This window comes from Pseudoxanthomonas putridarboris, from assembly GCF_038321125.1.
GTDB lineage: Bacteria > Pseudomonadota > Gammaproteobacteria > Xanthomonadales > Xanthomonadaceae > Pseudoxanthomonas_A > Pseudoxanthomonas_A putridarboris.
Map to the genome: position 1 here is coordinate 344378 of NZ_JBBWWT010000001.1, position 88123 is coordinate 432500.

80 protein-coding genes, 1 tRNA gene and 2 rRNA genes (2 of these 83 cut by a window edge) are annotated in these 88123 nt (G+C 64.7%); 34 read left to right on the plus strand and 49 right to left on the minus strand.

The genetic code is table 11. The features are described from left to right. The 10 genes from AAD027_RS01510 to AAD027_RS01555 all read right to left on the minus strand — a co-directional run. Window positions 1-1339 carry the 5' portion of a VWA domain-containing protein gene (locus tag AAD027_RS01510; protein ID WP_341724249.1) on the minus strand. The gene continues 1199 nt to the left of window position 1, outside the view, so the window shows 1339 of its 2538 coding nt (coding positions 1-1339); the start codon lies at window positions 1337-1339; its stop codon lies off the left edge, out of view. Beyond that, the gene (locus AAD027_RS01515; protein ID WP_341724250.1) at window positions 1323-3035 is read right to left on the minus strand and encodes a BatA domain-containing protein; all 1713 of its coding nucleotides are present in this window, start codon (window positions 3033-3035) and stop codon (window positions 1323-1325) included. The genes AAD027_RS01510 and AAD027_RS01515 overlap by 17 nt, the downstream gene beginning before the upstream one ends. Further along, window positions 3032-3937: a DUF58 domain-containing protein gene (locus tag AAD027_RS01520; protein ID WP_341724251.1), complete on the minus strand. Its 906-nt coding sequence runs from the start codon at window positions 3935-3937 to the stop codon at window positions 3032-3034. Before AAD027_RS01520 ends, AAD027_RS01515 begins: the two co-directional genes overlap by 4 nt. Before the next feature lie 2 nt (window positions 3938-3939). Further along, complete coding sequence (locus AAD027_RS01525; protein WP_341724252.1) at window positions 3940-4953, minus strand: AAA family ATPase; 1014 nt, start codon at window positions 4951-4953, stop codon at window positions 3940-3942. Between the two features lies 1 nt (window position 4954). Then, window positions 4955-6442, minus strand: coding sequence for a hypothetical protein (locus AAD027_RS01530; protein ID WP_341724253.1), 1488 nt, complete (start codon window positions 6440-6442; stop codon window positions 4955-4957). Between the two features lie 5 nt (window positions 6443-6447). Then, window positions 6448-7959 (minus strand): tetratricopeptide repeat protein, encoded by a 1512-nt coding sequence (locus tag AAD027_RS01535; RefSeq protein ID WP_341724254.1) that lies wholly within the window; start codon window positions 7957-7959, stop codon window positions 6448-6450. 32 nt (window positions 7960-7991) lie between these two features. Then, a complete protein-coding gene (locus AAD027_RS01540; protein WP_341724255.1) occupies window positions 7992-11399 on the minus strand; it encodes a TonB-dependent receptor in 3408 nt (1135 codons plus the stop codon). 103 nt (window positions 11400-11502) lie between these two features. After that, complete coding sequence (locus AAD027_RS01545) at window positions 11503-12510, minus strand: FecR family protein (protein WP_341724256.1); 1008 nt, start codon at window positions 12508-12510, stop codon at window positions 11503-11505. Window positions 12511-12529: 19 nt separating this feature from the next. After that, window positions 12530-13057: a sigma-70 family RNA polymerase sigma factor gene (locus AAD027_RS01550; protein WP_341724257.1), complete on the minus strand. Its 528-nt coding sequence runs from the start codon at window positions 13055-13057 to the stop codon at window positions 12530-12532. Between the two features lie 363 nt (window positions 13058-13420). Continuing rightward, window positions 13421-14086: an SDR family NAD(P)-dependent oxidoreductase gene (locus AAD027_RS01555; RefSeq protein ID WP_341724258.1), complete on the minus strand. Its 666-nt coding sequence runs from the start codon at window positions 14084-14086 to the stop codon at window positions 13421-13423. A gap of 574 nt (window positions 14087-14660) precedes the next feature. Here AAD027_RS01555 and AAD027_RS01560 point away from each other — a divergent pair. From AAD027_RS01560 to AAD027_RS01575, 4 genes are all read left to right on the plus strand, one after another. Beyond that, window positions 14661-15410, plus strand: coding sequence for a hypothetical protein (locus AAD027_RS01560; protein WP_341724259.1), 750 nt, complete (start codon window positions 14661-14663; stop codon window positions 15408-15410). A gap of 173 nt (window positions 15411-15583) precedes the next feature. Next, entirely contained in the window at window positions 15584-15877 is a 294-nt protein-coding gene (locus AAD027_RS01565; RefSeq protein WP_341724260.1) for a helix-turn-helix transcriptional regulator, read from the plus strand. An 11-nt stretch (window positions 15878-15888) separates the two neighbouring features. Beyond that, the gene (locus AAD027_RS01570; protein ID WP_341724261.1) at window positions 15889-16194 is read left to right on the plus strand and encodes a hypothetical protein; all 306 of its coding nucleotides are present in this window, start codon (window positions 15889-15891) and stop codon (window positions 16192-16194) included. Further along, window positions 16191-17639 (plus strand): YfjI family protein, encoded by a 1449-nt coding sequence (locus AAD027_RS01575; RefSeq protein WP_341724262.1) that lies wholly within the window; start codon window positions 16191-16193, stop codon window positions 17637-17639. Before AAD027_RS01570 ends, AAD027_RS01575 begins: the two co-directional genes overlap by 4 nt. 145 nt (window positions 17640-17784) lie before the next feature. Here AAD027_RS01575 and AAD027_RS01580 read toward each other — a convergent pair whose 3' ends face one another. The 4 genes from AAD027_RS01580 to AAD027_RS01595 all read right to left on the minus strand — a co-directional run bounded on the left by AAD027_RS01580 (window position 17785) and on the right by AAD027_RS01595 (window position 20285). Beyond that, window positions 17785-18510, minus strand: coding sequence for a MobA/MobL family protein (locus tag AAD027_RS01580; RefSeq protein WP_341724263.1), 726 nt, complete (start codon window positions 18508-18510; stop codon window positions 17785-17787). A 409-nt stretch (window positions 18511-18919) separates the two neighbouring features. Further along, a complete protein-coding gene (locus tag AAD027_RS01585) occupies window positions 18920-19555 on the minus strand; it encodes a hypothetical protein (RefSeq protein ID WP_341724264.1) in 636 nt (211 codons plus the stop codon). Window positions 19556-19575: 20 nt separating this feature from the next. Then, window positions 19576-19929: a hypothetical protein gene (locus AAD027_RS01590; protein WP_341724265.1), complete on the minus strand. Its 354-nt coding sequence runs from the start codon at window positions 19927-19929 to the stop codon at window positions 19576-19578. A 47-nt stretch (window positions 19930-19976) separates the two neighbouring features. Next, window positions 19977-20285, minus strand: a complete 309-nt coding sequence (locus AAD027_RS01595) for a hypothetical protein (RefSeq protein WP_341724266.1) — start codon at window positions 20283-20285, stop codon at window positions 19977-19979. Between the two features lie 245 nt (window positions 20286-20530). Between AAD027_RS01595 and AAD027_RS01600 the strand changes: the two genes are divergently transcribed. Then, window positions 20531-20728, plus strand: coding sequence for a helix-turn-helix domain-containing protein (locus AAD027_RS01600; RefSeq protein WP_341724267.1), 198 nt, complete (start codon window positions 20531-20533; stop codon window positions 20726-20728). Window positions 20729-20878: 150 nt separating this feature from the next. Here the strand turns inward: AAD027_RS01600 and AAD027_RS01605 are convergent, their stop codons facing one another. Further along, complete coding sequence (locus tag AAD027_RS01605; protein ID WP_341724726.1) at window positions 20879-21085, minus strand: JAB domain-containing protein; 207 nt, start codon at window positions 21083-21085, stop codon at window positions 20879-20881. A 46-nt stretch (window positions 21086-21131) separates the two neighbouring features. Here AAD027_RS01605 and AAD027_RS01610 point away from each other — a divergent pair, with 46 nt between their 5' ends. Beyond that, entirely contained in the window at window positions 21132-22247 is a 1116-nt protein-coding gene (locus AAD027_RS01610) for an IS3 family transposase (protein WP_341724268.1), read from the plus strand. Window positions 22248-22459: 212 nt separating this feature from the next. Here the strand turns inward: AAD027_RS01610 and AAD027_RS01615 are convergent, their stop codons facing one another. The 4 genes from AAD027_RS01615 to AAD027_RS01630 all read right to left on the minus strand — a co-directional run bounded on the left by AAD027_RS01615 (window position 22460) and on the right by AAD027_RS01630 (window position 25111). After that, a complete protein-coding gene (locus AAD027_RS01615) occupies window positions 22460-22969 on the minus strand; it encodes a JAB domain-containing protein (protein WP_341724727.1) in 510 nt (169 codons plus the stop codon). After that, window positions 22969-23922, minus strand: coding sequence for a DUF932 domain-containing protein (locus tag AAD027_RS01620; protein WP_341724269.1), 954 nt, complete (start codon window positions 23920-23922; stop codon window positions 22969-22971). The genes AAD027_RS01615 and AAD027_RS01620 overlap by 1 nt, the downstream gene beginning before the upstream one ends. 87 nt (window positions 23923-24009) lie before the next feature. Continuing rightward, window positions 24010-24135, minus strand: coding sequence for a hypothetical protein (locus AAD027_RS01625; protein ID WP_341724270.1), 126 nt, complete (start codon window positions 24133-24135; stop codon window positions 24010-24012). 142 nt (window positions 24136-24277) lie between these two features. Beyond that, window positions 24278-25111: a hypothetical protein gene (locus AAD027_RS01630; protein WP_341724271.1), complete on the minus strand. Its 834-nt coding sequence runs from the start codon at window positions 25109-25111 to the stop codon at window positions 24278-24280. Window positions 25112-25504: 393 nt separating this feature from the next. Here AAD027_RS01630 and AAD027_RS01635 point away from each other — a divergent pair, with 393 nt between their 5' ends. Genes AAD027_RS01635 through AAD027_RS01645 form a run of 3 tightly spaced genes read left to right on the plus strand, consistent with a single transcriptional unit; the run spans window position 25505 to window position 26197 of the window. Next, complete coding sequence (locus AAD027_RS01635; RefSeq protein WP_341724272.1) at window positions 25505-25684, plus strand: hypothetical protein; 180 nt, start codon at window positions 25505-25507, stop codon at window positions 25682-25684. 37 nt (window positions 25685-25721) lie between these two features. Continuing rightward, complete coding sequence (locus AAD027_RS01640; RefSeq protein WP_341724273.1) at window positions 25722-25970, plus strand: hypothetical protein; 249 nt, start codon at window positions 25722-25724, stop codon at window positions 25968-25970. A gap of 26 nt (window positions 25971-25996) precedes the next feature. Continuing rightward, a complete protein-coding gene (locus AAD027_RS01645; RefSeq protein WP_341724274.1) occupies window positions 25997-26197 on the plus strand; it encodes a KTSC domain-containing protein in 201 nt (66 codons plus the stop codon). Between the two features lie 643 nt (window positions 26198-26840). On the opposite strand, the gene AAD027_RS01650 is transcribed toward AAD027_RS01645, so the two are convergent. The 8 genes from AAD027_RS01650 to dtd all read right to left on the minus strand — a co-directional run bounded on the left by AAD027_RS01650 (window position 26841) and on the right by dtd (window position 38108). Continuing rightward, window positions 26841-27500 carry a DUF2290 domain-containing protein gene (locus tag AAD027_RS01650; protein WP_341724275.1) on the minus strand — a complete coding sequence of 220 codons (660 nt, stop codon included), beginning with the start codon at window positions 27498-27500 and terminating at the stop codon, window positions 26841-26843. Continuing rightward, window positions 27497-29626 (minus strand): DEAD/DEAH box helicase, encoded by a 2130-nt coding sequence (locus tag AAD027_RS01655; RefSeq protein WP_341724276.1) that lies wholly within the window; start codon window positions 29624-29626, stop codon window positions 27497-27499. Before AAD027_RS01655 ends, AAD027_RS01650 begins: the two co-directional genes overlap by 4 nt. A 989-nt stretch (window positions 29627-30615) precedes the next feature. Further along, window positions 30616-31830 carry a tyrosine-type recombinase/integrase gene (locus tag AAD027_RS01660; protein ID WP_341724277.1) on the minus strand — a complete coding sequence of 405 codons (1215 nt, stop codon included), beginning with the start codon at window positions 31828-31830 and terminating at the stop codon, window positions 30616-30618. Between the two features lie 177 nt (window positions 31831-32007). Then, window positions 32008-32083 (minus strand) — tRNA-Ile (locus AAD027_RS01665). Further along, entirely contained in the window at window positions 32074-34017 is a 1944-nt protein-coding gene (gene mdoH, locus AAD027_RS01670) for a glucans biosynthesis glucosyltransferase MdoH (protein WP_341724278.1), read from the minus strand. Before mdoH ends, AAD027_RS01665 begins: the two co-directional genes overlap by 10 nt. Before the next feature lie 4 nt (window positions 34018-34021). Then, entirely contained in the window at window positions 34022-35536 is a 1515-nt protein-coding gene (locus tag AAD027_RS01675; protein ID WP_341724279.1) for an OpgD/OpgG family glucan biosynthesis protein, read from the minus strand. Between the two features lie 184 nt (window positions 35537-35720). Beyond that, complete coding sequence (gene rpoD / locus AAD027_RS01680; protein ID WP_341724280.1) at window positions 35721-37571, minus strand: RNA polymerase sigma factor RpoD; 1851 nt, start codon at window positions 37569-37571, stop codon at window positions 35721-35723. A gap of 96 nt (window positions 37572-37667) precedes the next feature. Beyond that, window positions 37668-38108, minus strand: a complete 441-nt coding sequence (gene dtd, locus AAD027_RS01685; RefSeq protein WP_341724281.1) for a D-aminoacyl-tRNA deacylase — start codon at window positions 38106-38108, stop codon at window positions 37668-37670. 108 nt (window positions 38109-38216) lie between these two features. On the opposite strand from dtd, the gene AAD027_RS01690 reads away from it, so the two are divergent. The 6 genes from AAD027_RS01690 to AAD027_RS01715 all read left to right on the plus strand — a co-directional run bounded on the left by AAD027_RS01690 (window position 38217) and on the right by AAD027_RS01715 (window position 44573). Then, window positions 38217-39116 carry a lauroyl acyltransferase gene (locus tag AAD027_RS01690; protein ID WP_341724282.1) on the plus strand — a complete coding sequence of 300 codons (900 nt, stop codon included), beginning with the start codon at window positions 38217-38219 and terminating at the stop codon, window positions 39114-39116. A gap of 24 nt (window positions 39117-39140) precedes the next feature. Further along, a complete protein-coding gene (locus AAD027_RS01695; RefSeq protein WP_341724283.1) occupies window positions 39141-40580 on the plus strand; it encodes an SEL1-like repeat protein in 1440 nt (479 codons plus the stop codon). After that, the gene (locus tag AAD027_RS01700; RefSeq protein ID WP_341724284.1) at window positions 40577-41104 is read left to right on the plus strand and encodes a PH domain-containing protein; all 528 of its coding nucleotides are present in this window, start codon (window positions 40577-40579) and stop codon (window positions 41102-41104) included. The genes AAD027_RS01695 and AAD027_RS01700 overlap by 4 nt, the downstream gene beginning before the upstream one ends. Then, the gene (locus AAD027_RS01705) at window positions 41104-42621 is read left to right on the plus strand and encodes a PH domain-containing protein (protein ID WP_341724285.1); all 1518 of its coding nucleotides are present in this window, start codon (window positions 41104-41106) and stop codon (window positions 42619-42621) included. The genes AAD027_RS01700 and AAD027_RS01705 overlap by 1 nt, the downstream gene beginning before the upstream one ends. Window positions 42622-42709: 88 nt before the next feature. Next, a complete protein-coding gene (locus AAD027_RS01710) occupies window positions 42710-43468 on the plus strand; it encodes a glycosyltransferase family 2 protein (protein ID WP_341724286.1) in 759 nt (252 codons plus the stop codon). A gap of 40 nt (window positions 43469-43508) precedes the next feature. Beyond that, window positions 43509-44573, plus strand: coding sequence for a glycosyltransferase family 9 protein (locus tag AAD027_RS01715; RefSeq protein ID WP_341724287.1), 1065 nt, complete (start codon window positions 43509-43511; stop codon window positions 44571-44573). On the opposite strand, the gene AAD027_RS01720 is transcribed toward AAD027_RS01715, so the two are convergent. Both AAD027_RS01720 and AAD027_RS01725 read right to left on the minus strand, forming a co-directional pair. Further along, window positions 44549-45364, minus strand: coding sequence for a glycosyltransferase family 2 protein (locus tag AAD027_RS01720; protein ID WP_341724288.1), 816 nt, complete (start codon window positions 45362-45364; stop codon window positions 44549-44551). The genes AAD027_RS01715 and AAD027_RS01720 overlap by 25 nt on opposite strands. 100 nt (window positions 45365-45464) lie before the next feature. Then, window positions 45465-46520, minus strand: a complete 1056-nt coding sequence (locus AAD027_RS01725) for a CDP-glycerol glycerophosphotransferase family protein (RefSeq protein ID WP_341724289.1) — start codon at window positions 46518-46520, stop codon at window positions 45465-45467. Between AAD027_RS01725 and AAD027_RS01730 the strand changes: the two genes are divergently transcribed. Both AAD027_RS01730 and asnB read left to right on the plus strand, forming a co-directional pair. Then, entirely contained in the window at window positions 46519-47334 is an 816-nt protein-coding gene (locus AAD027_RS01730) for a glycosyltransferase family 2 protein (protein ID WP_341724728.1), read from the plus strand. The genes AAD027_RS01725 and AAD027_RS01730 overlap by 2 nt on opposite strands. A gap of 3 nt (window positions 47335-47337) precedes the next feature. Beyond that, window positions 47338-49227, plus strand: coding sequence for an asparagine synthase (glutamine-hydrolyzing) (gene asnB / locus AAD027_RS01735; RefSeq protein WP_341724290.1), 1890 nt, complete (start codon window positions 47338-47340; stop codon window positions 49225-49227). Between the two features lie 259 nt (window positions 49228-49486). On the opposite strand, the gene AAD027_RS01740 is transcribed toward asnB, so the two are convergent. From AAD027_RS01740 to def, 5 genes are all read right to left on the minus strand, one after another. Continuing rightward, complete coding sequence (locus tag AAD027_RS01740) at window positions 49487-50554, minus strand: glycosyltransferase (RefSeq protein ID WP_341724291.1); 1068 nt, start codon at window positions 50552-50554, stop codon at window positions 49487-49489. A gap of 194 nt (window positions 50555-50748) precedes the next feature. Continuing rightward, window positions 50749-52044 (minus strand): O-antigen ligase family protein, encoded by a 1296-nt coding sequence (locus AAD027_RS01745; RefSeq protein WP_341724292.1) that lies wholly within the window; start codon window positions 52042-52044, stop codon window positions 50749-50751. Window positions 52045-52256: 212 nt separating this feature from the next. Then, window positions 52257-53558: a 16S rRNA (cytosine(967)-C(5))-methyltransferase RsmB gene (gene rsmB / locus AAD027_RS01750; RefSeq protein ID WP_341724293.1), complete on the minus strand. Its 1302-nt coding sequence runs from the start codon at window positions 53556-53558 to the stop codon at window positions 52257-52259. Next, entirely contained in the window at window positions 53555-54475 is a 921-nt protein-coding gene (gene fmt / locus AAD027_RS01755) for a methionyl-tRNA formyltransferase (protein WP_341724294.1), read from the minus strand. The genes rsmB and fmt overlap by 4 nt, the downstream gene beginning before the upstream one ends. A 90-nt stretch (window positions 54476-54565) precedes the next feature. Then, window positions 54566-55081, minus strand: coding sequence for a peptide deformylase (gene def, locus AAD027_RS01760; protein WP_341724295.1), 516 nt, complete (start codon window positions 55079-55081; stop codon window positions 54566-54568). 131 nt (window positions 55082-55212) lie between these two features. Here def and AAD027_RS01765 point away from each other — a divergent pair, with 131 nt between their 5' ends. From AAD027_RS01765 to AAD027_RS01815, 11 genes are all read left to right on the plus strand, one after another. Further along, on the plus strand, window positions 55213-56337 hold the full coding sequence (locus AAD027_RS01765) for a LysM peptidoglycan-binding domain-containing protein (RefSeq protein WP_341724296.1): 1125 nt from the start codon (window positions 55213-55215) through the stop codon (window positions 56335-56337). A 77-nt stretch (window positions 56338-56414) separates the two neighbouring features. Then, entirely contained in the window at window positions 56415-57590 is a 1176-nt protein-coding gene (dprA, locus tag AAD027_RS01770; RefSeq protein ID WP_341724297.1) for a DNA-processing protein DprA, read from the plus strand. Beyond that, entirely contained in the window at window positions 57587-58060 is a 474-nt protein-coding gene (locus tag AAD027_RS01775) for a DUF494 family protein (protein ID WP_341724298.1), read from the plus strand. The genes dprA and AAD027_RS01775 overlap by 4 nt, the downstream gene beginning before the upstream one ends. 26 nt (window positions 58061-58086) lie before the next feature. Next, entirely contained in the window at window positions 58087-58806 is a 720-nt protein-coding gene (locus tag AAD027_RS01780) for a GYF domain-containing protein (protein ID WP_341724299.1), read from the plus strand. Between the two features lie 48 nt (window positions 58807-58854). Continuing rightward, window positions 58855-59760 carry an RDD family protein gene (locus AAD027_RS01785; RefSeq protein ID WP_341724300.1) on the plus strand — a complete coding sequence of 302 codons (906 nt, stop codon included), beginning with the start codon at window positions 58855-58857 and terminating at the stop codon, window positions 59758-59760. Window positions 59761-59780: 20 nt separating this feature from the next. Further along, window positions 59781-60812 carry an RDD family protein gene (locus tag AAD027_RS01790; RefSeq protein WP_341724301.1) on the plus strand — a complete coding sequence of 344 codons (1032 nt, stop codon included), beginning with the start codon at window positions 59781-59783 and terminating at the stop codon, window positions 60810-60812. Between the two features lie 205 nt (window positions 60813-61017). Then, entirely contained in the window at window positions 61018-63531 is a 2514-nt protein-coding gene (locus AAD027_RS01795) for a DNA topoisomerase I (protein WP_341724302.1), read from the plus strand. A gap of 40 nt (window positions 63532-63571) precedes the next feature. Beyond that, window positions 63572-64135: an L-threonylcarbamoyladenylate synthase type 1 TsaC gene (gene tsaC / locus AAD027_RS01800; RefSeq protein ID WP_341724303.1), complete on the plus strand. Its 564-nt coding sequence runs from the start codon at window positions 63572-63574 to the stop codon at window positions 64133-64135. A 66-nt stretch (window positions 64136-64201) separates the two neighbouring features. Then, window positions 64202-64945: a DUF4124 domain-containing protein gene (locus tag AAD027_RS01805; RefSeq protein ID WP_341724304.1), complete on the plus strand. Its 744-nt coding sequence runs from the start codon at window positions 64202-64204 to the stop codon at window positions 64943-64945. After that, on the plus strand, window positions 64942-65601 hold the full coding sequence (locus tag AAD027_RS01810) for a DUF4124 domain-containing protein (RefSeq protein WP_425605367.1): 660 nt from the start codon (window positions 64942-64944) through the stop codon (window positions 65599-65601). The genes AAD027_RS01805 and AAD027_RS01810 overlap by 4 nt, the downstream gene beginning before the upstream one ends. 83 nt (window positions 65602-65684) lie before the next feature. Further along, window positions 65685-66362, plus strand: coding sequence for a hypothetical protein (locus AAD027_RS01815; RefSeq protein ID WP_341724305.1), 678 nt, complete (start codon window positions 65685-65687; stop codon window positions 66360-66362). On the opposite strand, the gene AAD027_RS01820 is transcribed toward AAD027_RS01815, so the two are convergent. Continuing rightward, a complete protein-coding gene (locus tag AAD027_RS01820; RefSeq protein WP_341724306.1) occupies window positions 66350-67126 on the minus strand; it encodes an SDR family oxidoreductase in 777 nt (258 codons plus the stop codon). The genes AAD027_RS01815 and AAD027_RS01820 overlap by 13 nt on opposite strands. 58 nt (window positions 67127-67184) lie before the next feature. On the opposite strand from AAD027_RS01820, the gene AAD027_RS01825 reads away from it, so the two are divergent. Continuing rightward, a complete protein-coding gene (locus AAD027_RS01825; RefSeq protein WP_341724307.1) occupies window positions 67185-67427 on the plus strand; it encodes a hypothetical protein in 243 nt (80 codons plus the stop codon). A gap of 138 nt (window positions 67428-67565) precedes the next feature. Here the strand turns inward: AAD027_RS01825 and sppA are convergent, their stop codons facing one another. Beyond that, the gene (gene sppA, locus AAD027_RS01830) at window positions 67566-69464 is read right to left on the minus strand and encodes a signal peptide peptidase SppA (RefSeq protein WP_341724308.1); all 1899 of its coding nucleotides are present in this window, start codon (window positions 69462-69464) and stop codon (window positions 67566-67568) included. Between the two features lie 59 nt (window positions 69465-69523). Next, window positions 69524-70909, minus strand: a complete 1386-nt coding sequence (locus tag AAD027_RS01835; protein ID WP_341724309.1) for an MATE family efflux transporter — start codon at window positions 70907-70909, stop codon at window positions 69524-69526. A 101-nt stretch (window positions 70910-71010) separates the two neighbouring features. Here AAD027_RS01835 and AAD027_RS01840 point away from each other — a divergent pair, with 101 nt between their 5' ends. Both AAD027_RS01840 and AAD027_RS01845 read left to right on the plus strand, forming a co-directional pair. Next, window positions 71011-72228: a DUF3667 domain-containing protein gene (locus tag AAD027_RS01840; protein ID WP_341724310.1), complete on the plus strand. Its 1218-nt coding sequence runs from the start codon at window positions 71011-71013 to the stop codon at window positions 72226-72228. Further along, the gene (locus tag AAD027_RS01845) at window positions 72225-72548 is read left to right on the plus strand and encodes a DUF4286 family protein (protein WP_341724311.1); all 324 of its coding nucleotides are present in this window, start codon (window positions 72225-72227) and stop codon (window positions 72546-72548) included. Before AAD027_RS01840 ends, AAD027_RS01845 begins: the two co-directional genes overlap by 4 nt. On the opposite strand, the gene AAD027_RS01850 is transcribed toward AAD027_RS01845, so the two are convergent. Together AAD027_RS01850 and AAD027_RS01855 are read right to left on the minus strand one after the other, a co-directional pair. Then, window positions 72542-73132, minus strand: coding sequence for a DUF3106 domain-containing protein (locus AAD027_RS01850; RefSeq protein ID WP_341724312.1), 591 nt, complete (start codon window positions 73130-73132; stop codon window positions 72542-72544). The genes AAD027_RS01845 and AAD027_RS01850 overlap by 7 nt on opposite strands. Continuing rightward, complete coding sequence (locus AAD027_RS01855; RefSeq protein ID WP_341724313.1) at window positions 73119-74093, minus strand: hypothetical protein; 975 nt, start codon at window positions 74091-74093, stop codon at window positions 73119-73121. Before AAD027_RS01855 ends, AAD027_RS01850 begins: the two co-directional genes overlap by 14 nt. Before the next feature lie 446 nt (window positions 74094-74539). On the opposite strand from AAD027_RS01855, the gene AAD027_RS01860 reads away from it, so the two are divergent. From AAD027_RS01860 to AAD027_RS01870, 3 genes are all read left to right on the plus strand, one after another. Next, window positions 74540-76723, plus strand: coding sequence for a primosomal protein N' (locus AAD027_RS01860; RefSeq protein ID WP_341724314.1), 2184 nt, complete (start codon window positions 74540-74542; stop codon window positions 76721-76723). Beyond that, complete coding sequence (locus AAD027_RS01865; protein WP_341724315.1) at window positions 76723-78048, plus strand: MFS transporter; 1326 nt, start codon at window positions 76723-76725, stop codon at window positions 78046-78048. Before AAD027_RS01860 ends, AAD027_RS01865 begins: the two co-directional genes overlap by 1 nt. A gap of 142 nt (window positions 78049-78190) precedes the next feature. Further along, window positions 78191-79477 carry an NAD(P)/FAD-dependent oxidoreductase gene (locus AAD027_RS01870; protein ID WP_341724316.1) on the plus strand — a complete coding sequence of 429 codons (1287 nt, stop codon included), beginning with the start codon at window positions 78191-78193 and terminating at the stop codon, window positions 79475-79477. On the opposite strand, the gene AAD027_RS01875 is transcribed toward AAD027_RS01870, so the two are convergent. The 10 genes from AAD027_RS01875 to AAD027_RS01920 all read right to left on the minus strand — a co-directional run. Then, entirely contained in the window at window positions 79468-80073 is a 606-nt protein-coding gene (locus AAD027_RS01875; protein WP_341724317.1) for a helix-turn-helix domain-containing protein, read from the minus strand. The genes AAD027_RS01870 and AAD027_RS01875 overlap by 10 nt on opposite strands. 55 nt (window positions 80074-80128) lie before the next feature. After that, window positions 80129-80329, minus strand: a complete 201-nt coding sequence (locus AAD027_RS01880; protein WP_341724318.1) for a hypothetical protein — start codon at window positions 80327-80329, stop codon at window positions 80129-80131. A 160-nt stretch (window positions 80330-80489) separates the two neighbouring features. Further along, the gene (locus tag AAD027_RS01885) at window positions 80490-81032 is read right to left on the minus strand and encodes a hypothetical protein (RefSeq protein WP_341724319.1); all 543 of its coding nucleotides are present in this window, start codon (window positions 81030-81032) and stop codon (window positions 80490-80492) included. A 174-nt stretch (window positions 81033-81206) separates the two neighbouring features. After that, the gene (locus AAD027_RS01890) at window positions 81207-81674 is read right to left on the minus strand and encodes a DUF1203 domain-containing protein (protein WP_341724320.1); all 468 of its coding nucleotides are present in this window, start codon (window positions 81672-81674) and stop codon (window positions 81207-81209) included. Window positions 81675-81763: 89 nt separating this feature from the next. Then, complete coding sequence (locus AAD027_RS01895) at window positions 81764-82849, minus strand: hypothetical protein (RefSeq protein WP_341724321.1); 1086 nt, start codon at window positions 82847-82849, stop codon at window positions 81764-81766. A 130-nt stretch (window positions 82850-82979) separates the two neighbouring features. Further along, window positions 82980-83858, minus strand: coding sequence for an RNA polymerase sigma factor RpoH (rpoH, locus tag AAD027_RS01900; protein ID WP_341724322.1), 879 nt, complete (start codon window positions 83856-83858; stop codon window positions 82980-82982). A 192-nt stretch (window positions 83859-84050) separates the two neighbouring features. Beyond that, the gene (locus AAD027_RS01905) at window positions 84051-84905 is read right to left on the minus strand and encodes a metal-dependent hydrolase (protein ID WP_341724323.1); all 855 of its coding nucleotides are present in this window, start codon (window positions 84903-84905) and stop codon (window positions 84051-84053) included. 219 nt (window positions 84906-85124) lie between these two features. Then, window positions 85125-86363, minus strand: coding sequence for a dipeptidase (locus AAD027_RS01910; RefSeq protein ID WP_341724324.1), 1239 nt, complete (start codon window positions 86361-86363; stop codon window positions 85125-85127). 95 nt (window positions 86364-86458) lie between these two features. Continuing rightward, window positions 86459-86573: ribosomal RNA gene (gene rrf / locus AAD027_RS01915) — 5S ribosomal RNA — on the minus strand. Between the two features lie 126 nt (window positions 86574-86699). Continuing rightward, window positions 86700-88123: ribosomal RNA gene (locus AAD027_RS01920) — 23S ribosomal RNA — on the minus strand (it continues 1454 nt past the right edge of the window).

An 88123-nucleotide genomic window follows, 5' to 3' on the forward strand; every position in this document is an offset into this window, starting at 1 on the left:
CCTGCGCAGTGAGTTGCCTGGTAGACAGGCGCGCCACCTGCTTGGCCAGATCCATGCGCTGTCCACGCATCGATCCGGAAGTGTCAATCACCACGGCCAAGGCCGTGCTCGGATCCGTCTTTTCTGACTGTTGCGCAATCTCCACGGGTAGGCTCTTGGCCAAGGGAGTTCCATCAAAACCGCCAGACCCGAAAGAAGCTGACCCTCCCGCGTACAGGAGTCCCAGCCCCTCATCCCGCACCGCCGCGACCAACCGCTCCTGAAACGCGACCGGCAGTTGCTCAGACATGCGGTCATCAATCACGACCAGATCGACCACACCCAACGCGGTTTCTTGGTCGAGCACCCAGCCGCTGCCGTCCTCGATCTCAAATCCCGGGCCCAACAGCCGCGACAACTGCCGCGCCCCACCCCGCGTCCGCTCGCCCAAGTAGAGGACCCGGGTGGGCGGATTGACGGCGATTACCGAACTGATCCGGTTGTTGGCGGGATTGGAATCAGCGGACACCGACCGTACCTCGGCTGTCAGTGACTTGAAGCCAACAGCGCGCGGCTCGATTTCCAACGCGATCTCGCGGCGCCCTTCACTGTCGAACTCTGGCGATTCCGCCAGTTGCTCTCCACCACTTTCCGACAGTCGTACCCGTATTCCCCGCCCGCGACCCACGACTGCAACGACGATCTTGGTCGATTGACCCACCCGCAGGGCAGGCTCGGTGCGCAAGCGCGCAGGATAGAGATCGTCCTCGTCGCGTGGGAGCCGTTCGCTCTCGATGCGGATGCCACGGCCGATCAGCGTCTGAACCGCCGGTCCCCATCGCCTGTCTGTCGATAACCCGTCGGAAACCAGCGTGATGGTCCCGGTACTGCCCAAAGGAATGGCCTGGCCGGCAGCCTCCAAGGCATCGCCCAGCGAAGAGGTGCTGAAGGGATTCGTGATGTGAATAACCTCGGTCACGCCTGAAAAGCGGTTGGCGTCCGACACCGGGAGCGGGACAGCTTTCGGATCATCAATCAGCACAACCGCGGATTTCGTGGCGCTGTCCCGCTTTTCCAGCCATCGGGCGAGCGCCCCTTGGGCGGCGTGGCGACCTGCCTCACCAAGACTCGCGGACTCATCCAGGATAAGCACCTCGTAAGGCGCGTCGTCACGGGTGATGAGAACGGGCCCTGACAAGGCCAGGATGAGCAATGCGAAGACCATGGTCCGCAGCCATCCCTGCCAACGATTGTTGAGTCTGCGCGGATATCTCCAGAGCAGCGGAACGATCAGGAGCAGGATCAGAAATAGTGGGTGAGTGAAGTTCATCGCCGGCGCTGCCTCAAGGAACCATTCCACGACGATGCCAATGCCATTCCGCCGCGATTAGCAGCAGCGCCAGAAACAGAAGCAGGATTGACCATGAGATGTGCCACGCACTCTCCATTTTTCCGTCGACCTCCAGGTCTGCATCAGAGGCCAGAACGTTTGAGGTGAGCACCGGATCCAACAGGGATACCGCCAACGAATTCCTGCCCTTGCCCAGGTTCAACTGACCTGCCTGCTGCGGGGTGAAAGGGACACCAGGCGGCGCAATGTTCCTGCCCAGACCGTCGATAACCGGCTCCCCTTCCGTCGTGCCATCGCTCAACAGCGGCCGCCCCGCCGCAACGATGGCGTAGTTGGCCGGCGCGTGCGTCAACCATCGCAACGTGCTAGCGACGAACAGGGGAAATTCCCGTGACCGGGTGAAGTTGTATCGGGAGCCAAGCAGTTCCTCCCATACCGACACCTTCCACACCGAGCCCACTTGCAACGAGACTTCGACAGGTCGGGCAGCGACGGTAGCAAGTGCCGTGGCGTCTATCTGGCGCAGCCCCAATGCATCCACCGCTTCACCCAGTTGATCGCCCTGGACTGGCGTCGTGATCAGGAAGGCTGACTGCTGTCGGGAGGACGGCACAAACTCCAGGGCCGGCAAGGACTGCCCGAAGGCTTCGCCGGCACTGCGGATAACCACGCTGGCTCCGCTTTCAACGATACGAACGGCTGGATCGGCGCTGAGCACGGGCTCCATCAGCGCGCGCAAGCTCGGTGAAACCTGCACCGGGATAAAGGGTTTGGTGGGAAGGCGAAGGGAGGCGATATTGTCCATGGACAGCGCATCACTTCTGGCCAGCCGTACGCTGATCAGGCCACCATGAGCGGGCATGTCAGGCAGTATCCAGCCCTCCCGCACGGCGACAGGATTGGCCTCAACGGGCCGCCCGTCGATATCAATCTCCAAGTCTGACGCGCTCAGCATTTCCTCTTGATTGGAGCCGACGCGCACGAAGACATCTACTCTGTCCCAAGCACCGGAAGCAGCATCCGCAGTTCCAAGCGCCACGATGCCCTGGTTCTTTTCGCGCGCTTCAAGCGCTTTCGCGCGAACGACCGCAATATTCGCAGGCAGTCCAGCAACCACAGCGGCGCTGACGGGCGCTTGGCCAAACAGAGTGATCCGCGTAGAGCGACTGCGCTGTCCCCTGGCGGCCAACTGGCTGATCACATGGTCCATGTTCGAGGGCGCCGACTCCGGCCCGAGACTGCGCAGCCGGTAGTCCAGCAAAGCCTCATCCTCGCCGGGGGCAAGCAATGTGCTCATGCTTGCTCCGCTCCAGAGGACCTGGCGCCTGTCCGCCGGCAGGGCCGAGACGGCTTTTTTCAGATCGGATACTGCGTCCTTGAAACGACCCTCTCTTGCCATCCCCGCGGAGCCGTCCAGGACGAGCACGTGAAATACTTCCGTCCCCGACCGATTGCCGGTAGGCCCTGCGAGCGCGATCCAGATCAAGGACAGAATCGCCAGTATGAGTAGGTATGCCAGTGGATAACGGAAGCGCTCTCGTAGCTTCCTTGCCGGCGCTTGCTGCGCCGCTTGGCGCCACAGCAACGTGCTGGCCACCACCACCGTTCGGTAGCGGACACGCAATTGCTGCAAGAAATAGAGACTTGCGGCCAGGGCGAGCAAACCACCAAGAACCCAAGGCCAAGAGAAGATGGAAAAGCTCACAGTCGAAGCGCTCCATCGTCGAACAGAAGCGCGAGTTGTTCCACCACGTCACGCTCCACATCGATGCGAAGCAGGTGGCTTCCCAGCGCGCTAGCCAATTGCTCCAGTTCTCCTTGAAAACTTGTATAGGCAGCGCGATATCGCTCCAATATGTCGGGTGATATCGTCAAGTCAAGCAGTTCGCCGGTCTCGCAATCCTCCAATCGCACATCGCCTCCGTATTCCGGATTGGTGTCCGATGCACGTATTAGCTGGACCAGTAGTAGCCGATGACGAAGGCCCTCTAGGGCGGAGCGCAGCGCGGAAAGGCCACGAGGATCGAAGAAATCACTGATCACCACCACCAGACCCGGACGAAGCTTCATATGTCCGATGGTGTCTATCGCACCTATCAGATCGGTCCTGCCGGCACTGCCAACCGCGACAAGATGCGCGAGGCGTTGGGCAATCGCCATCACGCCAGCACGCCCCGAGATGGCCTTGAATAGCACCTGCAACTCTTCCGCGAAGGGAAAGACGCCGGCCGAATCGTGCTGCTCTATTCCAACTGCCGCGAGTGCCAGTGTTATCCGGACCGCCGCCACAATTCGCGGAGGGGATTCAATGAACATACTTTCGGAAACATCGGGCAGCACGTAGAGCGGCAGGTTTTGCTGCTCTTCGAACAGGCGCAGCGAAAGCTTTCCCAGTCTCCTGTAGACGTTCCAGTCGATGGCGCGCAGATCGTCACCGGCGCTGTAAGGCCGATAGTCCTTGAACTCAACACCGCTTCCCAGGTCTTTGGACAAACGCTCACCGTGGCGGCCACCGGCGGCTACCCGTTTCGCAACCAAGCTCAGGGCCGTCAGCGCCGACAGGAAATCGGCGGTAAACAGCTCATCAAAAGTGAGCGTCCGTCCCATCTTCAACCCTGTTCCACTGGCGATCGCACTGTCTTCAGCACTTCCTGCACGATCATTTCGTCGCTGACCTTCGCCGACTGACCCCTGAAATTGATGACCATCCGGTGACGCAGCACCGGCAATGCGACCTCGCGAATATCGGTTGTAGTCACGGCGTAGCGTCCGGCCACCAATGCGCGCACCTTTGCCGCTAGCAGCAGCGCCTGCGCGCCGCGCGGGCTCGAACCCAGGGCAACGTATTCATTGACCAGGGCGGGGGCGTAAGGACTTTTGGCCTGTGTCGCCATGACCAGATGGACGGCGTAAGTCATCGCGTGCGAAGGCACCGGAACGGAACGGGCAATGCGGCGCATGCGCATGATGTCACTGGCATGCACGACCGAATGGATCTGCACCGTTTCATCGCCGGTAGTACGTTCCAGGATGGCGGCGTAGTCCTCCTCATTGGGATAGCCGACAACAACCTTGAACAAAAAGCGATCCAACTGTGCCTCGGGCAGGCTATAGGTGCCTTCCTGCTCCACCGGGTTCTGCGTCGCCAGCACACAGAAAGGCTCTTCCAGCGCGATGGTGCGCTTGCCGACTGTTATCTGTCGTTCCTGCATGGCTTCAAGGAGCGCGGATTGCGTCTTCGGTGTAGCGCGATTGATTTCATCTGCCAATACCAGGTTCGACACGAGCGGTCCTTCCTGGAATCGCAGTTCGTGACCATGCTCGGTCTCCGTCATTACCCAGGTGCCCTGGATGTCTGCGGGCATCATGTCTGGTGTGAACTGGATACGCGAAAACTTTGCCTGGATGGCACTTGCAAGCGTGCGTACCAGCAACGTCTTACCCAGTCCGGGAACTCCTTCCAGAAGGACATGACCACCCGCCAGAAGTGCTGTCAGCACGCTGTCCAACACCACATCCTGCCCCACCATCATCAGGCTGATCTGGCTCTTGATCTTGGCGTATACCGAGCTGAACTCGCTCGCGTCCCGACGCACGGGGTCCGTTGCAGTGCTTGTTGTCATGTCAATTTGTCTCTGGCGAGCGGGAGGTTTCTGGATTGAAGTAGTCTCGAATCATCATCTGCATCCAAGGCAGCAAGGTGGGATGCTCGATGTCGCCTGCCGGTCGCTCGCGCTCGCGTTGCTGCTGCGCTTCGATGGGCGACAAGGCTTCCGTCGAAGGCTTGGTGCTTTCACGGGTGATGGTTGAATTGCCTGGGCTGGGCATGCCGCGGACGCGGTCGGGGATGGGCACTCCAAGGATCATGGAGGGCACGCCTCGGGTCTTCTTTACGCCACCGGCGCCACTGCGGCCATTGGCCCGCACCGAAGCCTCGGGATTGACCGGTACCGTGGTCGACGCATTCCTGTCGACCGCAGCCTTGTTCTCCCGAGGACTGACCGTGCTTACTCCCGAGGATTTCTCTTCCCGCTCGTTCTCGGGCTCCTCGTCGGATGCGTCTGGATCATTACCCAGCGGAGTGCTGACGGTGGCGATCTGCGGGGGCTTGTCCAACGCTGCCGGAGAACTGGATGCAGGCGAGTTGGCACCTTGGGCGCCGGCCTGGGCCACGCCGGATTGACCGGTTCCTTTGGACGGTCCGTTGGGCTTCTTCGGTGGCTGGCTTCCTGGCCTGGCATCTTTGGCCTTCTCAGCCTCAGGAGCAGATGCCGAGGCGGCAGCTTGAGATGCGTTGCCCTCGGAACTGGTGGCGGAGGCGGCGCTGCGTGCTTCCGCCGAGCTAGCCGAATTACCGGAAGCACCCCGTGCGCCTTTCTCCGCGCTGGCGCTGGCCGGAGTGTTGGGCGAGACACGTGCACTGGGAGACTGCCGGGATGTGGGCTTGCGTTCAATTTCGGCCTGGCCGCGCGCGAGCTGCGTGCGTGACTTTTCGTCGGAGGGCCCGGTCGTTTGTGCCGCGATGGTCTCCGTGCTGCGGCTCCGGCCTTGGCCGGGCGCTTCCGTTATGTCCATCCTCGCGGCGAGAATCAAGGCCAAGCAAAGACCGGCGGCGACGGCCACTCCCGCATAACTCACCCACCGCAAGCGCCACCTGTCACCGTATCCGCCCGTGAGCTTGGTCCGCAGCGCAGTTTCCAGGACGGCTTCGGCGTCTTCGACGGCAGCACGTTTGAATCCCGACAAATCGCCGGTGCCGACGAAATCATCCGCAGTGACAATGCGCTCCTGGGTACACAGCTGTGCGTCGAAAAGCGCCAATCGGCTCAGTCGTGAACCCTTGCGCGGCAACCACCATGCCGATGCCAAACGCACTGCGATGTAAAGTCCTGGTCCTGCCAGTAATGAGCACAGAAGAAGAACCAGGCCCGGTTCTTGCGGTCCCAGAACCCCTGCCAAACGAGCCGCGAGGATGACAAGCGGGCCCGCCCCAAGCCATGCCAAGGCATTTTCCGTCGCCTGCCGGAGTTCGCTCCTCAAACACCAGCGCCGCTGCGCGGCGTTCGCCCTAGCGACGAGGATGTCAAGCCTAGATTGCACTTGGCTTTTCATCACCCTCAGCCTTCCAGAAGCACGAGATTGTCAGCGGGAATTTGCGGACGCAGCCTGACCAAGGCTTGGTCTATTTCACTCTTCCAGTCGGCCGCGATCTCTGGCATGCCGCCAGCAGCCGCGCCCCGAATTAGGCCCTGCGCTTTCAGGTAGCGCGAATACGCCCTGGCGTATCTTCCCTGCTGCTCGTAGATCCTCGCCAGATACATGTTCACCATCGTGTTGTGGAGACGATCAGAGTCGTTGTCCAGCGGAACGAACGCCGCCGACAGAAAATGTTTCCAGGCAGCCTCGAGATCCCCTTCCTTGAACAACGCCTCCCCCATCAGGGCATGCAGGCGATAGATGTCTTGGATCGTGATCGCAGTCCGCGAATACTTCATCGCCAACTCACCGGCGCGCACGACCAACGCACGCCGGCCATCCAGTCGAGCGAACGCCCGCAGGGATGGCATGCAGCTCTCCAGTTCCCGCCGCGGCAGGGCCGTATCGGCTATCCATTGCAGTGCCTCGACAAGCTCCTCGTCACTTGCCTTACGGGCGACCTGCACTTGCATAAGCACCTGTGCGGCTTCGGCAGCGCGGCGGTGCTTTGGATATCTCTTGAGGAACTCAATCAGGTTGCGCGGATCACCGCTCGCCTCTGCCGCGAAGTAGTCACGATCGACCTGCGGAAACGGCTTGTCATTGCGCCGGGTAAACGAGATCTGGCCCGCCGACCAATCGACGTCAACGCTGAAGAGCTCCAGCAGGCCCACGCCCGTTCTCCCTATTGTCTTTTCCCCATCCCTGATGCCTTCTTCCGCCAATGATCTAGGGCGCAACGCTATCTCTTGACCAAGTTCCCAAATGGGCAATTCGGACGACCCGCCCAGTCGGAACGAAACTTCTCCGCCAGCGCGACCCAGCCTATGCATGAGCTGGGCATCGACGATCGAGTCGTAGTCAGCCGTACCCAGCAGGACCCTGCCTTCTTCTCCCGCCAGGTTTGCCGCTATCCAGGCTTGTCCATTCACGATCTCCACCTTGCGCGTGAACTGCCCGGAGGGACGGCCGCCTGGCGGCCGCAATTCCAGCATTTCCGATGACACATCCAAGATCAGACGATATTGGCGAAAGAAGCCGAGCCCCAAGCTGCCTTTCAGGGGCTTTTCACCCATTTCCCCCGAATGGAAGCGGGTAAGTCTTCCCTGAGCTTGCTCGCGCGCCGCATTGGATTCGCGCACGATCTGGTCGAATGGAAGAGACTGCTGGATGTCCTGTGCAAGGCGCAGGTTCGTTCCCGTCTTGTCTCCCACCAGAACGTCAAAGGCATCGGAATGGAGGATCAATCCTTCGGGCCGCTCCAATGCAACCTCGAGCATTACCTCCAGCGATTCGCCTTCCGGGTTGGTGATTGACGCTTCCACCAGAACGTGCCCTTGAACCATTTTCAAGGGCACGCCGGCCGCCAACGATTGCCCCGACCAGCCGAAGGCCAGCAGGAAGATGATCACGATTGACCGCCAGTGCTTCATGGATGCCTTTCAGACAGTTCGCACAGCAAGCTTCAGAAGCTCTTGGTGAGTTCAAGGCGGAATCGCCGCATGCGCGGATCACCGTAAGTGCTGTAGCCGGTATCCATATTCACATCCAGCCGTGGGGCCGTATTGAGGATGTTCTGGATACCACCAGCAATGGTCAGGCCAGAGGCCCAACTGCCCTCGAACACATCGCCAAACCGATACTTGAAAGAGATGTCGTGGAAGCGCTGACTGCGGATGTATGCGCCGCCTTGATTGCGGACGTAGGTGTCACGGGTTCCGGAGTCCAAGAAGTTGTAAACAAGGTACTTGTCGAAGTACTGCATGTTCCAACCCAAAGACAGCGGGCCCTTGAACCAGTCAATCCCGACATTCCCGCGCCACTCCAGAGGACCATCACGAAAGCCCACGTACTCTTGCAACGGGGATTCAGGGTCCAGCTTTCGCGAATACTCGAGTTGCTTGGTTGCGGTTGTGTAGAAGTTGAACAGTCCCCATCCAGATTCGACGCTGTAGTCAGCCTGGATATCAAGTGCCTTGACTCTGGTGCGCTCGATGTTTATCAAGGTCCCGTCGAAGTAGGTCACGGGACCCGGTAGGCCATCGCCCAAGGGATCGCCACGCACGATGCGCCCGGGATACAAGCGATCCGCCATTTCTGGATCCATCAGCAGGGCAAACGTATCGACGCCGGAAATTTCGTTCTTCTTCGTGATCTGCGTCAGATCCGCCGACAAGCGGAACCCAGGCATGAACCTTGGCGTTACGATTAAGCCCACGGAAATGCTGTCAGAGGTCTCCGGCTTCAGGTTCGGATTTCCACCGTAGACAATCACGGCCGGGCCGGCGCTGCCGATCAGCTCGTAGTTTCGGAGCGGGTCGGAGAAGAAGTTTGTCTCCGTCGCGAAGTCCAGAAAATGTGGCGATATTTGAGAAATTGAGGGCGGCAAGAACCCATGACTGAAGCTCGCACGGAGCATGACATCTTGGGATGGCGCGAAGCGGAAGCCGGCCGTGTATCCGGTAGCCGTTGTATCAGATGACGTGTACTCCACGGATTCCGGACGATCGGAAGGGCCACCAATTTCGATCGCTGATGCCTCGACGCTCCGACTTCCGCTTTTTTCCCGCCTCATGGAGGTTTGAAGTTCAAAAAGCTTTACCCAGCGAAGGGCATTGATATCCGAGACGAGGGGAATGGACGATTCAAGATAAAAGCTGTCCGTGCTCGTCGAGCGACTCGGATAGAAGTAGTACCTGGTTACGTCATCCTGCTGCAGGATGCTCTGCACCATACCCTTGGCTTCATCTTCGCGATGTTCCAAAGATGTCGATAGCACCAAAGGTCCCGCTGGAAGTTGCGCGACGGGTCCGGACAATCTCAGGACGGCTCCCTTTCCTACGTTATCGGAAGGCGTTTGAGTCTGGTTCGGATAGCGGGAATACATGTAGTTGGACAGATCAAGAGGTACTTGATTGAGGTCCCTCAGTACGTCGATCGCCCCGCGCGCTATACCACCTACGATGCCCTCGCGGATGACATGGCCACCCATCCAAGGCGGAACGTCATAGACGTTATTGACAATGAATGCATTGCCACCACTTGAAGAAACTCGGCTTCTTCCGTAGCTTCCCTCGATCTGGCCGCGCCATTCATGAGGCAGGCTGAACTGTGCTCCCAGAACAGCGTTGAGGGCTTCGCTGTCGGTCTTCTGGAGATAGGAGAACCCAGGGAACGGCACGGACACATTGATCGCGCCTACGAATGGATTGTTGGGCGCATCGGCTGCAATGGTGTAGCCGCTGTTTTGCAATCCCGTCTGATATACGTTTCCATGGTTTTCGTTGCGGGATATGTTGGCGAACATCGAGAAGTTGTCAGTAAATTTTCTGTCGATGGTCAGATTGATCGAGTTTGTTCGGGGATTGTTGATCAGGCTCCGGCCGGCATTGGAGAGGTCATCCGCCAGCTGCAGGTTAAGCCTTCCTGCATTTGCCAACAGGTCCAGCGGGTTCCCCGTGTAGCCCACCGGAACATGGGTCAGCACCGAGCCAAGGTCCGCCCCGCCAAACTCGGGTTTCAAGCGAAGATTGGGCATGGTGCAGACGAAGTTGGCATCGCACACCTGTGCAGATCGGATGTTCGTGGTATAGCCGGCGGGAAGCTGGCTCCAACTCTCAGTGTAGGCCTCGTCGTTATTGGCGACAGCGCGTTCGCGTGCCTTTTGCGCGAAGTTCCGGTCCCTAACAAACATGGGATTGTCTTCGGAGGCGCTGACCGTGAAGGTAACGGAAGTCCGCCCTTCGTCGAACACCTTGCCACCCGTAATGGAGATCCGCTTTGATCCGGAATCCGTTTCGAAGGTGTTGTCATAGCCAGCGGTGACGTCGAAACCCGTGAAGTTGGTCTTCAGGATGATGTTGATGACGCCACCAGTGGCGCCACCTCCATAGATGCCCGCCGCAGTAGCCGGCAGGATCTCGATACGTTCGATCGAATTGATGGGAATGCCGTTGAGATCCGGCTGGCCAATGGTGCCACTTCGATTGATGTTCGAAACGCCAGGTTGGCGGCGACCATTTATGAGAACGAGCGTTTCATCGACTCCAAGTCCACGCAAGTTGATTCGACTTATGTTGCTGCCGCCTCTATTGTCTCCGGACCCCGTATTGGAGTTTTGCGAGAACGTCGTGCTGGTCGCATTCATCGAAAGACGACGCTTGAGAAAGTCCTCAAGATTGATTGAGTTCGAGCGTTCGATGTCTTCGGCGCTGAATACAACGTAGGGCTGAATGTCGTTCTCTGTACGGGGAATGTCAGCATTGATGCTGCGCGCACCAGCTACCAGCACCTCTGGCATCTTTCCGCGCACTTCAATACGTTCAAACTCGGTGGTTTCAGCCGGTACGCTGGATGGCACGGGCTCCGACTGACTCTCAGTCGCCGGCAAAGCTCCGGCCTTCAGAACCAGCGTGTCTCCGCCCGCATAGACCCAGGTGATGCCGGTACCTTGAAGCAGCTGGCGCAGCGCTTGGTCCACTGTCAGTCGTCCGACAACCGCCCGCGCCCTGACTCCCCTCACGAGTTTCGGGTCATACACGATCTGCAGACCACTTTGTTCGCCGAACTTGGTGAGCGCATCGGCTAGGCTCCCGGCAGGCAAGCGAATCTCTGCCTGTACAGTGGCCGGTTGTCCTGCCGCCTGTCCGGTCGGCTGCGTCGCAGGAACTGCTGCCTGGCCTGAAGGCACGCTGCTGTTGATCGGACGTGACTGATTGGATGCCGCAGATTGCGCCTGGACGGTGCCGGCGACGAGCAACATCGAAACCGATATGGCCAGGGCTGTGAAGCGAAAGCGGTAAGCTGTTGATTCCCCTACGGTGAACCCGTGTCCAAGCTTCACCGGCTGATCAGTACAACCTTGAAACATCATGACTTAGTCTCCCCATTGTGACAGCTATGTTGCGAAGCGAACTCGCTGCGTAATGGCTGTCAACGGATGAGGACTGGTCACACCCTACCTCGTTTCAAAAATGTTACTTGCGGCTCCTCTTCTGATCTGCCAGCAGGACCACCTCTTTGTCGGAGAACCGCGCCCGGACGGGGAATGCGGCAGAAAGGGCATTCGCCAGGGAATCGACGTCGCCCGTCCGGAAGGATCCGCTGACCGCGATTGAGCCGATCTCCGGGTCACCGATCCGGATCTTTCTCGCAGAATATCGATTGGCCTCACCAACAGCCTCGGACAAGGGTACGTCCCGCAACTCCAGTCGTCCGCTCATCCAACCCATGACCAGGGCAACGTCAACATTCCGCCGAACGATTCCGCCCGACACTTCCTTGAAGGAAGCCTGCTGGCCGGGATCCAACCATTCAATCTCGTGGTATTCGGGGCGGGAAATCTGGACACGGCCTTCCGTGAGCGTTACGAATACCATCCCCTGTTCATTCCTGACCAGGAAATGCGTACCCAGCGCGGTCACTTCACCGCCACCGGAAGTGACGACGAATGGTCTCCTTGGATCCTTTGCGACATCAAATGCGGCTTCGCCGCGACGCAGGAAAATCTCGCGCCGCGAACCGTTGATGCGGAAGTCCACCTGACTGTCCGTGTTCAAGCGGAGCGTTGAACCATCAGACAGGGTTTCCGTGCGCTGCTCGCCCAAGGCAGTGGTGAATTGCTGCAAAGGCGGTTCCTTCCCCATCCAGAAGTTCAGGAAGAGGGCTACACCCACCACGCCAAGCAAGGCCGGCACCAGCATGGGGGCCCGCTCCGGGAATAACGCGCCCAGCACGCGCACCAGCCAGCTGGCGCGAACGTTGGCTTCCTGCGCAGCCAATCGCTTCAAGCTGGGGACATCCTTCAACTGCTCCAACGACTCCCACAGTTCCCTGACTTCCGCGTAGGCAATCTCTCGCTCAAGACTTTGGCCAAGCCATCGCTGGAAATCCTGGCTTTCCTCACGGCGAACCACAGGGTCCAGGCGCCTGGTGAACCAGCGCTCGGCCTCTTCGCGAATTTTTGGATCGAGCTTCCTATTCATCATGATTCCTTGATGACGATTAAGAACCGTCGTCCTCCGCTAGATTGCGGCACTCTGCAATTGCCTTGGCTATGTGCTTCTCCACTGCCTTTACCGTGATACCCCGCCGCCGGGCGATCTCCACATTTGTCAAACCTTCGATGCGACTCAGCAGGAAAACGGCCCGCCGTCGCTCTGGCATGGCCAGGACGATCTTCTCTAGTCGCTTGAGCCTTTGTGTATTGTCCAGTCGACGATCATGAGTGGGTTCTTCGCTCGACAGTTCGAACTTCATGTCTTCGATGGGGAAATGTGCGTTCTCGCGAAGACGATTCCAACGATAGTGGTCGGTAATGAGGTTCTGCGCGATGCGGAACAACATCAGGCGCAGTTCTTCTCCCTTCAGCTGGCCTTGATAGCGCATGACCCGGGCATAGGCCTCTTGCGCAAGATCTTGTGCGTCCTGCGCATTAGGCAAGCGTGCACGCAACATGCGTAGCAACTCCGCATGGTACTCACGCGCTACATTTTCGATGTCATCAGGCACAACTTCAGTGTAGTAGCTCACCGTTCGAAGGGCCACAGGGATACTCATAGCCAACTACTCGAGAAGGCTCCAACTTGTCCAACGAATGATGACCCCCAATACCCTACCCCCTCGGCTTCGGCTCTTGGGTGCCACGGGCTCATCGGTCTTTACCAGCCCACAAAGATTGGCGGGGAACAAGCCCGTCCGGTCTTCCCAGCTCGCCCGGAAGTCCCTGGACCTGTTGCCCCTTTGTGAGTGATTTGTTATCTGCAAGGGCTTCGGCAGTGCTATTCCTACCCGCCGTAGGCGTGTCGCGAGGTGGGACCCGGTCTGGCGATTGAGAAGACGTCACCCGTTGACTCAGACCTGACCATTGAGCCAGCAATATTTGGGCGACTCTACCTACCCTCGTTCAGAGATGCCTGGCATCTCTGACGGGTTGGCTGCCAGGTTCAGTATCTGCTGACTGAGATCATCAAGGTTTTCCCACTGGCTCCAATCAGCGTCTGGCATTTCGCTTCGATTGCGCGGCGTATCAAGGGTCGTGGGCAGGATGCATTGCACCTTGATCCCCTGCCCGTGTAGCTCCTTTCCCAACGCCTCACTCAATCGAAGTACCGCAGCTTTGGAAGCAGAGTACGCCGCCATTCCGACGTCGGCATGCATAGCCGCAGCAGCAGAAATATTCACAATCACGCCACCCGATTTCATGTATGGAGCTGCAGCCTGGCAAGCCCCCAACGTAGAAAGGCAGTTGTCACGAAAGAGCTGAAGCCAGAGGTCACTTGTTGCCTCCATGATCGTACGCCACTGGAATGCACCACTGACGTTGAATAGGCCAAAGATGCCACCATGGCGGCCTACAGCCAGTTCCATTGCAGCCTTGACTGATGGCATATCCGACAGATCAATACCGCCGATGTGATTTTTGCGATCTACGGCAGGAATACGATCAATTGATGTAACGACGTACCCCGCACTTTCGGCGGTCCTGGTTAGTGCCTTTCCCAATGCACCTATTCCACCCGTGATGACCACATGACGCGCCTGGCCTGTTTCTGCTGACATAGAAGGATTGATCGTGGGGATGATACAGCTACAACGTGTCTTTCTAATTGAACCCCACCCGCCAGCTCATCTATTCGTACATGGACATCCTGCATCCTGACCGCCCCCCCAATAAATGGCCATTGCTCTTGGTGAGCAGGGGTAGGGTAAGCGGGTGCTCATCCGTTGGAGAGTTCAGGTACGCCAGTGATGCGTGTCATAAGCAGCTCTCTCTATGAATCCCTAGTCGCCCTTGGCATCTCGCAGGGGCTTTTTTTTACTGGACGGCTTCTTACTGAGCACGCGCGCTGGAGCGTAAACTTTCTTGATCGGAGCTACAAAGTTGGGTACTCGGACCACCAAAGGCAAAGAGCTCGCATACCAGCCTAAGGGGCGTTCGGCATCACAACCGCTTGTTCCCACTTCTACAGTACGCCCCTGGCCTCGCGACATGGGGAGATATGACAGCAGTGATCGTCTTCCGGATCTTGAGCTCCTCTTTGATCGGACTTTGAGCCAGATACGAAGCATCCACACTTCTCGAAGCAACAAATCCAGGTCTTTCGATAGGCTGTGGACTCTGACGTGCAAGAAGTTGGAGGAAGTTGGAAACGCAACTGCCTACGCTCACCGGAAGCGCCAGGACATCATCAAGAACGCGCAAGCCATTGCCGAACTTGATATGAAACTGGCAAAAGCCTGGGCGAAGATGGAACTGATTTCCGAGACTGATGGCAAAACCTACCTTGTTCGCGCCAATCACGACGAGTTGCGGGTGCTGCAGCACAAACGTGCCAGCCTGAAGACCGCGGTGAAGGGATCCATCGATGACGCCCTGGAAATCGTGATCGCGTACTGGATAGAAGCCAGGAATGCGCACAACAACATTGACCCTCTGCGTGCCTTGCACTGCTTGATCGAATGCCACTTTTTCTTGGGAATTACTTACTCTCCCAAGTTCGACTATGAAGCCAAGAGCGAGGCTGGAAAGAAGTCTGGAAGGAAGGAGAGGGATGCGCTTGCCCGGGCCGTCTTGGATGTCATGAGCACCCTGGAAATCAGCAAGACGATTCGTGATCAGGAAGTGCTGCGCGGGAAGATTTTCGATCTGATACAAGCACATCCGGAGCACGCCGGGGCCCTGCGCACTTATGATGAGTGGGCTCTCAAGGGCAAGAGTTCCGATGAGTCTACCGCCGACCGGTTTTCAGAGACCTTGCGCAAGTGGGTTGTCGGGAAGAAGCAGCCCTACCCCCGTGTCACGGCGCTGTTCGAGCATTTATGCCGCCAGATTGACGCAAATGCGTCTACCAAAAAGATCTCGAGTCGTAAAGCTAGCAGCTAGTTACTCAATTCCCGGCTTGACCAGCCTTGACCAAACTTCTCCGCACCGCGACGCACTCCGCGCCGCAACAACCGGAGAAATCCATGTCTTGCCAAGCTTCAATGAGTACCGCTTCCACTCCCCGCCGCAGCCCCCTGTCCCGGGCAATGACGGCATCCCGGGAAAGCGCCGGAATGTCGAGTTCCGACATCGATCAAGAAATGCTGGAGCGCCTGGAGGCCATCTACCGCGCTGTCCAGCACGCCCCGAACCTGGATCAGGCCATCCGCCTGCCTGAAGTCCTGACCATCGCCGGCGTCAGCAAAAGCACGTGGTATGCCCGGCTCAACCCACGGTCACCTTCGTATGACCCCCGCGCGCCCCAGCCGTTCAAGCTGGGCACTTCCGAGCGTTCGCCCTCCGTGTGGTGGCGCTCGGCGGTGATGGCCTATGTCCAGGCCTGCGCCGATGCGCAGATCGCGCGCTGAGGAGGTGGCCCATGAAGACTCATGACAACGTCCTGCACAAGGCCATTGAGAACGTCGAGGACCAGGCCCGTCGTTTCAAGGAAGCCCTGCTTACCCTCCAGCCCAAGGCGCAGCACCAGAAGACGGAGCTCTTCACCTTGCTGCACCCGACCATCGTCGAGCTGTTGAACAGGCACGTGAGCCAGAAGGCGATTCTCGACATGCTTCAGGCGCAGGGCTTGAAGCTGCACCCCAGCCGCTTCAAGGCCTTGATGGCCGCACACGCCGAAGTCTGCACGCAGCCAGGCAGCCAGCAGGTCGCGGAGGACAACGCATGAGCATGATGATCACCCCGCCCGCCTATCCGGTCCACGAATTGTTCGCTGCCGTACGCGATGCCATCTGGGAAGTCCAGCATCAGATTCAGGCACCCGACGCCCTCGTGGCGGGCTCCTTCCTGACAGCCATGTCCATTGCGTGCCAAGGCAATGTGGACGTAGTAATTCCGACAGGCCTGGAGCGCCCCTGTAGCCTGTACCTGGCCATGTTCGGCCAGTCCGGTGAGCGCAAGACCACCGTCGACAACCTGGTCTGTGCCTCGGTCTACGAACATGACAAGCAGTACGCGTCCGCCAACGTTGATGCGCTTGCCCAGTACGAGGCAACCATGCGCATGTGGCAGGCAGCCGATGCCGCCCTGCAGCGCAAGCTCAACAAGGCGCTGCAAGAAGGTACGGATCTGGAGCAGTACCGCGACGAGCTGGTGGCGCATGCACGCCTCCAGCCCCGCAAGCCGGTACCCAAGCGCATCATCCACCAGAACATCACTGAGCGCCCATTTCTTGAGGCACTGCATGGCGATGGCAAGTCCATTGCCATCCTGAGCGATGAGGGTGAGATCGTACTCAAGGGTGGAGCAATGGCCAGGCCGGGTGTCCTCAACAAGAGCTGGGACGGTGCGGCGACCCTGACGCTGGATCGCGCAGACGCCCATGTGCACGCCACCAACCCGCGAGTGACGATCAGCTTCATGGTCCAGGAAGAAGTGTTCCAGGGTTTTTGGAACAAGCGCGGCCGGACCGCGCGAGGCTCCGGACAGATGGCCCGGTATCTCGTCGCCTGGCCCGAATCGACGGTGGGTTTCCGTCGAATGACACTGGAAGATCACACATGGGTCCATCTTCCTTCGTTCCATGAGCGGATCAGCGAACTGCTAGTGATGGCCGACAAGCGTCTGGAAAGCGGCGAGCCACGCGCGAAGCTGGAGTTCTCCAAGGAAGCCAAGGAACTGTGGGTCGACTCCCAGAACTGGATCGAATTCCAGATGCGCCCGGGCAACATCTACTCAGGCATCAAGGACTTCGCCTCCAAGGCGCTGGAGATCGCGGGCCGGATCGCGGCCGTCCTCCACTACTTCGGCGACCTGAAAGACCCGATCAGCCGCGACACACTGCAGCGCGCGCTGCACATTGCCTGGTGGCACCTGGACGAGTTCAACCGGCTTTTCGGTGACGTCAACTGTGTTCCCCAGCTCGACCGCGACGTTCACTATCTGATCCAGCATCTGTTTGACCATTACTGGAGCCAGGGCTACGGTCGAGCCTCATGGAATAAAGTCCGCACCCATGGCAGCGTCCGCGACCAGGAGCGCTTCGAGGCCGCGATGAAGGAGCTCGAGCGGCAAGGAGTGGTCCAGACCGGGTCAGAGCGAGGTTGGCGAGGCAAGGGCAAACGCTACATCTACCTCAACCCTCACTACTTCCAGCCGGCGCTGACGGCTTAGTCTCAATGAAGGGCCGCCCTCGGGCGGCCTTTTTTTGTTATGCACGGCATGCACGATGCTACAAATGAGGCAGAAAGCAGCCCGTGCACCCTCCCCGCGCCGACTTAAAAGGTGATCCAAGCCGATGTCGCACCCCGCAAAGGCCTCACAACGGTGTGCCAAACCTCGCACCGACCCGCGCCAGGATGTACTCCCCCTTCTGCCTGGCTGACATCCGCCTGATCAAACCCGGACCAAGATGGCGCTCAGGTGCACGGGACACGCCTTGATCCCGCAAGCTCCGGTGGTCGACCCGCACGGCATGGCCATGCCGCGCCAGATGGGTGTTCTGGAGGTCCGCGGCCCGCTTGCGCATGGCGATGAGGTCATCACGCACCTGCATGGGGGAACGTCCGCCACTGGCCTTCCTGCACCCGCCCTGCGCCGGGCTGCGTGGGTTGAAGCGGGAGAACATCCGTTCGGCTGGCCTCTCGATCCCGTCAGGCATGCGGTCGGAGTACATCACGTGCACGTGCAGGTTCTGCTCACCCTGCAGGGACGATGACGGTGCGTGGACCGCGTACTGATAGGGTCGCGAGCCGACAAGCTCATGGACCAGGTCTTCGACGAGAGGACGCAGCGGATCGCCCGCGAGTACATTGGGGAGCGCGATGACGAGCTCGCGGTAGACCGCGCCATTGGCCCGCTCGTACCTGTCCGCCGCTGCCCAGAACACTTCCGGATTTCCTCCGGTCCAGGCGGGCAGGTTGCCATACCCTGACAGCACCAGGTCATTCCTGACGCCGTGATACCCCTGGCGCGCCACGTATCTGGAATGACCCAACGCAGCACCCTTGCCACCACTCTTTATCTGAAAGCTGAAACTTGCCATCTGTGCACTACCCTTTCTCGTCCACGCAAAGAAAAGCCGACGAGATCGCTCTCGCCGGCACGCTTGGACAGGGGATTTGAGCGGCTTTTCAGCAGTGGAACAGGGAAACGGTAAGTGCGCGCGTGGGGCTTCGCCCCCTACTGGCACCTCATTGAACCTTCGATCACCCACCTCCAACACTCAGCGCCACCTGTCTCATACAAATAGCTGTCTGCGCGTAAGAAATTACACAAGCATGCAGTTGTGTTGATCACTTCTTTGGCTACGTGACAACGCAGCGGCCACGGATTGCACTAACCTTGGGTGATGTGTCGCCTTGGCAAGGCACTTACTAGAGGTCTATCTCAAAAAAATATGCACCTGACAGGATGGGGAGGGGAGCTGGCAGCTCCCCTCCCCTTTAGTTCAATCAATCGCACCTGGAAGTTCCATAGTCGACCCAAGTGCAATGTTGATCCCGCCAGGCCTGCATTGCCTGGGAGACGTGGCCCAGCACGTTGCCATGATCGTCGATACAGATCACTCCGCAGGTCATCCCCAGACTCAGCACGTCTGCATTCCGGATCACCGTGGTATGGGCCTGCAGGTAGGCTTCATCCACAACCTCGCCACTGGCGAGTTCGCACTCCGCATGGTCGGGGTAGAACGTGCAGGTAGCCGGATAGATCGGATATCCCGTTGCGCTGACCTTCGAGGGTATTCCTATCAAGCGACCCGGACTTCCTGTCTGTGCGGCTTGCCTGACCTCCAGCAAATGCTGCTGATACTCAGGCCCATCGGGTGGCAGATCTGCTGTACCTGCTGGAGCCTGGACGGCTGCGCCAGCATCCAGATGTGCACCGGCAGCTTCCGGCACGACGGCCGGGGCGGGGTCACCAATCCCTACCGCCTCCGCGACCGCGGAAGTTTCTTCACCCACGACGACGGCTGCTTGCGTGGAGGTGCCCGGCCTCGGCTCCGCTTCCGACATCCCCAAGGAAGCCCCAAGCCGATCGCAGCCTGTTAGCGCCATCAGCGCGATGACGACAGTGATAGCTCTGATCATATTCGCTCCTTGAGTTGACATCAGGCCCGATCGCCATCGGGAATTCTGGGCGCCACCGTCTCCGGGATGACGTTCACCTGCTTGGCCTTGATCTGGCCTGACAGCAGTGGGCTGATCACCATGTACACAACGATGGCCAGGGCAGACAACCAGGCGTCTATGGCGATCGTCCAGACCAGCAGGAAGACATGCAGGCTCCAGAAGACGATCGGGGACAGGATCCCGAAGGCTTTCCGCAGCTTGATCCGGTTGACCACGACGTTGTTCTGGAGGACGGGCAGCGGGAACCGTCCTTTCTTCAGGCTCAGGTACGCCCGCAGGCTGATGGGAATGATGAAGAAGATGAGTGCGAGGGTGTAGATGAGAACGCCCATTGAGATGTAGCTCCTTTGAGGTAAGAGAGAGTGTTGGCTGGCTTCTGTCAGAAGCCCATGGCGTAGCCCAGGATCGGATTGAGCATCCTGGTCTGGTACTCGACCAGGACGTTGCCGTCGGCCTGGTCCGTGTCGACGCGATAGGTAAAGTCCACCGACCGCTCGCGGTCCTGGTAGACGTAGGTGATGCGGGCATCGCACCGGTAGCTGTCGACGTCTTTGTCGTAGCCCAGCGTGCGGATGTTGGAGATCTCGTAGGTGTCGAGGATCCCCATGAACTCCTCGGCGGTTCCCCGCCGGGTCTGAGGCGCGTACTTCTCCACCTCCGCCTCGATGATCTGATCGAGTACTTCCAATGTGTCTCCATCCCCGCAATCGGGGGTGCCTCCCGCACATCCGGCCAAGAGGACTGACGCCAGCAGCGTGCTGGCAGACACCGTTCTTTTCACTTGATTCCCCTGCTTGTTGAGTCCGACAACCGGCGTTTCGTAGACCGCATGAACTGGTCTCAGCGTCCGGATTGTGCTAATCGTAGTATGTCGAATAATAGTATTCAAACCGAGACCATCTCGCGATGGCTCGGGCGGCTCATGAAACTAGGTTGGTCACCGTCTTCGCCGGCAATGTCCGGCGATTGAGGAAAGAGCGCGGGCTGTCTCAGGAAGAACTAGCCGAGGCGGCAGGCGTCCATAGGACCTACATTGGCATGATCGAGCGTGGCGAGAAGAACGTGACGATCTACAACATCGAGCGCATTGCACTTGCTCTCAAAGTTCGCCCTGGGTCACTTCTTGACTGAAGAAGCCCCTTGAGAACTCGCCCCCTGCCTGTGGAACAAGGCTTATCGGCGCCAGGCCTTGTGGCCGAGCGCTATGCCATCGCTCACACGGGCGGCAGGCCCATACTAGTCCCCGGGCGGCCATCGAGACCGCCAGATCGGCCGTAACCGCTAAGCCGAGGGCTCCCCATTACCGCTGGGGTGGTTGTGGACCACCGTGACGGCCGCCACGTTCAGGTCCAGCGCGTGCTGGACCACGATGCGTGGACATACCTCTGTGCCATCCACCGAGTCAGAGAACAACCGCTCCACGGCGATGAGTCGATGCTGAGTATCAGAGTTCTCGCTGGACCATTTCACATTGCGATGCACAATCATCACCACATTGACAATTGGAGCCTCCTGACCGATATAGGGGCCACCAATGGCCACCAAACGCAAGTCCGGTAGGCAGGGGCCACCCAAGAAGCTGAGCCTCAAACAAGTTGCGCGCCTACTGCTGGATCATGAGATGGGCGAACCATGGGGCTCCATTGCTCGAGGCTACGGCGTCTCAAGGGCTTCATTAGCACATTGGCGACCCTATATTGGCCTCAATGAGGACTGGCTACGACGTGTCCGCACGCTTGAGCGCACTAATTGGGTACTCACCAAGAAGGTGGCACGCCTAAGCACTGCGTTGAAAGCATCCACCGGACTGATCAAGCGACTGGAGCCGCGTGTCAAACGCCGATCCCTGTATTCCGCCGCCCTGCAAGCCGGCTTCTCTATGTCTCGCGAGGAAGCCAACAAGGTATGTGGCCTTTCGCATGGAGTCGGCCATCAAGGTATTGCACAGGAGGGTGACCACCGGCTTGTTGGCCTGATGCGGAAGTACATTGAAGAGAATCCTGGCGTAGGTTTCCGGGGCATGTTTTCCGTCCTGCTCCGCGATGAGCATTGCTCACGAAATCATGCTCGCGCGCTCTACCAGCAGGCGAGGCTGCAGAGACGTTGGCGCAAGAGACCTGTGGCCACACCAGCGCGCGTCGTGCATCGTATCGTCCCGGCCCACGAACGCGACCAAGCTTGGTCAATGGACTACCTGATCGACGCCCTTCCCACTGGAAAGCGGTATTACGTTCTCTCTGTCATCGATGACTACAGCCGAGAATGCGTGCTCTGCCGGGTGTTCTCCAGAGCCACCGCCCAAGCACTGGTCCAATCCCTGGATTCACTGCGAGTATCGGGGCGACTACCTTCATTCATACGGACAGACAATGGCGGACAGTTCAAGAGCACTATGTATATAAATTGGACTGATCGCCACAGCGTCAACCGGAAATACTCCCGCCCGTGGCACTGGACTGACAACATCCACATCGAGCGATTCAATCGCACACTGCGCGATGAGGTATTTAACTGGTACAAGTTCAGAAGCTTGGTTGAAGTTCAACGGATGCTGGATGACTGGCGTACGCGTTACAACATGGCGCGGCCCCACATGGCACTGCATGGCCTTTCTCCGTTGCAGTTCGTAACTCTGTATGCGAATCCATAGGCAAGATACGCAGGGATCTGAAAGGCAGACCATGCCACTTGAGACAATCGTGTGTCTTCCCCGGCTTTTGCATGGCGATGTCCTCATGGTCAAAATGTAACTGCCGCCGCCTTATGCATGCGACGGATGGAGATATCACCGATCCGGGTGTTCCGCGCCCGGCCTCACAGGGCCGGGCGCTATGCCATTGCTCGCTCGACGGACAGTAATCCCTATACCAGCCCCCGGGTCGCCATCGAGACCGCCTGATCGGCTGTAACCACGAAGTGATCCAACAGCCGGATCTCCACCAGTTGGAGGGCACTCTGCAGCCGGGCCGTAACCGCCCGGTCAGCGGCCGAGGGCTCGGCATTACCGCTGGGGTGGTTGTGGGCCACCGTGACGGCCGCCGCGTTCAGGGCCAGCGCGCGCTGGACCACGATGCGTGGACGCACTTCTGTGCCATCCACCGAACCGGAGAACAACCGCTCCACGGCGATGAGCCGATGCTGACTATCGAGGAAGGCGGCCTCGAAGTGCTCCCGTGCCTCGCCACCCAACCGCAACCGGAAGAAAGCACCGGCCGAGGATAGATCTCCCAGCGACGGACCCGGGCCGCAGGCCCGCCGTTCAAGGATGCGCAGGGCTCGAGCGATGGTCCGATCGTCCCGCGCCCGGATGACCTCCTCGGAAGAAGGTATCCGGGCATCGGCCAGCGCAGGTATGCGTGATCGGACCAGCATCACGCCACCAGCTCCATCACCTCATCCCACGCGCGCTGCTTGATCCGGGCACCCTGCCCGAACCACGCCGCATCCCGGCGGTGGTCATCACTCCGGGCTCGCCGATGATGGTCGACGTACTCGGTGATGCCATTGAGCAGCCCCCAGGCCGTGCCCCGGCTGGATGCCAGCCAGCATCCCCGGCCACCGCCTTCGTACAGCATGCGTACGCTGGCTACAGCCTGCTCGTTTACTACGGGTGCCGAGTCGGGAACGGCATAGGTCAGGACCCGGCGCAGCAGGGCTTCGGCCGAGTCAGGGTCCACAGGACGCTCGCATAGCGCCTTCATCCGGTCCACGAAACCGTCCCAGGCCGAGACCGTGAGGCCGAGCTGACGTTTGACCAGTTCCGGATTGAACTGGCTGCGGTGGGGGACCTTGATGGCGCCCTCCCCCTTGCCCAAGGCGACGGTCAGGGTGTTGTTGCAGACCACCCGAACCGAGGTGAACTGGGCTGTGGTGGCCAGTGTCCCGTCACAGGCCGTGGCCAAGAGCAGGTAGCCGTCCACCCGGTCCATTCCACGCAGCACCGCACTCTGTCCGGTCCGGGCGAGTGCCCAGAACTTGCGCCCTTCCCGCAGGACACCCGCCGTCTCCAGCTCAAACCCGTTGGTGGCCGTCAGGTCCCGGTAGAACTCCAGGATCTCGCCCGGCTGGACGACCTGGAATCGCTTGGAGACCACGGCCAGCGGCGCCTTGGTGTCGGAGCGGTACAGGACCTTGTTCTCGGGGAAGGCATTGATGGCTCCGATGTTGTGGCTACCGGTGACGTACCGGACCTCGGACTCCTCGATCTGCCAGTCCATGCCGGCTTGTTGCTTCCAGACTTCGATTGGCTGGTGCCGGGTGAGCTTGTTGCCCAAGCCATGCCAGGGCTTCTGGTCCACGTAGGCCATGGTTTCAACCAAGTGCATTGTCGTTTCCTTGTAAGTGGGCGGCATAAACGCACAAGGCCCGGACGAGCCGGGCCTTGTTGGGGATGCCAGTAAGCAGGGATTGGATCAGGGATCGAGGAAGTCACCGCAGTGGCTGCAAGTGGCAGCCGCCGTGCATTTGACGATGCCAGCCATCACGGCCGTAGCCACCACCATGATGCAGTAAACCAACTCGATCTTGTTCTTCGTCATTACGGACATCCTTGAGGGACACTGCGCTGCGGAGTGCCGGACGCGAAGCCAGCAGTCACTGGGTTCACGGGAGTGGTATGTGTCTGAAATTATTTTGCTTGACCCCTTCTTATCTGCCACCTACTGCATGGCGACAGGCACCCTATCCGCCCGACGCATCCATGCTAGGTGAGGAGTCCGGCAGTACGGCGTAGTCGATCATGTACCGTTGGCTGCAGCTCTTGCATGTCCAGCTCGAGCCGCGCTTTATTTCATGATTTCCTAGCACGAATGAGTGATCGCAGCCACCTGTCAGGCACTTGACTCTTGTCTGCATTGGATCCCACCGCACCTGCTGCGCGCCGACCAGAACCAGCCGATAAAGCGCCCCGCACTCGAAGCAACTGACCGCCACGGTCTCACCATCTTTCGGACACCTTCTCTGCATGGGCTTGCCGCAGTAGATGCAATCCGTCTTTGACACCGCTGTGAGCCTGATATTCCATACCGGCGACGCGAGCACTTCGTCCAGATACGTGACGATCTGCAGGCAGCGGGCCCTGAGCTTGCTCGCGTCGAAAAAATCTCCCTGCCTCATCTGCTTAAGGGTTGGAATGTGCAGATACGACCCTAACGCGTCGTAATGCCTCTTGATTGTCGCGAGGTTGAGAACCTTCTCTGAGCCCAGGCTTTTCATCTCCTCCATAGGGGGCGCTACCCCATAGGTCTTCTCGAGCCCGACCGCTACTGACGAATCGGCATCGGCCTTCGCGTCTATTTCCAGCAATAACTGCATAACCTTCTTCGGTTGCCAAGTCGCGTACTGATGGGGCGGAACCTCAAACGCATACGCCCGCATTCGATCGTAGGTCAACGCTTCCATGGACATACGAAGCTGCAGCGCGGCTGACCGCAGCCGTACGTCATCTTCGCCCTGAAGTTCCACCCTCGCTTGCTGCAAGGCCTGCCTAGCGTAGCAGCGGTAGTTGATGTCCATCGGATCCTTATCCATCAATCGGACCAGCCCTTCTCCGTACACCAAAGTAGACTCGTCAGGCCAGCTCACAGCTGAGGCATCCAAGTCGCGGAACCCGAACTCTAAACGCTCAAGAAGAATGGCCAACCATCCTTCTTGGCAATCACGGTCAGACCCAATGCTTGCCCTGCAAGGCGGAGGAGCAATTTCACACCCAATCATCAGAATGCGTCGGCTGCTGGAACGGCGGAAGAGGTAGCCGATGCACCACTCGTCGCTACACGCATTTACAACAGCCTGAACGTACTTGACGTCCGTCACATTCGGGTGGAGGATCGGCTTGGGCGCCGACAGGGGTGAACGCGCCGCATTCGTTAGGGGCCAGAAATGCGAATTCGGTATCGCAAGCCAAGCTTGAAGACTCTACTGGGCGCGACAGCCGCCAAGAAGAAGCTCAAGCGCGACCTTGGCATCTATCAGGTCACGCGCGTGCTGAATGCGCCTAAGAACGCTAAACGCCGGGCGAAGCGAGCGATGGGGTTTGAGTCTTCGGCTGCGAAATTCGTCCGGTTTATCGCAAAGCTATTCAAGTAACGCGCCCCGACCATCTTGAACTGTCCCCGGAGGATTTATGGCGAAGAACGAGAAAACCTCTAACCATATCGCTTCGAAAGCATCTTCAGTTCTTCGCAGCCCGAACTCAAGCAAGTCGGCCAAGTCTATTGCAGGTAGTGCTTTGGCACAGACCGGCACGGGCAAGACGACATCCTCCAAGATCGCAACCACAGCATCGAAAGCACTGGATAGCAATCGGACCGGAAAGACGAATAAGGCAATCGCTGGAAGTGTGCTTACGCAGAAGCCGGGCAAGCGCAGCTAACGTATGACGATAAGGAGGAACAATGCATGGACATGATTCGCGTGAATTCATCGGCCATATCAGCAATTGGCTACGACCAGCGGACGATGCGGATGAGCATTCGCTTCATACAGGGCGACACGTATGACTTCTGCGGAGTTCCGGCGCACATTTTTCAGGACCTACTGAACGCCAAGTCTAAAGGCACCTACTACAACGACCATATCCGCGACAGGTACCAATGCTAACTCGCTCTTAGGTGGCAAAAAATGCGCGCGAGGTCGAAGGGAACTATGGGATTGTGGATCATCGGCGGCTTCGTCCTGCTCATCGCGATGTGCAGAGAAGGCAAGGATGACCACCGCAGGCAGGACACTACTCCCGTCACCCCAGTAGCAACCTCGTCGCAACTGGTGCAGGCGCCAATAGCCGAGCCGGCTGAGCCAATGTACGTTGCGGCGAGTTCGCTAAATCAGCGCTCTGCGCCCAATGGAGCCGTAGTGGACAAGTCGACTGGTGGCGACTCGGTCCACGTCCATGAACACAGGGATGGCTGGGCCCGTATCACGCCCACTGGGTCGCCAGAACGCTGGGTGTCTTCGAAGCTGCTTTGCTCAGGGCTTGGCTGTTATTCGCCAAAGCCAAGACCGCGCACCAACTACCAACCAGCCCGATCCAACTACTCGGGTAGCAATTGCCCCTGTTCGGGCAATCAAGTGTGCATCGGCCCTCGAGGCGGACGCTACTGCATCACCTCAGGCGGACGGAAGCGGTACGGCGTTTAGAACAAACTCAATTTGACGGACCAGATTTCCGTAGACACTCATTCGCCGCTCTGCGCGTAGCGCCGAGTCAGGGCATCGAGATCAAAGTAAGCGTCAAATCTCCCAACTATCGACCATGCACAAAGTGAGTCATCCGACGCTCAGCCACCGAAATGCTTTCAATTCTCTGTAAGGCTGGAGGCGTTCTATCAAATGCATTCTTGTGACGCTTATATGCGCGGCAATAGAAGTTCCGAATTACAAACGAAGCGAAAGTCGCAGGTCCCACAGGGCCAGACACTGGAATTCGACAGCCCTCGTACTGACCTAGCGTCATATGACAAGCTGGATGAAGACCGTCCACATGATCAGCTGGGGCGTAGTCAAATCGAATTGGGAAGCGAACTAGCTTCTTGGCTACGATGTCACCGTAAAGTTCGTCCTCCTCGTACAAAGCAGGCGCTTCATCGATAGTGGGAAGCATAGGATTTGGAAAATATGACAGTCGATGCTTAAGCAGACGCTCGGCAGCATCGAAGCGATACTGGAACATCAATAGACCCCCATCGACCAGCTTTGCGTCATAAGAACTATTTTCGTCGACGTCACGATATATATCTTCGTAGCTAACGTCACGAAGCGCCATGGCGCTCTGCTGCCGCCCAATGGATACAATGCCATCAGCGCTTGTTTTTACAATGGGGTGAAACTGGCGAACTGAAAGACTGGTACGTATCAGTCGACTGACGACATCCTCGACCTGCGCACGCACCGCGCCGGGCGTCACTTGCTTCTCCCTGAATTCTTAAGAGCCTCCAGCTCTAAGATCAGCTGGTCCGCATCAACTTCACCTCGCTGCACAGCTTGTAGTAGCTGCTCGCGCTGCTGCCTAACACTCTTGCGTCTAGCTTTGCCCTTACCACCCACCATCTTATTGATAACGCGAAGTTCCTTTTTTTCCACGTCAGTGGGATAGATAAACTTCAATTTGTAATCGTTCTTGTAGAGCTGCACCCACTCTTTGATCAGGACGTCCATGTTCGGCCCTATGCCGAGAACCCTCACCCAAGCTTTTGAACGCGTTATCGCGGTAAAGAGTCGATTGCGTCCCAGAGCTGTAGCTGTCTTATCCCAGCCTGATGCCCCATCCTGGGCGTTCATGATGTAGACCATTCCGGCTTCGTTACCTTTTGCGCGGAATACGCCAGTAAACGTAACCGCGCCCGCCTTGGAAAAAACATCGGCTGCAGTGCTAACACCTGCAAGCTCACTGTTGATTCCTGACGAGAACAGCATCTGCCTTGGCAGGGCAACCTCACGCTTCGTCGTGATGGGATTCGGATTTATTACGACGATGTCTTCCGGGCGCAGCTCCTGCTCGAGAATGTCCTTCTTGATCGCCTGTACAAGCCACTCAGCTTGCTCAGCGGAACTAGCAAATTTGTGAAATTGAATAAGATCGTCAAGATCCGAATGGCTCTGAAGGAACTCTGGTGAAGTTTGAAACGTTCGAGCCAGGGTGACAGCCGATCCCGGTTCTAGCGAACCCTCTTCAACCGAATAGCCCACATCAGTCCAGAGATTGTCATCGTCAAAGATCTGAACGAGACCCTTGTCCCGATAAATTCCGAACCCTAATGCGTGCGCGGTCGCAAGCAGAGGGCCCGAGTTTCGATAACACTTCTCCAAGATGATATCTTGCCTTGGGCCACCGTCCTCTTGATTGAGGCGCACCACTGGAGTGCCGTCCGGCGCCACGCCAAACAGCTCCTCTGCTGGCGGCACAGAAGTACCAGTAAGTGACTGTAGTTCGTCGTACGCATAGACCAACCGTCGAGGCGGCGGCAATGATGCAAAACAGAGTCTTAGGAATTCAATCGGCAGATCCTGAGCCTCATCAATCAGAATCATGTCATATAGATCGACGGGATCCTTCACAGTTGCAAGTGCATCAGCACAAGCGCCCTGAAACTCTTTGCCATCCCCAAACTTGTTCTTTGCAGCGCCGAAATCGTAGTAGGCGATCTGGTTCGCACGGCAGAACTTGTGATAAACGCCGTCACGCTCTTTATCACCCGGCCCACCCCAAGCATTGATGATGTCAATGCAATCCCAGTCCGGCTCGGCGCCTGTCTGCTCGATGGTGAAGCTATTTATCAGTCGACGGAACTGCTCTTTAAGCGACCTTGTGTTGAAAGTAACGCCGATTCGCCAGGTCGGGTTCTGAGCATGCAGGTATGCAACCTTCAAAGCCAGAACGATTGTTTTGCCTGATCCAGCAAGCCCCCTAATTCGCTGAACGCCTTCCACTGTTTCGATTACAGCTTGGGACTGGTGCTGATCGAGGTTCGCAATCGAGTCCTCTACCCTCTTGAGCTTCGCACCTCGCGAATCCGGCTTCTGCGGTTCACGCTTCTGCTTGCCTGCCCGGATTGATGTAACTACCTGAATTGCACCAACCAGCATCTTGTAGACGGGTTCGCCTTCAGTCCACGCAAAGCTGTTGACCACGTCTAGTAGCTCAGCGCGTGAAGCTATGTAGTAAGGGTCAACTGAATCTGGATGCAGTGGCTTAGCCGGACAGTAGGTGACGACGTGGATATCGAACTTGAGCTGGCGACCACTCTTCAGTCCCGGATGCGGCTTCAACCGCACCTCCAACATTGAAGCGATCTCATCCTGTCGCGGCTTGAACTCACCGATATCTGTGCCTTCCACAAGATCGAAAGCGACCAGCCCCAACTTTGGGGACACAAGCAAACCATCAAGCTTAAGGGGCCCTGTGGGCGTACCAATGACTGGATAGCCGAGGTAAAGGTATCCGTCAATTGCCGGATCCTTAGCCAAGTCTTCGGCGAGCAGTCGCGAAGAAATTGGCTTGTCCTGTGAGGTGCCCCAGATGACCTCTAACATTCGTTCGCCTCGCCAGTCTTTGCACTAGGTTACAGCAGAGACCGGCGAGTCCGCGAGACGGTAAGGAGCCGCCTTTTTCGACCGCCTGAGTCAGGCCTATTGGTCCTCCACGCGGCTTTGGTACTGGAGGGGAAGCCGGGCTAGCCCCCTGTATGGAGTGCCCCTACCCCACCCTCCACTTCGGTGCGCTCGGGACACTATTTCCAGCACCGTTCTAGGACTTCCATGTCCCGTACTACGGATCACCCGCATTGGGATCAGTCAGGGGAGCGGCGCATTGACCATGCGTCGCCCCTACAACTGGCGTAGACCCTATTTGAGTGAGCGTGGCTCGATTCACCTCGCCGGACCCAACACTGGCGTCCAACCTTCTTCATCGCCAAGCCTGTCGAGCTAGAGTTCGAGCACTTTCGGGAAGGGCAAGCATTAGTTCTAATGCACCCTAGAAAAGCTAGGGGACCAGTGCCCGGGGACCTCGACCCGGAAGAGCGCGCCGCAGAAAAATGCCTGGACCGAGACGTACAAGGCAAGGCATAGAGAGGGCTGACTACCGATAGCTCCGAAGGCAGAGTTGTCGATAAGCGACGCGCAGCCGATGCTTTTAGGATTTTCGGCTACGCTCCGAGAGACCAAGAAACTGGCGGCGCTCGCATTCAAACGCTCGGAGCGCTGGCTAGCCGCGACACAGATGCGCAAAGCTCTAGGTGTTGCGCCGTCGTCCGCTAGCGCTGCCAAACCCCGCATCTTCATCAATGAGGGCTACTGGCAAGAAATTGCGGCCGCATCACCAGCGCTTCAGCGGAGATTAGGGATAGATTGCCCTCTCATCAGGTCCATCCTCAAGCACCAGTTCGACGACGGTAACAACGACGGCATCTTGAATTTCAAGTCACCTATAATCATTTAGATATCAGTTGATTAGATATACTTTTCGGGAGCACCCATAGCTGACAACTCAGCTACAGGCTCCGCAGAAGCATGCACAGGACTCACGCCACCTTCTTGCGAATTGGCGCGACTTTCTTCTCAGAGCTCCGCAAGCTGTCCAAATAGTCGGCCCACCCCTGCATCATCTTCTTGCGCTCTGGCAGGTGCGCCGTGCGGTTGTAGGCTCGCCCCAATGGATCACGCACGGCATGTGCGAGCTGATGCTCGATATAGTCAGGGCGAAATCCCAGGACCTCATCCAGCACGGTGCGCGCCATGGCGCGAAAGCCGTGGCCTACAATGGTTTCGCCGTCGAAGCCTAAATTGCGGAGCGCGGCATTAACCGTGTTCTCGCTCATGGGGCGGTCGGCGCTTCGTACTCCAGGGAACACGTAGTCGCTGCGCTTGGTTAGCGGCCACAACTCCTCAAGCACTGCCACGGCTTGCGTGGACAAAGGAACGATGTGCGCGGTCTTGGTCTTGCTGGTGACATAGCGCCACTCGCCGGTACCCAAGTCGATGTCCGCCCACTTGGCCTGCCGCAGTTCGCCAGGGCGCACAAAGAGCATGGGGGCAAGCTTGAGGGCTGCCCGGGTCACGGGTGAGCCTTGATAGGCCCACAGCGCGCGCAGAAGCTCACCAATACGCTCGGGCTCAGTCAGGCTTGCGAAATGCTTGGTCTGTGGCTGTTCCAACGCACCGGCAAGGTCGTCAGCAGGATTCCGCTGGGCCCTGCCCGTAGCAATCGCGTACCGGAAAACTCGTCCTGCATGAGACCGCGCCCGGTGGGCAGTCTCCACTACGCCCCTCTGCTCCAGCCTCCTCAGAGCGGCCAGAAGAATGGGGGCACTGATATCAGTAATTGGCATGTCGACAATTGACGCCAGATCCTTCTCGACCAAGCGGCGCTCCCGCTTCACAGAGCCCGGGCTCAACCCCTCCTTCGCTCGTTTAGCCAACAACTCCAGTCCGATGGCTCCGAAGGTGCTGTTTGCCCGCTCGGCTTGGACGGCTCGCTCAGCTCGAGCGACATGAGCCGGATTGGCTCCACCCTTCAGCAACACGCGCAGCTTGTCGCGCTCGGCGCGTGCCTGCATGAGCGACATCGCCGGGTATTCACCAATCGTCACGATGCTTGGTTTGCCGGCATAACGGTAGCGGTAGCGCCACACCTTCGCACCGGTGGGGCGCACCTCTATGCACAGACCGTTGGAATCGGCTACCCGGCAGGAGGCTTCCTTAGGCTTCAGCGCGCGAAGCTTGGTATCTGTCAGCATGTGAGTCAGATGACTGTGAGTCAGAGCAACACCCCGTTACTCCATGACTCACAGCCTGACTCACTTTTCCCTCGGATGCAACTGGATGCCCTTGGACGAAGCTGGACAGCCGCATAGTCATTTTCAGGAGTTTTTCCGCAGTAACCGGTCGAATTCGGACACCCGCGGACTGCTTTTTGGTGGGCCCACCAGGACTCGAACCTGGAACCAAAGGATTATGAGTCCTCTGCTCTAACCATTGAGCTATAGGCCCCCAGCGACGGCAATTGTACTGGAGGCTCCGCTGGCCGGGATCGCCTGCGCGGGACGGGCGCGCAATTCGAGGGCGCGGGCGAGCACGGGCGGGGGCGCCGCTTCTTCGGGAATGCGGAGCAGGCCCCACTCGCGCAACCTTTGTCCGACGCCCACGGAGGCGGTCAGCACGTTGATCGGGATCGACAGCACCATCCCCAGGACGACCGGCGACATCCAGGCGGCCAGCGCCGGGGAGACCAGGTAGGCCAGCGCGCCCACGAAGGCGCCGAACACAGTCAGTCCGCCATAGCGGCGCACCAGGCTGGACAGCGGCACGCTGCCGTCGTCGCGCCGCTGCGTCTCCCAACCGGAGTCCTTGCCCGCCAGCACTTCGGCCACGCCGCGCGACTGCACGTACATGGTCACCGGCGCCATCAGCGCCGCCAGCACGGTCTCCAGCAACGCGCCCAGCGCGATGCGCAGCGCGCCTCCGGACAGGCGCCGCGCGGCGGGCTGCAGGATCGTCGCCAGGCAGCCCATCAGCTTGGGCGCCAGCAGGACGCTCATCGTGAAATAGAACACCCACAGGAAACGCCCGGGATCGCCGCCGCGCCAGTACAGCGCGGGGGTGAAACCGTCCAGGTGGACCTGGTCGGTGGCGAGGCCCGCCTGTTGCAGCGGTATCGCCAGGCCGATCAGCATCAGCATCGCCCACATCGGTGCGGTGAAGTAGTGGCCGATGCCGACCATCAGATGCATCCTGCTGATCCAGTGCAGGCCGCGCGTGGGCAGCACCGCGGCATGCTGCAGGTTGCCCTGGCACCAGCGCCGGTCGCGCACCAGCATGTCGGTCAGCGAAGGCGGTCCCTCTTCGTAGCTGCCGCCCAGCCCAGGCACCATGTGCAGCGCCCAGCCGCCGCGCCGCAGCAATGCCGCTTCGACGAAGTCGTGGCTCAGCACGGTGCCGGCGAAGGGCTTGCCGCCCCGCAGTTCCGGCAAGCCGGCATGCGCCGCGAAGGCCGCCGTGCGGATGATGGCGTTGTGCCCCCAGTAGTTGCTCTCCGCCCCATGCCACCAGGCCACGCCGTGGGCCAGCACGGGCCCGTAGATGCGCCCGGCGAACTGCTGCATGCGCGCGAACAGCGTGCGCCCGTTCACGATCATGGGCAACGTCTGGATCAGGGCGACATCGCCATGGCGCTCCATCGCCGCCGCCAGCCTGACGATGGTGTCGCCGGTCATCAGGCTGTCCGCATCCAGGATCAGCATCTGCGGGTAGGCGCCGCCGAAACGCCGCACCCAGTCGGCGATGTTGCCCGCCTTGCGTTCGCTGTTCTCGGCGCGCAGGCGGTAGAACAACCGCCGATCATCGCCGAGCCTTTCGCGCAGCTCGCGGAAGGCCGCCTCTTCCTCGTGGCGGACCGGCTCGCTCGTGGTGTCGCTGAGGACGAAGAAATCGAAGCGATCCAGCTGGCCCGTCGCGGCCACCGATTCGTAGATCGCCTGCAGGCCCGCCAGCAGGCGATGGGGATCCTCGTTGTAGGTGGGCATCAGCAACGCCGTGCGCGTGCCCAGCGCAGGCAGGGGATCTTCATCCTCGATGCCGAGCGGGTTCGCATGGCGCGCGACCACCAGGACCAGGCCCGCCAACGCGCTGAAGAACGACAGCGCGATCCATGCGAACAGGGCGACGAACAACACCAGCAACAGGCCTTCGAGCACATCGATGCCATTGCCGCGCAGCACCCACCAGATCTGGTAGGTGGCCATCAGGGTCAGCAGCGCTGTGCCTCCCAGCACGCATGCGCGCCGCCATGCCATGCGGCTTGGCGCGGTCGTCAGCGGGCGATCGATCCGCTGGCCATGGCGCAGGTCCTGCACCGGCATCTCCAGCGGAGACTCCGGTGGCAGCCACGCGGTCCTGCTGACTGGTGTGGGGTCGGGTTCGGTCATCGGCTCAGGGGCTCCAGCGGTACAGCCAGGTTTCGGAAAGCGGTCCCTGCGCATCCATCACGCGCGCGTGCAGTTCCACGTCGCGCCCTTCGGCATTCTCCGTCCGCGGACGGAACTCGAAGCTCAGCCGCCAGCCTCCCGCCTGCGGATTGGGGTACGCCACCACGTTGGAGATCTCGCCGTGGCTGGCCCAGACATCGGTCTTCACCTCGGCCTCGCCCGGCAATGCGCCCAGGCGTCCGCCAACCAGGTCGATCACCACCAGCCGCTTCGCCGCGTCCGGCGCCGCGCCCATCCGCGTGCTGGCCACCGTCGCCAGGCCGCGCTGCCAGCCGTGGTCGTCGCACCAGTGCATGCGGTAGTCGAAGCGGTGTTCCTGTCCGGCGCGCAGCGGCCGTTCCGGGCGCCAGAACGCCACGATGTTGTCGTGGTACTCGTCGGCGGTCGGGATTTCGACCAGCGTCACCGCGCCTTTCCCCCATGGGCCCAGTGGCTCGATCCAGAGGCTGGGGCGGTCGTGGTAGCGCGCCTCGATGTCGACGTAATCGGAAAATGCGCGCTTGCGCTGCATCAGTCCGAAGCCACGCGGGCCCTCGTCCGCGAAGGCGCTGATCTGCACGCGCGGCGGATTGCTCAGCGGGCGCCAGATCTGCTCCCGCCGGCCGTTGAAGATGGCCAACCCATCGGAATCGTGCACGGCGGGGCGGTAGTCGTCCGTGCCCACCCGGTCGCCGGCATCGAACTCGAACATGCTGGTCAACGGCGCGATGCCGGCGCGCGCGAGATCCACGCGGGGATAGAGGCGCGACTGCACGTCGATGAGGGTTTCGCCGCCCGGCCGTATGGCGAAGCGGAACGCACCGGCGACGCTCAGACTGTCCAGCAACGCATGCACCACCAGGTGGTCCGCCGTGCGCGCCGGCTGTTCGATCCAGAACGCGCGGAACAGCGGGAACTCCTCCGCGCCCGGATCGCCGCTGCCCAGCGCCAGACCGCGTGCGGACAGGCCGTAGACATGCCCCTTGGCCAGCGCGCGGAAGTAGCTCGCCCCGAGGAACGCGATCAACTCGTCGAAGTAGTCCGGATCGTTGAGCCGCGCATGCACGCGGAAACCCGCGAATCCCAGCCCCTCGCCGGCAGGAAGACGCACGCCCGGCGGGAAGTCGAACAACTCGGGCGAGTAGCCGATCGGCGTGGCGTGGCCGTCGTGCACGCGCCACAGCTCCACGCGCTGCTTGAACAGAAAGCCGCGATGGAACATCTGCAACTGGAACGGCAGGCCTTCCTTGCGCCAGAGGGCCTGCCGCGGATCGAAGCGAAGGTCGCGGTAGGCGTCGTAGCCGGCATCCAGCAATTCCGGAAGCGTTTCATCCGGCGCCTGGTAAGGCCGGCGCGAAAGTTCGCGTGCCAGGCGCGGGACCGTCAGCGCATCGAAGGGCGACGACGCGGAGGATGTTGCGGCCGCCGCCATCGGCCAGGCGGGAAGCGGGCGCGCCGCGCCCAGCACGGCCAGCGACATGGCAGTGTGCAATACGGTCCTGCGATCCACGCGTCCCCCCCGAAGATTACGTATCGCGGCAAGTCTAGTGAACGGCATGTAAGGATCATGACAAGACTGAACGGGCGCGTGGCTTGCGCGCGCACCAAAAAGAAACGCGACCCGTTGGGGTCGCGCTCTGGTGGTGCGATTGCGACGCAGTGCGTCAGTCGATGTCGAGGAAGCTGCGCAATTGCTCGCTGCGGCTGGGATGGCGCAGCTTGCGCAGGGCCTTGGCTTCTATCTGGCGGATGCGCTCGCGGGTAACGTCGAACTGCTTGCCGACCTCTTCCAGCGTGTGGTCGGTGTTCATGTCGATGCCGAAGCGCATGCGCAGCACCTTGGCTTCCCGCGGGGTCAGGCCGGCCAGCACGTCGCGCACGGTTTCCGACAGGTTGATGTTGGTGGTGTTCTCGATCGGGGACTCCACGTTGGTGTCCTCGATGAAGTCGCCCAGGTGGGAATCCTCGTCGTCGCCGATCGGGGTTTCCATCGAGATCGGTTCCTTGGCGATCTTCATCACCTTGCGGATCTTGTCCTCGGGCATGTCCATTTCCTTGGCCAGTTCCTCCGGCGTGGCCTCGCGGCCGTACTGCTGGAGCATCTGGCGGGAAATGCGGTTGAGCTTGTTGATCGTCTCGATCATGTGCACCGGGATGCGGATGGTGCGCGCCTGGTCGGCGATCGAGCGGGTGATGGCCTGGCGGATCCACCACGTGGCGTAGGTGGAGAACTTGTAGCCGCGGCGGTATTCGAACTTGTCCACCGCCTTCATCAGGCCGATGTTGCCTTCCTGGATCAGGTCGAGGAACTGCAGGCCGCGGTTGGTGTACTTCTTGGCGATGGAGATGACCAGGCGCAGGTTGGCCTCGACCATTTCCTTCTTGGCCTTGCGCGCCTTGGCCTCGCCGTAGGCCATCGCGCGGCTTATTTCCTTGATGTCGGCCAGGGTCAGGTGCATGGCCTGCTCGATGGCGATGGTGGCTTCCTGTTCGGCGACGATCTGGTCCTTCACGTCGCGCAGGCCGGACGACCACTTCTGCTTGCGCTTCAGCACCTCGTCCACCCAGCCCAGGTTGGTCTGGTTGCCTTCCCAGGCGCGCAGGAACTCCTTGCGCGGCATCCTGGCGACGTTGGCGCACAGGTGCAGCACGCGGCGCTCGTGGTCCTTCACCTGGGCCACGACTTCGCGCAGCTTGCGCACCAGCGTGTCGGTCAGCGCCAGCGGGAACTTGAGGGTGACGAACACTTCGGCCAGTTCGCCGCGCAGCTTGGCCACGGCCTTGTTGTCGGCGCCGTTCTTGGCGTAGGACTTCTTGAACTTGGCGTAGCCGTCGGCCAGCGCCTGCATGCGGCGCGCGACTTCTTCCGGATCCGGACCGGTGGGACCGGCCTCCTCGGCCACGTCGTCGCCATCGTCGTCGTCGTCGGCATCATCGGCCGCCTCGACGGCCTCCACGGCCACCGGCACTTCCTCCACCGGCTCCTCGACGTCGTTGAAGCCCACCACCACTTCGGCCAGGCGCTTCTTGCCGGCCTTGTGCAGTTCGTATTCTTCCAGCAGCAGTTCGATGGACCACGGGAAGTTGCCCAGCGACGCCTGCACCTGGCCCAGGCCTTCCTCGATCCGCTTGGCGATGGCGATTTCGCCTTCGCGGGTCAGCAGTTCGACGGTGCCCATCTCGCGCATGTACATGCGCACGGGGTCGGTGGTGCGGCCGCCCTCGGTATCGAGCGAGGTCAGCGCGGCCGCGGCTTCTTCGGCGGCGGTCTCGTCGACTTCGCGGTTGCCGGTGTTGCCGTCGGCGAGCAGCAGCGTCTCGGCATCGGGCGCCACTTCATGGACATCGATGCCCATGCCGTTGATCATGCCGATGATGTCCTCGATCTGTTCCGGATCGACCAGGTCGTCGGGAAGGTGATCGTTGACTTCGGCGTAAGTCAGATAGCCCTGCTCCAGGCCCTTGCTGATCAAGAGCTTGATGTCGGACTGCTGGGCAGGACGTTCGTTGGCCATGGAGGGTTGCGCCACCGGCAGGAAAGGAAGGAGGAACCTAGTATTATACCAGCCCGGGCCGGTCCAAGTCCCCTGGCCTCGCCTCGCAGGCTGATGTCAGGGGCGCAACAGGAAGGTCACCGGCCCGTCGTTGACCAGGCTGACGACCATATGGGCGCCGAAACGCCCGGTTTCCACCCCTCCCCCGTGTCTTTGCCGGCATATCTCCACCAGCCGGTTGAAGCCGCGTTCAGCCTCCCCCGGCGGGGCCGCCGTGGTGAAGCTGGGGCGCATGCCCGAGCGGGTGTCCGCCGCCAGGGTGAACTGGCTGACCAGCAGCAGTCCGCCGCCGGTATCGGCGAGCGAGCGGTTCATCCGTCCCGCCTCGTCGGCGAAGACCCGGTAGCCCAGCAGGCGCTCGGCCATGCGCTGGAACTGCGCCTCGGCATCGCCCGGCTCCACCGCCACCAGGGCCAGCAGCCCCGCGCCGATGGCGCCGACGGTACGGTCATCGACGGCGACGGAGGCCTGGGTGACGCGCTGGATCAGGGAGAGCATGGCGGTCTGTGGCCGGTTCCGGGTTGCCGGAAGCATAGCCCGCACGGCGACACGGCCCCCAGAACCCGCAACCCGGAGCCGGCCCCTCCCTGCCGCTAAACTGGCCGGATGAAACCCCAGACCCTCGCCGCCCTCGGCTACCGCGCCGCCGCCCTGGTCGGACGCCTCCCCTGGCCGTGGCTGCGCAGGCTGGGCGATGCGCTGGCATGGGTCTGGCGCAAGGCCGATGCCCGCGAAAGCCGGGTCGCCCGCCGCAATCTGGAACTGGCCTACCCCGACCTGCTGCCCAGCCAGCGCCGTGAACTGCACCAGGCCATCCTGCGCACCACCGCGCGGCAGGCGCTGGAGACGCTGCGCTTCTGGACGCGCCCGGTCGCGGAGAACCTGGCCTGTCTGCGCGAACTGCATGGCGAGGCGCTGTACGACCAGGCGCTGGCCAGCGGCAAGGGCGTGATCGTCGCCGCCCCGCACTTCGGCAACTGGGAACTGCTCAACCAGTGGCTGTCCACGCGCGGCCCCATCGCCATCGTCTACCGCCCGCCGGCATCGCCCGCCGGCGATGCCTTCCTGCTGCGCGTGCGCGGCGCCGACAACATCCGCCAGGTGCGCGCCGAAGGCCCGGCGGTGCGCCAGCTATGGAAGGTGCTGAAGGACGGCGGCGCGGTCGGCATCCTGCCGGACCAGCAACCCAAGGCCGGCGATGGCGAGTTCGCGCCGTTCTTCGGCGTGCAGGCGCTGACGATGACGCTGGTGTCGCGGCTGGCCGAACGCACCGGTGCCACCGTGCTGTTCGCCTGGTGCGAACGCATCGGCCCCGGCCCGGACTTCGCCCTGCACGTGCAACCGGCCCCGGCCGCCATCGCCGACCCGGACGCCAGGGTCGCCGTGGCCGCGCTCAACGACGCCGTCGAACGCATCGCATCGCGCGATCCGGCCCAGTACCAGTGGACCTACAAACGCTATACCCTGCGACCACCGGGCAGCGGCGAGGGCACTCCCTACCGCTGACCGCCGACAGACACCGGGGGAAGCATGCGTGTGGGAATACTGCTGGCGTGGCTGATCGCCGCGCCGGCATTGGCCGGGGACGACCTGGCCCGGATGAATGCCGTCAGCAACGCTTGGGACCGCTACGCCGAACTGAGCAGCCAAGGCGACGGGCGGGCGGCCGAGTGGCTGGCGCCTTCCAGCCTGGCGCATTACGGCTTCCTGCGCGACGCCGCCCTGTACGCGTCCTCGGCGCAGTTGCGCCGCATCCCGATGTCGGACCGCGCCATCGTTTACGCCTTTCGCGCCACCCAGCAGGCCGACGCGCTGGCGGCGCTCGACGACGAGGCGGTGACGGCCCTGTGCCTGCACGAGAACTGGTGCGGCATCGCTTCGCCCGACGCAGGCGAATCCCTGGCCGCGCTCAGCCACGTCACCCTGGTCGGCGACGACCTGGCGATGGGCGAACTGGGCCCGCCGACCGGCACGCAATTCATGTTCGGCCCGGAACTGGTGCGCGACCAGGGCCAATGGAAGGTCCGCGCGGAGTCGATGGCCAACAACGAATCGCTGATGCTGCAGCAGCAGGTCCAGCGCAGCGGCATCCGCGAGGACGACCTCATGCAGGCCGTGCTGGCGTATTTCCTCGGCCCGGATCGCGAGGCCCCGCTGCTGGCGCTGCTGGGCCAGCCGCTGCGCGACGACGCGGCGGCCCGTACCCGCCTCAACGAACGCTGGCCGCGCTACGACGATGTCTACAAGACGCGGGTGGCCGTGCTGGAGAAGAAGGCGGCCGACGGCGACACCCTGGCCCAAATGGGGTTGGGCGCATTGCTCGCCACCGGCAGCCTGCCGGCCGCCGCGCCGAAGGACCGGACGCGCGGCATCGACTGGCTGGAAAAGGCCAGTGCCGGCGGCCAGCCGCAGGCGGCGGCGATCCTGATCCAGTTGCTGATCGAGGACTACACGCCGCAGAAGGGCAAACCCATGCCCGCGGACCTGCTGGCCAGGCTGGCCGTGCAGACCAGGCGGGCCGCCGAGGGCGGCATCGGCGAAGCGATGCTGCAGCTGAGCGGGCTTTACTTCAACGGCGCCGGCGGACTGGCGCGCGACTGCATCCTGGCCGAACAATGGGGCGCACGGGCGGAGGACGCCGGCGTTGCCGGTGCGCGCAACAACCGCGTCTGGGCGCTGGCCACCTGCCCGCTGGAGGACCAGCGCGATCCGCAGCGCGCCATCGCGCTGGCCGACCACATGATGGCCACCGCCGACACGCTGACCTACAGCGAGCTGGACACGGTGGCCGCCGCGTTGGCGGCAGCGGGACGCACACCCGAGGCCGCCGACTACCAGCAACGGGCCATCGCGCGCGTGGAAGACGCCAAGCCCGCCACGCTGCGCCGCATGCAGCAACGCCTGGCGGCATACCGCAAAGGCCAGGACTGGGTGCAGGACTACAACACGTACGAGCTTCCCGCCGAATGATCCCGCCCACCGATCCCGCGCCACCGTCCCCCGACGCTGGCGACACCGTCCACACGGCGCCCATCGACTGGCGGCCCCTGCCGCCGCGCGGCGCCCTGCTGGCGGCGTTGGGCGGCGCGATGGCGATGCTCCCGCTGGGCTTCCCTCTCTTCTTCATCATCCGCGCCACGGGCTTGGCCTCGCCTTGGCTGGCCACCCCGCTGGTGGCCGCGGCGGGAGCAGTAGTCGGCGCATGGATCGGCGTGAGGCGGCATCGCCGCACCTCCTGGAAACTCGACGGCGAAGGCTTCGCCGTGCGCCGCGGCAACTGGTGGCGCAACGAGACGCTGATTCCGATCTCGCGCGTGCAGCACCTCGACCTGAAACGCGGCCCGCTGGAGCGCGGCATGAAACTCGCCACCCTGGTCGTGCACACCGCCGGCACCCGGATGGCCGCGCTGTCCCTGTCCGGGCTGGATACGGTCGACGCCGAACGCCTGCGCGACACGCTGGCGCGGCAACTCGACCACGACGACGCATTGTGATGGACGACGGCATCCCCGATCCCAGCGCGCCGGAACGCCGGCTGCACCCCTGGTCGTGGCTGTTCGTGCTGGTGCAGCAGCTCAAGCAGTTCATCTTCCCGCTGGTGGCGCTGGCGATCTTTGGCGGCCGCAACGATCGCGGCGGCCACTGGGTCGAACTCGCGCCCGTCATCGGCATCGGCGTGCTGGTGGTGATCTCGGTCCTGCAGTATTTCACCTACCGCTACCGGATCGGCCGCGACGGACTGACCGTGCGCGAGGGTTGGCTGCACCGCACGCAGCGCGAGATCCCGTTCTCCCGCATCCATAACGTGGGGGTGCACCAGTCGTTGCTGCACCGGGTGTTCAACGTGGCGGAGGTGCGGCTGGAATCGGCCGGCGGACAGAAGCCGGAAGCGCAGATGCGCGTGCTGGGCCTGCCGGATGCGCTGGCCCTGGAAAGCCTGGTGCGCCACCACGGGCACGATGGAGCGGCGGCCGGTCCGGCTGCTGCCGAGGCGCGCGCCGACGACACGCTGCTCGCGCTGTCCACCGCCGAAGTGATCCGCCTGGGCCTGGTCTCCAATCGCGGCATGATCGTGGTGGCGGCCGCCTTCGGCGCCGCGTGGCAGATCCTGCCCGAACGGATGATGGAAGGCTTCTTCACCCGCACCGCCAGGCAGATGGCCGGCTACGCGGACCAGCTTCACCTGGGCTGGGTGGCCGGCGCCGCCACCGTCGTGGCGTTGGTGGGGCTGGCGCTGCTGCTGGTACGCGCCCTGTCGGTGGCGCTGGCGCTGCTGCAGTTCCATGGCTTCCGGCTCAGCGAGGATGCGCGCCGCCTGATGGTCGAGCGCGGACTGCTGGCGCGGCTGCGCACCAGCGTGGCGCGCCGTCGCATCCAGGCCTGGACGCTGCACGAAGGCGTGCTGCATCGGCTGCTCGGCCGTCGTTCGCTGCGCATCGACACCGCCGTCGCGGAGAAGCCCGACCAGGGCGATCAGCGGGCGTTGAAGGACCTCGCGCCCATCGCCACGCCGGACGCCTGCGACGCGCTGGTGCATCACCTGCTGCCGCAGGCCCGCTGGCCGCGTGAGGACTGGCGCGGAGTGCCGGCATCGAGCGGCTGGCGCTTGCTGCTTCCCACGGCATCGTTCGTGGTTCCCCTGGGCATCGCCGCGTACTGGCATGTCGGGGCATGGTCGGCGCTCGCGCTGGCCTGGCTGGGCGCGGCCGCCTACGCGGCGCGGCGCAACGCCAGGCGCATGGGCTACTCGGTGGACGACCAGGTGGTGGTCGTGCGCAGCGGCTGGTGGTCGCGCTACTGGCGCTTCGCCGAAATAGACAAGCTGCAGGCCCTGCGGCTGACCCGCTCGCCGATCGACCGCCGCTGCGGCACCGCCACGCTGTGGCTGGACACCGCCGGCGCCAGCGGCATGGCCCCGCCGCTGCGCCTGCGGTTCCTGCCCGAGCAGGACGCCGAGGCGATCTACCGGCGGCTTTCCACCGCGCTGGCGCACCGGAGACTGCGCTGGTGACGGAAACGGGGGGCACGCGGGCATGGACACCGCCTCGCTACTGCCACATCGCGCGGGCGAAAATAGCGCGCCCACCCTGACCATTCCCATGCAGCCACCGCTTCCCCTCTCCGGCGTTGTCATCAGCAAGAACGAAGCCGACCGGATCGGCCGCTGCCTGGCGTCGATGCGCGACCTCTGCAGCGAGATGCTGGTGCTGGATTGCGGCTCCGACGACGGTACCGTCGCGCTCGCGCGCAGCATGGGCGCGCGGGTGGAGCACCAGGACTGGCTGGGGTTCGCCGCCCAGAAGAACGAGGCCATCGCGCGCGCCACCCAGCCCTGGCTGTTGCTGCTGGATGCGGACGAATGGCTGGCGGAGGGCAGCGCGCGGCGGTTGCGCGAACTGTTCGCCAGCGGTCGCGTGGAGCAAGCCGATGTCTGGCGGCTGCGCCGCGAGAACTGGTTCCTGGGCCGCAAGCTGCGCGGCTACGAGCGCACGGAGCGGCTGGTCCGCCCGGACCATCGCTACCTGCCGATGCGCGTGCACGAGCGCCCCGACCTGGCCGGCAAGCGCGTCGCGGACTGCGAGGCGGTGATCGAGCACAACACCGCGCGGTCGCTGGAATCCCACCGCGCCAAGAACCTCCGCTATGCCCGGCTCTGGGCCGAACAGCGCCATGCCGAAGGCCGGCGTTGCGGCCGCGCCAGCCCATGGACGCACGCCACCGCCTACTGGCTGAAGGTGTACCTGCTGCGCGCCGCCTGGCGCGACGGGCGCGAGGGCTGGCTCTTCCACGCCAGCCATGCGCGCGCTGTGATAGAGAAGTACCGGCACCTGTACCGACTGGGCAAACCGACGCCATGACGACACCTGTCGCTCCCAACCCCGCGCGCGCATCGACGGTATGAGCGTGCGGCCATTGGTCGTCCGTTGCGGCGCCTTCGGCGACGTGGTCATGCTGACCACGCTGATCCGCCTGCTGCATGCGCGCCATGGCGCGCCGGTCGACGTGGTCGGCTGCGGCGACTGGACGCCGCCGCTGCTGGAACGCGAGCCCGCGCTCGGCCATCTGCAGATGCTGGACAGCCGCAGCACGCCGTACTGGCTATGTCCCAGCCAGTGGGCGCTGGTGCGCTGGCTGAAGCAGCGCGGGCGGGGACCGGTCTACCTGTGCGACGGCAGTCCGGCCATGGATGCGCTCGTCGCGCGCGCTGGCATCCCGGAAGCCGACCTCGTGCGCCGCCCTTGCGGCGACGATGTCGCGGGCGAGGGAATGGAACTGTGGCCCGACCGCTGGCTGCGGATGGGCATGCGCGACCCGGCGGAGCACTACCCGACGCGCGCGATCGCCGACCCGTCCCGCTTCCGTTTCCCCGTACTGCACACGACCGACGACGACCGTCGCGACCTGGCCCGGTGGCGCGCCGCCCGCGGGCTGGAGGGACTGTGCGTGCTGTTCCAGCCCGGCAACAAGCGCACCCACAAGCGCGGCAACGTGGCGACAGCGTCCCATCCCAAATACTGGCCGCCCGGCGCCTGGGCCGACGTCGCCGCCGCGATCTGGCGCGACATGCCGCAGGCGCGCATCGTGCTGTGCGGCTCGCCGGCCGAACATGGCGTGCTGGAGGAAATCCGCAAGGCCACCGGCGACGATTCGCGCCTGTTCAACGCCGGGCGCGAACTGCCGGTACCGCGCCTGCTGGCGCTGCTGCAACAGGCGCACAGCCTGGTGTCGGTGGATACCGGCCCGGCGCATGCCGCCGCCGCGTTGGGCTGCCCGCTGGTGGTGATGTTCGGTGCGGCCTCGCCCGCCAAATGGCGGCCGATCGGCCCGGGCCCGATCCAGGTGCTGGGGGGAGAAAAGAGCGAGGCCAGCCGCGTGCGCGACATCCCCGCCCGCGACGTGATCGCCGCATGGCACCGGTGCGTGCCGGCGCCGCGGCCTCAGCCGGATTTCTCGATGCCGTAAGGCGTCCAGGTCACCTTGCCGGCACGGGTTTGCGCACGGATCTCGAGGTTGCGCTGCACGGACTCCTGCGTCTTGTAGCCGCGCGCGTGGTCCAGGTGCACGCAGACCGCGCGATGGCGGATCTGCTTGCCGCGTATGCCGTGGTTTTCCAGGCGCTCGCCCAGCTCACGGTCCGGCCCGCCGTATTTCATCCGCTCATCGTAGCCGTTGATGGCCAGCAGGTCGGCCTTCCATGCCGACGAATTGCAGTTGTTGAAGGTGGCGCGCGCGGTGGTGATCCTGTCCAGCAGCTTGCCGGTGAACGGGGTCGCGCCCAGCTTCAGGGTATTGGAGAACCCCAGCCGGTCCTGCGCGCGCAGCCAGCCCGGATCGAAGCAGCGGCCTTCGCGGATGTCGTCCGCGCCGATCGCCTTGCTCGACTTCATGCTGAGCTTGCAATAGCCCCCGGACAGGAAGCGTCCCGGCTCGGCCTGGCGCGCGTGCACTTCCACGAAGTCGCGCCGCGGGATGCAGTCGCCGTCGGTGAACAGGATGTACTCGTGCGCTGCGGCCTGGATGGCCCGGTTGAGGATTTCCTGCCGCCGATAACCATCGTCCTCGTGCCAGACATGGCGCAGGGGCACGGGGTAGTCTCGCGCGAAACGCTCGATCAGCACCCGAGTGGCATCCCGCGACCCGTCGTCCGCCACCATCACCTCGGCATCGCGCCAAGTCTGCAGGCGATAGCCCAGCAATACCTTCTCCAGCCATTCCTCGGCGTTGTAGGTGCTGATTACGACCGTGATCTTCATGCCTCCGCTCCCCGGAACAGTCCGCCTGACCATGATTGATGCCGATGGCACCCGAGTACATGTTGCTCAGGATTCATGACAGCTATCCGCGACAAGCCCTTCAGTCCGATCCCCAATAGCCCAGGTCATACCGGATCTGCAGGCGCCTGGGCAGGCTGCTCCACGGCTTCCGGCGCAGCGTCCCGAGGTCGCCCCTGATCAGCGCTTCCGTCGCCGCCAGCACCCGCGCGGAGGAATGGCCATCGCGGCAAGGGTGGATGTCGTCGGCATAGGCCTCCAGTGCGATGCGCAACGACGCGGGGGGATCGAACGCCCTTGCCAGCATGTCCTCAAGGCGGGCCGGATCGTCGAAATCGAGCATGTGCGGCTTGGGCGTCCGATTGCGGAACGTCACGACCGGCTTGCGCTGGACCGCGAACTCGCTGACCACGGAAGTCGTGTCGGCGACCAGCACGTCGGCGGCGCGCTGCGCGCTGACCAGGTCCTCCGTTTCCACGAACGCGGCGTTTTCGCCGCACAGCGCGCGATACCGGCGGAACAGATCGTCCGGTGACTTGGGATGCAGCGTCAGCAGCCAGAAACGCTTCCCTTCCGCCACTTGCCCGGCGATAGCGTCGAAGAGATGGGGCGCCGCGCTCAGCCGTTCCGTGAACGTCGAGGCGAACATCACCAGCGGACGCCCGGTCGCCTGCAGCCGCCATGCGTCCGCCAACGGATCGGAGCCGCGGAACACAGGGTCCAGCTTGGGCCAGCCGGTCTCGACGACCTTGAAGTGGCCCTCGCGCCTGGCCAGCGCCGCGAACGGCGCGGTGGTGGCCGGCCCCTGCGTGCAGTACAGGTCGAACAGGCCGCGTACGCGGAAATGCCCGCGCACGGAATCCCGTTTCTCCACGTTGAAGCCATGGAACAGCTGCACCTTGGCGCCGGAGACGAAGGTCGGCACCCAGTTGGCCGCGCTGAAGACCGCCTGCGGGCGCAACGCGACGGCCTCGCGCGCATGCGCAATGGGGGTGGTGCGCGCGTGCAGGGACGCCCCTTGCGCACCCGCCACAAGCCAGGCATGCACGCCATGCCCCGCTGCTTGCAGCGCATCGGCCATGGGCTGCAAGATGGGCAGCGCATAGCGCTCCGTCCCGAACAACAGGTAGTCCGCCATCCACGCCTCCTCGACCCATCGGCCCGCCGTCTCGGCGTGCATTATCGCGTTCAACGAAGCGGATCGTATCGGCGATTGCCTGGCCTCGCTGGCTTTCTGCGACGAGATCGTCGTGGTGGATTCCTTCTCCGGCGACCGCACGGTGGAGATCGCGCAGGCCGCGGGCGCGCGGGTCCTGCAACGGCCGTTCGAGGGATACCGCAGCCAGAAGCAGTATGCGGTGGAGCAAGCGCGCCACGACTGGGTGCTGTGCCTGGACGCGGACGAACGCGTCGGCGACGAACTGCGCGCCTCCATCCTGCGGGTGCGCGACGAGGGATTCCCAAGCGCCGCCGGCTATCGGTTCGCCCGCCTGTCCGACTACTTCGGCCGTTTCCTTCGCCATGGCAACGCCTATCCCGACCGGGTCCTGCGGCTCTTCGACCGCCGTCGCGGCGGTTGGCGCGGTACGCGGGAAGTGCACGAGGCCGCCTCGGTCGACGGCCCGGTGGCCGTTCTTGCCGGCGACCTGATCCACTATCCCTACCGGTCACTGGAACAGCAGCTCGCCAAGACCCAGCGCTACGCGCGCATGATGGCCGAACACGAGTTCGCGCGCGGCAAGCGCGCCACCCTCGCCAAGCTCATCCTGTCCCCGGCCTGGCGTTTCTGGCGCGGCTACATCCTGCGGGCCGGCTTCCTCGATGGCTGGCACGGCCTGGTGTACGCCTACGTGCGCGCGAACTACGTCAGGCAGAAGGCCATCATGCTGTGGCTGCTGGAGCATCGCCAGCCGATCGCCACGCCGACGGCATCGCACGATGCACGAGACTGAAGCATGTGCGGAATCGCAGGCGCGCTGTCGCCCGGCTTACGACACCACGGCGACGCCCTCCACGCACTGGGCCGTCGCATGGGCGACGCGATCGCCCACCGCGGCCCCGACGACGCGGGCACGTGGGCCGATGCGACGGCCGGCGTGGTGCTGTCGCATCGCCGCCTCTCGATCGTCGACCTGAGCCCGGAAGGCCACCAGCCCATGGCTTCGGCCGATGGCCGCTGGGTCGTGGCCTTCAACGGCGAAATCTACAACCACGCCGCCTTGCGCGCGGAACTGGCCGGTCTCGGCCACGCCTTCCGCGGCCACTCCGACACCGAGGTATTGCTCTGCGCCATCGCGCAGTGGGGCGTTGAAGCGGCGCTGGAACGCGGCAACGGCATGCTGGCGCTGGCGGCCTGGGATCGCGTCGAACGCGTGCTGTGGCTGGCCCGCGACCGGGTGGGCAAGAAGCCGCTGTACTACGGATGGACCACGGACCGAACCTTCGTGTTCGGTAGTGAACTGGCGGCGCTACGGGCCTGCCCGTCACTGCGCGCCGAAGTGGATCCCGATGCGCTCGCGCTGCTGCTGCGCCTGGATTACATTCCCGCGCCGTATTCCATCCTGCAGGGAATACGCAAGCTTCCCGCGGGCAGCCTGCTCCGCCTCGACGCCTCGGCGCCGGATGCCGTTCCCACGACATACCGCTGGTGGGACGCCCTCGCGCGCCAGGAGGCCGCCATCGAGGCGGGTTTCGAGGGCGACGAAGCCGCCGCACTGGACGCGTTCGACATGCTCTTGCGCGACGCCGTGGCGCTGCGCATGGAAGCCGACGTTCCCCTTGGCGCGTTCCTCTCCGGCGGCACCGATTCCTCGCTGGTCGCCGCCTTGATGCAGGCTCAATCCGCCCGGCCTGTGCGCAGCTTCTCGATCGGCTTCGACAATGCCGAGCACGACGAAAGCGCCCATGCGGCCGTCGTGGCGCGGCACTTGCGTACCGATCACACCGAGCTGCGCGCCGATGGACGCGCGGCGCTGGAACTGGTGCCGCGCATGGCGACCGTCTTCGACGAGCCGTTCGCCGATTCGTCGCAGCTGCCGATGGCGCTGTTGTGCCAGCTGACCCGCCGGCACGTCACGGTGGCACTGTCGGGCGACGGCGGCGACGAATTGTTCTTCGGCTACGGACGCTATGCCCGTGCACTGCGCAACCATGCACGCATCGGCTGGTTGCAACGGTTGCCGCTGGCGAAGCGTCTTGCCTCGCCCGGCGAACGGGCGAGGCTGGGCGGCTGGGCGGCGCTGCGCGCGGAACTCGCGGCCGAAGGATTGCAGGGCGCCGCGCGCCTGCGCGTGAGCCGCTGGCGCGATCCCGAACGGGTCGTGCGCGGAGCGCGGCGCAGGAACACGGCCTATGAAGACCCCGCCGCGCTCCCGCGCAACGGCACCCATGGCGATGCCTTGATGGCGCTGGACTTCGCCTGCTATCTGCCGGAGGACATCCTCACCAAGGTGGACCGGGCCAGCATGGCCGTCGCGCTGGAGGCCCGAGCGCCCCTGCTCGACTGGCGCGTGGCGGAGTTCGCCTGGTCGCTGCCGTTTTCGATGAAGTGGAAGGACGGGGAACTGAAGCATCTGCCCAAGGCGCTCCTGTGCAGGTACTTGCCGTCCACGCTGGTCCATCGGCGCAAGTCGGGCTTCGGTGCGCCCGTCGGCGACTGGCTCAAGGGTCCGCTGCGCGACTGGGCCGAAGCCCAGCTCGACGAACGCAGGCTGCGCGAGGAAGGCCATTTCGATCCCGCGCCCCTGCGCGCCATGTGGACGGAATTCCAGGCCGGGAGACGCAAGTGGCATACCCACCTGTGGGGCGTGCTGATGTTCCAGGCATGGCGCGAGCGCTGGCGCTGACGCGCGTCCCGGCATCGCGCACAGGGACGACGACGCCACACGGAAACGACTAAGAACCTGTTCACGATCTCGAAAAAGTGAGTTCGTCATTCCGGCGGCTTTCAACAGCCGAATGGCTGGTCAAGCCGGAACCCAGCGACTTTCATTGAGTCGGCGCGAGCATTCCGAAGAGCCGAAGACACTGGGTTCCGGCTTGCGCCGGAATGACGGGTCTTTTTTCTCGAATACCGGCCGCGCTGCTCGAGATCGTGAATAGGCCCTAAGCCGTACCCGCCAGCATGGCAGGGTCCTTGACCGCCGCATCGGTGGCCTGCGATGCGATCACCGACGCGGACGGCACGCCCTGGCACGCCATGCGGACCACTTGCACCAGTTGCGAGCGGAAAGCGGCGTCGTTGCGTTTGTAGAAATCGCGCGCCGCAAGCGACCTGCGGGCGATCTCCCGGTCGTCCAGCGCAAGCGCCGCTTCCACGGCGGCTTCCAGTTCGACGGTTTCGATCAGGTAGCGCGTCGCCAGTTCCTGTCGCCCGGTGTGCGAGAACGGGATCAGTATCCCGTGTTGCGCCGTCACCAACTCGTTCATCGGTTCGGCATCGGTGGTCAGGGCGATGGCGCCCACGCTGAGCGCTTCCACCAGATAGTGGCCGAAACCCTCGGTTTCCGACGGGCACAGGTGGAACAGGTTCTCGTTCTGCAGGCGCCGCAATTCCGCATCGTCGACATAGTCGATGCGGTGGACGATGTTCGGAGCCGACGGGCTGAAGTGGGCGGTGCGCGGATGCTGGACCACGGTCAGCGTCGGCCATTCGGGATGGCGCGCCCAGGTTTCCAGCACCAGCCGCGTGCGCTTGGCGCCACTACGGCCGGCGAGATGGAAGAAGGTACGCCGACGGGGCACCTGGGCGTCATGCCGGTCGACGCTGGTGAAGCCGATCGGCGCGGCGCGGCAGCCCCGGCGATCGAAGATGTCGACGGCATGCCTGGTCTTGGCGAACACATGGTCCATGCGCGGCAGGCGCTTGACGTCCCTCGGCAGGCACCACTCCGGATTCGGAATGAAGGCGTTGTGCCGGGCCGCGCCGAGCAACTCGGGGTGGATGTGTTCCAGCATCAGGTTGAGGTCGTAGCGTGGACGACGCAGGGTGCGCTGGAAGGCGATGCGTGCCCGGCGAAGCCAGGGCCCGAACCACTTCCGCAACTTGCCCCGTCCCCGCCCCGGCTGGATGTCCACGCTGATCCCCGCATCGCGCAATACGTCCGCGATCAGTCGCAGATCGCGACTCAGGCCGACACCGTTGTCCCAGGCAATCAGGTTGACACGCAGCATGAAAAAATCGGCCGCCAGACGAAAGGAAATGGGGAGCGGCGAAATTTTAGAAGTCGGTCCCTGACGGGAATGTGAGGACAGACAGGCTTCCGGATTCCATTCGGGAACGATTCACATGGATCCATCGCCAACGTGTCGATGAGGATGTCGAGTCAGTCGATGTTCAGTCCACACATCGAACGACAGTCCGTGCGTCATCGCCGTATCGGCGCATCTTCGCTCTGTCCGGCTTCCGTCTCGCTGAGCGCGATGCCCAGCAGCAAGCCCACGAAAACGGCATAGGCACTCACGGTCGTCGCATGCGCGAACATCGACTGGGTGAGGCCGGACAGCATGTAGGTCACGATCAGGATTCCCGCCGCCCAGCCCGCTCCAACGGGCGATGGCGGACGTGCACGGCGCAACTGCGACGCCACCACGCCCAACGGCACGCCGTAGATCGCCAGCAACGCCAACAGTCCGGGCACACCCATCGTGGCGGACCACTGCGCCACGTCGTTGTGGGCGTGCTCCAGGTCGCAAAGATGGCGCGGGGCGGACCGGCAGTATGGCGCACGGGCCACTTCCTCTCCGAAACGGTCGATGCCGACGCCCGTCCACGGCGCCCGGCGGAAGGCATCGCCGGCCAGCGAAAGCAGCGCAAGCCGCGCGCCGATGGGCGTGTCCACCTGCCCCTTCGCGTAGCCGTTCCAGTCCGCCTGGACATCGTCCAGGCGCGTCTGCGCGGACAGCCAGGGAATGCTCCAGAGCAGCGAGAAGAACAGCATCACCCCGCCTGCCGACAACCCCAGTCGCCACCAGCGGCGGCGCGCATCGCCGCCCACCAGCAGGACCAGCAATACGATGGCCAGACCCGGCAGCACACCGCGGCTCCCGCTCAGCACGATGGCGACGACGGCCAATGCCACCGACGACGCCAGCGCAACGAGTACCCAGGGATCGCGGCCCACCGGACGACAGAACACCGCCATCACGAGCAGCACGAGCACCGCATTGGCGAACACGATCGGATTGGCGCCGGCATCGGCGCGTTGCGAACCGCCCGCCGATTGCAGGACGGCAACGGCGAACGCCACCGCCAGGCCCACCATGGCCCCCAACCAAAGACTGCGCCGCGTGAGGCCCAACGCCCACGCCAGGCACGCGCACCATGGAATCAGCAACAGGCGCGAGGGATTGTCCAGCACGCGCCAGCCCTGGCCGCTGTGGACCATGGAGATGCCGGTAACCGCCAGCACCAGCAAGGGGATGCCCGCCAGCCACAGCAGGCTCCGTCCAGGCGCCTCGGGCGCACGCAGCAAGGCCTCCGGGCGCAGCATGGTCGCCAGCAGCAGACACGACGCGAACAGGACCAATCCCTTCGGAATCACCAGACAGGCGGCGGCGCTGAAGGCGGCCAGCCAGATCACCCGCCGTGCGGCGGACTGTCTTGCGTTCGTCCATGACACCATCGTGTTGCGTTCCTGCGGAAAAATCGGCAATTCGGACATCCAGCGCACCATGGACGCCGCCTGGACGGCAGCGGCCCAGTCTGGGCGTCGTATTGTCAGCGGTGCGTCAAGGATTCGTTGCGACCGACCGGACGGGAAGGCCGCCACGCATCACACCGACGACGGCATGGAGTATGCCCGATGCGGCCTGCGCGGAAAGTGTCCTGCATAGCAGTGCGGCAACCGGGTCCGTTTGCCCCATCGAAGCGAGATCAATCCGCCGCCGCTTTCTCGAGGCGGGCGTAGAAGAAGCCATCCCTGCCCTGCTCGCCCGGCAATCGCTGCCGGCCGGCGCCCGCTATCCGGCCGAACCCGGGCCCCAGTGGCCGCGCGGAGGCGTCCGGCCTGCGCGCCAGGAATTGCGCGAGCTGCCCGGCATTTTCCGAAGCCAGCAACGAACACGTCGCGTAGACCAGCGTGCCGCCCGGGCGCAGCACGGTCCAGGCGGCATCCAGCAAACGCGCCTGCAGGGCATTCAGCGCGGTGATGTCCTGCGGACGGCGATGCAGCAGTACATCGGGCTGGCGCCGGACGATGCCGGTAGCCGAGCACGGCGCATCCAGCAGCACCGCGTCGAAAGGCCGGCCGTCCCACCATGCCGCCGGCTGCGCGGCATCGGCGGCCACGGTGCGGGCCGATACGCCGACGCGCGCCAACGTATCCCGCACCCGCGACAACCGTCGCGCATCAACGTCCAGCGCCAGCAGGTCCAGCGACGGCTCGCGTTCCAGCAGGTGCGCGGCCTTGCCGCCGGGCGCGGCGCACATGTCCAGCACGCGGGCGCCCGCGGGCAGGTCGAAGGCGTCCGCCACGGCCTGCGCGGCGCCATCCTGTATCGACACGTCGCCGTCCGCGAAGCCGGGCAGCGCATTCACCGCGACCGGCGATCGCAGCACGAGGGCATCGGCCAGCGCGTCGGGGACGTCGGCTTCGATGCCTGCTTCCGCCAGGCGCACCCTATAACGGTCGCGCGTCGTGCGCCGCCGGTTCACCCGCAGCCACACGGGCGCTTCTTCCTGGCTGGCGGCGAAGATGGCCTGCGCCTGTTCCGGCCAGTCGGTTTCCACCTGCCTGCGCAGCCACGCCGGCCACGACATCGCCGCGTCCGCCGCCGGCAGGCCTTCGCGCTGGGCCCGGCGCAACAGGGCGTTGACCAGCTTGGCTTGGTGCGGGCGACCCAGCGGGCGCGCGGCTTCCACCGTGGCGGAGAGCGCGGCGTGCGGCGCCAGTTGCAGCGCGGTCAATTGCGCGAAACCCGCATGGAGGAGCGCGCGCAGTTCGCCATCGCGCGGGCCGGGCGGTTTCGGCATCCACTGGCGCAACGCGGCATCGGCCTGCGCGCGCTGGCGCAGCGCCGAGAAACAGATGGCCTCCAGCAGGGCGCGGTCGCGCGCATCGGCGACCTGCGGCAGCGTCGCGGACAGCTCGGCCTTCAGCGAGCAGCCGTGGTGCATCACCGCGTCCAGCACGCGCGCGGCCAGCACCCGGATGGCGACACCGGCCTGGCCGGTCATGCGCTGGCCAGGTCGCGCCGCGCGTTGAGGTAGTCGGCGGCGGTGATCGCCTTGCCGCCTTCGCGCTGGACCACGCGCAGACGCAGCACGCCCGTACCACAGGCGATGTCCAGGCCCTGGCGACTGGCCGCGAGCAGTTGGCCCGGTTCGCCCGCGTGTTCCTGCGCCACGGCGACGGCGCCATGGATGCGCAGGCGTTCGCCGGCCATCACCGCCTCGGCCACCGGCCACGGTTCGAACGCGCGCACCTTGCGCGCCAGCGCCTCGGCCGGCAGCGACCAGTCCAGCTTCGCTTCGGCCTTGTCCAGCTTGTGCGCGTAGGCCACGCCGTCCTCCGATTGCGGTTGCGCAACCGGGCGGATGCCGGCGCGCAGCAGGCCCAGGCCATCGCGCAGCACCTGCGCGCCCAGCTCGGACAGCCGGTCGTGCAACTGGCCGCCGGTTTCCTCCGCGCCGATCGGCGTGCGCTGCGACAGCAACACCGGGCCGGTATCCAGTCCCGCTTCCATCTGCATCAGGCAGACGCCGGTCTCGGCATCGCCCGCCTCGATGGCGCGCTGGATCGGCGCGGCGCCGCGCCAGCGCGGCAGCAGCGAGGCATGCACGTTCCAGCAACCGAACCTCGGGATGTCCAGCACCGCCTGCGGCAGGATCAGGCCGTAGGCGACGACGACCATCAGGTCCGGCGCCAGCGCGCGCAGGGCTTCCTGCGTGGATTTCTTCTTCAGCGACAGCGGCTGCAACACCGGGATGCCGCGCTGGATGGCCTCCAGCTTCACCGGCGAAGGCGTCAGCCCGCGCCCGCGCCCCGCCGGCCGGTCCGGCTGCGTGTAGACGGCCACCACCTCGTTGCGCGCATGCGCCGCGCGCAGGCTGGGGACGGCGAAAGCCGGCGTGCCGGCGAAGACGATTCTCATGAGGTCCGGGATTCGGGATTCGGGATTGGGGATTCGCAACGGCGGTAGTGGATCGCTTCCAGCGAATCCCCAATCACCAATCCCGCGCCGTCAGGCCGCCGCCTGGCGGCGCTGCTTGGCGAGCTTCTTGCGCACCATCTCGCGCTTGAGCGGCGAGAGGTAGTCGACGAACAGCTTGCCTTCCAGGTGGTCCATCTCGTGCTGGACGCACACCGCCAGCAGGCCGTCGGCGTGCAGTTCCTGCGGCTGGCCCTGGCGATCGAGGAAGCGCACGGTGATTTCGTCGGCGCGGGTGACGTCGGCGAAGATGCCGGGCACCGACAGACAGCCTTCCTGGTAGACCTGCTCGCCCGCCTTGTCCAGGATCTCCGGGTTGATGAAGACCTGCGGCTGGCTCTTCTCTTCGCTGATGTCGATCACCATGAAGCGCAGGTGCACGTCCACCTGGCTGGCGGCCAGGCCGATGCCCGGGGCCTCGTACATGGTCTCGAACATGTCGTCCAGCAGGCGCTGGAACTCGGGCGTGGTCACGCGGGCGGCCTCCACCGGTACGGCTTTGGTCCGCAGGCGGGGGTCGGGGAATTCTAGGATGGGGAGCAGAGCCATGGTGGTATCTGGATGGGGGCGACAGTGGAATCCGGCAAGGCCTCACGAATTCTAACGCGGACGCTTGCTTTGCGTCGGGTTTTCTGGACTATAGTGCTGACCACCTGTCGGGGAATCAGGTAGATACCGCCATGTTCAAAAGTATTCGTACGGTTTTCGCCGTCGCGATCCTCACTGTGGGGACCTACGCGGCTGCCGCCGAGATGGCGGAGAGCCATCCCGACACCTATGTGGTCAAGCGGGGGGACACCCTGTGGGACATTTCCGCGCGCTTCCTCAAGAAGCCGTGGCTGTGGCCGGAGATCTGGCAGGCCAATCCGCAGATCCAGAATCCGCACCTGATCTATCCGGGCGACGTCATCAGCCTGGCCTACCTGGACCGCGTGGCGGTGCAGCCGGGCCCGCGCGAGGAAGCGCCGCTCAACGCCATTCCGCTGGCGGACATCGAACCGTTCCTGAAGGACCGCCGCGTCGTGGACAGCTTCGAGGGCCTGCCGCACGTGGCCGGCCTGGACGAGGACCGCCTGCGCAGCTCCGGCGGCCACAAGATCTACGTGCGCGGCCTGGACGGCGCCCAGCCGGGCCAGCGCTACGCCGTCGTCCGTCCCACCGCGCGCTTCACCGACAATCCGCGCTCGCAGGACCTGGATTTCCGCGGCAGGACCCTCCGTGGCGAAGTGGACCAGTGGAAGGAAGTGGTCGAACAGGCCGGCAAGGGCGAGTTCCTGGGTTACGAACTGGCCAAGGTGAACGTGGCCACGTTCACCCGCGGCGTGGTGCCGGGCACCGAAGTCAGCACGCTGGTGGTGGACATCGGCGGGCAGGAAGTCCGCGTCGGCGACCGCCTGATTCCGGTGGACGCACAGCCTTACGACCTGCACTTCTTCCCGCACGCGCCCGCGCAGGACCCGGCCGGCAGGCTGCGCGTTTTGGCCGTGGCCGACGCGCTCACCTCCGGCGGCCCGCGCGACGTGATCGCCATCTCCGGCGGCCGCCTGGACGGCGTGGACAACGGCACGGTGTTCTCGATCTGGCGCAACGGCAGCCACACCGCCAACCGCATGGCGCATCCGGAGTCCTCGCGCGTCAGCGAATCGCCGAAGTCCGGCGCCGGACGCGTCAGCCTGCCGGACGAATACGCCAGCCACGCCATGGTGTTCCGCACCTTCGACAAGGTCAGCTACGCGCTGGTCATGGAAGGCGTGGAAGCCACCCGCGTGGGCTACGAACTGAAACACCCGGACGCGGCCTACTGATCCGGTCAGGCATTTCCTACGTTCTGCCGCGACGGCGCCCTAGGGCGCCGTCGTCGTCTGCGCGCTAGGCTTGGGCCATGCCCACCGACGACCCGACCGCCCTCGCCACCCTTGTCCTGGCCGGTGGCGCGACGGCGCCCCGGCGCCTTCTGCTGGACCGCCACGGCACGCCCGGGGCGGTACTGGCGGCGGGCACCGCCGCGTGGCGCGCGGCCGGGCTGGACGACAGGCAGGCGCAAGCCCTGCGCAGGCCGGATGCGGAGGTCCTGCAGCGCACGCTGGACTGGCTGCGGGCGCCCGATCACCACTTGCTGGGCTGGCACGACCCGGACTACCCCGCCACGCTGCGCACGACGGGCAGTCCGCCGCTGGCGCTGTTCGTCGATGGCGATCCCGGCCTGCTGTGGCACCCGGCCATCGCCGTGGTCGGCAGCCGTTCGCCCACGGCCGGGGGGCGCGAGAACGCGCAGGCCTTTGCCCGCGCGCTGGCGGCCTCCGGCATCTCGGTGGTCAGCGGCCTGGCCGCGGGCATCGACGCGGCCGCGCACGAAGCCGCGCTGTCGGTGGCCGGCGGCATCACCGTCGCGGTGGTCGGCACCGGTCCGGACGTGGCCTATCCGCCCTCCCACGCCGCCCTGCGCGACCGCATCGCCGCCCAGGGCGCGGTGGTCAGCGAACACGTCCCGGGCACACTGGCGCTGCGCTCGCACTTCCCCAGCCGCAACCGCATCCTGGCCGGCCTGGCGCTGGGCACGCTGGTGGTGGAAGCCGCCGAGCGCTCCGGCGCCCTGATCACCGCCCGCCAGGCCGGGGAAGCCGGGCGCGAGGTGTTCGCCGTGCCCGGGTCCATCCACAACCCGTTGGCGCGCGGCTGCCACCGGCTGATCCGCGAGGGTGCCGGCCTGGTCGAAAGCGCCCAGGAAGTCATCGCCGCCATCGGCCCACTGGCCGGCGAGCTGGCCCAGGCGCTGCGCCAGCGGCTGGGCGAAACTGAATCCGCGGCAATCTCGGCGCTCCCTGCGACACCCGGCGCACTACCACCCGACTACTATCCCTTGTGGGAGGCGCTGGGTCACGACCCAACCGGTATGGATCAGTTGGTTGCACGGACCGGATTGACGGCCGCCGAACTGTCCTCCATGCTGCTGATCATGGAACTGGATGGCTTAGTAACGGTCGATCATGGCCGATACCAGAGAAAGACCGGTTTCTTCACCTCCACAGCGTCGTCGACGCAGGCCGAGGGGCAATGAAAGAGAGCATCCTGGATGTACTGCTGTACTTGTTCGAACACTACTTCACCGAAGACGCGGACCCCGTCCGCGACCGCGACTCTCTCCAGAACGGCCTGATCCAGGCCGGTTTCAGCCCCGCCGAGATCAGCAAAGCCTTCGACTGGCTCGATGCCCTGGCCGAACAGCGGCCCAGCGCGTCGCAGCCGCGCGTGGGCGGACCCACCCGGGTCTTCCACGGGCCGGAACTGGAAAAGCTGGACGTGGAGTGCCGCGGCTTCCTGCTGTTCCTGGAACAGCATGGCGTGCTGGACGCCGACCAGCGCGAACTGGTGCTGGACCGCGCGATGGCGCTGGACCAGGACGAACTGGACCTGGACGACCTGAAATGGGTCGTGCTGATGGTGCTGTTCAACCAGCCCGGCTCCGAAGCCGCGTACGCATGGATGGAAACCCAGATGTTTGCCGACGAGCCGGAGCCGGTACACTGAGGCGTTGATCCGCTTCAGGGGGAAGCATGTCGGAGTGGTATTTCGCCGACCGGAACCGGCAGCAGCAGGGTCCGGTGTCGGCTGACGAGCTGGGTGCGCACTTTCGTTACGGGCGCGTCGGACTGGAGACCCTGGTCTGGCGCGACGGCATGCCGCAATGGCAGCGGCTGGGCGACTTCGCCGAAGAGCTCGGCCTGCTGGCCGTTCCCTCGGCCAGCGCATCCGCCATGCCTCCGCCACCGCCCCCACCTTTGGGACAGGCCGCCGCCGAGGCGGTCGCCAGCGTCCATGCCGCGCCTCGCAAGGGCATGTCCGGCGGCAAGATCGCACTGATCGTGGCCGCCGCGCTGGCGCTGCCGTGCCTGGGCCTGGCGGGCATCCTGGCCGCGATCGCCATCCCCGCCTACAACGACTACACGCTGCGCGCGAAGACCGCCGACGCGATGACCCACGGCGCGGCATTGAAGCCCATCGTCGCCGAGCGGTACCTCGGCGAAGGCAAGTGCCCGCGCAATGGCGAGGGCGGCCTGGGCGAGCCGGAGAGTTATGCCGGCACGCACGTCACGCAGGCCGTCATCGGCGAGTTCGACGACGGCACCTGCGGCTTCGAACTGGAGGTCGGCAACACCGGCAACGGCCGGCTGGACGGCAAGAAGATCTGGTTCGAACTGGACCGGGACACGGCCGACTGGATCTGTACTTCGGAAATCGACGACCGCCTGCTGCCCGCCAGTTGCCGCGGCTGAATCGCGTCCGCGCGGCGACGCGGGCCGCGCATCACGTTGGGGAATGAGATGAGCGACTGGTACTACGCCGACGCCACGCGGCAACGGCAGGGCCCCTGGACCGGCGAAGAGCTGGGCAGCCACTTCCAGCATGGCCGGATCGGCCTGGAGACGCTGGTCTGGCGCGAGGGCCTGGCCGACTGGCAGCCGTTGCGTGCGCTGGCCGGCGAGCTCGAACTGCCTTTGCGGCCCCCGGCCGTGGAAACCGCTTCCCCGCCGCCGATGCAACCGTACGCGCCTCCAGCCAGCACCGCGGAAACGCCGTACGCGCCGCCCGCCGCGCACATCACATCGGAACAGCAGTACGTGGCCGACGGCGAAGTCGTGCTGGCCGGTTTCTGGCGCCGCGTCGCCGCCCTTTTCATCGACTCGATGGTGGTCGGCTTCGCCTATTACCTGGTGCTGATCGCCGGCGTGGTGGTCATGGGCATCGGTGGCGCGGTGTTGATGCGCGGCACCGGCAGCGATGGCATGGCCGCCATGTTCGGCGTGATGGCGCTGGTCTACCTGATGTACCCCATCATCAGCGCGGCGTACTACGCCGGCTTCGAGTCCTCCGGCAAGCAGGCCACCCTGGGCAAGATGGCGGTGGGCATCAAGGTGACCGACCTGGACGGCCGGCGGCTGACCCTGGGCCGCGCGCTGGGCCGCTGGCTGGCGGTGGCGCTGAACTACCTGACGCTCTACATCGGCTACCTGATGGCCGCGTTCACCGACCGCAAGCAGGGATTGCACGACAAGGTGGCCGGCACGCTGGTGGTGGACCGCTGGGCCTACACCCCGCATCCGGACTGGCAGCAGCGTGGCCTGGGCACGGTCACCAAGGTGATCCTGGCCATCGCCGGCGTGCTGTACGGACTGGCGTTCATCGCCGTGCTGGCCGCCATCCTGATTCCGCTCGCCACCCGAAACTGACCCGGCCAAGGAGGCCTTAGATGACGCAGTGGTACTACGTTGACCCGCAGCAGCAGCGCCAGGGCCCGGTCGATCGGGATGCGCTGGTTCGCCTGTTCCATACCCGCAACCTGACCGTGGCTTCGCTGGTATGGCGCGAGGGCATGGGGCAGTGGCGGTCGCTGGGCGAAGCGGCGGCGGAACTGGGCCTGCCTCCGCTCGCTCCCCCGACCCCGCCCGCACCACCGCCCGCGCCCGTCGAGGACAGCATGGAAGCCGAGGAAGAACGCCCGTTGACCGGCCGCGCCGTGTTCACGGCACGCGAGCCCACCTATGCCCGGCACGCCGCGCCGCATGCCAGCCAAGCGGAAGCGGTGGCGGCAGCCGCACAGGCCCAGGCTCAGGCATCCGCTTCGGCCAACCCCTACGCGGACCGCAACGACGCCTCGCCCTATGCGGCGCCCAGCGCACCGGTGTACGCGGACTCGGGCGTGATCGCCGACGGCCACGTGGTGTATGCCGGGTTCTGGAAGCGCGTGGCCGCCAGCATCATCGATTCCTTCGCCCTCGGCATCCCGGTCAGCGTGGTCACGGCCATCGTCGGCGCACTGTTCGGTGGCGGCTTCGGCGGCTTCGACGATCCGTTCAAACCCGGCGAGACGCTGGGCTCGTACGTGCTGATGGCGCTGGTCTTCGCCTGGTTCCACTCCAGCGCCGGCCTGATGGCCACACCGGGCAAGCTGGCCGTCGGCATCAAGGTGGTGCGCACGGACGGCGAGAAGATCAGCTTCCTGCGCGGCTTCGGCCGCTACTGGGCCTACATGCTCAGTTCGCTGCTGCTCTGCATCGGCCTGATCATGGCCGCCTTCACCGAGCGCAAGCAGGGCCTGCACGACCTGATCTGCGACACCCTGGTGGTAGACAAGTGGGCCTTCACCCGCCAGCCGGAGCGCCAGCGCGAGGAACTTGGCACCGTGACCGTGGTGGTGCTGGCGCTGGGCGGGGTGTTGCTGGCCATCGCCCTGATCGCCATCGTCTTCGCCATCATCGGGCTGGCCTCGATGGCCCGCTGAGCAAGGGCTATACGGCGACCGGGCCCACAGAACAGGCCCGACGGAGCGACGGGCCGCTTGACAGCCCGCCCCCTGCCGTGATTCCACTATAAATAGGAAAACTGAACGCCCGGGGCCCCCGCTCCGGGCGTCGGCTTCTCTGGCGGCCGCATTTGCGCCACCCTTGCCGGCCCCGGACGGCCCCTTCGCCCCCCTGAACCCTGACATGCCCAAACACCTGCTCATCGTTGAATCGCCGGCCAAGGCCAAGACGATCAACAAATACCTCGGCAAGGACTTCACGGTCCTGGCGTCCTACGGTCACGTCCGCGACCTGGTGCCGAAGGAAGGGGCGGTGGACCCGGACCAGGGATTCGCGATGTCCTATGCGCTGATCGACAAGAACGAGAAGCACGTGGACGCCATCGCCAAGGCGGCCAAGGGCGCCGACGACATCTTCCTGGCCACCGACCCTGACCGCGAAGGGGAAGCCATCAGCTGGCACATCGCCGAGATCCTGAAGGAACGCGGCCTGCTGAAGGACAAGCCGCTGCACCGCGTGGTGTTCACCGAGATCACCCCGCGCGCCATCAAGGAAGCCATGGCCCACCCGCGCCAGATCGCCGGCGACCTGGTCGACGCCCAGCAGGCGCGCCGCGCGCTGGACTACCTGGTCGGCTTCAACCTGTCGCCGGTGCTATGGCGCAAGGTGCAGCGCGGCCTGTCCGCCGGCCGCGTGCAGTCGCCGGCGCTGCGCATGATCGTCGAGCGCGAGGAGGAGATCGAAGCCTTCATCGCCCGCGAATACTGGTCCATCGAGGCCGAGTGCGCGCATCCGCGCCAGGCCTTCACCGCCAAGCTGACCAAGCTGGACGGGCAGAAGTTCGAGCAGTTCACCGTCACCGACGGCGACACCGCCGAGGCCGCGCGCCTGCGCATCCAGCAGGCCGCGCAGGGCGCGCTGCACGTCACCGACGTGGTCAGCAAGGAACGCAAGCGCCGCCCGTCGCCGCCGTTCACCACCTCCACGCTGCAGCAGGAGGCCTCGCGCAAGCTGGGCTTCACCACCCGCAAGACCATGCAGGTGGCGCAGAAGCTGTACGAAGGCGTGACCCTCGGCGAGGAAGGCACGGTCGGCCTGATCAGCTACATGCGTACCGACTCGGTCAGCCTGTCGGCCGAGGCGCTGGGCGAGATCCGCGACGTCATCGCGCGCGACTACGGCACGCAGGCGCTGCCGGACAAGCCCAACGTCTACGTCACCAAGTCGAAGAACGCGCAGGAAGCGCACGAAGCCGTGCGCCCGACCAGCGCGCTGCGCACGCCGGCGCAGGTGTCGCGCCACCTGACCGACGACGAGCGCAAGCTGTACGAACTGATCTGGAAGCGCGCCGTGGCCTGCCAGATGGTGCCCGCCACGCTCAATACCGTCAGCGTCGACCTGGCCGCCGGCAGCGAACACAGCTTCCGCGCCAGCGGCACCACCGTGATCGACCCGGGCTTCCTGGCCGTGTACGAGGAAGGCAAGGACCAGAAGGCCGCCGAAGACGAGGACGAAGGCCGCAAGCTGCCGCCGATGAAGCCCGGCGACCGCATCCCGCTGGACCGCATCCACGCCGACCAGCATTTCACCCAGCCGCCGCCGCGCTTCACCGAAGCGGCGCTGGTGAAGGCGCTGGAGGAATACGGCATCGGCCGGCCCTCCACCTACGCCTCGATCATCCAGACCCTGCTGTTCCGCAAGTACGTGGAAATGGACGGCCGCGCCTTCAAGCCCAGCGACGTGGGCCGCGCGGTCTCGAAGTTCCTGTCGGGACACTTCACCCGGTACGTCGACTACGACTTCACCGCCAAGCTCGAGGACGAGCTGGACGCGGTGTCGCGCGGCGAAGAGGAGTGGGTGCCGCTGATGGAGCGCTTCTGGGGTCCGTTCAAGGAACTGATCGAGGAGAAGAAGGAATCCGTCGACCGCAGCGAAGCCACCGGCGCGCGCGAACTGGGCACCGATCCCAAATCCGGCAAACCGGTCAGCGTGCGGCTGGGCCGCTACGGGCCGTATGCGCAGATCGGCGACAAGGACACCGACGAGAAGCTGGAGTTCGCCTCGCTGCGTCCCGGCCAGTCGATGCACACCATCACGCTGGAAGACGCGGTGGAGCTGTTCAAGCTGCCGCGCAAGCTGGGCCTGGACAAGGACGAGGAAGTCAGCGTGGGCATCGGCCGCTTCGGCCCGTTCGCCAAGCGCGGCGGCACCTATGCCTCGCTGAAGAAGGAAGACGATCCGTACACCATCGACCTGGCCCGCGCCGTGTTCCTGATCGAAGAGAAGGAAGAGATCGCGCGCAACCGCATCATCAAGGAATTCGACGGCAGCGACATCCAGGTGTTGAACGGCCGCTTCGGCCCCTACATCAGCGACGGCAAGCTCAACGGCAAGATCCCCAAGGACCGCGAACCGGCGTCGCTGACGCTGGAAGAAGTGCAGAAGCTGCTGGAGGAAACCGGCAAGCCCGCACGTCGCGGCTTCGGCGCCAAGAAAGCCGCGGCCAAGAAGACCACGGTGAAGAAAGAAGCCGCGCCGAAGAAAACGGCCGAGAAAAAGACAGCGGCCAAGAAGGCGCCGGCAAAGAAAGCTGCCAAGAAAGCTGCCAAGAAAGCGGCGACGAAAAAGACAGCCGGCAAGAAGACAGTGGCGAAGAAAGCTGCCGCCACGGGCGCCGGGGACGACGCCCCCTTCTGATCCCCGGCCAGCCCGTCGCTCTGGAATTGGAATCGCGAGCATGTCGATCGAACGGACCATCGAGGAAGCGGCCAACGTCGTGCGCAGCGGCGGCATCGTCGCCTACCCGACCGAAGCGGTCTGGGGATTGGGTTGCGACCCGTTCGACGAGGGCGCCGTGCACCGGTTGCTGGCCATCAAGCAGCGGCCGGTGGAGAAGGGCCTGATCGTCATCGCCGCCACGCTGGACCAGTTGCGCCCGCTGATCGATCTGGCCGCGCTGCCGACCGACCGCCTGGCCGCCGTGCTGTCCACCTGGCCCGGCCCCTACACCTGGGCGATGCCCGCCAGCGAGCAGGCGCCGCGCTGGATCACCGGCCAGCACGACAGCATCGCGGTGCGCGTCAGCCAGCACCCGGTCGTCGTCGGCCTGTGCAACGCCTACGGCGGCGCACTGGTGTCCACCAGCGCCAACCTCGGCGGCCAGCCGGCCGTCACCCGGCGCGACGCGCTCGACCCGGCGCTGCTGGCCCGCGTGCAGGCCGTGGTGGAAGGCGACACGGGCGGCCTGGCCCGCGCCACGCCCATCCGCGACGCCATCAACGGCGATGTCCTGCGCGAGTGACGCCGCACGCGGACGCTGAATGCGCCGCGACTTCCCATTGCCTGCCGGTACGCGCACTATCCCCGCATGCTGCGCGCCCGCCTGTCCCTCGCCCTGGCACTGTCGGCCGGCCTGGCGATTCCTGCCCTGCCGGCGCAGGAAAGCGCCTCGGAAAAGCCCGCCCACGCCGCCGTCACCATCTACCGCTGCCTGGGCGCGGGCGGCGCCGTCGCGCTGCGCGATTCGCCCTGCCTGAAGGACGAGAAGCAGGAAGTACGCTCGATGCAGCGCCCGCGCGATCCCGTGTCGCGCGCCGAGTCATCGCCGCCTGCGGCCACGCCGGTGGTCGCGCCGCGCGAGATCGTCGAACGCGTGGTGTACCGCTCGCCACCGCGCCCGATGTACGAATGCGTCACCCCCGAGGGCGACACCTACACCAGCGACAACGGCGACGGCAAGCCGCGCTGGGTGCCCTACTGGACGCTGGGCTATCCGGTCTGGCCCCGCGGCGGTGGCGCCAGCGTGTCCGGCAACATCCCGATCGGCAACGGCAACCTGTCCTTCGGCAGCGGCGGCCCGGTGCCATTGCCGCCCACGCATCCGCCCGCCGGGCGCCCGCCGCGCCCCGGCGTCGTGCTGCCCGCCGGCGGCGCCTGGGTTCGCGACGAATGCCATGCCCTCCCGCAACAGGAAATCTGCGCGCGCCTGTCCGACCGCCGCTACGACATCCTGCGCCGCTACACCAGCGCGATGCCCAGCGAGCGGCGCACGCTAGACTTGGAGCAGCGCGGCATCGACGCGCGCATGGCCAACGATTGTGGGAACCGATGAAGACACGTAAAGCCCGGCGGGCATGGAATGCCATCATCCTGTGCGCGCTGTGGGCCGCCACGATCGATGCGATGGCGGACGAAGTGGTGTTCTACCGCTGCACCGACGCGGCCGGCAACCTGACCGTGCAGAACATGCCCTGCGGCAAGGACCAGAAACAGGAAAAACGCGTGATGCAGGGCATCAACACGGTGCCGATGGCGCCCGCTGGAACCACCACGACGCACACGCCTGCCGCCGCATCTCCCGCCGCTTCCACGCCGACACCACCCGCGCCCACCACGGACACGGCCGCCGCACCGCCGCCGGTGGACGCGAATGCACCGCGCCTGCCGCCGCCCGTGCTGTACCAGTGCACCACCCACGACAAGGACACCTTCGTCACCGAGGACAGCGAGCCCGCCACGCGCTGCGTGCCGATGCGCACCGTGGGACTGGACGGCAATCCGCAGGCCGGCGCGGGCCAGGCCTGCGAGGTGGTGAGGGACCAATGCGCGCGCGTGCCCGACGGCGCGCTGTGCGATGCATGGAAGAAGCGCCGCGACGAAACCGAGGTCGCGTTCCGTTTCTCGCGCCCCGAGAACCTCGACAAACGTCGTGCCGACTACGAACGCGTGGCGCGGATCGTGCACGAAAGCACGTGCGGGGCGCCCTGACCGGACTTTCGCCGGCGGCCGGCCGGACCGCGTTGCGCCGCCGACGGTAGAATCGCGCTCTCCACCTTGACGAGAAGCCGACGATGTCCATCCAGGAAACGACACGACTGTTCCGGGAAATGCGCCTGCTGCGCTACTACGCCGGCGCGATGACCGTGGCGTTCGCGGCGATGATGCTTGCCGCATTCAAGTCGCCGCCGCCCCATTTCGAACAGGTCTCCGTCGAACGCCTGAACATCGTCGATGCCGACGGCGCGACCCGCATCGTCATCGCCAACCAGGAGCGATTCCCGCCGCCCATGCTGAACGGCCAGACCTTCAAGCGCGCCGTCTCCCCGGCGGGACTGGTGTTCTACGATCGCAAGGGCAACGAAGTGGGCGGACTGGCGCTGACCGACGTGGAAGCCGGCAAGATCTCGGCATTGGCCTTCGACAATCCCAACATGGATGCGATCGGGCTGATGACCCGGATCGGCGCCGATGGCGAGCCGATCAGCAGCGGCCTGCAGATCAACCAGGCCATGCCATCGCACCTGCCCGTACTGGAGGCGGCCAAACGGACGACGCGCCGCATCGCCATCCAGAACGAACACAACAACGCCGAGATCCTGATGGCGGACGCCGAGGGCCGCGACCGCATCCGCCTGCGCGTGGACCAGGAAGGCCAGGCCAGGATCGAAGTGCTGGACGCCGAGGGCAGGACCGTCTTCAGCGCACCGGAATCTGCGACGAGCACCGCCGATCCCGCTCAGAACCCGTAACGCAGGAAGCCGCCGTCCACCGCGATGCATTCGCCGGTGACATAGCTGGCGGCGGGCAGGCAGAGGAAGGCGACGGCGGCGGCGACTTCCTCGGGTTCGCCGATGCGGCGCATCGGGGTGCGGGCGATCACTTCGTCGTAGTAGTCCGGGTCGGACAACGGGCCGGACGTGCGGCGGGTGCGGATGTACCACGGCGCGACCGCATTCACGCGCACGCCGTCCTCGGCCCATTCGGCGGCCAGGTTGCGGGTGAGCTGGTGCAGCGCCGCCTTGGTCATGCCGTAGGGCGCGCCGCTGCGCACGGCGGTGATGCCGGACACGCTGCCGACGTTGACGATGCTGGAAACCGCGTGGCGCGTCAGCAATGGATGCGCGTAGCGCGACAGCTCGAAGGCGGCGAACAGGTTGGTCTCGAAGATCCCGCGCCATTCGTCCTCGGTGTAGTCCACCGCGGCGCGGGTGACGTTGCCGCCGGCGTTGTTGACCAGGATGTTGAGCGCGTCCGAATGGTCTTCCACCCAGTCCAGGATTTCGCGCCGGTCCTCGTCGTCGGCCACGTCGGCGGCCAGGCCACGGATGTCGCGTCCGGGGAACTCGTCGATCAGGTCGTCGCGCGCGGCCTGCAGCGCATCGGCGTCGCGCGCCACCATCAGCACATCGGCACCGAAGCCCAGCAGTTCGCGGGCGATCGCCAGCCCGATGCCGGCGCTGGCGCCGGTCACCAGCGCGAGTTGTCCGTCCAGCCGCCAACGATTCGCCGCCACGTGATTCTCCTCTGCCGTTGGGCGTAGCATAGCGCCACGCCACACGAGGGTCGCCGCCATGCCTGTCGTCCGTCCCGCCGCCCTGATCGCGATGGCACTGGCCTGCGCCGCATGCCGCGCCCCCGAGCCGCCGCCCACCGACAAGCCACCGGAACCCCAGGCCACGGCGGCGGCCACGCCCTCGCACACGGAACTGCGCGATGCGATCCAGGCGCCGCAGGACAAGGCGCGTGCGACGGAAGCGACCATCCAGCAAGCCGCGGACAAGCAACGCGATGCGATCGATGCCGCGGCGCAGTGAATCGCGTGACGCGTTCACTGGCGAAGCAGCGCTTTTCCTGGCCCCAAGCGATCGAACGCATGCCCGCGCCATATTTCCGGATGCCCAAAAGAAAAGCCCCGCTTGAGCGGGGCTTTTCGTACGCGGTGATACGACGCGTCAGAACCCGCAGAAGCAGTAGGCCAGCGTCTTCACCGGCGCGCCGCGGCGGTCGTTGACCGCTTCGTCGACGAAGCGCAGCTGCGCTTCCATCTCCGGCAGGCTGCGGGCCAGCAGGCCGCGCGCGAAGTCGGAGTCCTTGAGCCAGGCCGCGCCGATGCGGCTGCCGGCGAAGCCCGACAGGAACTGCGAGAACGGCGAGGCCGTCTTCTCGATGTAGCGCACGCGGTACTTGCCGGACTCGCCCAGCTTGGCGCGCTGGGCGGCATCGGCCAGCGCGGCCTCCAGGCCGCCCAGTTCGTCCACCAGCGCGCGCTCCTTGGCCTGCGCGCCGCTCCACACGCGGCCGCGCGCCACTTCGTCGATCTCTTCCACCGACTTCTTGCGCGCATCGGCCACCTTGCCGGTGAAATCGGCATAGCCCTTGTCGATCACCGACTGGATCACCTGGCCCACGGCCGGGTCCAGCGGGCGGGTGATGTCGAACGCGCCGGCGAAGCGGGTGGTGCCCACGCCGTCGGTGTGCACGCCGATCTTCTCCAGCGTGCGCGGCACGGTCGGGATCATGCCGAAGATGCCGATGGAACCGGTGATGGTCGACGGATCGGCGTAGATGCGGTCGGCGTTCATGCTGATCCAGTAGCCGCCGGACGCGGCCAGGTCGCCCATCGACACCACCACGGGCTTGCCGGCCTTCTTCAGTTCGGCCACTTCGCGGCGGATCTGTTCGGAAGCGAACACGCCGCCGCCGGGCGAATCCACGCGCAGCACCACCGCCTTCACGTCCTTGTCGTCGCGCGCCTCGCGCAGCAGCGCCGAGGTGGACAGGCCGCCGACGCGGCCGGCCGGCTGGTCGCCGTCGGTGATCTCGCCTTCGGCCACCACCACCGCCACCTGCGGGCGCTTGTCCAGCGGCATGCGCTTGCCGTCCAACTGCAGCAGGTAGCCGCCCAGGGTGACGTGGCGGAAGCCGGTTTCGGAATCCTCGTCGGCCACGCCGCGCTCGATCAGCAGGTTCTCCACTTCCTCCTGCGTCTTCAGGCCGTCCACCAGCTTCTGCTGCAGGGCGTACTTGGCCAGGTCGCCGCCGGCGGCGGCGATGCCCTCCGGCAGCGTGTCGATGCCGGCGGCGAGCTGTTCCGGGGTGGTCTTGCGGACCTTGGCGATGTCGGCCAGGAAGCGCTGCCAGACGTCGTTCATCCAGTACAGGTCGGCTTCCTTGGCTTCCTTCGACGCGGCATCCAGCACGTAGGGTTCGACGGCGGACTTGTATTCGCCCACCTTGAACACGTGCACGTCCACGCCCAGCTTTTCCTGCAGGCCCTGGCGGTAGTACTGGCGATAGCGGCCCAGGCCCTCCAGCACCAGGCCGCCCATCGGGTCCAGGTAGACCTCGTCGGCCTGCGCGGCCAGCAGGTACTGCGCCTGGCTCATGTTCTCGCCGAAGGCCACGATCTGCTTGCCCGAGGCGCGGAACTTGGCCAGCGCCGCGGCGACTTCGCGCAGCGAGGCGTAGCCGGTGGGTTGCAGCTGGTCCACGCGCAGCAGCATGCGCTCGATCTTCTTGTCCTGGCGCGCGGCCTCGATGGCGCGCAGCAGGTCGCGCAGTTGCACTTCCCCGGCGCTCTTGTCGCCCAGCGCCTTGGCCAGCGCGCGCGTGGCCGGGTCGGAACTGAACTGTTCGACCAGGCGGCCTTCCGGCGCCAGCACGAACGTCGTGCGCTCGCTCAGCGGCTTGGCGCCCCCTCCACTGCCCACGGCCACCACGAAAACGATGAACAGGAGGAACAGCAGGCCGAAGAAGATCAGGTTGAGGACCAGCTTGCGGGTGAAATTCATCACGTCCCACAGGCCGACGAAGAACGTGGCGACGGGGCTGCGACGGGCGACTTGGTTCATGGGCGACTCCATAAGGCTGAGGGCACTTTACCCTGTACGGCACGGGCTTTCATGCCTCTTTAGTCACCGTACGCGCCTTGCGGCGCGGCGGACGCGGGCCACTGCCGGCTGCTGCGCCTGAAACGCCAGCCCAGCAGCACGGCGGCGGCGGTCAGGCCCAGGATCAGGCCCAGCCACATGCCCTGCGGGCCCCAGCCCAGCCCCAGGCCCAGCCCGGCGCCCAGCGGCATGCCCAGACCCCAGTACGACACCGCCGCCAGCCACATCGGCACGCGGGTGTCCTTGAGCCCGCGCAGGGCGCCGGCCGACAGCACCTGGATGCCGTCGGGGAACTGGAACGCCGCCGCGTACAGCAGCAGGGTCCCGGCCAGCGCCGCCACCGCCATGTCGGCGGTATACAGCGACACCACCAGATCGTGGCCCAGCAACAGGAACGCAGCCGACATCGCCTGCGTGGCCAGCACGATGGCATAGCCCGCATGCGCGGCACGGCGGATGCCGGCCGCATCGCCCATGCCGACGGCATGGCCCACGCGCACCGTGGTCGCTTCGGCCACGCCCATGGGAATCATGAAGCACAGTGCCGAGACGTTGATGGCGATCTGGTGCGCCGCCGCCGGCACCGCGCCCAGCCGGGCGATCAGCAGCGCGGTGGCGATGAACAGGCTGCCTTCCATCAGCACGGTGATGCCGATCGGCAGGCCGGTGCGCAGCAACTGCACGATCGGTTCGCGGCGCGGCGGTTCGAAGCGCGAGAACAGTTGCAGGTGCGCGAAGCGCTTCGTATTCCACAGGTACAGCGCGAACGTCAGTGCCTGCAGCCACATGGTGACGGCCGACGCCACGCCCAGGCCGGCGGCGCCCATCGCCGGGAACCCCAGCTTGCCGAACGTCAGCACGTAACCGACCGGTCCCAGCACCAGCAGCCCGCCGAAGCCGATCAGCATGGTCGGCAGCGTCCAATGCATACCTTCGCTCAGGTAGCGCATGCAGAAGTACAGCGTCAGTGCCGGCACGCCCCAGCGGATGCCGTGCAGGAAGCCGGTGGCGCCGGGGATGATCTCCGGCGCGATGCCGAACGCCGCCAGTGCGTGCGGCGCCGCGCTGAGGAAGGCGAACATCAGCAGCCCCAGGCCCAGCGCCAGCCACAGCGCCTGGCGGAACAGCGGCGCGATCTCGCCGCGGCGGTTGGCGCCGTCGAGCTGGGACACCGAGGCGGTCAACGAGATCAGCGTGCCGATCGGCACCATCATCGGCAGCCACAGCAATGCCGTGCCCACCGTCACCGCCGCCAGCGTCTGGGTGCCGTGATGGCCGGCGATGACGTTGTCGACGAAGCCGATGAGGCCGGTGGACACATGGCCCAGCACCAGGGGCAGGGCAAGGGTGGCCGTCGAGCGCACTTCCTTGCGGAACCGCGGGGACGGCAGAGTGGGGGACGACATGGGAAAACACCGCCGGACTACGGTCGCGCGGTTGCGCGCTGGCACCGGGTCACGGGAGGCCGGTATCTTACCCGCTCGCGCCCCGCCGACCATAACGCCACATGACCCCAGCCGCCGACCCGGCGCACGCCGCCACGTGCGAGAACTGCCACACCCCATTGCAAGGCGAGTTCTGCCACCAGTGCGGGCAGAGTTCGCACAACCCGTTGCGCAACCTGGGGCATGCGATCGAGGAGGTGTTCGAGTCGTTCTGGCACCTGGACGGCCGCATCTTCCGCACCCTGCGCACGCTGTTGTCGCCGGGCAAGCTGGCCATCGCCTACCTGGCCGGGCATCGCGCACCGTACGTGGCGCCGCTGCGCCTGTTCGTCATCATCAGCGTGCTGACGTTCTTCGTGGCCAAGTTCACCGTGCATCTGGGCGAGATGCCGACCCCGCCGGAAGTGCCCACGGCCGATGGCGGTACCCGGTCCAACCTGATGGCCGATGCGGACAACGGCGGCGTCGACTTCCGGCCGCTGCAGAGCGTCGAGGAAGTGATCGCGTTGCGCGACAAGACGGTGGAGGACCTGCTGTCCGCGCATGCCAACGTACCCGGCGCCCTGGGCTTCGTGCGCGAACGGATCGAGCAGAACATCCATTCCACCCAGCGCCGCGCGCGCGAACGCATCGCCGAACTGCAGCCCGGCCACCCCATGCTGGCGCAACCCGACAAGTACGTCGAAGGCCAGCCGCTGCCCGGCGACGCCAAGGGCTCGTTGTTCACCCACAAAGGCAAGCCCTTCCATCCCACCGACAACCCGGTGCGGTTCGACAGCCTGCCGGACTTCGCCAACCGCTGGCTCAACAAGAAGTTCGCGCGGGCGGAGAAGAACGTGCCCCGCATCCGGGAAGATCCCGAGCAGTTCAAGAACGTCTTCATCGGTTCCATTCCCACCGCCCTGTTCGTGCTGGTGCCGGTGTTCGCCTTGCTGTTGAAGCTGGGGTACCTGGAAACGCGGCGCGGCTACCTGGAGCACCTGGTGGTGGCGCTCTACAGCCACGCCTACCTGTGCCTGTGCATCCTGGCGATCTGCCTGCTTTCGGCGATCAGCGGTTTGATTCCCTCGCAGGCCGTCTGGGCGACGATACCGCTGGGGCTGGCGCAAGGCCTGATCGTGGCGTGGATGCCGGTCTATCTGTTCTGGATGCAGCAGCGCGTCTACCGCCAGCACTGGATCATCACGCTGGTGAAGTACGTCGTGCTGGGCTCGCTGTACTTCATGCTGCTGTTGTCGGCCATCGTCTTCCTGACCCTGACCACGTGGGTGAACGCATGAGCGCGCTGCCGGTGATCTACGAAGTGGTGCTGGACGTCGAGGCCGGGCTGTTGCCGGAGTACGGCCCCTGGCTGCGCCATCACGTCGCAGAAATGACCGCGCTGCCCGGCTTCACCGGCGCGCGGGTCTACGAACAGCGCGAACCCGCCCCAGAGCCGGGACGCGCGGTGTTCTGCGTGCACTACTGCCTGCGCGACCGCGCCGCGCTGGACGACTACCTGCGCGCGCATGCGGAACGGATGCGGGCCGACGGGCAGCAGCGCTTCGGCGGCCGCTTCCGCGCCAGCCGGCGCATCCTGCAGGATGCGGCCGGCTACTGATCGCGCCGCTGGCGCAGCCACGCACCGCGCTGGTCCGCCGGTACCGCCAGCAGCTCGCGGCGGAAGGCGTCGCGCTGTTGCGGCGGGATCCGCTGCGCCAGCGCGGCCAGGTCGTCGCGCTGCTCGGCATCCAGTTGCCGCAAGAACAACAGCATCGCGCCGCGCTGGTCCTGCGGCAGGTAGGCGAACAGCGGTTGCAGGCGCGGATAGTCCGCTCCCAGCGCGGGCCCCAGGCGCCAGCCACGCTGCTGCATGTCGTCCAGCGCATCGAATCGCGCGCGCAAGGCGGCCTGTTCTTCCGCCGGCAGCAAGGCATAGCCCTCGGCCGCCGCGCGCAGGCGGGCGCGCTGCACGTCGTCCAGTTCGCGCCACGCCGCATAGCGCGAACGCCGGTCTTCGCGCTCCACCAGCGGCAGCGCGTCCCATGCGGCGCGGCGCTGTTGCCAGGCATCGCGCTGTTCGGGCGTCATGCTGTCCCAGCGCGCGCCGTCGTCCTGCGCCAGCGCGGGGCCCGCGGCCGGCCAGAGCGATGCCAGCGCGAACAGCAACGTGCCCGCAAGCGTTTTGCACTCACGGCCTGGCATCGGATGCCTCCTGCCGCGCCGTGGCGTCGTCGGGCACGCCGCTGGCGACGTACCACGCCAGGAAATCGGCCTGCCGCGCGATCGCCTCGCCATCCGGATCGGCCAACAGTGCGAAGTCGGGGTGCGTCGCGGCGGCGAATTCGTCGTCGAAGCGCGCGGCGGGCGGCGACACGGGCGGCAAGGCGTCCACCCGCACCGACACCTCCCGCACGATGCCCTCGCCGTCCGGCGTGCCCGCGGGAGATGCCGGCGTCGACGGCCACGACGGCGGCCAGAACCAGGTGGCCGCCAGCGCTCCTGCCACCAGCGTCAACACCAATGCGACCCATGGCCAGCGTCGGCGCGGACGAGGGTCCGCTTTCGCCTTGCGCTTCCCCGGCGACCGGGTGGTGGAGGCGGTGTGTGATAACGGCAGGCGCGTGCCGGCCAGGGCGTCTTCGCGCAGGCGCGCCAGCCGTGCCAGGCGCTCCGGCGGCAGGTCGCGCAGGTGTTGCTGGATGGCGTCGGCCAGCAGGCGCCACGCCTCCGCGTCGGGACGGCCCTGAGGATCGCGGGGACAGGCCCGGGTCAGGCCTTGGCGATAGTCCTCCGGCGCCAAGCCCAGCACGGCGGCGGCTTCCTCTTCCTGCAGGCCGGCGGCCAACCGAAGCAGCAGCGCCGCCCGGTCCAGCGGCTCCGCCCGGGACAGGGCGTGCAGGGACGGTATCCAGCACGCCGCCGGTGCGGGGGAGCGGAGGTGCGGCGTGGCAGCCAGCAGCGCCCAGAACCGCGGCGGCCAGTCGGCCAGCGGCAGTTCCGCGGCATGGGCGCGGAACGCGCGCAGTGCCGCCGCCAGGGCCACATCGCCACGGTCGGGGTCGCCGCATTGCAGTTCGGCGAACACGGCGCCACGGCGTTCGCAGCCCCGGAGGAAGGCGGACAAGGCAGCCGGCGGCGGCGAAGAAGGGACGGGAGAAACCATGCTGGAACCGGTTGCGGACGCCCCGATCATAGCCAGCCCAGCAGGCCGATCGGACGCTTGACAGCGCGCCGAAATCTGCTCTCTTCGGTGGCACAAGGCTTTCCGGGAAAATGCGTTGTGCACAGCCGTCATCCGTCCGTCACAGGCTGGCCCGTGGACAGGCGTATGGACTTTATTGCAAAGACGTTTCACGCCTAAGTCCATGATTGCACTGGGGAATACCGGTTTGGCGCTTTTTTCGCCAACCCGACACCAAGGCTTGCCACTGGCTCATCGGCGCGTGGAGCAAAGCCGCCATGCACAGATTTATCCACAGATCGTGTGGATAAACCGGAATCTCGTTCTGCAACCGGCACTTGCGTGATTTTCGTCAAGAAATCGGCAGGACATGAGCGCAACTGCACAAGACCTGACCTGCCTCCTGCCGCCCCGATAAACTGCACACAATGTCCGCCCCCCTCGTCCTGCACGTCGCCCTGCCGGTGCCGCTGCCCCGCACCTTCGACTACCTGCCGCCGGACGGCCATGCCGCCGGGGAAGAGGACGTCGGCAAGCGCCTGCGGGTGCCGTTCGGCAGCCGCGAACTGACCGGCGTCGTCGCAGGCCTGGGACCGGCCACGGGGGAAGGCCCGGAGCTGCGCCAGGCGCTGGCGGTACTGGATGCCGCACCGTTGTTCCAGGGCGAGCTGCTGGACTCCCTGCGCTGGCTGGCCCGCTACACGCACGCGCCGCTGGGGGATGTCTTCGCCACCGCCCTGCCGGTGCCCCTGCGGCAAGGCGAACCGTTGCCGGACACCCATGCCTGGGCCTGGCGCCTGACCGCCGAAGGCGTGGCGCAGCGAGAGCGCCTGCGCGCCGGTAGTCGCCCGCGCCGGCTGGCCGACCTGCTGGCTCCCAGCGAACAGGACGAAGACGCGCTGGACCTGCGCATGGACGACTGGCGCACCGCCGCACGCGCGCTGGCCAAGCGCGGACTGGCCGAACGCCACGCCGTGCCCGCACGTCCGCCGGTACCGGCGCCGCGTCCCGGGCCGCCGCTCAACCCGGAGCAGCAGGCTGCCGCAGACGCCGTCGCCGCCACGTCCGGGTATGGCGCGCTGCTGCTGGATGGCGTGACCGGCAGCGGCAAGACCGAGGTCTACCTGCACGCCATCGCCGACTGCCTGCGACGCGGCCGGCAGGCGCTGGTGCTGGTGCCGGAGATCGGGCTGACGCCGCAGACACTGGCGCGCTTCCGCGAACGCCTGGGCGTGCCCGTGCACGCGCTGCATTCCGGGCTCAACGACAACGAGCGCGCCCGCACCTGGGCCGCCTGCCTGCGCGGCGAGGCGCGCGTCATCGTCGGCACGCGCTCGGCGGTGTTCACCCCATTGCCCGAGGCCGGGCTGCTGATCGTCGATGAGGAACACGACGGCAGCTACAAGCAGCAGGACGGCATCCGCTACCACGCGCGCGACTTCGCGCTGGTGCGCGGCAAGGCGCTGGACGTGCCGGTGCTGCTGGGCAGCGCCACGCCATCGCTGGAAACGCTGCACAACGCCCGCAGCGGGCGCTACGCGCACCTGCGGCTGTCGCGGCGCGCTGGCGAAGCGCAGCCGCCCAGCGTGCGCGTGCTGGACATGCGCAAGCGGCACCAGGAAGCCGGCCTGCTGCCGGACACGCTGCAGGCCATCCGCGCCGCGCTGGATGCCGGCGGGCAGGTGCTGGTGTTCAAGAACCGGCGCGGCTATGCGCCCGTGCTGCTGTGCCACGACTGCGGCTGGAGCGCCCGCTGCAAGCGCTGCGACACGCCGATGACCGTGCACGGCGGCGGGCGTCGGCTGCAATGCCACCACTGCGGCGCGCGCCAGCCCGCGCCGCCCGCCTGTCCCGACTGCGGCGGGCTGGCGTTGCAGCCGCAGGGCATCGGCACCGAGCGGCTGGAGGAAATGCTGGCCGAACGGTTCGCCGGCGTGCCGGTGCTGCGCGTGGACCGCGGCACCACCCAGCGCCGCGACGGTCTGGCCAGGCAACTCGCGCAACTGGGCGACGCGCCCGGCATCCTGGTCGGCACGCAGATCCTGGCCAAGGGCCACGACCTGCCCCACCTGACCCTGGTGGCGGTGGTGGGCGTGGACGAAGGCCTGTTCTCCACCGATTTCCGCGCCGGCGAGAAACTCGCCCAGCAGTTGATCCAGGTCGCCGGCCGCGCCGGCCGCGCCGGCAAGCGCGGCGAAGTCTGGCTGCAGACGCACCACCCCGATCATCCCCTGCTCAACACGCTGATCAGCGGCGGCTACCACGCCTTCGCCGAAAGCGAGCTGGAGCAGCGCGAAGCGGCCGGCTTCTCGCCGTTCGCGCACCTGGCGCTGCTGCGCGCCGAAGCGCAGCACGTGGACGCGGCGCAGCAGTTCCTGCAGGCCGCCAAGCAGGCGTTGCGGAAACACGACGCCACACTGGAGATGCATGGTCCCCTGCCCGCGCCGATGCCACGCCGCGCCGGCCTGCATCGCGTGCAACTGCTGCTGTCGTCGCCCGAGCGCCGCCCGCTGCATCGCCTGCTTGATCTGGCCCTGCCCGACATCCACGAACTACCCGAGGCGCGCCGCACGCGGTGGTCGCTCGACGTGGACCCGATGGATCTGTACTGATGGCGACCACCATGGACACCACCGCCACGATGACGCCCGCGCAGCGCCTGCGCAGCATCTTCAGCGGTTCGGTCGGCAACCTGGTGGAATGGTACGACTGGTACGTCTATGCCGCGTTCTCGCTCTACTTCGCCGAGGTGTTCTTCCCGGGCGGCGACAGCACCAGCCAGTTGCTGAAGACCGCCGCGATCTTCGCCGTCGGCTTCCTGATGCGGCCGCTCGGCGGCTGGCTGCTGGGCCGCTACGCCGACCGCCATGGCCGCCGGCGCGCGCTGATGCTGTCGGTGCTGATGATGTGCGCCGGTTCGCTGATCATCGCCTGCACGCCGGGCCATGCCAGCATCGGCATCGCCGCGCCGATCCTGCTGGTGCTGGCGCGGCTGCTGCAGGGGCTCAGCGTCGGCGGCGAATACGGCACGTCGGCCACGTACCTCAGCGAGATGGCCACGCGCGCGCACCGCGGCTTCTGGTCCAGCTTCCAGTACGTGACCCTGGTGATGGGCCACCTGATCGCGCTGGGCGTGCTTATCGCGTTGCAGCGCGTGTTCCTGACCGATGAGCAGTTGCGCGAATGGGGCTGGCGCATTCCCTTCCTGATCGGCGCCGTGGCCGCGGTGGTGGCGCTGTGGCTTCGCCGCAACATGAGCGAAACCGAATCGTTCGAGCGCAGCGAAGCCGACCGTTCAAATGACCACCAGCGCAAGCAAGGCACGCTGCGCCTGTTGATGCAGCATCCGCGCGCGCTGCTGACCGTGGTCGGCCTGACCATGGGCGGCACGCTGGCGTTCTATACCTACACGACCTACGTGCACAAGTTCCTGGTCAACAGCGCCGGCATCGCCAGCGAGACCGCGAGCCTGATCAATGCGTCCACGCTGTTCGTGTACATGCTGCTGCAGCCGGTGGTCGGTGCGCTGTCCGACCGCATCGGGCGGCGCCCGATCCTGATCGCGTTCGGCGTGCTCGGCACGCTGTGCACCTGGCCGATCCTGTCCACGCTGCAGGACGCGTCGAGCCCGGCGCAGGCGTTCTGGCTGATCCTCGGCGCGCTGGTCATCGTCAGCGGCTACACCGCGATCAACGCGGTGGTGAAGGCGGAACTGTTCCCCATCGAGATCCGCGCACTCGGCGTCGGCCTGCCCTACGCGCTGACGGTGGCGCTGTTCGGCGGCACCGCGGAATACGTGGCGCTGTGGTTCAAGAACGCGGGACTGGAAAGCGGCTTCTACTGGTACGTCACCGCCAGCATCGCCTGTTCGCTGCTGGTCTACCTGTGGATGCCGGATACCCGCCGGACCTCGCTGATCGATCGAGATCCGGCCTGATGCCGCAACCGATCACCGGTTGCGCATGCGCATGGCAACCATCGCCGCGCGCGCCTTCAACGCGGCCATGGCGAATCTTCGCCATGCGAGAATCGCTTCCATGCCGCCGCACAGCATCGGTTTCGGGACAGGAGAGCGAAGGATGAGCCATGCACTTCCCCACGTCGTCGTCATCGGCGGCGGCTTCGCCGGACTCTGGGCCACCCGCGCCCTGGCCGCTGCGCCGCTGCGCATCACCCTGATCGACCGCCACAACCACCACCTGTTCCAGCCGCTGCTGTACCAGGTGGCGACGGCCGGGCTTTCCGCGCCCGACATCGCCGCGCCATTGCGGCACATCCTGCGCAGGCAGGAGAACGTGGAAGTGCTGCTGGCCGACGTCGCCTCGATCGCGCCCGACCGCAAGCAGGTCATGCTGGCCGATGGCGGCACGCTGGCCTTCGACTACCTGCTGCTGGCCACCGGCGCCACCCACGCCTATTTCGGACACGACGAATGGGCCGCGCACGCGCCGGGATTGAAGACCCTCGACGATGCGCTGCGACTGCGCCGCCACCTGCTGCTCGCGTTCGAGCGGGCCGAGGCGGAGACCGACCCGGCCCGCCGCGCCGCGTGGCTCAATTTCGCCATCGTCGGCGGCGGTCCCACCGGCGTGGAGCTGGCCGGCACGCTGGCCGAGATCGCGCGCCACACGTTGAAGAACGAATTCCGCAACATCGACCCTTCGCAGGCGCGCGTGCGGCTGATCGAGGCCGGGCCGCGCGTGCTGTCCTCGTTTCCCGAAGCGCTGTCCGCAAAGGCACGCCGCCAACTGGAAAAACTGGGCGTGGAAGTTTCCACGGGCACGCCCGTCAGCGACATCACCGCCGAGGGCTACCGGCTGGGCGACGCCTTCGTGCCGGCGAAGACGGTGGTATGGGCCGCGGGCGTGGCCGCGTCGCCGCTGTCGCGCTCGCTGGGCGTGCCGCTGGACCGTGCGGGACGCGTGCCGGTGCAACCCGACCTGAGCGTGCCCGGGCATCCGGACATCTTCGTGGCCGGCGACCTGGCGGCAGTGACGTCCGACGGCAAGCCGGTACCCGGCGTGGCGCCGGCGGCCAAGCAGATGGGCCGCCACGTGGCGCAAACATTGCGCGCCCGCATGGCGGGGAAACCGTCCACCGCCTTCCGCTACCGGGACTACGGCAACCTGGCCACCATCGGGCGCATGGCGGCCGTCGTCGATTTCGGACGGCTGAAGTTCTCGGGCCTGCTGGCGTGGTGGTTCTGGCTGACCGCGCACGTGTTCTTCCTGATCGGCTTCCGCAACCGGCTGGTCGTGCTGCTGAACTGGTTCTGGGCGTACTGGAGTTACCAGCGTGGCGCGCGCATCATCCTGGGCGACGACGGCAGCGGCACGGACACTGCCCCGCCGCGCGCTCAACCGTAGTTGAGTTCGCCCGGGTAGCTCATCACCAGATACAGCAATGCCGGCACGCTGCCGGTATTGCGGTAGGCGTGCGCCTGGTCGGCGCGGAAATGGATGGCATCGCCTGCCGCCAGCCGGTGGATCTCGCCGGCGACTTCGATCTCCACGGCGCCGGCATTGACCACCAGGTTCTCCAGCGTGCCCGCCGCGTGCGCCTCGGCCCGCTCCTCAGCCCCGGGCGCCAAGCGGATCTCGTAGAACTCGACCGCGTGCACCCCCGTAAACGGAAACAGGGCCCGCGACACGTAGCCGCCGTCGGCCGAACTCAGATGCTTGGCATCGGCCGCGCGCAGCACTTCCACGTCGGGGCGGACGCCATACAGCAACGCGGTCAGCGGCACGTCCAGCGACGCGGCGATACGGCCCAGCAGCTTCAGCGTCGGCGCGCTGCGCCCTTGTTCGATCTGCCACAGCATCGCCCGGCTGACACCGGAGCTGCGCGCCAAGGCCTCCAGCGACCACTGCCGCTGCTTGCGCAGTTCCCCCAGGCGGCGGGCCACGATGGCGCCCAGATCGCCGGGGTCTCCGCTGGCGCCATCGCCGCCGGTCACGCCCATGGACTTCCCCAGGCCGTCGACGGCGCGCCCACCGGCTCCGGCCATCCTGCCGGGCCTAGCCCTGTCCCGTACGCCCGGCGTGGTAACGCAACGACTCCGCCGCGTCCGACCGCGCTGGTCGGAACACGCCGACGGAAACACTGCCGTTGAGCGGATTCATCCACAGGAACTCCCGTCGCTGACTGGCCGCACCGCAGTCGCGCAGGGCCTGGCGGCGGCGGTAATCCTGGAAATCGTAAATCTGGGCCGGGCTCATTGCGGTGACGACTCGGAACGCCTGAAGGGACGGTCAATGTGCCCGGCCGCGGATCGAGGGGGAAACAACCGCTCGCCATACCCTTATAACGGCACGTTCAATAAAACGCCGCGACGTTCGCGATAACGAATTTTTCCTTTAAAATCATTATCTTGCACCTCTAATGATTTAAGCGCATGATGATATCGCCATAAGGCATGACGAGCCGCCTCGGTGCGTCCATCCCCCACCCCGAAGTTGCCGGAGCCCCCATGAAGACCGCGATGAACACGATGTCGATGCCGATGAACAACATGCCGATGATGGGCATGTCCGCCATGCCGATGGCGACGATGATGCCGATGATGTGCCACATGGATTGCTCCATGACCGCGGAAGGCATGATGTGCGTGATGAAGCCCGCCGAAGGCTCCACCATGGAGATGATGAAGGACTGCTGCGACATGATGATGTCGATGATGTCCAGCGGCACCCCTTGCGGGATGATGTGCGGCGGCATGCCGATGATGGCCTGCTGCGGCATGCCGATGATGCCCGAAATGACCTGCAGCATGGATGCGAAGGGCATGGTCTGCATGATGATGCCGACAGGCATGATGAGCATGGACATGCTGAAGATGTGCTGCGACAGCATGAACCGCATGATGAGCTGCGGCATGCCGATGACCATGACGTGCGGCGGCATGCCGATGATGGTCTGCATGCACTGAGCGCCTCCGGCGCTGCGACAACGGCCAGCCTGCCAGTAGTGAAGCGAACGACGACGGCCCTTCGGGGCCGTCGTCGTATCCGCCCGTTCCAGGGCAACGTGGCGGCGAATGCCGTTGATGCCGGTGCCCGTCGGCCGCGAAAGCGGATTAGGCGGCGACCGCGACGGTCAGGCGCGATCCACCCGGCAGGCGTAGCAGCCCGGTCGCGCATTGTGTATGTGCAGGTAAGCGATGCGGGCGTCGGCCAGCATGCGCTCGATGACGGACCGCGCCGCCTGGCCTTCCACCACGTCCGCGTCGCGCATCCCGCCATCGCCATCGTAGGCACGCAGCGACAGCAGGCGGCGCGGGAACGAAGGCGGCAGTTCGTCGCGGAACACGGCGGACACGCCGGCCGCCTCGCGCACGTAGATGGGGCCGCTGGCGCGGTACGGCCCGGCTGCGTCGTGGTGCAGGTAAGGCAACAGCAGCAATGTCTCGCCGACCGCCGCATCCACCAGCGACACGCGACAGGGAAAGCCATGGTCGGCATCGGCGACGACGCGGCGGATGTTGCGCGCGGCCAGCGCCCCGTCGTCCAGCGCGAACAGGGGACGGAAGGGTTCTGCGGAAAGACCGCGGATCACGAACGACATGGCGCCACTCCGGTGGGGAATGGCGCCAAGCGTGGGCGATCGCGGCGCGCGCGGCTATCCGGATCTTGCGCCGAGCGCGCCCGCGCGGATCACGGCGACTTCAGCGCATGCGTCCTGCCGTCGGCCATCACCAGTTCGCCATCGCCGAGCCGTTCGCTGTCGGCATCGACCGTGATGAACTCGGCCACCACGCGGCCTTCGCCCTTGCTGCCGACCAGATAGAAGGAATAGCGATCGCCCGGCAGCGCCCACGACACTTCGCGATCGAAGCGCGCCTCGCGGATATCGCCGATGTGGCGCTGGATCACCGGATGCGCCTGCATCGCCGCACTGGCCTGCAGCACGAAGATGCCGTCCTGGGTGGCGAACGTTTCCGGTATCCCATCGCCATCATCGGCGCGTCGCTCGCGCGGATAAGGCGCTTCGCCGGCGAACGGCAGTTCGCGTCCGTCGGCCAGCGTCAACACGCCTTTGCCCAGGCGCTCGGTATCGGCATCCACGGTGATGAACTCGGCCAGGAGCTGGCCACGTCCCACGCTGCCGGCGATATCGAAGACGAATTCGTCCATGCCCGGCGCTTCGCCCGTCGCGATCGCATCGATGACGAACCGCTCGATCCGCCCGATATGCTCCTGCACCAGCGGGTAACGCTGGGCGGCTTCGCGCGCCTGGCGGGTGAAAATGTCCTCGCCCAGGGCGATTCCGGACTCTACATCGTGGCCGTGGCCTTCGTGTTCGGCGGCCAACGCGCCGGCATCGCCTTCGATGGCGTGTTCGGTGCCGTCCGCCATCACCAGCATGCCGGGGCCGAGCGCTTCCGCGGTCGCGCTGACGGTGATGAAGCGAGCGGTGACGCGCCCCTCGCCGCGACTGCCTTCGACATCGAACACCAGCACGTCCGGGCCGGGTTCTTCCAGGCTGGCGGGTTCGTCCAGTGCGATCTTGCGGATCGCGCCGATGTGCGCCGCCACCACCGGGTCCACCTGCATCGCGGCACGGGCCTGCGCGTCGTACTCCTCGCGATCGATGCCGAAGCGGATGCCGCCCGTGCTTGTCGATTTCGTGTTGCTGCTTTCGGTCGCGGATGCTTCATGGATCAGCTGCGGTCCGGCCAGACCGCATGCCAGCACGCAGATCAAACTAAACGTTATCGCTCTCTCCTTCCCCCAACGCATCGTCTACTCCTTCCGATAATCCAGGCCCGCTCCAGGCGGGTGCGCAGATGATCACACCTTTCATGCGATATGCGCACAAAAAAAGAGGCCCCGGTGCGGGGCCTCTTTCTATTGTGACTAAGCTGACAAACTATGCGGCGAACAACGCCTTCATCTTCTTCAGCGCGTTGGCTTCCACTTGGCGCACGCGCTCGGCGGAGATACCGTATTCGTCGGCCAGTTCCTGCAACGTGATCTTGCTTTCGCTGTCCAGCCAACGGCGCTTGATGATGTCGCGCGAGCGTTCGTCCAGACCGGCCAGGCCTTCGCGCAGCAGTTCCAGCTGGTTGTCCTGGTTGTCGGCGCGTTCGTAGGCCTGCGAGGGATCCTCGTCGTGCGCGACCAGATAGCTGGCCGGCGACGGCGGTGCGTGGTCCTCGTCCTCGTCGGCCGGCGCATCGAAGCCGATGTCGCGGCCGGACAGGCGCGCTTCCATTTCCAGCACTTCGCGTTCGGACACATTGAGGTCCTTGGCGATGGCGCTGACTTCGGCGGCATTCATCCAGCCCAGGCGGGTCTTGGACTTGCGCAGGTTGAAGAACAGCTTGCGCTGCGCCTTGGTCGTGGCGACCTTGACGATGCGCCAGTTCTTCAGGATGAACTCGTGCATCTCGGCACGGATCCAGTGCACGGCGAAGCTGACCAAGCGCACGCCCATGTCCGGGTCGAAGCGCTTGACCGCCTTCATCAGGCCGATGTTGCCTTCCTGGATCAGGTCGCCCAGCTGCAGGCCGTAGCCGCTGTAGCCGCGGGCCACGTGCACGACGAAACGCAGGTGCGAATGGACCAGCTCGCGCGCGGCATCCAGGTCTTCCTGTTCGCGGTAGCGGTTGGCCAGCTCGCGCTCGTCCTCGACCGTCAGCACCGGGATCTGGTGCACGGCGCTGATGTACGCGTCCAGCGAACCCAGTGCGCTGGGAATCGGCAGGTTGTGGGTAACCAGGGCGGTAGTGGGGGTGTTCTGGCTCATGGGGGTCATCTTAGCAGTCGGGGGGTTCGACTGCTAAGCACACTGGAAGTTCCCCATCATCCCGTTGCTGGAACGCTGCCGCCGGCCCCGGGCTTTATTTGCCGGATACATTCAATAAAATCAATAACATACATAACAACACCATGCTTTCCTGCCTGCTGGACACCATTACCCCTTGCAGGCGCCGCCCAGCTAGTCCGAAGCGTGCGGATGGCACCCGTGCATGGAGACGATCACGGGCGGTGTCGTCGTCGCCTGGCGGGCCAGAACCGCGGCTGCCAGGGCATCGCTTTTCATTCGGGAGGGGTGGAAGCCGGGTCGCAGGTAGTCGGTCAGGTGGCCCAGCGTGCGCCGGAACATCCGGTGCTCGGTTCCCAGGTGCGACATCAGTTGGGTCCAGGTTTTCTTCCTCCACAGGATCCGATCCTGCGCCAGCAAGGCCATGGCCAAGCCGCTCATCAGCGAATAGAACAGGCCCACGGTCAGTACGAATCCAAGCGCCCGGACCGCATAGCGGGGTGCCATGGCCTGCAGCAGGTCGAACGCCACGCGCCTGTGCTCGATTTCCTCGGCGAAGTGCCATTCCATCAAGCCCCGCATGCGCGGATCGGCGTCGGCCAGGATGCCCTGCGAGAGGAATTCATGCCCCAGGTAGGCATTGATGTGTTCGACGCAACTCACCAGGGAGACGCGCAGCCACAAGGGAGCGATCTTTTCCATGACACGGAAAACCAGCTTGTCCACGCGCTTCTCGAACACACGGAAACGGTAGCCCTGCGCATCGAGGTTGCTCCAGTAGCGCTTGTGGGCAACCCCGTGCTGCGCCTCCTGCCGGATGAACTCGACGCATCGCGCGCGCAGGTCCTCGCTTTCGATACGGGGCATGCATGCTTTCAGCGTGCGGATGTAGAAGCCCTCGTTCGCCGGCACCAGGATGGTGTAGGCGTTGAGCATCGAGGACACGACTTCGTTTCCGGGCAGCCAGTGCTTCGGGATATCCAGCGGAAGATCCCAGGCGAAGCGACGTGGCGTGATGGTTTCGGTCATGGCGGCCTCCTGCCGGCCGAAGCGGCGCACTGAAGCGGAATGCCCGCGGCGCGGGCCCGTGGACCAACGCCCCGGAACAAGACGATGACTCCCCGGAGCCGTGGCGGACGACCGGCTATCGGCTCCCGCGCATGCGGATCGCGGGTACCCCGGTGCCGGGCAGGCTCGACGTGTCGGTCGGGCGAATCCTCGCAGCCGTTGCGTCCGCCGTTCGCCGCCTCAGCTGGATTCCGCCTCGGACACGACGGCGGCTTCCTGGACGCGACGCAATACCCTGAGCAGATTGCCGCCCCATATGTTGCGAATGTCCTGCTCGCCGTAGCCCGCCTGCAACAGGCGCTCGGTGATGAGGGGCAGGGCCGAAACGTCCTCCAGGCCCACCACGCCGCCGCCGCCGTCCCAATCCGCGCCGATGCCGACATGCTCGGGACCGGCGACCTTCAGGATGTGCAGCAGGTGGGCCATGTAATCCTCGAGGCTCGCCCGCTTGACCGGGTAACGCGCTTCGATCGCGCGCCGCTCGGCGAGGTAGGCCGGGACACGATCCGCCGGCATCCGGCCTTCGGGGCCGTACTTCTTCGAGAGTGCCTCCATCGCCTGCACGCGCGCGGGAATCCTCGGCGTCGGAATCAGATAGGCGCCGAACGCATTGACGTGGATCACGCCGCCTTTCGCCGCGAGCCGCCGGATGCGCTCGTCGTCGATGTTGCGCGGATGGTCGTGGATCGCATCCGCGCTGGTATGCGAAAGCACGATCGGCGCGGTGGACAATTCGAGCAACTGGTCGAACACCGCATCGCTGGCATGCGACGCATCCAGCACGATGCCCATGCGGTTCGCCTCGGCGACCAGCCGCTTGCCCGCAGGGCTCAGGCCATTCCACTCCGCACCCTTCGGGTCGGTGGAGGAATCGCCGAAATCGTTGTTGCGCACATGGGTGATGCCGAGCATACGCAGGCCCAGGCGATGGTAGGCCGTCAGCAGCGTGGGATCGCTGGCCAGCGGCGCGGCGTTCTCCATGCTGATGAAGGCGATGCGCTTGCCGGCAGCGGCGATGCGTTCGGCGTCGTCGGCGGTCAGCGCGAGTTCGAATTCATCCGCATGCGCCGCGAGCATTTCGCGGATGCTGGTGAGCCGCTCCAGTCCGTGGTCGCGCGCGGCCTGCTTGCCCGCCTCGTCGCGCGCGCCCTGCGCGGTGTAGACCACCCAGAAGCCGCCATCCAGGCCGCCGGCCTTCATCCGCGGCAGGTCCACTTGCGACAGGTCGCCCTCGTGCTGGTGGTCGTCGGCGATGCTCCAGCCCGGGCGGCGGAAATTGGCGGGGGTATCCAGGTGCGTATCCAGCACCAGCGCCGCGTCATGCACCTGGCGCGCCCGCGCGGATACGTCCGCCGCGGAAGACCCCGAGGAGAGTCCCAGCAATGCCACGACGCCAATCAACTGCGAGAAAGCCTTCATCCAGATCCCCCGACACGACAGGAAAGTCCGATTGTTGGCGAAACCCGGGCAAGAAAAAACCCCCGTCCATACGGACGGGGGTTTTAGGGTAAAGCCCCTGGCGATGACCTACTCTTGCATGGCTTAAGCCACACTACCATCGGCGCGGCTGCGTTTCACTTCCGTGTTCGGGATGGGAACGGGTGGGACCACAGCGCTAATTTCACCAGGGAGACGGTTGGAGCGTGCAGGCGTCCGATAGAACGGAGCCGCACCGTCTCGCATAGGGTCTTGTGACGTAGCGGGCATTGGATCTTCATCGACGTTGCCGTCGAGTCCAAGGCCACTTGAGGTTATATGGTCAAGCCGCACGGATCATTAGTATCAGTTAGCTCAACGCATTGCTGCGCTTACACACCTGACCTATCAACCACCTGGTCTTGATGGTTCCTTTAGGGGGCTTGTGCCCCGGGAGATCTCATCTTGAGGCGCGCTTCCCGCTTAGATGCTTTCAGCGGTTATCGCTTCCGAACATAGCTACCCGGCAATGCCACTGGCGTGACAACCGGAACACCAGAGGTTCGTCCACTCCGGTCCTCTCGTACTAGGAGCAGCCCCTCTCAAATCTCCAACGCCCATGGCAGATAGGGACCGAACTGTCTCACGACGTTCTGAACCCAGCTCGCGTACCACTTTAAATGGCGAACAGCCATACCCTTGGGACCGACTACAGCCCCAGGATGTGATGAGCCGACATCGAGGTGCCAAACACCGCCGTCGATATGAACTCTTGGGCGGTATCAGCCTGTTATCCCCGGAGTACCTTTTATCCGTTGAGCGATGGCCCTTCCATACAGAACCACCGGATCACTAAGTCCTACTTTCGTACCTGCTTGATCCGTCGATCTCGCAGTCAAGCACGCTTATGCCTTTGCACACAGTGCGCGATGTCCGACCGCGCTGAGCGTACCTTCGAGCTCCTCCGTTACTCTTTGGGAGGAGACCGCCCCAGTCAAACTACCCACCATACATGGTCCCCGATCCGGATTACGGACCTAGGTTAGAACGTCAAGCACATCAGGGTGGTATTTCAAGGTTGGCTCCACGACAGCTAGCGCCATCGCTTCAAAGCCTCCCACCTATCCTACACAGACGAACTCAACGTTCAATGTAAAGCTATAGTAAAGGTTCACGGGGTCTTTCCGTCTTGCCACGGGAACGCTGCATCTTCACAGCGATTTCAATTTCACTGAGTCTCGGGTGGAGACAGCGCCGCTGTCGTTACGCCATTCGTGCAGGTCGGAACTTACCCGACAAGGAATTTCGCTACCTTAGGACCGTTATAGTTACGGCCGCCGTTTACTGGGGCTTCGATCAAGAGCTTCGCCTTGCGGCTGACCCCATCAATTAACCTTCCAGCACCGGGCAGGCGTCACACCCTATACGTCCACTTTCGTGTTTGCAGAGTGCTGTGTTTTTGATAAACAGTCGCAGCGGCCTGGTTTCTGCGGCCCTCGACAGCTCAGCTACGCATGTAGCCACCATCAAGGGCGCACCTTCTCCCGAAGTTACGGTGCCATGTTGCCTAGTTCCTTCACCCGAGTTCTCTCAAGCGCCTGAGAATTCTCATCCTACCCACCTGTGTCGGTTTACGGTACGGTCTGCGTGAGCTGAAGCTTAGGAGCTTTTCCTGGAAGCGTGGTATCGGTGACTTCGCCCAAAAGGGCTCGTCTCGGTGCTCGGTCTTAAAGGATCCCGGATTTGCCAAAGATCCAAACCTA

Coding starts and splice junctions, on each gene's coding strand:
- AAD027_RS01710 (WP_341724286.1), top strand. CDS start 42,710: ATGCAGCCACCGCTTCCCCTCTCCGGCGTTGTCATCAGCAAGAACGAA.
- AAD027_RS01535 (WP_341724254.1), bottom strand. CDS start 7,959: ATGAAGCACTGGCGGTCAATCGTGATCATCTTCCTGCTGGCCTTCGGC.
- AAD027_RS01775 (WP_341724298.1), top strand. CDS start 57,587: ATGAAAGAGAGCATCCTGGATGTACTGCTGTACTTGTTCGAACACTAC.
- dprA (WP_341724297.1), top strand. CDS start 56,415: ATGCCCACCGACGACCCGACCGCCCTCGCCACCCTTGTCCTGGCCGGT.
- AAD027_RS01630 (WP_341724271.1), bottom strand. CDS start 25,111: ATGGACATCAACTACCGCTGCTACGCTAGGCAGGCCTTGCAGCAAGCG.
- mdoH (WP_341724278.1), bottom strand. CDS start 34,017: ATGACCGAACCCGACCCCACACCAGTCAGCAGGACCGCGTGGCTGCCA.
- def (WP_341724295.1), bottom strand. CDS start 55,081: ATGGCTCTGCTCCCCATCCTAGAATTCCCCGACCCCCGCCTGCGGACC.
- AAD027_RS01525 (WP_341724252.1), bottom strand. CDS start 4,953: ATGACAACAAGCACTGCAACGGACCCCGTGCGTCGGGACGCGAGCGAG.
- AAD027_RS01875 (WP_341724317.1), bottom strand. CDS start 80,073: ATGGGCGTGACCGGCGGCGATGGCGCCAGCGGAGACCCCGGCGATCTG.
- AAD027_RS01605 (WP_341724726.1), bottom strand. CDS start 21,085: ATGATTGTGCATCGCAATGTGAAATGGTCCAGCGAGAACTCTGATACT.
- AAD027_RS01745 (WP_341724292.1), bottom strand. CDS start 52,044: ATGTCCGAATTGCCGATTTTTCCGCAGGAACGCAACACGATGGTGTCA.
- asnB (WP_341724290.1), top strand. CDS start 47,338: ATGTGCGGAATCGCAGGCGCGCTGTCGCCCGGCTTACGACACCACGGC.
- AAD027_RS01855 (WP_341724313.1), bottom strand. CDS start 74,093: ATGGTTTCTCCCGTCCCTTCTTCGCCGCCGCCGGCTGCCTTGTCCGCC.
- AAD027_RS01625 (WP_341724270.1), bottom strand. CDS start 24,135: ATGACGAAGAACAAGATCGAGTTGGTTTACTGCATCATGGTGGTGGCT.
- AAD027_RS01555 (WP_341724258.1), bottom strand. CDS start 14,086: ATGTCAGCAGAAACAGGCCAGGCGCGTCATGTGGTCATCACGGGTGGA.
- AAD027_RS01765 (WP_341724296.1), top strand. CDS start 55,213: ATGTTCAAAAGTATTCGTACGGTTTTCGCCGTCGCGATCCTCACTGTG.
- AAD027_RS01585 (WP_341724264.1), bottom strand. CDS start 19,555: ATGATCAGAGCTATCACTGTCGTCATCGCGCTGATGGCGCTAACAGGC.
- fmt (WP_341724294.1), bottom strand. CDS start 54,475: ATGAGAATCGTCTTCGCCGGCACGCCGGCTTTCGCCGTCCCCAGCCTG.
- AAD027_RS01520 (WP_341724251.1), bottom strand. CDS start 3,937: ATGGGACGGACGCTCACTTTTGATGAGCTGTTTACCGCCGATTTCCTG.
- AAD027_RS01530 (WP_341724253.1), bottom strand. CDS start 6,442: ATGAAAAGCCAAGTGCAATCTAGGCTTGACATCCTCGTCGCTAGGGCG.
- AAD027_RS01700 (WP_341724284.1), top strand. CDS start 40,577: ATGATCCCGCCCACCGATCCCGCGCCACCGTCCCCCGACGCTGGCGAC.
- AAD027_RS01905 (WP_341724323.1), bottom strand. CDS start 84,905: ATGACCGAAACCATCACGCCACGTCGCTTCGCCTGGGATCTTCCGCTG.
- AAD027_RS01880 (WP_341724318.1), bottom strand. CDS start 80,329: ATGAGCCCGGCCCAGATTTACGATTTCCAGGATTACCGCCGCCGCCAG.
- AAD027_RS01675 (WP_341724279.1), bottom strand. CDS start 35,536: ATGTCGCTGGCCGTGCTGGGCGCGGCGCGCCCGCTTCCCGCCTGGCCG.
- AAD027_RS01720 (WP_341724288.1), bottom strand. CDS start 45,364: ATGAAGATCACGGTCGTAATCAGCACCTACAACGCCGAGGAATGGCTG.
- rpoD (WP_341724280.1), bottom strand. CDS start 37,571: ATGGCCAACGAACGTCCTGCCCAGCAGTCCGACATCAAGCTCTTGATC.
- AAD027_RS01655 (WP_341724276.1), bottom strand. CDS start 29,626: ATGTTAGAGGTCATCTGGGGCACCTCACAGGACAAGCCAATTTCTTCG.
- AAD027_RS01845 (WP_341724311.1), top strand. CDS start 72,225: ATGAGCGCGCTGCCGGTGATCTACGAAGTGGTGCTGGACGTCGAGGCC.
- AAD027_RS01835 (WP_341724309.1), bottom strand. CDS start 70,909: ATGTCGTCCCCCACTCTGCCGTCCCCGCGGTTCCGCAAGGAAGTGCGC.
- rsmB (WP_341724293.1), bottom strand. CDS start 53,558: ATGACCGGCCAGGCCGGTGTCGCCATCCGGGTGCTGGCCGCGCGCGTG.
- AAD027_RS01615 (WP_341724727.1), bottom strand. CDS start 22,969: ATGCTGGTCCGATCACGCATACCTGCGCTGGCCGATGCCCGGATACCT.
- AAD027_RS01805 (WP_341724304.1), top strand. CDS start 64,202: ATGCTGCGCGCCCGCCTGTCCCTCGCCCTGGCACTGTCGGCCGGCCTG.
- AAD027_RS01695 (WP_341724283.1), top strand. CDS start 39,141: ATGCGTGTGGGAATACTGCTGGCGTGGCTGATCGCCGCGCCGGCATTG.
- AAD027_RS01545 (WP_341724256.1), bottom strand. CDS start 12,510: ATGAATAGGAAGCTCGATCCAAAAATTCGCGAAGAGGCCGAGCGCTGG.
- AAD027_RS01790 (WP_341724301.1), top strand. CDS start 59,781: ATGACGCAGTGGTACTACGTTGACCCGCAGCAGCAGCGCCAGGGCCCG.
- dtd (WP_341724281.1), bottom strand. CDS start 38,108: ATGCTCTCCCTGATCCAGCGCGTCACCCAGGCCTCCGTCGCCGTCGAT.
- AAD027_RS01825 (WP_341724307.1), top strand. CDS start 67,185: ATGCCTGTCGTCCGTCCCGCCGCCCTGATCGCGATGGCACTGGCCTGC.
- AAD027_RS01740 (WP_341724291.1), bottom strand. CDS start 50,554: ATGCTGCGTGTCAACCTGATTGCCTGGGACAACGGTGTCGGCCTGAGT.
- AAD027_RS01620 (WP_341724269.1), bottom strand. CDS start 23,922: ATGCACTTGGTTGAAACCATGGCCTACGTGGACCAGAAGCCCTGGCAT.
- AAD027_RS01890 (WP_341724320.1), bottom strand. CDS start 81,674: ATGTCGTTCGTGATCCGCGGTCTTTCCGCAGAACCCTTCCGTCCCCTG.
- AAD027_RS01575 (WP_341724262.1), top strand. CDS start 16,191: ATGAGCATGATGATCACCCCGCCCGCCTATCCGGTCCACGAATTGTTC.
- AAD027_RS01795 (WP_341724302.1), top strand. CDS start 61,018: ATGCCCAAACACCTGCTCATCGTTGAATCGCCGGCCAAGGCCAAGACG.
- AAD027_RS01580 (WP_341724263.1), bottom strand. CDS start 18,510: ATGGCAAGTTTCAGCTTTCAGATAAAGAGTGGTGGCAAGGGTGCTGCG.
- AAD027_RS01895 (WP_341724321.1), bottom strand. CDS start 82,849: ATGCGTTGGGGGAAGGAGAGAGCGATAACGTTTAGTTTGATCTGCGTG.
- AAD027_RS01885 (WP_341724319.1), bottom strand. CDS start 81,032: ATGCAGACCATCATCGGCATGCCGCCGCACGTCATGGTCATCGGCATG.
- AAD027_RS01645 (WP_341724274.1), top strand. CDS start 25,997: ATGGACATGATTCGCGTGAATTCATCGGCCATATCAGCAATTGGCTAC.
- AAD027_RS01565 (WP_341724260.1), top strand. CDS start 15,584: ATGTCGAGTTCCGACATCGATCAAGAAATGCTGGAGCGCCTGGAGGCC.
- AAD027_RS01660 (WP_341724277.1), bottom strand. CDS start 31,830: ATGCTGACAGATACCAAGCTTCGCGCGCTGAAGCCTAAGGAAGCCTCC.
- rpoH (WP_341724322.1), bottom strand. CDS start 83,858: ATGAGCCAGAACACCCCCACTACCGCCCTGGTTACCCACAACCTGCCG.
- AAD027_RS01725 (WP_341724289.1), bottom strand. CDS start 46,520: ATGGCGGACTACCTGTTGTTCGGGACGGAGCGCTATGCGCTGCCCATC.
- AAD027_RS01640 (WP_341724273.1), top strand. CDS start 25,722: ATGGCGAAGAACGAGAAAACCTCTAACCATATCGCTTCGAAAGCATCT.
- AAD027_RS01910 (WP_341724324.1), bottom strand. CDS start 86,363: ATGAAGGCTTTCTCGCAGTTGATTGGCGTCGTGGCATTGCTGGGACTC.
- AAD027_RS01815 (WP_341724305.1), top strand. CDS start 65,685: ATGTCCATCCAGGAAACGACACGACTGTTCCGGGAAATGCGCCTGCTG.
- AAD027_RS01570 (WP_341724261.1), top strand. CDS start 15,889: ATGAAGACTCATGACAACGTCCTGCACAAGGCCATTGAGAACGTCGAG.
- AAD027_RS01850 (WP_341724312.1), bottom strand. CDS start 73,132: ATGCCAGGCCGTGAGTGCAAAACGCTTGCGGGCACGTTGCTGTTCGCG.
- AAD027_RS01865 (WP_341724315.1), top strand. CDS start 76,723: ATGGCGACCACCATGGACACCACCGCCACGATGACGCCCGCGCAGCGC.
- sppA (WP_341724308.1), bottom strand. CDS start 69,464: ATGAACCAAGTCGCCCGTCGCAGCCCCGTCGCCACGTTCTTCGTCGGC.
- AAD027_RS01610 (WP_341724268.1), top strand. CDS start 21,132: ATGGCCACCAAACGCAAGTCCGGTAGGCAGGGGCCACCCAAGAAGCTG.
- AAD027_RS01870 (WP_341724316.1), top strand. CDS start 78,191: ATGAGCCATGCACTTCCCCACGTCGTCGTCATCGGCGGCGGCTTCGCC.
- AAD027_RS01705 (WP_341724285.1), top strand. CDS start 41,104: ATGGACGACGGCATCCCCGATCCCAGCGCGCCGGAACGCCGGCTGCAC.
- AAD027_RS01810 (WP_425605367.1), top strand. CDS start 64,942: ATGAAGACACGTAAAGCCCGGCGGGCATGGAATGCCATCATCCTGTGC.
- tsaC (WP_341724303.1), top strand. CDS start 63,572: ATGTCGATCGAACGGACCATCGAGGAAGCGGCCAACGTCGTGCGCAGC.
- AAD027_RS01690 (WP_341724282.1), top strand. CDS start 38,217: ATGAAACCCCAGACCCTCGCCGCCCTCGGCTACCGCGCCGCCGCCCTG.
- AAD027_RS01540 (WP_341724255.1), bottom strand. CDS start 11,399: ATGATGTTTCAAGGTTGTACTGATCAGCCGGTGAAGCTTGGACACGGG.
- AAD027_RS01780 (WP_341724299.1), top strand. CDS start 58,087: ATGTCGGAGTGGTATTTCGCCGACCGGAACCGGCAGCAGCAGGGTCCG.
- AAD027_RS01590 (WP_341724265.1), bottom strand. CDS start 19,929: ATGGGCGTTCTCATCTACACCCTCGCACTCATCTTCTTCATCATTCCC.
- AAD027_RS01840 (WP_341724310.1), top strand. CDS start 71,011: ATGACCCCAGCCGCCGACCCGGCGCACGCCGCCACGTGCGAGAACTGC.
- AAD027_RS01785 (WP_341724300.1), top strand. CDS start 58,855: ATGAGCGACTGGTACTACGCCGACGCCACGCGGCAACGGCAGGGCCCC.
- AAD027_RS01715 (WP_341724287.1), top strand. CDS start 43,509: ATGAGCGTGCGGCCATTGGTCGTCCGTTGCGGCGCCTTCGGCGACGTG.
- AAD027_RS01860 (WP_341724314.1), top strand. CDS start 74,540: ATGTCCGCCCCCCTCGTCCTGCACGTCGCCCTGCCGGTGCCGCTGCCC.